The sequence below is a fragment of the Mesorhizobium sp. M7A.F.Ca.US.005.03.1.1 genome (assembly GCF_003997975.1).
Classification (GTDB): domain Bacteria; phylum Pseudomonadota; class Alphaproteobacteria; order Rhizobiales; family Rhizobiaceae; genus Mesorhizobium; species Mesorhizobium ciceri.
Genome location: NZ_RZRO01000006.1, coordinates 1 through 110684, shown reverse-complemented (window position 1 = coordinate 110684; position 110684 = coordinate 1). Strand labels below are relative to the sequence as shown.

Sequence of the window (110684 nt, the reverse complement as noted above, 5' to 3'; positions counted from 1 at the left end):
GCCGATGATCGACCTGTTCAAGGCGGTGAACGCGCCTTGCATCGTCTATGGCGAGGTTGGCCGTTCGATCCAGGGCGACCGCTCGAAGCCGCTGGCGACCAAGCCGAAGCTGTCGGACGACGAGATGAAGGCTTATGCGAAACGCCTGACCGCGTTTGGCGAATGGTGCGCCGAACAGGGCATGCCGTTGTCCTACCACCACCACATGGCGGCAGTGGTTGAGACCGAGCCGGAACTCGATGCCTTCATGCGCTATTCCGGAGCCGGCATTCCGCTGCTGCTCGATGCAGGCCATCTGGCATTCGCCGGCGGCGACGTGCTGCGCGCCATCGACAACCATCATACCCGGATCAGCCATGTGCATGTGAAGGACGTCCGCATGGGGGTGATCGAAAAGCTCGACCGCACGAAGCAGTCCTTCCTCGACGCGGTGGCGCTCGGCGCCTTCACCGTGCCGGGCGACGGTTCGCTGGACTTCGGCGCCATCGTGCAGCGCTTCGCCGACCATGGCTATGAGGGCTGGTTCGTGGTCGAGGCCGAGCAGGACCCGAAGAAGAACCCGCCGCTCAAGATGGCGCAAGTGGGCTACGAGGAATTGATGCGCGTCATGACGGCGGCCGGATACACGGTCGAGACGCAAGGCTTTCCAAATGTCTAGTCTCCCAATGGCTGGTGCGACGGGTTCCCGGCGAGGCCGATTGCTGTAGATTGGCCCGATGAAAGATTCCGAACACCCCTTCTTCCGGCCTTTGTGGCGGCGTGTCGCCGTCGTCGCGGTCTGCGTCATCTGGTCGATCATCGAGTTCGCCACCGGCACGCCGTTCTGGGGCATGATCGCGCTCGGCTTCGCCGGCTACGCCGTCTGGCAGTTTTTTTATCTCTACAAGCCTGCTGACGAGGCGAGGCCTCCGGTCGGGCCCGAGCCGAAGGAGTGACTGATCGCATGCGTCGGCGGTTAGCTTCCAGTGCTTCTAACTTCGTCATCCTAGGGTCTCCGCGACGGAGCTTCGCTCCTGCTAGGCCCTAGGATGACGAAGTTGAGAGGCTTCGGCCGATCTCGAAGATTTGCGATAGGAGAGACAAAAATGTCGAAGCTGCTCGTCAAAGCCGACAAGGGCCACGGTCGCGTCGCCCATGTGACGCCGAAAAGCGCCGGCTGGACCTATGTCGGTTTCGACCTGCATCGGCTGAAGCCGGGCGAGAGCGCCTCCGGCAAGACGGAGGATCGCGAAGTCTGCCTGGTGTTCGTCACCGGCAAGGGCAAGGCTTCAGCCGGCGGCAAGGAGCTCGGCCTGCTCGGCGAGCGCATGTCGCCCTTCGAGGGCAAGCCGTGGTCGGTCTACGTGCCTGAGGGTTCGGACTGGTCGGTGACCGCGGACACCGAACTGGAACTCGCGGTCTGCTCGGCGCCGGGCCTTGGCGGCCGCCTGCCGGTTCGCGTCATCGGACCGGACGATCTCGGCCAGGAGGTGCGCGGCAAGGGCACCAACACGCGCTATGTCACCAACATATTGCCGGAGGGCAAGCCGGCCGATTCGCTGCTGGTGGTCGAGGTCATCACGCCCGGGGGGCATACGTCGAGCTATCCGCCGCACAAGCACGACCAGGACAATCTGCCCGCTGAATCCTACCTCGAGGAAACTTACTATCACCGCCTCAACCCGCCACAGGGCTTTGCCTTCCAGCGCGTCTACACCGACGCCGACAAGAACGGCCATCGCGCGCTCGACGAAGCAATGGCGATCGAGGATGGCGATGTCGTGCTGGTACCCAGGGGTTATCACCCCTGCGCCGCCTGCCATGGCTACGACCTCTATTATCTCAACGTCATGGCAGGACCGAAGCGGACGTGGAAGTTCCACAATGCGCCCGAGCATGAATGGCTGATGAAGGCCTGATCGGTCGCTGCGTGAGCACTCGCTCCCTGGTCCAGCACGAAAAAATCGTCGGCTAATGACCCCGCCGCAGCGTTTTGTTACCTGAAAGCCAGCAAGGCTTCGTCAATTCGTCATGGAAATCACCTATGGCAGCGAAGCTGACAAGGACTTTCCATGCGCTACGCCCTCTATTTCACTCCCCGGCAGGACGAGCCACTGGCGCGGATTGCCGCCGACTGGCTGGGCCGCGACCCGTTTGGCGCCGCGACGAGGCCGGTCGAAGCGGTGGCCGACCTGTCGGCGGCGGAAGTCGCTTTCCACACCGCTTCGGCGCGCCGCTATGGTTTCCATGCGACGCTGAAAGCACCGTTCCGCCTAGCTGCCAACGAGACGGAAGTCTCGCTGCGCGCCGCACTCGACCTTTTTGCCGAGGTGACGCCGGTGGTGACCATTCCCCGTCTCGTGGTCAGCCAGATCGACGGCTTCTTCGCACTGGTGCCGGAAGGGCCAGTGCCTGCGCTCAACCGGTTCGCCGATGACGTGGTGCGCGACTTCGACCGGTTTCGCGCACCGCTGAGCGAGGCGGAAATCGAGCGGCGCAGCCCGGATTCGCTGAAGCCGGCCGAGTTCCGCAATCTCTGCCAATGGGGCTACCCCTATGTCTTCGAAACCTTTCGCTTCCACATGACGCTCTCCGGCCGGGCGGGGTCACAGGAGAGCCCGCGTTTGCGCGCAGCGATCGACAGCCTGTTCGCGGAAGTGCTGCAACAGAAGGTCCTGGTGGATGCGCTGACCTTGTTTGTCGAAACCGAACCGGGTGCGCCGTTCATGGTGCTCTCGCATCACGCGCTCGGGCGCCGCCCGGCCAGAAAAACCGCCTGAAGGACTGCCTGAAATGACCGCCGAGACTGTTCTCCACAATGCCCGCATCGTGCTTGCCGACGAGATCGTCGAAGGTTCGCTGGTGCTGCGCGACGGCTTTATCGCCGGCATCGAAGCCGGCGCAAGCTCTGGTTCTGGCCGCACCGGCGAGGATATGGGCGGCGACTATATTATTCCCGGGCTGGTCGAGTTGCACACCGACCATCTCGAAGGCCATTACGCGCCGCGGCCCAAGGTGCGCTGGAATCCGATCGCCGCCGTGCTCGCCCATGACGCGCAGGTGGCAACCGCCGGCATCACCACCGTGCTGGATGCCTTGCGCGTCGGTATGGACGAAGACGCCGACCTGACATCGGCCGACATCCGCAAGCTGGCCGACGCGATCGAGGACAGTGTGAAGCAGGACCGTCTGCGCGCCGACCATTTCATCCACCTGCGCTGCGAGGTTTCGGCTCCGGACTGCCTCAGGGCTTTCGCCAATTTCGACGGCGACGAGCGGGTTAAGCTGGCATCGCTGATGGATCATGCGCCAGGCCAGCGCCAGTTCGTCAATCTCGAAACCTATGCCTACTATTACCAGCGCAAGCTGAAGCTGACCGATCGCGACTTCAAGGTGTTCTGCGAAAAGCGGATGGCCGAATCGGCGCGCAATTCGGCGCCGAACCGGGCGGTGATCGCCGCCGCCTGCCAGGAGCGCGGCATCGTGCTGGCCAGCCACGACGACGCCACATCGGGCCATGTCGACGAAGCGATCGAGCAGGGCGTGCGGGTCGCCGAATTCCCGACCACGGAAGAGGCCGCCAGGGCCTCGAAAGAGGCCGGGATGGGTGTGCTGATGGGCGCGCCAAACGTTATGCGCGGCGCCTCGCATTCGGGCAATGTCTCGGCCCGTACGCTGGCCAGCGACGGCCTGCTCGACATCTTGTCGTCCGACTACATTCCCTTCAGCCTGATCCAGTCGGCGTTCTTCCTCGGCGATGTCGTCGAAGGCATTTCCCTGCCGCAGGCCGTCGCCATGGTCTCGAAGAACCCGGCCGATGCGGTTGGCCTGACCGACCGCGGCGTCATCGAGCAGGGCCGCCGCGCCGATCTGGTGCGGGTGCGCGTCGACGACCATGTTCCGGTCGTGCGCACCGTGTGGCGGCAGGGACGCCGGGTGGCATGATGGTGTCGGCACTGATCGAGCGGGAACTTTCGGCCGAGACGTTTCCGATCCGCGATGGCGTTTTCGTCGCCGTCGTCGGCCCAAGCGGCGCCGGCAAGGACACGGTGATCGGCTACGCCCGCAACCATTTTGCCGACGAAACGCGGCTGGAGTTCGTCCGCCGGGTCATCACCAGGCCGAGCGATGCCGCAAGCGAGGATCACGACACGCTGGCCGACGCTGCCTTCGCCGAAGCCGAAGCCGATGGCGCCTTCGCCATTTCCTGGGAAGCACACGGCTTGCGCTACGGCATCCCCGCCGATGTCGACTGGTCTGTCGCCAATGGCCGTGTCGCTGTCGCCAATGTGTCGCGCGCGATCATCCCCTCCTTGCGCGAACGCTATGCCAACCTGGCCATCGTCGAGATCACTGCCTCGCCTGACGTGCTGGCCGAGCGTCTGGCGATGCGCGGCCGGGAGTCCCGCGGCGAAGTGCTGGCGCGGCTGGCACGCAGCGCCAATGTCACTCTGTCCGGGCCCGGCGTCACCTCGATCGACAACAGCGGCCCGCGCGAAGCCGCCGGCGAACGCTTCGCCGAGGTGCTGCGCAAGGCGATGGCCTTTTCCGACATGTCGGGCCTGATCTAGGCTAGCTATTCCGCAGCCTGGCCCGCCACGCCCTTGCGGGTGGCGTCGACCATCAGCCGCCGTTCCCGGAACACGCCCCATTGCTGGTCGACCAGCACGCCGATGAGGATGACGCCGCCCATCACCGCGAAGTTGAGCGAGGACGGGATGCCGAGCAGGTTGACGAGATTCTGCAGCTCCTGCAGCAGCACCGTGCCGAGGATGACGCCGATCAGCGAGCCTTCGCCGCCGCGCAGCGAGAAGCCGCCGAGCACGGCGGCGGCGATGGCGTAGAGTTCGTAGAACTGGCCGTGGCTGGCCGGCGAGATCGAGCGCGTGTACATGGCGAAATAGATCGCCGACAGCGCCGTCAGCACACCGCAGATGACATAGGCGGCGATGACGACACGGCCGGTGCGGATGCCCGAATATTTCGCCGCCTCCTCGTTCTTGCCGATGGCGTAGAGATAGCGGCCGAACACCGAGCGATGCAGCACCACCCACATGACGATCGAAATAACGATCAGCGCGATGAAACTGTTCGGCACGCCATAGGAGCGTCCGGCCGTCAGGAATTCGAGCTCGGGAAAATTCTGGCCGAACGCAAAACCCGCCGTGCCGTCGGCGGTGTAGAAGCGGGCGACACCGCGGTAGATCAACAGGCCGCACAAAGTGACGACGAAAGGCTGCAGCTTGAGCCTTGTGATCAGCCAGCCATGCACCAGGCCTATGATGGCGCCGAGGAACAGGATCAGCACGAAGGCCAGCGGCCAGCCCACCTCGCGCACGGCGATGAAGTCGATGAACAGCGTTCCAAGCAGCGCGACCACCGAGCCGACCGACAATTCGATGCCGCCGGTGATGATGACGAAGGCCTGGCCGATCGACAGGATGCCGAACAGGCCGATCAGGTTCGAGGTGTTGGCGAGGTTGATCGGCAACAGGAAGCGCGGATTGATGATCGCAACGATCGCCCCGACCACCAGGATCAGGATCAGCAGGCCGAGATCTTTCTTGCTCATCGTCTTCTCCCCAATGCCTGAGCAGATCGCGCTTGCGCGACCCCGGCAAAACTACTTCGGCTGCTTGCCCACCGCCAGCAGCAGCACGTTTTCCTGGCTGAACCGGTCCTTGTCGAGAATGCCGGAGATTTGGCCCTCATGCATGACGGCGATGCGGTCGGACACGCCGATCACCTCTTCCATGTCCGACGAGATCATCAGCACGGCGACGCCGGCATCGGCCAATGCGCGCATCAGGCCGTAGATTTCCGCCTTGGCGCCGATGTCGATGCCGCGCGTCGGCTCGTCGAGGATCATCACCTTGGGGTTCATGGCCAGCCACTTGCCGAGCACGACCTTCTGCTGATTGCCGCCCGACAGCGTGCCGGTGCGCGTCTGCACCGAAGGCGCCTTGATGCCGAGATCTTTCTTCTGCTTCTCGGCGGTGGAGGTCTCGGCGCTTGAGGACACCAGGGAGCGGCGCGCATGCGCGGGCAGATTGGGCAGCGAAATGTTCTGAGCGATCGACAGGTCGAGCAGGATACCGGTGAGCTTGCGGTCTTCCGGCACCAGGAAGATGCCGTGCGCGACGGCGTCGGCCGCGGAAGCCAGCGCAAGCGGCTTGCCGTCGAGTTCCAGCGCGCCCCCGAGCTTCGAATCGATGCCGAAGAACACCCGCGCCAGCTCGGTGCGGCCGGAACCGACAAGACCGGCGAGGCCGAGGATTTCGCCGCGCCTGACGTCGAGATCGACCGGGCGGCCGGGATAGGCAGGGGTGCGGATGGCCTTGGCCGCAAGTGCTACGGCGCCGGGCGCACGCGCCGCTTCCGAGGCCTTCTCGCGCTCCTTCAGCATGCGGCCGATCATCAGCTTGACCATCTGGTCGTGGCCGATGTCGCTCTTCGGCAAGGTGCCGGCCAGCATGCCGTCGCGCAGCACCACGACGCGGTCGGCGACGCGCTCGACCTCGTGCAGGCGGTGCGAGATGAAGATGACGCTGATGCCGTCGGCCTTCAGCGCCTTGATGACGTCGAGCAATTTGTCGGTCTCGGCGAGCGGCAGGCTCGATGTCGGCTCGTCGAGGATGACCAGCCGCGCCTCGATCGACAGCGCCTTGGCGATCTCGACCATCTGCTGCTGCGCCAGAGACAGGGTCGCGACCGGCGTGTCGGCGGAAAAATTGGCGCCGACGCGCTTCAAAAGCGGCGCCACCATGGTGCGCAGCTTTGCGCGGTCGACGAGCTTGAGCGGCCCGGCGCGCAAAGGTTCGCGGCCGAAGAAGATGTTGGCGGCGACGTCCAGATTTTCGAACAAATTGAGTTCCTGGTGGACGAAGGCGATGCCCGATCCCAGGCTGGCTTCGACGGAGAGCCTGTCATGCGCGGTGCCGTCGACGGTGATCGTGCCGCTGTCGGGCCTGGTGACGCCGCCGAGGATCTTCATCAACGTCGATTTGCCGGCGCCGTTTTCGCCGACAAGGCCGATGACCTCGCCCGGCCTGACCTCCATGGAGAAGCCGTCGAGCGCGACGACGCCCGGATAGGTCTTGCGCACGTTCTCAAGGCTGAGGAACGGGGCGGTCACGGATGCAGCAATGGATGTGTCGGAATAATTCATCATGCCTGACAGCGATTGGCGGGCCAATTTCTGAGCATGATCTTTTCCGAGAACCGGCTTCCACTTTTCGGGATCATGCTCTTGGCTTTTGGCAGACTGACGATCCTCGCGGTGTTCGTCAATGCGAGCAGCCGGCCCAAGCGACGTTGAGCCGGCTGAACTGCTTCAAGTCTTAGTTTCCGGCCATCGCCTTCAGATTGGCGGCGTAGGCGTCGACGTCATCCTTGCCGATGATCTTGGTCGGGATGATGATGAGGTTGCCTTCCGGGATGCCCGACTTGTCGCCCTTGAGATAGGCAGCCATCAGCTTCATGCCCTGATAGGCCCATTCGAAGGGCTGCTGCACGACGGTGGCGGCAATGGTGCCTTCCTTGACGCCGCCCAGCGTGATCGGATCGTCATCGAAGCCGACGACGGTGATCGAGCCGAGCTTGCCGGCATCGCGCAGCGCTTCATAGATGCGCGGCGTGTTGTAGGAGTAGAAGCCGACCATGCAGGTGACGTCGGGGCTGGCGACCAGCGCGTCCTCGACATTCTTCTTGGCGCGCGCCTGGTCGATGTCGTCGCCGCGCACGTCGATCAGCTCGATCTTGGTGCCGGCCAGGCCGTCCTTCATGCCCTGGATGCGCTCCTTGGCATTGTCGGCGCCGAGCAGGCCGACGAAGCCGAGGCACTTGCCGCCATTGGGCATCGCCTTCTTGGCGATTTCGGCCGCCTGCTTGCCGGCATCGACGTTGGACGAGCCGATATAGGCGACGCGCTTGGTCTGCGGGGCGTCCGAGTCGGTGGTGAACAGCGCGGTTTCCGAGGCGATCTTGTTCAACCCATCGGTCGAGGTCTTGGGATCGACGGCCGAGACCATGATGCCCTTGACGCCGGCGGTCACCAGATCGTCCATCAGCCGCTGCTGGATGGCGACCGAGGACTGTTCGGGATATTTGAGCTCGAGCGTATAGTCGGGCAGTTCGCCCTGCGCCTTCTTGACGCCGGCTTCGGCGGCCTTCCAGAAATCGGAAGCGCCGTTGACGACGAAGGCCAGCGTCGGCTTGTCGTCGGCGCGCGCGATTGCCGTGGCCGACAGGCCAAGCAGCAGCGCGGTCGCGGCTACGGATGCATTGCGTATCAAGGATTTCATGTTCAACCTCCCGTTTGGCTCAGTCGTTGGACCGGCCGATCTTGCACTGACCTGATTTGCCGTTTGCAGCGTGGACGCCCTCCTCCTCAAAGGGGTTCCCGGCACCGAAAGAATGGCGTCGTTCCAGCCACGACAGCGACCTTAGAGACTCATCCCTCATTCGTAAATAGTCCGATTTGTCTGACATATCACATATCCGAGACAAGGCTTGCGGAGATAGGATCCGCTCGCCACCGGGCCATTTTTCGTACTCTCCCGCCGCCCCGGACGTGACCGGCCGGATGCGACGATTGACGGTACAGCGCATTTTTGTATTAGTAAACAGTATTAGTTCCGAGCCAATGCCAGCGGTTTCGCGGTGTGCCCGCCGGCGTGCCGCCCTCACGGCTGGGCCGCCGCCCAGGCCTTTTGTTAATTGAGCTTTCGCTTGTATGGAGATGCGTGGCGGATGGACCTCCGGCATACTAATAGTTATAAACGAGCCTGACGTTATTCCGATAAAGCGACGGCGTCACGCCACCTTGCCGGCCTGACCGGCCAGCCAGACTGGGATTTGCCATGAGCGAGACGACGGATCGGGCCAGCGACACGGCGAGGCGGCGCAAGGCGCCGGCCAAGGGCGCCAAGGGCCGCGTCACCATGATCGATATCGCCAGGGCCGCCGGCTGCTCGCAGGCGACCGTGTCCTTCGTGCTCAACAATTCGCCAGGGATCAAGCTGTCGCAGCAGACCCGCGAACGGGTGATCGAGGCCGCACGGACGCTTGGCTACACCGCGCCCGCTTTCGAGGCGCTTCACCCGGCATTGCCTGCCTTCGAGGGGCCCGCCTTCGAAGGGCTGGACGGGGTGATCGGCTTTGCCGTCGACCAGCTCGCCACCAGCCCCGAAGCCGTGGTCGCCATCGAGGGCGCGCGCCAGGCCTCGTGGAATGCCGGCAACGTGCTTCTGGTGGCGCAGACGCTGGGCGATTCCGTCATGGAGCCGCGCGCCATTTCAGCGCTCACCAAGCGGGGCATTTCGGCGCTGATCTACATGACCATCTTCACCCGCGAGATCACAGCGCCCGACTATCTCTACGGCCTCGACATCCCGGTGATCCTGCTCAACTGCTACACGGCGGACTACGCCTTCCCTGCCGTGGTGCCGAGCGAGATCGCCGGCGGCCAGAGCTCGACCCGCCATTTGATCAGCCACGGCCACCGCCGCATCGCCACCATCACCGGCGAGCCGTGGATGCAGGCGGCACAGGACCGGCTGAAGGGCTACCGCCGCGCGCTCGCCACGGCCGACATTCCGTTCGATCCCGAGCTGGTGGTCGAGGGCGACTGGTCGGCCAGCGCCGGCTATGCCGCCACCGTCAAGCTGCTGGCGCTCAGGGATAAGCCCACCGCCATCTTCTGCCAGAACGACCGCACCGCGATCGGCTGCTACGAAGCGCTGAAGGAGGCCGGCCTGCACATTCCGCAAGACATTTCCGTGGTCGGCTACGACGACGAGGAAATCGCCCGCCATCTGTTCCCGCCGCTGACCACCTCGATCCTGCCGCACATGGCGATGGGCCAATGGGCGATCGAACAGCTGGAGGCGCCGGCTGCGCCTGGACGGGGGCGGTATCCGATCACGAAGCTGGAGTGTCCGCTGGTGGAGCGGGAGAGTGTGCGGGCGGTGGCGGGGTAACGCGACTCGGCGGGCCCGCGCTGGCTTACCTTCGACCGTTAGGGAAACCTGACCGGTGGGACGAAGAGCTGATGGCGGCAATGCAGACGATTCTTGCGCGGAAGGGGGGTCAAAGTCGAAGCCCGAGACATTCATTCCCATTGTGCAACAGACCGGCACGGTTGCGAATTTGGGGTTGGACACGCCGTGCCGGCCAGTGCTGGACACCCCAGCCCGATTACGCTACCGGCACAACAGGAATCCAGCAATTAAGCCTGATGGTCTAGATCGCGAGTGCAGAGCCTGTTCTCGCGCTTCAGGGGGCCTTTTTACCACGGGCATTACTTCTCCTCCGGGCAGTCCAGCAGCTTCGCATGGCGACGCATTTCTTCGCACCCGTCCGACAAGGCCGGGCTTGAACCATTCCGCCTTGTCTTTCTTCAGGCCTTCGGCACTGGTCCGCTAACCGTGCCCTGCACGCGGTCCCACAGGCAGTTGCGTCTGCCGAACTTGAAATTGACGTTGGCGGTGCCGACTTGCGGAATCGGCTGTCGTTTCCTGGAGAAAGCAAAAAGCCCGCCACCTTTCGGCAGCGGGCTTTCCAAAACTGTAACTCTCTTGGTTAATCGATAATCCCGGATGAACTGGGCGAAGCCGTCACTGACGACAGTCGCTCACGCTTCGTGAAAACGGGCTTCTGATAGATTTTCTTCATCGACATTCCCCTTTGCCAATAATGTGTCACTCTTTGCCTTCCGCCGGGCAGCGTGTCAATCGCGCAACAAAATGCCGCCACCTTTCGGCAGCAGGCCGGTCACGGCGGTATGTCGATGGCCATCACCGCCCCCACGGAAGGAACGCTGATGGCATTCCAACTTGCCCATCGTTTTCGGATGATTAACAAAAAGGGCAATTATGTAACTGACAAACCCGGCTCTTATTGGCGCTGGCTGTCAGGAAAGATCTGCCTGCGCCTTGCCCTTGCCGATAACCTTTGCTTGCCTACTGTCCCGACCATGAGAGGAGGCAAACATGGAACGGCTTTACCCGGTAGCTCTCGTGACGCTGTTTTGTAGCTTGATGATATTCGGAATGGCGGTGACGGTCGCGAGAACCCACAAGAAGACTGGCATACTGGCGCCCGCAATGACCGGCGACCCGCTCCTTGAACGAACCATCCGGGCACATGCCAACGCGGTGGAATGGTTTCCTATCTTTATGCCGTCGATGTGGCTGTTCGCGATCTACTGGAATGCCGCGTGGGCTTCCGGCCTTGGGCTGCTCTGGATGATAGGTCGGATTGCATATTTCGTAGGGTATCGCACCGCGCCCTTGAAGCGCTATCCCGGCTTCTTCGTCCAGTCGATTGCAGCCTTCGCGCTGCTTTTTGGCGCTCTGGGCCGGATCATCTATCTGATGCTCTAGGCGCTCCCCAGCCGCGGGAGAACGGCACGGTGCCTCATAAGTGGAGATAGGGTGCACCCACTCCGGTCGGTGTCGGGTCGGTAACATTGCTGGACGCGTTCGAGGGGCGCCAAATGCTCATCGCCTCCTATTACATGTGGTTCGACGGCCGGCCGGCAGCCGAGCAATGAGGGGTGCACCTTCTTCACGACGCAGGTGGCCCATTCGCGGGCTCGCGACACCCTCGCCGCCGAACGCTGGCGGTTGCCCTGGCTGGCGGTTGAGAAGAATTATGCCTTTGAAGGGCTGAAGGGCCGCGTGAGCCTGCTCGACCGCAAAGCTGCCAACGACAAACGCAGTGCCCCGAAACGGACCCTTGGTTTTTGGCGCACCCGACAGGATTCGAACCTGTGACCTCTGCCTTCGGAGGGCAGCGCTCTATCCAGCTGAGCTACGGGTGCTTTCCGGAATCCGGAAAACGAACCAGCCGGTGAACCGGCAAGTCACGGCTTCTTAGCGGAAGCGGGCGCGGGCTTCAACGGGCAATTGGAGATTGGCGTAGCGACTTGGCCCGGTGCTCCAGGCTGCGGCCTATGAGGTTACCGCCCCCGCCTTCACCGTCCGCCTTCCACGCACCGCCCGCTTCGGCTTCTTGGCGCCCGCCAGTTCGTGCATCGCGTCCAGCTGCATCTGCTGCATTTCGGCCAGGCGCGTCCATTGGCGCGAGATGAGGTAGTCGAGCTTTTCGTGCAGATGGCGCACTTCGAGCTCGGCCTTGAGGTTGACGCGGTAGTCGTTGAAGGAGCGCAGGCGGTCCTTGGACTCCTGCCGCCGCTGGCTCATCATGATGATCGGCGCCTGGATGGCGGCAATGCAGGAGAGCAGCAGGTTGAGCAGGATGAAGGGATAGGGATCGAAAGCGGCGCTCATGCCGGCGACCAGATTGATGCCGATCCACACCAGCAGCACGCTGCCGAACGATATCAGGAACCACCAGCTGCCGCCGAAGGCCGCCATGTTATCGGAGACGCGGTCGGCGAAGGTGCGGTGCTCCTCGAATTCTTCTTCCGAGTTTTCGGAAATCGTGTCCTGCCTGGCGATCGATTCGACCACCTGACGGTCGAGCTCGGAGAATTCGCCGTGCTCCTGCTGCAGCAGCTCCTCCATATAGCGCATGCGGTAGCGGCCGAGCTCGGCGCGGCTGATGCGGGCGCCGGCCGGCAGGTCGGGATGGTCCGAGCGGATGCGGTCGGCGAGGCTCGGGCGCAGCGTGTCGATGCGCACCAGATCGCGCTTGCGGAATTTGCGGCCCGATATCGCCGACGGCTTTTTCTTCGGCTTGCCACGGTGGGCGCCGGGGCCTGCCGGTTCGGAGTCCGGCACTTCGGGCGTGTCGAAGTGTTCGTCCGATACCGGATCGGCCTCCAGCTCACCGACGATCGGCGCCTCGAAATACTCGCCGCCGTCATCGTTCTGATTGTCTGCCGCCTGTTCGGGCGTTTTGGGGACGGTGCTCATGGTGGGCTCCTGAGGGTGCTGGGCGACGATAGACAGAGGTGGCGGCGCATAGCCAGCGCCGGGCACGGATTTCGCAGGCCGGACAAGTGTTTTTGATCGGAGAAGGCGATGTGGCTGGCGGCGGCTCGCCCCTCGGGGCGGGTGGAGACGTTCCAGATTGGCCGGAGCGGGAAGAACTTGCCCGATGTTTGCGCCAATCACCCCCCTCTGTCCTGCCGGACATCTCCCCCTCAAGGGGGGAGATTGGCTGTTGTCCCGGCTTTCGCCAATTTCCACCGTCACAGGAGTGAGCGGAGCGCCGAAGCTGCCAATCTCCCCCCTTGCGGGGGTTGAGGAGCGGTCCGCGCAGCGGGTGGAAAGCCAATTGCTTGGCTTTCCGAGCGACGAAGATCCGGCAGGACAGAGGGGGCGCTGTCCTGCCAACGTGCACAAGGTTCTGCAGGGCGGCGGGCAACAAAAAACCCACCTTGCGGGCGGGTCACGTTTCCAGTCGATCAATTGGCGCGACTCAGCACCATACCGAAAATAGTAGCATAGCTGCCCTCAGGGTCAAGAAAAAATTCCTATCGATATCCATCCCCGCACAGCCAAGCGCGATGCTTGCTACCGGCAGCTCGCCCTTCGCAGGCTCAGGGCGTTCGTCGTTCAAAAAGCCAAGCAATTGGCTTTTTGTCCGCTACGCGGACCACTCCTCACTGCTCGGCGAACATCAGCCTGGTCTTGGTGCCGTCCGCCGTCGGCGACAGGCTGCGCTGGATCAGCGCTTCGACATGGTCGTTGCGCTGGCGGGCTGAGTCGGCGCCCATCACCACGACGATCAGATTGCGGCCGTCGGCATTGTAGGAGGTGACGATGTTGAAGCCCGACGCCCTGATGTAGCCGGTCTTGATGCCGTCGACGCCGCGCACGCGGCCGAGCATGTCGTTGTGGCCGCGCACCAGCCGGCCGCGGAACATGAAGTCGCTTTCGGAGAAATAGTGGAACTGCTGGGGAAAGCGCTGATGCAGCGCCATGCCGAGCACCGCCATGTCGCGCGCCGTCGTCATCTGGCCATCGTCGGGCAGGCCCGACGCGTTGCGGAAGGTGGTGCTGGTCATGCCGAGCTGGCGCGCCCTGGATGTCATCATGGCGGCGAACTGATCCTCCGAGCCGCCGAGATATTCGCCGACCGCCACTGCCACGTCGTTGGCCGATTTGACGACGATGGCGCGGATCGCGGAATCGACGTCGATGCTTTCGCCGCGCCGGAAGCGCATCTTGGTCGGCGGCTGCGAGGCGGCATGGTCCGAAACCGGGATCTGCGTCTGCTTGCTGACGCGGCCGGACTCCAGTGCCTCGAACAGCAGATACAGCGTCATCATTTTGGTCAGCGAGGCGGGATAGCGCTGCGCCGTCGAGCTGACCTCGAACAGCTGCTTGCCGGTCCTGGCGTCGACCACGATGGCCGCATATCTCTGCGCCGGCGCGGGCACGGCCAGCACGCTGTCGGGCGGCGTCGTGGCGCAGCCGGCCAGCAGCACCAGCAGGGCTAGTGCCGCAAAAACTCTCTGGATGAGCGGAAGGGGGCGCAGGTAGGACAAGGGCTGGACTGTTCTGGGTCGGCTGTTGCTGAGATGAGACGACGCTAACGTAACGCGGCTGTTGCGTCCATTTGGTTAATGCCGGTTAGCCCCAGGATTGTCGAGCCGCGCAAGCTTGGCATCCGCCCCGAAAACGCCGGTTTTCCCGTGTCTTTGCTTGCCAAGGCCGCGTTTCCCGTGGGAAGGGGCGTGGTATCGAGGGCTTGGGGGCTTGGCATGACGAACATCGGGGCCGGGGGCGCTGCGCCCTCGCTTATCAGGGCATCACTCAGCCGCACCGGCAAATGGGCTGGCAGCGTCGCCTTTGTCGGGGGTGCCGTATCCGACATCCTCAATCCGCTGGCGCCGTTCGCCGCCTATGTCGCGCTGGTCGCCGCGGTGGCCGCAATCATCATCGCCATTGCCATCGTGCTCCGGCTGGTGCTGGCGGCCAAGGCGCTGCCGGCCTTGATCTTCGCCACCAGTGCGGCGGCCGTCGCCGGCGGCGTCTACGGCCTGCAGCAGCAGACCAACGCCCAGCACGGGGTGATCGCCAGCCTGGTGCCGGCCATTGCCGGGCTGCAGCAGTCGATGGGCATCGTTACCGAGAAAGTTGCGAAGATCGAGCAGACCGTCACGCAGACGCAAAAGACGGTCGAGGCGGTCAAGCAGTCGACCGACACGGTGGCGAAAAAGACCGACGAGATCGCGTCCGTCCAGCAGCAGCAGACTGAGCAGACGGCGGAAGTGCAGAAGACCACCGACGAGGTGAAGAAGGAGACCGAGACGCTGGTCGCCGGCCAGGCGCAGCAGCAGGCCCAGACCGAGAAGCTGCAAGCGACGACCGTGCAGATCGCCGCCTCGATCGACATCATCGCCAAGGGCTTTGCCGCCCTTGCCGCGCAGGGCGGGGCGATCGCCGAGCCGAAGCGGCCGGACGAGTTCTACCACAATGCGCGAGTCTACGAGCTGTCCGGCGACATGCTGAATGCGCGGCGCTCCTACCTCGCCTTTGCCGGCTTCGACGTCGACGCCATCGACCCCTATACGCGCTTTGCCACGCTGCTTCGGGTGCAGGACGGCAAGGCCGGCGCGCGCGAGGTGTTCGGCGCGCTTGCCGACAAGGGCAAGGCGCTGTCGATCAAGCTCGTGCATATCCAGCAGTTCGACGACGCCCAGCGCCTCGACAAGCTCAACGCCTTCGTCGCCGCCCATGCCGATTTCGCGCCGGCCTATTTCCTGCTGGCGCAGGAGTTTTCGGAGGACCGGCTCGGCGCCCAGACGCTGGCCGACAAGCGCAACGAGGCCAAGGCGCTGACCAAATTCATGGCCTACGAGAAGGATGGCGGGCTGCTCAAATATTTCGTCGACCAGACGCAGCTCGCCGACTGGCTGGACCGCAGCCGCAGCCGGCTGGCGGCGCTTGGCGACGTGCTCGACCCCGCCCGCTTCGTGCCTTCGCTGACGCCGATGCGCTCCAACCAGGGCTGGTCGATGACCATCTCGCTGCCCGAGCCGGCGACCGCCATCTCCTGGCGCATGGGCGACAGCGGTCCTTTCACCGACACCGGTTTCCTGGCCATGAACGACCCGACGACCGGCAAGCCGATGGCCAATCCGAGCTTCGAGATGCCCGACAGCACCGTGGCGGGGATCATTGCGATCAAATATCTCGATATCAGGGGCCGCGAGACCGGCCCGTTCGACATCCGCTTCGACCCCGAAACAGCGCTTCAGCAAGGCAACAAGCAGATCCTCGACCAGTTCTGGACCTCGTGGATCGCCTTCGATGCCAGCGGCAACCACGGCCTGGTCTATTTCACCCAGATGCTGTCCTACCGCTGCGCCATCAAACAGGTGCATTACAGCCTGAACGGCGCGGCACTCGACAAGGAGATCAAGATGCCGCCTTGCGACAAGAAGGACCCCTACGCCATTCCCTACGATTACCAACCCTATTTCAAGGTCGCCGACAGCGTGAAATCGATGTCGGTGCAGGTTACCTACACCGACGACACCAAGTCGCCGGTGCGGGAATACAAGCGACAGTAGCTCACCCTCCCCTTGTGGGGAAGGTGAAGGTGCGCGATGCAAAAATGCCCTGTCGCAGTGCTTGCGCAACCGCCGCCGAACGGTTCAGTTTGCGCCTTCAGAATCGGTGACAGCGCAATGACCATCCACACCATCAAGGCCAGAGGCATTTCGGTTTCGCTCGACCTCACGGTCGGCCACATCGCCGACATGGTCGTCGAGGGCGGCGGGCGGCAGCTGAAGCCGCTGCATCGCGCGCCCTGGGTCGATGCGAACGAGACGCTGCCGAAAGACCTGCCGGAAGGCACGGTTCGGCTGTCCGGCGATTTCCTCTGCGCGCCGTTTTCGCGCAGCGATGTCGAGGAAGCGCCGCTGCATGGCTGGACGGCCAACAGCGCCTGGGATGTCGTCGAAAGTGTCGCGACCGACGATGGCTGGCGCGCCGTCTACCGCTTGCGGCACAAGGTAATGGGCGCTTCGGTCGACAAGATCCTGACGCTGCACGACGGCCATCCCTTCCTCTACCAGGAGCATGCGTTTTCAGGCGGCCATGGTGCCATCTCGGTCGCCCATCACCCGATGACGGCCATGACCGGCGGCGGCAGGCTGGCCTTTTCGCCGAAGCGTTTTGCCGCGACGCTGGACGACCCGCTGGAGCCCGATCCCGCACGCGGCCGCTTCATGCTCGCCTATCCGGCGCGCTCCGCCGATCTCGGTCATTTTCCCGCCGCCGGCGGCGGCACGCTCGACCTGACGGAATACCGTATGGATGACCGCCGCGAGGATTTCATCACGCTGGTCGAAGCCGACCATGGCGGGCCGGGATGGACCGCGCTTGCACGACAGGCCGAGGACGATCTGGTGCTGGTGCTGAAGAACCCGGCCGAACTGCCAATCACCATGCTGTGGTTCAGCAATGGCGGGCGCGACTACGCCCCATGGAGCGGCCGCCACCTTGGCGTGCTCGGCATCGAGGATGGCCGCGCTGCCGTCGGCCATGCCGCCTCGATCGGCGACAACTGGCTGAAGCGCGAAGGGGTGGCGACCGCTTTTGCGCTGGGCGAAGGCCAAAGCGTGTCCTTTCGCCACGTCATCGGCGTCCTGCCGCTGTCGGGCGGCGAGCCGCCGCGGGACGTCATGACGGCGGATGGCCGCATGCGGCTGCAAGCCGGTGGTTCGACGCCGGAGGTTCCCTTCGACAGCGATTTCCTGCGCATCGGCCAGCCGCTGGCCTCGTAGGTGTGATTGCGCGGCCGCAGGGTTTGAAATTTCCGTGAACTGTCGCCAAGATGTGGCCGAAATCATCATGCGGAACATGGTGGATCTGAAGCTCTGCCAGAGAGGCTCTCATGTCCGAAATCGCCCATCTCGCCGCCACCATCTTCAAGCGTGCCGGCAAGGCAAACCGCTTCATCGTCGCCATTGCCGGTCCACCGGGCGCCGGCAAGTCGACGCTGTCGGCAAGGCTGCATGAACTGCTGCCCGAAGGTGCAGCGGAGGTCGTACCGATGGACGGCTTCCACTATGACGACGCCGTGCTCGAGCGGCGCGGTCTGCGCGCGCGCAAGGGCGCGCCGGAAACCTTCGACTTTGCCGGTTTTGAGGCCTTGCTGAAGCGTATCCGTGCCGGTGAACCCGACATCGCCATTCCGGTCTTCGACCGCAGCATGGAACTGTCGCGCGCCGCAGCCTCGATCGTCGCCACAGAAACCAAGTTCATCCTGGTCGAGGGCAATTACCTGCTGCTCGACGAAGAGCCGTGGTCGCGGCTGGCGCCGCTGTTCGATTTCTCGATCTTCGTCGACGTGCCGCGCAACGAGCTCGAGCGCCGCCTGATGGAGCGCTGGCACGAGCATGGCCGCTCCGATGAAGATGCGCGCGCCTGGATCGCTTCCAACGACCTGCCCAACATCGAGCGCGTGCTCGCGCGGCGCAGTGCCGCCGATCTGGTGATCGGCCTTTCCGCTTGATTCGACGGATTGTGCAAGGGGAACCTTAAGACTTTCAGGCCGTTATCCCGACACGACAATTGTGCCAAAAGAGGGATTCGGTCCAATGGCAACCAAGGCAAAAAAGCCTGCGCCCGCCAAGGGCAAGGCGACCCAATCCAAAACCGGCGCCGGCCCGGCGATGACAGCCCGTTCAAAGGACGCCAAGCCGGCTTTCGGCAAGGCAGCGCCGAAGAAAGTGGTGCCGGCCGCAGCGAAAGCCGCGCCAAAAGCCCCAAAGCCGAAGAAGCCCGCGAGTTCCAGCGACTCCTTAGGCGGCAGTGCGATGCGCACGGCCAAGGCCACGGCCAACGTCGCTGCCGGCGCAGTCATGGTCGCCGCCCGAGGTGCTGCCTCGCTCGCTGCTTCCGTCATGGGCAAAGGCGGTTCGAAAGCCAAAGCGAAGGCGAAATAGCCGCGCTTCGGAGGCTGGTTTTTCTATCCCTTGGCCGGGATGGCCAGGCCTTTTTGCACCGCCGGCCGCGCCAGGCCGCGCTCCAGCCATGTTCCCAGATGGGCGAAATCGTCAAAGCCGACGAGTTCGCGCGCTTCGTAGAATCCGATCAGGTTGCGCACCCAACCGAGCAGCGAGATGTCGGCGATGGTGTAGTCATTGCCCATGATCCACTTGCGCCCTTTCAGCCGGCCGTCGAGCACGCCGAGCAGTCGCTTTGACTCGTCGCGATAGCGCTCCAGAGGGCGTTTGTCGGCGATTTCGCGGCCGGCGAATTTGTGGAAGAAGCCGACCTGGCCGAATATTGGCCCGACCGAGGCCATCTGGAAGAACACCCACTGGATGGTCTCGTAGCGGCGCGCGCCATCAATGGGCATGAGCAGGCCGGTCTTTTCAGCAAGGTAGAGCAGGATGGCGCCGGATTCGAACAGGCCGATCGGCTTGCCGTCCGGGCCGTTGGGATCGATGATCGCCGGTATCTTGCCGTTGGGATTGAGCGACAGGAATTCCGGTGTCCAGCTTTCGTTCTGGCCGATGTTGACCCAATGCGGCTCGTAAGGAAGGCCGAGTTCCTCCAGGGCGATCGATATCTTCACCCCGTTCGGCGTTGTCGCCGAATAGAGCTGGAGCTGGTCCGGATGCTTGGCCGGCCAACGCGTTGCGATCGGAAAGGCGGACAGGTCTGCCATGGAAACTCCTGGATGAGGATTCGCGCCGAGCGGCGCGGTTTTGGCGGGTCGGCCAAGGATTAGACGCGGCGCACGGCACGATCAATATGGCGGCGAAGGGTTTCATCGAGCACGGACAGTCAACGGAATGGCCGGCCTGGGGCAGATCCGCCCGCCCCCTAGATCAGACAGCCTTGAAGGCCAGCACGGCATTGGTGCCGCCGAACGCGAAGCCGTTGCTGATCGCGGCGCGCACCTTGCGCTCGCGCGGCACATTCGGCGTGACGTCGAGGTCGCAATCGGGATCGGGCTCACGAAAATTGGCCGTCGGCGGCACGATGCCTTCGCGGATCGCCATCACGCAGGCGATCATCTCCAGCGCACCCGATGCGCCGAGGCAGTGGGCGTGCATCGACTTGGTCGACGACACCGAAAGCTTGTAGGCATGGTCGCCGAAGACGCGCTTGATCGCTGCCGTCTCGATCTGGTCGTTGGCCTTGGTGCCGGTGCCATGGGCGTTGAGGTAGTCGACATCCTCGGGATTGAAGCCGGCATCGGCGAGGCAGGCGCGCATGGCCGCCGTCGGCCCTTCGACGGTCGGCGCGACAATGTCGGAGGCGTCGGCGGAGAGGCCGGCGCCGGCGACCTCGGCAAGGATGGTGGCGCCGCGCGCCATGGCGTGCTCGTACGTCTCCAGGACCGCCATGCCGGCGCCCTCGCCGAGCGACAGTCCCTGGCGGTCGGCCGAAAATGGCCGGCAGGTGTCGGGCGCCAGCACGCGCAATGCTTCCCAGCCCTTCAGGATGCCCCAGACCAGCGGCGCATCGGTGCCGCCGGCGACCATCACGTCGGCGCGGCCAAGTCTGATCTGGTCGACGGCCGAGGCGATGGCGTGGTTGGACGACGAACAGGCCGAGGTGACGCCGAAGACCGGGCCGCGCAGGCCCAGATTCATGCTGACGTGGCCAGAGGCCGCGCTTGGCATGACCTTTGGCACGGTGAAGATGCCGGCGCGGTTCTTGCCCTCGACCAGGATGGCGCGATAGCTCTCCTCGATCGCCTCCCAGCCGCAGACGCCGACGCCGACGACGGTGCCCATCCGATAGGTGGTGGCTTCATTCGAGACCAGGCCGGCGTGCTGCATGGCTTCCCTGGCTGCGATCGTCGCCAGCAGGCTGAAGCGGTCCATCGACACGGTCTGCTTGCGGTCGATGCCGTGATCGGGAAGCGTCTTGATTTCGCAGCCGACCTTGACCTTCAGATCATGCAGTTGGGGACTTGTGATCTGGCCGATGGCCGAGCGGCCGGCGCGCATCTCGTTCCAGATCGCGGGCGCGCTGGTGCCGAGCCCGCAAATGCCGCCCATGCCGGTGATGACAACGCGCTGCCGCATTCAGTTCAGGCTTTTTTCGCGATCAGCGCGCGCACAGCTTCGACCATGTCGCCGACGTTCTTCAGATTGCTCCAGGCGTCGACCGTGTTCATCTCGATCTCGATGCCATACTCTTCCTCAAGATCGAAGATAATCTCCGTCAGCTCGAGCGAATGGATGCCAAGCGAGGTCAATTCGGTGGTGGTGGTGATTTCTTCGCCGCCCGGCTCGGCATGAGCCTTGATCTTCGCGATGATATCCGTTGCCAGCTGGTCGGCCATTCGGTTCCTTCCCCACTATCTCGCGTTTCCCGACGCCGACTGAGCAGCGCCCCTTTTTCTCCTGGTATCAAGCCGCCGTCGTCGTTTAATACCCCCGCCAAGCGCAGCATGACCGTACCAAGGTGGTTCCCTCTATAGAAACCGAAACGTTGTCAAGCAACAAGCTATATCGAACTCCATATCGACAAAGCCGCCGGAGTGCTTAACGTGCAGGCATGGATATGGGCGAACATGGCGGGATTTCGACGCAGCGCGTTGCGGGCGTGGCGCGGCTTTCCTGTGCGCTTGGCGAGGGCCGCACGCGCTTGCGGCGCCTCTATCAGGACGGCGCCGCCAAGATAAGAATGCCGGCCGTCTCGGCCGATCCGCTCGAAGCGGTGCTGATCAACACCGCCGGCGGAATGACGGGCGGCGACCGTATCGCCTGGGACGTGGATGTCGGCGCGGCCGCTTCGGCATCGATCACCACGCAGGCCTGCGAGAAGATCTACCGGGCGGCATCCGACCATGCCGAAGTGCGGGTCAATTTGTCGGTAGGCGAAAACGGCCGCATCGCCTGGCTGCCGCAGGAAACCATCGTCTTCGACCGGGCGGCCTTTGCCCGCACGCTCGACGTCGAGCTTGCCGTCGGCGCCGAGGCGCTGGTGCTGGAAGCCGCCGTCTTCGGCCGCCTGGCGATGGGCGAACGCGCCACGCAGGGCAACTTCCATGACCGCTGGCGTGTGCGTCAGGATGGCGCCCTCGTTCATGCCGAGGATTTCCGCATCGGGCCCGATATCGCCGCAACGCTCGATCGCCCGGCGGTTGCCGGCGGCGCGATCGCGGTGGCGACATTGCTTCTGGTGTCGCCGCGCGCCGAAGCCCTGCTCGATCCGGTTCTGGAGATCGTCGGCGACCAGGGCAGCGCCAGCGCCTGGCGCGTGAAGAAATCTGGCAAGCTTCTTGCGAGGCTCTACGCCGGGGATGGCTACCGGCTGCGCCAGCGGCTGGTTCCACTCGTCGAATTGCTCAACGGAAGGGCGGGGTTGCCCAAATTATGGTCACTATAGGCCTGCCTCTACCAATCCAGGGAAACGCATGAACCTGACGCCGAGGGAAAAGGACAAGCTGCTGATCGCCATGGCGGCGATGGTGGCGCGCAAGCGGCTCGAACGCGGCGTCAAGCTCAACCATCCGGAAGCGATTGCGCTGATCACCGATTTCGTCGTCGAAGGCGCCCGCGACGGCCGTCCGGTTGCCGAACTGATGGAAGCCGGCGCTCATGTCGTCAGCCGCGCGCAAGTCATGGAAGGCATCGCCGAGATGATCCATGACGTGCAGGTCGAGGCGACGTTTCCCGACGGCACCAAGCTGGTGACCGTGCACGAACCGATCCGTTGAGGAGGACAGGATGCTGGAGCTGCGTCCCAACTGCGAATGCTGCGACAAGGACCTGCCGCCCGAGGCGACGGATGCGCTGATCTGCACCTTCGAGTGCACCTTTTGCGCCGGATGCGTGGAACAGGTGTTGGGCGGCATCTGCCCCAATTGCGGCGGTGGTTTTTCGGCGCGGCCGATCCGCCCGGCAGCGATGCTGAAGAAATATCCGGCGTCAGCCAAACGCGTTCTCAAGGCCGAAGGCTGCGGCCCCCGCAAGGCGGCGTGAACACCAGACCGAGCAAAACGAAAGGCAAACAGAATGATATCCGCCAAACGCCTCTGCCTGTCGGCGATCCTGCTGCTGGCCGCCGCCCTGCCGGCCTATGCCCATGTCGGCCTGGGTACCACCTCCTCCTTCACGGCCGGCTTCATGCACCCGCTCTCCGGCCTCGATCACATGACGGTGATGATCGCGGTCGGGCTGTGGGCGGCGCTCAAGGGCGGCAAGGCGGTTCTTGCCTGGCCGGCTGCCTTTGTCGGCGTCATGCTGGTCGGCGGCGCGCTGGGCATGCTGCATATGCCGCTGCCCTTCGTCGAACCGGGCATACTGGCATCGGTCGTGACACTCGGACTGCTGGTGGCGCTGGCGATCGATCTGCCGGTCTCGGCCGGCGTCGCCATCATCGGCCTGTTCGCACTTTTCCACGGCCACGCGCATGGCACCGAGGTGCCGGAGAATGCCGGCGGGCTTGAATACATGGCCGGCTTTGCGATCGCCACGCTGTTGCTGCATGCCACCGGCATCGCCACCGGTCTCGGTCTCGGCATCCGGTTTCGTGGCCTGGCCCGCGCTGCCGGTGCCGCCTGCGCGGCGATCGGCATCGGTCTCGCCTTCGGCATCGTGTGAGGGTGACCATGATCCCCGGTGAAATCATCACGGTGGGCGGCGACATCGAGCTCAACAAGGGCCTGCAGACCGTCACCCTGAAAGTCGCCAACAGCGGCGACCGGCCGATCCAGGTCGGCAGCCACTACCATTTCTTCGAAACCAATGAGGGGCTGAAATTCGACCGCGAACGGGCGCGTGGCATGCGCCTCGACATTGCCGCGGGCACGGCCATGCGCTTCGAGCCGGGCCAGGAGCGCGACGTCACGCTGGTGCCGCTCGGCGGCAAGCGCGAGGTCTACGGATTTCAGCAGAAGGTGATGGGCAAGCTGTGAGATCTTCCGGCGCGCTCAGCTCAGTTCGATGGCTTGGCCGCGGCGTAGATGACGATCTTTCCGGGATTGTCGAATTCGACGGCGAGGACATCCTGCGCCTGCACGCGCCGCGATTCGATGGCGTTGAACAGCAGCGCGTTGGCCTCGATCTCCTTGCGCAGCTCCGTAATGTCGTCCTGATGCTGCTTGACCTTGGCCTCGATCTCCGGCGGCGGGCCGCCTTCGCTGCGCGCGGCGTCGGTGAGGAACACGATGTCGACCTTGTCGAGCTTGGATGTCTTGCGCACCGTGCCGATGTTTTCACGCGTGCGGTCGATCGCCGTGTTGACGTTGCCGGCCTCGGTGTTGGCCTTGGCCTCTTCCTGCTTGACCTGCGAGCCGACGATGCGATTGACGGTCTCCGTGCTTTCCAGTCCTTGCGCCTTCAGTCCGGCAGCAGGACCAGCCGCCGCCAGGAACGTCATGGCGGCGACTGCCTGCATTCTGGTCGAGAAAGAAGTGATCGCCATCGCTCGCTCCTGAGAGAAATCGTTTCGGGGCGCGGGTTAGCGCGAAAAGAACAAAACGAATCCGGCCCGGCGAAGGTTCCTTTCCCGATGCGGCCGGCCGGCCGGATGCCGGCCCGCCATGCCGTGGCGTCAGCTCGCCTTCTTGGTGATCAGGGTCAGTGCGCCATTGGGTTCCATACTGGCTGCGACCACCTGCGCCGAGGTCATTCCCTTGGCCTCGAGCGCCGACTTGACCTTGGGTGTGGCGTCGATCGAGCTGCGCAGTTTCTTCAAGCCGTCATCGCCGCGCTGGGCGATCACCTGGTTGACCTGCGTCTGGGTGTCCTTTGGCAGCTCCGTGATGTCGACGATGTTGACGCTCTGGATCGTCGGCACCGCGGGCTGAGCCTGGGGCGTGGCTGGAGCAGGCGTTGCCGGCGCCGGAGCGGGCTGTGGCGCGGGTTGCTGCTGGGCACTGGCGGCGCCCGCCAGCATCAGGCTGGCGGCGGCGGCAAGAACTATCGTTTTGCGCATGGATTTTCCTTTCCATCGATTGGCAAACGGTCGGTCTGGGGTGACGCCCTAACCTCAACCGCCAAATGGGATCAGAAGGTGTCGCCCAGCAGGTCATTGCGTGACCATAGGATGGCAGCAATGTGCAGCCGCGCTTCAATCCAACCGCATTTCGGCAAACCGCATTTCGGGAGCAATCGCTGATGGCCAGAATTACCCGCGCCGCCTACGCGCAGATGTACGGCCCGACGGTCGGCGACAGAGTACGGCTTGCCGACACCGAACTGTTCATCGAGGTCGAGAAGGATCTCACCATCCATGGCGAAGAGGTGAAATTCGGCGGCGGCAAGGTGATCCGCGACGGCATGGGCCAGAGCCAGGTTTCCAGGGCGCAAGGCGCCGTCGATACCGTGATCACCAACGCGCTGGTGATCGATGCCAGTGCAGGCATCTTCAAGGCCGACATCGGCCTCAGGGACGGGCGCATCGCGGCCATCGGCAAGGCCGGCAATCCGGACACGCAGGATGGCGTCACCATCATCATCGGCCCCGGCACCGAGATCATCGCCGGCGAAGGCAAGATCCTGACATCAGGCGGCTTCGACGCGCATATCCACTTCATCTGCCCGCAGCAGATCGAGGAAGCGCTGATGTCAGGCATCACCACCATGCTCGGCGGCGGCACGGGCCCGGCGCACGGCACGCTGGCCACCACCTGCACGCCGGGGCCATGGCACATGGCCCGCATGATCCAGTCCTTCGACGCCTTTCCGATGAACATCGGCCTGTCGGGCAAGGGCAATGCCTCGCTGCCCGCCGCGCTCGAGGAAATGGTGCTGGGCGGCGCCTGCTCGCTGAAGCTGCACGAGGACTGGGGCACGACGCCGGCGGCCATCGATTGCTGCCTGTCGGTCGCCGACGATTACGACGTGCAGGTGATGATCCACACCGACACACTGAACGAATCCGGCTTTGTCGAGAACACGGTCGCCGCCATCAAGGGCCGCACCATCCACGCCTTCCACACCGAGGGCGCCGGCGGCGGCCACGCGCCCGACATCATCAAGGTCTGCGGCCTGCCCAACGTCATCCCGTCCTCGACCAATCCGACGCGGCCCTACACGGTCAACACGCTGGCCGAGCATCTCGACATGCTGATGGTCTGCCATCATCTGTCGCCGTCGATCCCCGAAGACATCGCCTTTGCCGAAAGCCGCATCCGCAAGGAGACCATCGCGGCGGAAGACATTTTGCACGACATCGGCGCCTTCTCGATCATCTCGTCGGATTCGCAGGCCATGGGCCGCGTCGGCGAAGTCGCGATCCGGACCTGGCAGACCGCCGACAAGATGAAACGCCAGCGCGGCTCGCTGCCGCAGGAGACCGGCAACAACGACAATTTCCGCGTCCGCCGCTACATCGCCAAATACACGATCAACCCGGCCATCGCGCATGGGCTGTCGAAAGACATCGGCTCGATCGCGGTTGGCAAACGCGCCGACCTGGTGCTGTGGAACCCGGCCTTCTTCGGCGTCAAGCCGGACATGGTGCTGATCGGCGGCATGATCGCCGCCGCCCCGATGGGCGACCCCAACGCCTCGATCCCGACGCCGCAGCCGATGCATTACCGGCCGATGTTCGGCGCCTATGGCAAGGCCAGGACCAACTCGTCGGTGACCTTCGTTTCGAAGGCAGCGCTCGAGTCGGGACTGCATGGCAGGCTCGGTGTCGACAAGCAGTTCGTCGCCGTCGAAAACACCCGCGGCGGCATCGGCAAGCATTCGATGGTGCTCAACGACGCCACGCCGCATGTCGAGGTCGATCCGGAAACCTACGAGGTGCGCGCCGACGGCGAGTTGCTGACCTGTGAGCCGGCGACGGTGCTGCCGATGGCGCAACGGTATTTTCTGTTTTGAAGCGGCGCTTCCACCGGGCGAGCATTATCCGTTGCAGCCCTTGGTGGAAGGCAGCACTATGCGGCCAACCAACAGCTGCATTGTGATCGAGCATGACCACCGAAATCGCTTCCGCCCACGACATCTTCCCGCACATCCGCATCGTCATGGGCATGGTGATCGGGCTTGGTGTCGCCCGCCTGCTGTCGGGGGTGGCGCGCATCGTCCAGCATCCCGGCCAGTACAAGCTCTATACCGTGCATCTGGCCTGGGTCGTCTCGGTGCTCCTGATGCTGGTGCATTTCTGGTGGTGGGAGTTCGGCCTCTACGCCGTCGAGATCTGGACCTTCGGCAAATATTTGTTCATCATTTTCTACGCGATCACGCTGTTCCTGCTGTGCGCGCTTTTGTTCCCAGATTCGATGCTGGACTACACCAGCTACGAGGATTTCTTCTATTCGCGCCGGGCGTGGTTCTTCGGCCTGCTGGCGGCGACCTATCTGCTCGACGTGGTCGACACGCTGCTGAAGGGGCCGGAGCATTTCGCCCGCTTCGGCAGCGAGTATCTGTTCCGCACGCCGGTCTTCGTCGCGCTCTGCATCATCGCGATCCTGGTGCGCGACCGCCGCTTCCACATCGCCTTTGTCACGGCGGCGCTTATCTATCAGATATCGTTCATCCTGCGGCTCTTCGACACCATCGTCTGAACGAACGCGATGATCTAGCTTGTTGGGGAAAGGCAGGGTTCGACATGTACAAGGCCGTTGGATCGCGCGTGTGCGGGCACAAGCAAATGGGAAATCCATGAAATGAAGCTCAACCTCAACACCGACTTCACCAAATTCCCGCGCGCCGTCTCGGTGCTGTCCGCCGGCGCTGCCGGAACCACCCTACCGTCCGGCCGGGCCATTCTCGCCCATGACGAGCGGCATCTGCGCCGCCGGGCCATCGAACTTGCCGACGGCGGCAAGGTGCTGGTCGACCTGCCCGAACCCGTCGCCTTGAACGATGGCGACCGGCTGGTGCTGGAGAATGGCGGCCATATCGAGATCATCGCGGCACCGGAAGAGGTCTACGACATCCGCGCCCGCGATGGCGTGCATCTGGCCGAACTCGCCTGGCATATCGGCAACCGCCATCTCGCGGCAGGCATCGAGGCCGGACGCATCCTCATCCTGCGCGACCATGTCATCAAGGCGATGCTGGAGGGGCTGGGCGCCACCGTGACCGACGTTTCCGAACCGTTCAAGCCGGTGCGCGGCGCCTATTCCGGGCATGGCGGGCAAAGCCACGATCACGGCCATGCGCATGCCCACAGCCACGCCGAAGCGCACAGCCATTCTCATGGCGAAGCGCGTTCCCATTCGCACAGTCATGCCGGCCATCACCACGATCATGACTGACCAGCCTTCGAACATCGCCCTGCTGCGGCTGATGGCGTGGCTGTCGCCTGCCTTTCCGGTCGGCGGCTTTTCCTACAGCCATGGTCTCGAGCGGGCGGTGCATGACGGGTTGGTTGCCGATGCCGGGAGCCTCGCCGGCTGGCTGGAGACGCTGGTCGAGATGGGCTCGGGCTGGAACGACGCCGTGCTGTTCGCCGAGAGCTGGCGCCGGGCATGCGGCACCGGTGATCTCGATGAAGTGGCGGCACTCGCCGAAGCCCTGGCCGGCTCGCGCGAACGCCATACCGAGACCATGCTGCAGGGTGGAGCCTTCCTCAAAGCGGCGGCCGCCTGGCCTAATCCGGTGCTGGAGCGCCTGCCGGCCGAATGCGCCTATTGCGTCGCCGTCGGCGCCATTGCGGGTGGCAACGGCATCGCGCTTCAGGATGCGCTGTCAGCCTTCCTGCAAACCTTCTTCTCCAACCTTGTGCAGGCAGCGATCCGGCTTGGCATCGTCGGCCAGAGCGGCGCGACCACGTTGTTAGCCGGCTTCGAGCCGCTGGCCCTGGCGACCGCAAGCCGCGCCGCGCGCTCGACACTCGACGATCTCGGTGGCTGCGCCTTCGTCTCCGATGTCATGGCGATGAAGCATGAAACCCAATATTCGCGACTGTTCCGCTCATGATTTTTCTCGCCTTCTCGCTTTCGACTGTTCTGCTCCTGATCACCGCGCTGCATGTCTATTGGAGTCTTGGCGGCATCTGGCCGGGCCAGGATGCGGCCTCCTGCGCCCGTGCCGTGGTCGGCTTTCGCGGCGTCGATGAGATGCCGACGCCGTTCGCCAGTTTCGCCGTTGCCGCATGCCTCTGCTTGGCGACACTATGGCCGCTGGCGCTCATGGGAGTCTTCGCTTCACCCTTCCCCAAGGAGGGTCTCGCCGCCACGTCGCTGCTCATCGGTCTGGTGTTCCTGGGACGCGGCATAGCCGGCTTCACGCCGTGGTGGCGGCGGCTGACGCCTGAACAGCCTTTCGCGCGGCTCGATGTCCGCTATTATTCGCCGCTGTGCCTGTTGATCGGGCTCGGCTTTGCCATCCTCGCCATCACGGAGTTTCCCGCATGACACAGACAAATGGTCCGCTGCGCGTCGGCATTGGCGGCCCGGTCGGTTCGGGCAAGACGACGCTGACCGAAAAACTGTGCAAGGCGCTGCGCGACGAGTTTTCCATCGCCGTCGTCACCAACGACATCTACACCAAGGAAGACGCCATGATGCTGGCGCGGCTGCAGGCGCTGCCCGAGGACCGCATCATGGGTGTCGAGACCGGCGGCTGCCCGCATACCGCGATCCGCGAGGATGCCTCGATCAATCTGCAGGCGATCGCGCAGATGAACAGGAAGTTCCCGGACCTCGACATCGTCTTCATCGAATCCGGCGGCGACAACCTTGCCGCCACCTTCTCGCCGGATCTCGCCGACCTGACGCTCTATGTCATCTCGGTCTGCCAGGGCGAGGAGATTCCGCGCAAGGGCGGGCCGGCGATCACCCGCTCCGATTTCCTGGTCATCAACAAGAGCGATCTGGCACCCTACGTGAACGTCAATCTCGATGTCATGGAGAGCGACGCCGGCCGCATGCGCGGCAAGCGGCCGTTCGGCTTCACGGACCTGTCGCGCGGCAAGGGACTGCAGGAGGTGATCGATTTCATCATCGAGCATGGCGGCCTGCGAGCCGGCGCTGCCGCTGCCAGCACGGCGGCGTGAGCATCCCTGCACCAACCAAAACCGGTTGCGGGAATGGGCTGGCCACGGCATTCTTGCCGAAACCGGAGAATTTTTCGATGAGCCTTGCCCGTCTGCAAAAGGAAACGCTGACCAACCTGCCCTACTATGAGGAGCGCGTCGATCTCGCCTGTGCCTTCCGCTGGACGGCGCGGCTCAACATGCACGAGGCGGTGGCCAATCATTTCTCGCTGGCCGTCAATGATGAGGGCACACAATTCCTCATGAACCCCAACCAGGTGCATTTCTCGCGCATCAAGGCGAGCGACCTTCTGATGATCGATGCCAACGATCCGGAAACGCTCTCCGGCCCCAATGCGCCCGACCCGACGGCGTGGGGGCTGCATGGCGCCATCCATCGCAATGTGCGTCACGCGCGCTGCGTCATGCATGTGCACTCGATCCACGCCACGGTGCTGGCATCGCTCGCTGACTCGACATTGCCGCCGATCGACCAGAATTCGGCGATGTTCTTCAACCGCCATGTGGTCGACGCGCACTATGGCGGGCTGGCCTTCGAGGAGGAGGGCGAGCGCTGCTCGCAGCTTCTCGTCGATCCCAAGGTCAAGGTGATGGTGATGGGCAATCACGGCGTGCTGGTCATCGGCGACACGGTCGCCGATGCCTTCAACCGCATGTTCTATTTCGAGCGCGCCGCCGAGACCTACATCAAGGCGCTGTGGACCGGCCGCCCGCTGCGCACGCTGTCCGACGCGATCGCCGAAAAGGCGGCGAGCGAGATGGACGATTACCCCGGCCAGGCCGAACGCCATCTCAGCGAGTTGAAGGCGATCCTCGACGAGCAGGAACCGGTCTACCGGAATTGAGCGTCCTTCTCCCCATGCCGTCACTATACGGGGAGAAGGTGCCGGCAGGCGGATGAGGGGCGGCGCCGACCTGGGCGGTTTTCCTCAGAGCCCCAGCTCTTTCCCCAATTCCTCGGCGCTGTTGATGACGATGGCGCCGGGCGGGCCTTCCATCGGCTTTTCCGGCCAGAAGATCGTCTTCATTCCCGCCGCCAGCCCTGCCATGGCGCCCGGCCAGCTGTCGTCGATCGCTACCGCCTGCGCGGGATCGACATCGGCCAGATACGCGGCGCGCAGGAATGGCTCGGCATGCGGCTTGCCTTCGCGCACGTCGTTGCGGCTGATCGTCTTCATGCCGGGGTAGATCAGGCCGACCATGCTCAAATTGGCGTCGACGATCATCCGGTCCGAATTCGAGACCACGGCCTGCTGGATGCCTCTTGCACGCAGCTCGTTGAAGATCTCGATCGCGCCGGGGCGCGGCTTCAAGCTCTCCACCAGCGGCAGGTAGTGTTCGTATTTGCGCAGGATCCAGTCGTCGAAAGGCAGGTCCAGGCCGAACTCGTCGCGCATCATCTCGTAGACCGGCAAGGCGGCGACGCCGAGCACGCGCTCATGCAGATCGTCCGGCGGGACAAGGCCGACATTGCGCATCGCCGCCACCAGGGCAGCTTCGTGCAGCGGTTCGCTGTCGACCAGCGTGCCGTCCATGTCCCAGAAAACCGCTTTCGGCGTCATGCGAGGCTCCTTTTTGCCATCCCTTAAAGGGTTTGAGCCGGGAGATAAACCTTCGGAGCGCAAGAACGTGCCGCCTGCCGGGACCGCAGCCAAGTCTCTTGGCGAGACGGACATCGTGGGGAGACGAGAAACTGGGCCGTGCCTACGCCGAGGGACAGCAAGCAATTGCCCCCGAGATTTGACAATTGCGCAGCAGGCCGTTCCCTGCGAAAGTGGGCATGGGCCGCTCTCATGACCGGCGGTCTCGGGAGGCAGGACTTTGAATAGCCGGCAGGATGGTGGCAGCAACAGGCTGGACGATGCGGCACGTGCCGGCTGGCTTTATTATGTTGCCGGCAACACACAGGACCAGATCGCTTCGACGCTTGGCATCTCGCGGCAAACGGCGCAGCGGCTGGTATCGCTGGCGGTGTCGGAGGGCTTGATCAAGGTTCGCGTCGACCATCCGATCGCCAACTGCCTCGATCTGGCGGCACGGCTGAGATCGCGCTTTGCGCTCGATCTGGTCGAAGTGGTGCCGAGCGACCCCAACTCGTCCTCGACCACGATCGGCATCGCCGAGGCGGCTGCCGCCGAGATCGAGCGACGGTTGCGTTCACCGACGCCGATCGTCATGGCGATCGGCACCGGGCGCACGCTGAAGGCGGCGATCGAGCAGCTGCCGCCGATGGAATGCCCGCAACACAAGGTGGTGTCGTTGACCGGCAACATCTCGCCGGACGGTTCGGCCGCCTTCTACAATGTCATCTTCACCATGGCCGACAGGGTCAAGGCACGCTCCTTCCCGATGCCGCTGCCGGTCATCGCCTCGTCGCCGGAGGAGCGTGAGATGCTGCTCAACCAGCCGATGATCCAGCCGACGCTTGCGCTTGCCGCCGAGGCCGACGTCACCTTCATCGGCATCGGCGACCTCGGCCCCAAGGCGCCGCTCTACGAGGACGGCTTCATTTCGGAGAGCGAATTGAAGGCGCTGCAGAAAGCCGGCGGCATCGCCGAGATCGTCGGCTGGGTGTTCGATAGGGAGGGCCGCATGATCGAGGGCATCACCAACGACCGGGTGTCGTCGGCGTCGCTGCCGTCACGCGAGAAATCGCTGGTCATCGCACTGGCGATGGGAGAACGAAAGCTGCCGGGCATTCTGGCGGCCGCGAACCGGCGGCTGATCAACGGCCTCATCACCGATGAACGGACCGCCGCCGCGCTGCTCGCCAGCATCTGACCGGAAGCACAACTGATCTGCGATAAAACCAACCGCGCTAGCTGTGCCGCCCGAAAGGGTCGTTGCCATCGAGAAAACCGAGATCGCGCTGCAGATGCGGCGACAGGTCCCTGATGTCGAGATGTGCCCGTTTTTTGGCTGCGAACCAGCCGAATCCATCCGTCAGCCACGAAAACCAGCGATGATCGGGTGCGGAAGTGCATTTTTGCTGCGCCATGGTCATGATCGTCAACCTTCGCTATCCTGAACCCGAATGACGGGTTGACTGGAAATGTCGGTCTTGACGGCGGCCTTTGCCAATCGAACGTCGATAAGGACCCATAAGGAGGCTTTATGCCGGACCTCAGCTCTCGGCAGGTTTCACAGCTTCCGCCGCTGCAGGCGATCCGGGTGTTCGAAGCGGTGGCGCGGCATCTTTCCTTCACCAAGGCGGCCGAGGAACTTGCCATGACGCAAGCGGCGGTCAGCTATCAGATCAAGGTGCTGGAGGAACGGGTCGGCGCGCCGCTGTTCCTGCGCCGGCCGCGCCAGATCGCACTCACCGAGGCTGGACAGCGCCTTGCGCCAGCGGTCAGCGAGGCCTTCGCCATTCTCGGCCAGGCCTATGCGGCGGCGCGTGGCGGCGCCGACGGATTGCTGTGCGTCACGACGGTGCTGACCTTTGCCTCGAACTGGCTGGCGCACCATCTGGGCTCATTCCAGATCGCTCATCCCTCCCTTGCCGTGCGGCTCGAAACATCGAGCCGGCTGACGGATTTCGCCCGCGAGGATGTCGACCTCGCCATCCGGTCGGGCGGCGGCAAATGGCCGGGGCTGGAAGCCTACAAGCTGCTCGATGCCGATTTCACGCCGATGCTGAGCCCGAAGCTCGCGGCAAGCATCGGCGGCGTCAGGGAACCGGCGGACCTGTTGCGGCTGCCGATCCTCGATCCCGGCGACATCTGGTGGACGCAATGGTTCGAGGCTGCCGGCGTGCACTCGCACGATCTCGCCAAACGGCCCGGCAGCAGCATGGGCGCGCAGGCCTATGAGGCCAATGCGGCGATCGCCGGTCATGGCGTCGCGATCCTGACCAGGGCGCTGTTCAAGGCGGAACTTGCCGGTGGGCGCCTGATCCAGCCTTTCGATCTGGTTGGCGACGACGGCCATGCCTTTTGGCTGGTCTACCCCGAAGCGCGCCGCAACGTGCCGAAGATCCGTGCCTTCCGCGACTGGCTGCTGGCCGAGATCGCCTGCTGACCGGCAGGCTTGCGGGCTGCACCTGGCCTCACAGATCTATCCGCTGTTGCCGCACTGTATCCGGCCGGGACGCTCTTCGTCCTGGCAATTTCCGCTCGTCCCGGCCTGCGGTGTCGCCCGGGTGCTGCGCTGCAGCATCGAATCCGACTTGACATAATTCACGCCAAGTGAGTAATTGCCCAAAGCCAAGGCAAATGCTCATCTTGGTTCAAGGGAGGAATTTGATGAAACTTCGCACGCTCACCCTGGGCTTGTTGTCGGCCAGCACGCTTGCGTTCGCCGCACATGCCGAATCCATCACCATCGCCACCGTCAACAATGGCGATATGGTCCGCATGCAAAAGCTGACCGAGGACTTCACCAAGGCGAACCCCGACATCCAGCTCAACTGGGTTACGCTCGAAGAGAATGTGCTGCGCGAGCGCGTCACCACCGACATCGCCACCAAGGGCGGCCAGTACGACGTGATGACCATCGGCACCTATGAGGTTCCGATCTGGGCCAAGCAGAGCTGGCTTTTGCCGCTCGACAAGCTCGGCGACGACTACGACGCCAAGGACATCATCCCGGCCATTGCTGGCGGCCTTTCGGTCGACGGCAAGCTCTATGCCGCGCCCTTCTACGGCGAAAGCTCCTTCGTCATGTACCGCAAGGACCTGATGGACAAGGCCGGGCTGAAGATGCCCGACGCGCCGACCTGGGACTTCATCAAGCAGGCCGCCGACAAGATGACCGACCGCGCCAATGGCGTGAACGGCGTGTGCCTGCGCGGCAAGGCCGGCTGGGGCGAGAACATGGCTTTCCTGACCGCCATGTCGAACTCCTTCGGCGCCCGCTGGTTCGACGAGAACTGGAAGCCGCAGTTCGATCAGCCGGAATGGAAGAACACGTTGCAGTTCTATGTCGACCTGATGAAGGCCGACGGCCCCGAGGGGGCTTCCTCCAACGGCTTCAACGAAAACCTGGCGCTGTTCCAGCAGGGCAAATGCGGCATGTGGATCGACGCCACGGTCGCCGCGTCCTTCGTTTCGGACCCGAAGAACTCCACCGTCGCCGATAAGGTCGGCTATGCGCTGGCGCCCGACAATGGCCTGGGCAAGCGCGGCAACTGGCTGTGGGCCTGGTCGCTGGCCATCCCCGCCGGCACGCAGAAAGCGGATGCCGCCGAGAAGTTCGTCTCCTGGGCGACCAGCAAGCACTATGCGGAGCTCGTCGCTTCGAAGGAAGGCTGGGCCAACGTTCCTCCGGGCACGCGCTCCTCGCTCTACGCCAATGCCGAGTACCAGAAGGCGGCTCCGTTCGCCAAGATGACGCTGGACTCCATCAATGCCGCCGATCCGACGCATCCGACGGTCAAGCCGGTGCCCTATGTCGGCGTCCAGTTCGTCGCCATCCCTGAGTTCCAGGGCCTTGGCACCACGGTCGGCCAGCTCTTCTCGGCGGCGCTTGCCGGCCAGTCGAGCGTCGACGACGCGCTGAAGCAGGCCCAGGACGCTGCCACCGCGGCAATGACCGAGGGCGGATACATCAAGTAAGGCTCCTCCCGGTGCCGACTGCCGGTCGCCTCCTTGACCGGCAACGGCCGCCCGAGTTCCCAGTTCGGGCGGCCGCCTTTAACGCCTTTTGAAAATTCCGTCTGACCAGTGAGGGTGACCGTCATGGCTACTCAGCAGACCCGTTCGCTTGCCCGTTTCATGATGGCGCCATCCGTGGTGCTGCTGTTCGTCTGGATGATCGTGCCGCTGGTCATCACCATCTGGTTCTCCTTCCAGCAGTACAACCCGCTCAATCCGATCCGCGACGGCTTCGTCGGCTTCTCGAATTACGCGCTGTTCTATTCCAACCCGGCCTTCCTGCAGTCGATCCTCAACACGCTCACCTTGGTGGTCAGCGTGCTCCTGATCACGGTGATCGGCGGCATCCTTCTGGCGCTGCTGATCGACCAGCCGATGTGGGGCCAGGGCATCGTGCGCATCCTCGTCATCTCTCCGTTCTTCGTCATGCCGCCGGTGGCCGCATTGGTCTGGAAGAACATGATCATGCACCCGCAATACGGGGTGTTCGCCGACATAGCCCGCATCTTCGGGGCCCAGCCGATCGACTGGTTCGGGCAACATCCGATGCTGGCGATCATCATCATCGTCGCCTGGCAGTGGCTGCCCTTCGCGACGCTCATTCTTCTGACCGCGCTGCAGTCGCTCGACGGCGAGCAGAAGGAAGCCGCCGAGATGGACGGCGCCGGGTTCATCAGCCGCTTCATCTATCTGACGCTGCCGCACATGTCGCGCGCCATCACGGTCGTCATCCTGATCCAGACGATCTTCCTTCTCTCGGTCTATGCCGAGATCCTCGTCACCACCAATGGCGGCCCGGGATATGCCTCCACCAACCTGCCCTTCCTCGTCTACCAGAAGGCGTTGCTGGAGTTCAAAATCGGCCAGGCATCCGCCGGCGGTGTGATCGCCGTCATTCTCGCCAATATCGTTGCCTTCTTCGCCATGCGCGCCGTCGGCAAGAACCTGGACAAGTAAGGGAGGCTACGATGGCACGCTCAGTCACCACCCGGCACAAGACGATCGCGACGGTTGCCGCCTGGATCGTCGCCCTGCTGATCTTCTTCCCGATCCTCTACACGATCATCACCTCGTTCAAGTCGGAGCAGGAAGCCATCCAGGGCTTCAGCATCATCCCGTCGGGAACGTTCGAGAGCTATACCGAGGTCCAGGCACAGAGCGGCTACTTCAAGTTCTTCTTCAACTCGGTGCTGCTCTCGGTCGGCTCGACCATCCTGGCCCTGCTGGTCGCCATACCCGCGGCATGGTCGATGGCCTTCTCGCCGACCAAGCGGACCAAGGACATCTTGATGTGGATGCTGTCCACCAAGATGATGCCGGCGGTCGCGGTGCTGTTCCCGATCTACCTGATCTTCCGCGACACAGGCCTGCTCGACAGCCGCATCGGCCTCATGATCATGCTGATGCTGATCAACCTGCCGATCGTGGTGTGGATGCTCTACACCTATTTCCGCGAAATCCCTGGCGAGATCCTGGAAGCGGCGCGCATGGACGGCGCATCGCTGTGGAACGAGATCGTCTATGTGCTGACGCCGATGGCGGTGCCGGGCATCGCCTCGACAATGCTGCTCAACATCATCCTGGCCTGGAACGAGGCGTTCTGGACGATCCGGCTGACGACGACGGAAGCCGCACCCCTGACCGCCTTCATCAGCTCGTTCTCAAGCCCGCAAGGCCTGTTCTGGGCGAAGCTTTCGGCCGCCTCGACGCTGGCCATCGCGCCGATCCTGATCATGGGCTGGTTCAGCCAGAAGCAGCTGGTGCGCGGCCTGACATTTGGTGCGGTGAAATAACGGAATTGCCCGAAGCAATCGGCAGAAATAACCCCTCGGGGAGGAAACCATGGGAAACATCACGCTCAAGAACGTCTCGAAATCCTTCGGAGCGACGTCCATCATCCCCGGTCTCGACCTGGTGATCGAGAATGGCGAGTTCGTCGTCTTTGTCGGCCCGTCGGGTTGCGGCAAGTCAACGCTGCTGCGCCTGATCGCCGGGCTCGAGGACACCAGCGGCGGCTCCATCAACATCGACGGCCGCGACGTCACCGGCGAGGCACCGGCCAAGCGCAAGCTCGCCATGGTGTTCCAGTCTTACGCGCTCTATCCGCACATGACGGTGGCCAAGAACATCGGCTTCCCGCTGAAGATGGCCGGTGAGGACAAGGCGACCATCGACAAGAAGGTGGGAGACGCGGCGCGCGTGCTCAACCTGACCAACTATCTCGAACGCCGGCCCGGCCAGCTTTCAGGCGGCCAGCGCCAGCGCGTCGCGATCGGCCGCGCCATCGTGCGTCAGCCGACCGCCTTCCTGTTCGACGAACCGCTGTCCAATCTCGATGCGGCACTGCGCGGCACCATGCGGCTGGAGATCAGCGAGCTGCACCATCAGCTCAAGACCACCATGATCTACGTTACCCACGATCAGGTCGAAGCGATGACCATGGCCGACAAGATCGTCGTGCTGAACGCCGGCAACATCGAGCAGGTCGGCTCGCCGATGGAGCTCTACAAGACGCCGAAGAACCTGTTCGTCGCCAGCTTTATCGGCTCGCCGAAGATGAACCTGATCGAGGGCGCGCCGGCTGCCAAAAACGGCGCCAAGACCATCGGCATCCGTCCCGAACACCTGGAGATCTCGACCACGGCGGGCGAATGGAAGGCGGTCGTCGGCGTCGCCGAGCATCTCGGCTCCGACACCTTCCTGCACGTCCAGGCCGACGGCGTCGGTCCGCTGACCGTGCGCGCCGACGGCGAACTCGGCGTCCATCACGGCGACACCATTTACCTGACACCAGACAAGGCCAAGCTGCATCGCTTTGGCGCCGACGGAAAGGCAATCTGAACATGCGACTGGCCGGCAAATCCGCGCTGATCACGGGTTCGGCCCGCGGCATCGGCAGAGCCTTCGCCGAAGCCTATGCCGGCGAAGGCGCAACCGTCGCCATCGCCGACATCAATCTCGAGGCGGCGCAGAAGACGGCCGCAGAGATTGGCGGCAAGGCCTATGCGGTCAAGCTCGACGTCACCGACCTCGCCTCGATCGAGGCGGCGGTGAAAGCCGTCGAGACGAAGACCGGTGGCCTCGATATCCTGATCAACAACGCCGCCCTGTTCGACCTGGCGCCGATCGTCGAAATCACCAGGGCAAGCTACGACAAGTTGTTTTCCGTCAATGTCGCCGGCACGCTGTTCATGCTGCAGGCAGCCGCCCGCTCGATGATCGCGCGAGGCAAGGGCGGCAGGATCATCAACATGGCGAGCCAGGCCGGACGGCGCGGCGAGGCGCTGGTCGGCGTCTATTGCGCCACCAAGGCCGCCGTCATCTCGCTGACCCAGTCGGCGGGGCTCGACCTGATCAAGCACCGCATCAACGTCAACGCGATTGCCCCTGGCGTCGTCGACGGCGAGCACTGGGATCACGTCGATTCGCTGTTCGCCAAATATGAGAACCGGCCGAGGGGCGAGAAGAAGAAGCTGGTTGGCGAGGCGGTGCCGTATGGCCGCATGGGCACGGCGCAGGACCTCACCGGCATGGCTGTGTTTCTCGCCAGCAGCGACGCCGAATACATCGTCGCCCAGACCTACAATGTCGATGGCGGCCAGTGGATGAGTTGAGGGCGGGGGACGGCCTCTGCTCCTCGTCCCTCCGCGGGGAGCAGAGGCCGACTTCAGCGGGCGCGTAGCAAGTGCCACCCCTTATCCTCTCCCCGACGGGGAGAGGAGCGTAACGAAGGCCGAAACCCGGCCAAAGGGTAAAACAGATGACCGTGAAACTCTCGTCCTCTAACCTCTCCAAGCTGCCCGCCAACGTCGCAGGTCCGAAGTATGACCGCGCGACGCTGAAGGCCGGCATCGTGCATTTCGGCGTCGGCAATTTCCACCGCTCGCATCAGGCCGTCTATCTCGACGATCTGTTCAATGCGGGCATCGGCCATGACTGGGCGCTGATCGGTGCCGGCGTGTTCGACGGTGAAAAGATCGGCCGCGGCAAACTGGAAGAGCAGGACTGGCTGACCACGGTGGTCGAGCAGGACTCTGGCCATATGAATGCCCGCGTCACCGGCGCGATGATCGACTTCCTGATGCCTGGCGATGCGGCCGGTGTCATCAAACGGCTTGCCGACCCGGCGATCAAGATCGTTTCGCTGACCATCACCGAAGGCGGCTACTTTATCGATCCGGCTTCCGGCGTGTTCAACCCGATCCATCCCGACATCGTCGCCGACGCGCAGGCCGGCGCCACGCCGAAGACGGTGTTCGGCATCATTCTTGCCGGGCTGATGCGCCGCCGCGATGAAGGCACCGTGCCGTTCACCGTCATGTCGTGCGACAACATTCCCCACAACGGCCATGTCACCTCGGATGGCGTCATCGGCCTGGCCCGTTTGATCGACGAGGATCTGGCGAACTGGGTCAGCGAGCATGTCGCCTTTCCGAACGGCATGGTCGATCGCATCACGCCGGCCACCACCGACCGCGAGCGCGGCATCCTGGCCAAGGATTTCGGCCTCGAGGACAACTGGCCGGTGTTCTGCGAGCCGTTCCGGCAGTGGGTGCTGGAGGACCATTTCACCGATGGCCGGCCGCCGCTGGAAAAGGTCGGCGTGCAGTTCGTCAAAGACGTTGCGCCTTATGAACTGATGAAAATCCGCATCCTCAATGGCGGCCATGCAGCGATCGCCTATCCGGCCGGCCTGATGGACATCCATTTCGTGCATGAGGCGATGCAGGAGCCGCTGGTGAGCGGTTTTCTGGCCAAGCTCGAACGGGACGAAATCATCCCGACGGTGCCGCCGGTGCCGGACACGGTTCTGGAAGACTATTACCAGCTCATCGAGAGCCGCTTCTCCAACCCGAAGATCGGCGACACGGTGCGCCGGCTCTGCCTCGACGGCTCCAACCGCCAGCCGAAGTTCATCATCCCGACCATCGCCGACCGGCTGAAGGCTGGGAAAAGCGTCGCCGGCCTGGCGCTGGAATCGGCATTGTGGTGCCGCTATTGCTTCGGCACGACGGACAGCGGCGCCGTCATCGAGCCCAACGACCCGAGTTGGGACCGGCTGCAGGCGACGGCAAAGGCAGCAAAGGACGCTCCCGCCGCCTGGCTCGCCATGGAGGACATCTATGGCGATGTCGGCCGCGCAACGGCGTTTGTCGAGGCCTTTGCCCATGCGCTCAACGTGCTGTGGGCGAATGGCGCGCGCGCCACGCTGACGCGCTACCTCGCCGGCAAGCTCTGAGAGCCATTCTCGGCCATGACGCCTGAACTGGTCATTTTCGACTGCGATGGCGTGCTGGTCGACAGCGAGGCGCTCTCCGTCTCGGCGCTGCTCGGCATGGTCAGGCTTGCCGGCGGCAGCGTCAGTGAGGATGCCGCCTACGAGCATTTCCTCGGCAAGAGCATGAAAAGCGTGCGCGAGATCCTCGGCCGCGACTTCGGGCTCGATATTACCGACCTGCACCTGACCGAGATGCGCGTCGAATTGATGCGCAAATTCCGCGAGGAGCTGAAGCCGATCGCCGGTGTCAAGAAGATGCTGCCGAAGCTTGAGCTGCCGTTCTGTGTCGCGTCCTCGGGCACGCTCGACCGCATCCGCTACGCGCTCGACGTCACCGGATTGCTTGGGCTGATGGAACCGCACCTGTTCAGTGCCACCATGGTGGCCAAGGGAAAGCCCGCGCCGGACCTGTTCCTGCATGCTGCCGCCAGCATGCGGGCCCATCCACGCAAATGCCTCGTCATCGAGGACAGCCCGGCCGGCATCATTGCCGCGCGGGCGGCGGGGATGCGCGTGTTTGCCTTCACCGGCGGCTCGCACGCCGGCAACCCGACCTTGAAAGCGCGGCTTGCGTCGAGTGAACCGGACTTTATATTCGCTGACATGCTGCAATTGCCCGATCTGATTGCAGGCCTGGGAGCGAGAGACAGAGCATCTTGACGAAACAGTTCGTTTGCGCGGTCGATGTCGGCACCGGGAGCGCTCGCGCGGGCATTCTCGACACCAACGGCACCTTGCTCGGCCGCGCCGAGCGGCCGATCGCCATGAACCAGCCGAAGCCCGATCACGCCGAACATGATTCGCGCGATATCTGGTCGGCCGTCTGCGCCGCCGTGCGCGCTGCCCGCGAAAAGGCCGGCATAGCTGCCGAGGAGGTCGTCGGCATCTCCTTCGATGCCACCTGTTCGCTGGTGGTGCGCGACCGGCAAGGCGGCCAGCTCAGCATCTCGACCACGGGCGACAAGCGCTGGGACACCATCGTCTGGCTCGACCACCGCGCCATCGCGGAGGCCGACGAATGCACGGCAAGCGGCCATGCCGTGCTGAATTACGTCGGTGGCGTCATGTCGCCGGAAATGGCGACACCGAAGCTGATGTGGCTGAAGCGCAATTTGCCGGAGACCTGGAATGAAGCCGGCTATTTATTCGATCTCACCGATTTCCTGACCTGGCAAGCGACAGGTTCGCTGGCCCGCTCGCAATGCACGCTGACCGCCAAATGGACCTATCTGGCGCATGAAGAGGCCGGCTGGCGGCGCGACTTCTTTGCGCTCGTCGGCCTCGGCGATCTTTTCGAGCACGGCAATTTGCCGGAAAAGGCCAGTCCGGTCGGCGCTTATATTGGCCAACTGACCGCCCAGGCAGCGGCCGAGCTTGGGCTGAGCGAGAAATGCCGGGTCGGCGCCGGCGTCATCGATGCCTATGCCGGTGCGCTTGGCGTGCTCGGCGGCTTTGCCGGCGACCAACAGGACATCGGCCGGCATTTGGCGCTGATCGCCGGCACGTCGAGCTGCGTCATGGCGATGTCACCGGATCCGCAGCCCTTCGCCGGCGTCTGGGGTCCCTATTACGGCGCGGCGCTGCCCAGGCTGTGGCTGTCGGAAGGCGGCCAGTCGGCGACCGGCGCCCTGCTCGACCACATCATCCGCTGGCACGGCGCCGGCGGCGAGCCGGATGCCGCCATGCATGCGAAGATCGCCAGGCGTGTCACCGAGCTGCGCGCCACCGAGGGCGACAACCTTGCCGCGCGGCTGCATGTGCTGCCCGATTTTCATGGTAACCGCTCACCGCTCGCCGATCCGCATGCCGTCGGCGTCGTCAGCGGGCTGACGCTGGACTCCTCCTTCGACAGCCTGTGCAAGCTCTACTGGCGCACCGCCGTCGGCATCGCGCTCGGCGTGCGCCACGTGCTGGAGGCGCTGAACGAGAACGGCTATCTGATCGATACGCTGCATGTCACCGGCGGCCACACCAAGAACCCGCTGTTGATGGAGCTCTATGCCGACGCCACCGGCTGCACGGTGATCGAGCCGCTGGCCGACGAGGCGGTGCTGCTCGGCACCGGCATGATCGCCGCCACCGCGGCCGGGCTGTTTCCCGACCTCAACGCGGCCTGTCTTGCCATGCAGCAAGGCGGCAGGACGCGCGCGTCGAACCCGAAATCATCAGGGCGTTTCGACCGCGACTACAAGGTTTTCCTTGAGATGCACCGCCAGCGGCGGATGCTGGACGCGATCCGCTAGAGCATCGGGGCCGGTCCCTGGCTCAATCCGTTCCCGTCCCTCCTCTCTTGCCTTCATGTCGCGTTTCGTCCAGAAGCTGACGCAAACGCCGCGAAACCGAAGGTTTTGCCGTTTGACATGCGGCTTCCGGCTCTGGCCGACGCGCCGTAGCTGGAAAGAGCGGAACAATGTCTGCGATCGAAGCCGGCGCTCGCGCGCCGGAAAATCTTTGGCGTCAGGAAATCAGGGCGACGCTGGCGCTCGCCTGGCCGATGGTGCTGACCAATCTCGGCCAGACCGCGATGACGGCCACCGACGTCATGATGATGGGCCGGCTGGGGCCGGATACGCTGGCCAGTGGCGCGCTTGGCGCCAACCTCTATTTCATGCCGCTGATCTTCGGCCTCGGCCTGATGCTGGCGACATCGCCGATGATCGCCACCGAGCTTGGCCGCCGCCGCTATTCGGTGCGCGACCTGCGCCGCACCGTGCGCCAGGGCCTGTGGCTGGCGATCCTGATCTCGATTCCGATCTGGCTCGTGCTTTGGCACGGCGAAGGCATTCTGCTGGCCATGGGCCAGGAACCGGCACTGGCGCATCAGGCCGGCATCTATCTGCGCTGGCTCGAATGGGCGGTGCTGCCCTTCTACTTCTATATCGTGCTGCGCTCGTTTATCTCGGCGCTGGAGCGGCCGGGCTGGGCGCTGGTCATCGTCTTTGTTGCCGTCGCCTGCAATGCCTTCTTCAACTGGGTGTTCATGTTCGGCAATCTCGGCGTGCCGTCGATGGGCATTGCCGGGTCGGGCCTTGCCACCTCGCTGTCCTCAACGCTGATGTTCATCGGCCTGGCTGCCGTGGTGATACTGGAGAAGAAGTTCCGCCGTTATCGTCTGTTCGGACGGTTCTGGCGATCGGACTGGCCACGCTTCAAGGGCCTGTTGCGGCTCGGCCTGCCGATTGCCGGCATTCTCGCCTTCGAGGTGACTATCTTCAATGCGGCCGCCCTGCTGATGGGCCTGATCGACGCGGATTCGCTGGCCGCGCACGCGATCGCCATCCAGATCGCCTCGATCTCCTTCATGGTGCCGCTTGGCCTCAACCAGGCGGTGACGGTGCGCGTCGGCCTTGCGCATGGCGCCGGCAATCCGCAAGGCGTGTCGCGCGCCGGCTGGACCGCCTTCGTCATCGGCGTTTCCTTCATGGCGCTGATGGGGCTGGTGATGATCCTGTGGCCGCATCCGCTGATCAGCGCCTTCATCGATCTGAGCAATCCGGCCAATGCCAGGGTGATCGAACTTGCCGTGTCGTTCCTGGTCTTCGCGGCGCTGTTCCAGGTCTTCGACGGCGCCCAGGCGGTGGCCGCCGGCATGCTGCGCGGCCTGCACGACACCAAGGTGCCGATGATCTATGCCGCGATCGGCTATTGGGGCGTCGGCCTGCCGCTTGGGGTGCTGCTCGCCTTCCATTTCGGCCTGCATGGCGTCGGCATCTGGATCGGCCTGTCGACGGGGCTGGCCGTGGTGGCCGCGCTGCTGCTGGCGCGCTGGCTGCGGCGCGACCGACTGGCGCCGCCGCTCGCGTTCGGGCATTGAAACAGCTCAATTGGGCTCGGCGGCTGTTGTCCTGTGGACGTTGGCTCATTGAACAACGCCTGCAGAACTCCCTCAAAATCCGGCGCCGCGCTGGAGGCGGTCAGAATGTCGGCGGCGTGTTGACCCAGAGGATGCGGACCGTGGTCGAACCGATATTGCGGTAGCCGTGGCCGAGTTCGGAGTTGAAATAGAACGCGTCGCCTGCCTCGAGCGCCACCACGTTCGCCTCGACCAGCAATTCGACGGAACCTTCGAGCACGTAGCCGAACTCTTGTCCCTTGTGGCTGATCAACTCGGGGCTGCCGCCGCCGGCCTCGATCACATGAACGTTGATCTGCAGCAGATATTCCGGACCGGACGGCACCAATTGCTCGAGCACGACATGGTTGCCCGAACGCCGATGTCCCGTCTCCATGTGCGGACGCTCGTTCTGCCGCAAAACGAACACTTCCGAGGCATTGTGCTGCAGCGTGCCGAACATCGCGTTCATGTTGATGCCCAGCGCCTGCACCAGCCGATGCAGAGCCGCCATGGACGGTGTAGCGCGGTCGTTTTCGATCTTCGAGAGATAACCCTCTGTCAGCCCGATGCGGGCGCCGAGCTCTTCCAGGCTGAGGCCAAGCACCTGTCTGGCATGGCGCAGCTTGACGCCGATCCTCGGGGTTCCGTTTCTGTCGCGCATGTCAGGTCCGCGTCTTCATCCAGTCCGCCAGCTTCGCCAGCAGGAAATCGACTTCCGCCTCGGTGTTGTAATGAGCCAGCCCGATGCGGACGACACCGTTGCGGTCCGCAAGCCCCAGCCGCTTGATTGGCTCCAAACCGTAATTGTGACCGTGCCAGAGATAGATGCCTTCCTCTGCCATCGCCTTGGCGATATCGGCGGGATCGGTTCCGTCAACGGTGATCGACACGGTAGGCACACGGCGCGCCAGCGCCGCCACATCGGATATGCCCTGGATCAAGACGCCATCAATTCTAGACAATCCGGCAATCAGCCGTGCTGTCAGGACACGCTCATAACGGTCGGCGACTTCAATGCCGGCGACGATGCGCTCCCGCCGCGTCGCCTGCGGGTGGACGTTGCCGAAGGACTGTCCGAGCCAGGCATAGTGCTCGACGGCGCCAAGCACCCCGGCAAGCGCCTCGCGGCTTGTCGTTCCCGTCTCGAATTTTCCAGGTGGCGTATTGGAAGCCGCGCGCACCTTATAGGCGGTCAGCGCCTGCAGCAGATCGAAACGGCCCCACAACACCCCGTGATGCGGTCCAAAAAATTTGTAGGCCGAGCAAACCAGGAAATCACAGCCGATCTCCTGGACGTCGATCACCCCATGCGGCGCGAACTGCACCGCGTCGATATAGCTCAGCGCCCCGATCGCGCGGGCGCGCTGCGCGATCCGCTTCACGTCGTTGATCGTGCCGGTAACGTTGCTGGCATATCCGACGGCGACCAGCTTGACGTCCTCGTCGATAGTCGCCTCCAGCGTCGACAGGTCGAGTTCGAAGGTTTTTGGATCGAGGTCGATCCAGCGTACTTCAAGCCCCCGATCCTCCGCCAGCATCAGCCAGGGTGCGACGTTGGCGTCATGATCCATGCGCGTCAGCACGATGGCGTCGCCGGCGTTCAGATCGCGGCCGATGGCGCGCGAGACGGCGAAAGTCAGAGTCGTCATGTTCTGGCCGAACACCACCTCACGCCGGTCGGCGGCATTGAAGAAATCGGCCATCGCCTGATGCGCGTCGTCGACCATCGCCTGGGCCGCGAGTGAGGTTTCGAAATAGCCACCAAGATTGGCGTTGGTTTCGATCATGGCACGCGTCATACGCTCGATCGAACGGCTCGCCATCTGGGTTCCCGCGGGATTGTCGAAGAAAATCCGCTTCTTCGGCCCGGCACCTCTCGCCATCGCCGGAAAAGCATCGCGGACCGTATCTATATCCATGTCTGAATTCCGTGTCTGATGATCGTTGTGCGGCGGCCCCTCGACCGCCGCCAGCAGCGGCTTCACGCGTTCAGCCGGCCGCTTCATGGATGGCGACAGCGCGAGCCGGGAAGCCAGATCCGGCCTTTGGCTTTGGCCAGCTTGCCATTATCAACGCGCCGGCTTCGGGCACTTTGTCGAGATTGGCCAAGAGCTCGATCTGCCAGCAGTCGCGCGACAGCACATAGTATTCCAGGCTTGCGTCACCTGCGGAAGTGGCACGGCCGGGATCAGTGTCCATGCCCTCGTGCCCGATCGCAGCGACACCGCGGCGTTCCAAAAGTTCCTCCAGCACCGGCTTCGACCAACCCGGCGCATGCGAGATACCGTCGGCCGACTTGTTCCGAAATGCCACGGGGTCCGGCCAGCGCGGCCACCAGCCGGTGCGAAGTGCGACAAAACACTTTTCCGGGATACGGCCGTTCCGCGTCTCCCAGGCCGAAATATCGTCGAGCGTCGGCGTCGCGTCGGGATCGGCGGCGACCCTGTCGCTGATGTCGAGGATGACCAGCGGCAGAAGCATCTCCGCCACCGGCAGTTGGTCGATCGAGCGGCCGCCGTCGATGAAGTGCACCGGCGGATCGACATGGGTGCCCCACTGTCCGACGAAGGCGTAGTGGTGGACCTGGAAGGCATCGCCCTTCGAAAAATCGAGCAACGCACTGCGCTCCTCGTCCGGGAAGGCCGGGAAATGCGGCTGACCCGGATGAAACGCATGCGTCAGGTCGGTGAAGGTCGCGGCGGAGAGCCGCGACCTGTAGATGTCCCAAAGCGAGCCCGGAGTGGACAAGATCACGGCTCCGCGACGAAGGTCGGTGCCGCTTCACTTGCCAGGACAAGCTTGCCGTCCTTGACACCAATGACCGAGACCGACTTGTCCGGCACCGAAATGCCCGGGCGGTAGGTGATCGTGCCGGTCACGCCGTCGAGCCCGGACGTAGCGGCCAGCGCGTCACGGATCTTGGCCGGATCCGGCGCACCGGCACGCTTGATCGCGTCGGCCATCAGCTTGACCGAGTCGTAGCCGAGCGCAGCGAACGCGTTCTCCGGGGCATTGCCGACCGACTTGGTGTAGGCGTCGATGAAGGCCTGCACCTTCGGGGTGGCGCCCTCACCGATGTAGGCGTGTGTAGTGAAGTAGGTGTCCTTGGCCGCGTCGCCGCCGACCTGGATCAGCAAGGGCGTGTCGTAGCCGTCGCCGCCGACCACCGGCAGGTTGATGCCGGCCTGGCGCATCTGCTTCAAGATCAGGCCGATTTCCTCGGCATTCGACGAGGCATAGACGAAGTCTGGCTGCGGCGACAGCGCCTTCAGTTTGGCGATCTGCGCGGTAAAGGTCTTGTCGCCGATCTTGTAGGTGTCGCGCTCCAAAATCTTGCCCCCGCCATGCTCGTAGGCGGTGACGAAGTAGTCCGACAGCAGCGTTGTGTATTCAGTGCCGATGTCGGTCAGCAGGTAGGCGGTTTTGCCGTTCAGCTTGTTCAGCGCAAACTCCGCGCCAACCGCAGCCTGAACGTTGTCGCCGAAGGCGGCGAGGAAGATCTCGTTGCCGAGCTGGCTCGGCAATTTCGGCGAGGTCGCGCCTGGCGTTATGAACGGTATCTGCGCCGTCTGGACCTGCGGTCCGATGGCCAGCACCGAGTCGGAATCGGCGAAGCCGATGATGCCGACGACCTTGTCGCTGTCGATCAACTGGCTGGCGACGGTCGAGATCGTCGTCGAATCGCTCTTGGAGTCGTAGATCACCAGTTCTATCTGCTGGCCGAGCACGCCGCCGGCGGCGTTGATTTCGCTCGCTGCCAGCTTGGCGCCATTCAGCATCGGACCGTCGAGCGAGGCCTGGATGCCGGTCAGGTTTGCCGGATAGCCGATCTTGATGGTGTCGGCAGCAAGTGCCGTGCTGGCCGAGGCAAGCGCGAAGAATGCGCCAAGTCCCAGGCCGATGGTACCGCGTCGAGTGAGTTTGATCATCGTTTTCGTTCCTCTGTCTGGTTCACCGTTGCCGATCTTTGGGTTGATCCGAACATAAGTTCCCGGTCCCCCATGATCCCCTTCGGCCGGAAGATCATGACTAGAATGAAGATGAAGCCGAGCACGATCTGGCTGGCGCCAAACAGGGCCGGCACCGCGAAATCGCCGATCGTGAAGCCGCGTTCGACCGAGCGCAGGATCTCCGACAACAGCGAAACGCAGATGACGCCGACCACCGCGCCGGTCAGGGAGCCCATGCCGCCCAGCACCAGCATTGTGATCAGACTCATCGTCAGCGCGAAGTAGAAAGTGTTCGGCAAAAACGAGCCGAGATAATGCGCATAGAGCGACCCGCCGACGCCCGAGAAGAACGCGCCGATGACGAAGGCGATCAGTCTGGTCCGCAGCACGCCGATTCCGACAGCGCTGGCCGCGATTGTGTCGTCGCGCACCGCCTTCATGGCGCGCCCGAAAGGCGAATAAACCAGGCGCGCCAGAACGAACACCGTGATGGCGAGCCAACCCATCACCCAGGGCAACGTCGTCTCCAGCGGCACGCCGGTAAACGTGCGGGCGCCTCGGGTGAAATCCGACGCATTGATCAGCACCACGTTGACGATAATCAAGAATCCCATCGTCGCCACCGAAACGAAATAGCCCGACAGGCGCATCAAGGGATAACCGACGACCACCGCAAGCAGTGCCGTCAGAACGCCTGCCACCAGCGTCGCCGGCAGGAAGGGGAGGCTGAAAGCATGCAGAAACCCCGGCAGATGCGGCAGCAATGCCATCTTCTGCTGCACCGGGATCGACAGGATCCCCGAAATATACGCGCCGGCGCCGATGAAGCCGACATGACCGAGCGAAAACACGCCGGTAAAACCGTTGCTCAGCGACAGCGCCAGCACCAGGATTGCATTCAGCGCGATCAGCAGGATAATCCGGACGAAATAGTCGCTCAGCACGTGCGGCGCACCGAAAGCGACAGCTGCTCCCGCCACCACGGCGACGAGGACGAGGAGTGTGATCCGCGCTTCCCGGCTCACAGCTTTATCTCCCGGTTTGGCTGGAGCAGCCCACCCGGGCGCACCAGGAGAAAGGCGATCAGCACGGCGAAGACGATTGCGTCGCGATAGGACGAGACGCTGCTCGGCAGGAATGCGACGATGAATATCTCCAGCGCGCCCAATATGTAGCCGCCGACCAGGGCGCCCGCGATCGACCCGAAGCCGCCGATGATTGCCGCCACGAAAGCCTTCAGGAGCGGCGTGAAGCCCATCTGCGGCTGCACCACGCCGGCCTGCGCCGCCCACAAAATGCCGGCGAGGCCGGCATAGGCGGATGCGACGATGAAGGCGACGATGATCAGCCGGTTGACGTTCAGACCGACAAGGTGTGCCGCCGACATGTCCTCGGCTGCGGCGCGCATGCCGAGCCCAGTCGTGGTGCGCGTGATAAACCAGCCGAGGAGCAGCAGCGACACGAAGGTCAGCGCGATGGTCAGGAGATTGATGCTGGTGAAGGTGATGGCGCCGTTCGACATTTCCCAGGAGGTGTTGAGAATATCGGGGAGTGGAAAATTGCGCGGCGAGGAGGTGAACACCAGGATGCCGACATTCTCGATGATGTAGGTGACGGCGAGGCTGGTCAGCAGTCGCGCAACGTCGGGCGCGTCGCGGATCGGGCGGTAGGCGATGCGTTCGATGAGGAAGCCGGCGGCGGCGGCCGCGGCGATGCCGCAGATCACGGCGACCGGGAACGGAACGCCGATGCCGACCAGCAAGGCAACCCCGAAGGCACCTACCATCATGACGTCGCCATGCGCGAAATTGGTCAGCTTGAGGACGCCGAAGACGATCGACAGGCCGACCGCCACCAGTGCGTAGAGGCTGCCGAGGCTCACCGCATTGACGATCTGCTGCAGGATATAGTCCAGCTGGGTCATGTTGCCGCCCCGAGATATGCCTGCGCCACGCGTTCGCTGTCGCGCAGTTCCGCGGACCGGCCAGACAGCGCCACCTGGCCCGTGCGCAGCACATAGGCGCGGTCGGCGAGGTCCAGCGCGAGCGTGATGTTCTGTTCCACCAGAAGCATCGTCATGCCCTGGCGCTTCAGTTCGGCAAGCGCGCTGAAGATGTGGCGCACCAGCAGCGGCGCAACGCCGAGCGAAGGCTCGTCGAGCAGCAGCAGGCGCGGCGCCGCCATCAGCGCGCGCGCCAAAGCAAGCTGCTGCTGTTCGCCGCCCGACAGCGTCCCGGCCAGCTGCTTCAGCCGCTGCTTGAGAATCGGGAACAGCATGAACATGCGCTCGCTGTCTCTGAGGATGGCATCCTTGTCGGTGCGGGTGCAGGCGCCGAGCCGCAGATTGTCAGCCACCGTCAGGCCGCCGAACAGGCGCCTGCCCTCCGGGCTCTGCGCGATGCCCAGACTTACGATGCGCGACGGAGCGACACCTCCAATCGGCTTGCCATCGAAGATGATCCTGCCGCCGCGCGGCCGCGACAGGCCGGAAATGGTGCGCAAGGTCGTGCTCTTGCCGGCGCCGTTGGCGCCCACCAACGCCACCACCTCGCCGGCATGGACGTCGAGCGAAATGCCCTTCAGCGCACGCACCGCGCCGAAATTGACCTCGAGGTTCTCGACGCTGAGCAGAACGGGGCTAGGCGTGGCCAAGATACGCCTCCCGCACTTTCGGGTGTTCGCGTACCTGCTCCGGTGTTCCGACGCAGATCACCTCGCCAGTCGCCAGCACCTGGATGCGTTCGCACAGCGCCATGATCAGGTCCATGTCGTGCTCGACAACGACCACCGTTACGCCATAGCGGTCACGGATCGTCCGGATCAGCGCTGCCAACACCTTGGTCTCGTTGGAATCAAGACCGGCAGCGGGCTCATCGAGCAACAGCAGTTGCGGGCCGGTCGCCAACGCACGCGCAATCTCCAGCCGCCGCTGATCGCCGTAGGGAAGATCCGCGGCGACCCTGCCGGCCTGATCTGTCAGGCCCATGAGGTCGAGGAGTTCGTCGGCCTTCTGCCGGGTCGCGGCCACCCGCTCGCGATAACGCCGACCGCGCAGCACGGTATCGGCGGCGCCGACAGGATGGCGCAACTGCGCCGCCGTCAGCACGTTCTGCGCGACGCTGAGGCTGCCGAACAGGCGAGAGCCCTGGAAGGTGCGGGCGATGCCCATCGCGACGATCTGCGATGTGCGCAGGCCGACGATCGACCGGCCCTCCATCTCGATGCTACCGGAATTCGGCTGGGAGAAGCCGGTGATCAGGTTGAAAAGCGTGCTCTTGCCCGAGCCATTCGGCCCGATTACCCCAATGATTTCACGTTCGTGGAGCTCGATGGAATGATCACGCAGGGCAACTAGCCCTCGAAAGGCTTTTGTCAGCCCGACCGTCCTCAACAGCACTCGACTCGACTGTCTATCCACCCGCCGGTTTGCCCCTGTCCCTCGCCGCCCCGTTCGGCCCGGTCAAGCTTCAAATGGACAATTCGAACGGCAAGATGTCAAGTCCTATTCCCAAGGGGAAAGCTATATGCCTGCCTCGGCTCGACCGTTGCCGCGACAGCACCGGCATCGATGCAGGGCCTGCAGTCCAGCGCGCCAGCGCTCGCTTCTCGAGCCTGCGCGCATAGTGCGTGGGCGCAAGGCACGAGACGAAGACGATCGGCGCCACCGGCCCGTAGACCTTGGGCGTCCTCGGACCGCGCTTGTGCTAGCTTGTTATCTGTTCGGCGACAGCTTCTTCGAGGCCGGCTGCGGCCTGGGCGGCGAGAGCGCGCGCCGCCGCCTGTGAATCGTAGAACTCCTCGAGCGCATGAACCCTGCCCCACCGCAGCGTGAACACGTGGAGACCACGGTTGACGTAGGACGTATCGCCGTTGAGCAGGGTAGCGGTGCCATCCCACTGAGCAAACACGGTGGTATGCCACGGCCAGCCCTTCACCCACACGTGGTTGACCGTGAGATGGAGAGTGGGCAGGACACGGCCGAGGCGCTCGAACCACCGGCGCAGGGCTTGCTTGTCGTGACGCTCGCCACCAAGCGCGTGTGCGCCACCAACCCGGTGATGGACATGCGGCGCGATGGCCTTCACCGCCGCATCCCAGCGATGGTTGTTGACGTCGTCGAAGCTCTGCCGGATCGATTTCTCGACAAAATAGCTGTAAAGCATGTGACCTCTCTCCAAACTTATCGGTGGCGCGCCGTTCCGACGCGAGACCCCGGCCAGCATCGCTCGGCCGTGGCCTGCGCGTCAGGTCAGGGCATTGTCGCGTCGGCTCGCAGGGATGTGTCCGTCTCGGTCGAGACCGTCACTTCCTCACCGGACCTTGAGAACGCGTAGAGCGGGCCCGGGTGGCCCGGTATGGAAAACGCCACGGCGTCACTGTTGGCGAGGCCCATGACAACCCGCAGCGGATCACCCCCGGCCTTCGGTGCGAAAGTGGCGGTGACCTCAAGCAGGTCGCCGCGCGGAACGTAGTAGGCCACCATGTCCAGGTGTCCCTGGTGCAGGCTACCGCCTTCGATCGGGCGTCCGATGGTGGCTTCCTCGGCAAGAGCCGGGGTTGCAAGAAACAGCGCCGCCAGCAGCGAGGCGCCCAAGGTTTTGCGGATCATCTCATTTGTCCTTTTTTAGATTGCGTTCACCCTCTATATAGGGTATAGATTACGAATGCAATCTAAAAAGGAGATGACGATGCGTGTAAGTCGCACTCAGGCCGCGGAAAACCGTGAGACCGTGATCAATGTGGCAAGCCGGCTTTTTCGGGAGCGCGGGTTTGACGGCATCGGCCTCAAGGATCTGATGAAAGGGGCCGGGCTGACCCAGGGTGCCTTTTACAAGCAATTCGAGTCGAAGGACGATCTGGCGGCGCTGGCGTCCAGGCGGGCGATGGAAAGCGCCACCCACAAATGGTCGGCCGCGACCGCGGCAAATCCCGGGAACCCGCTCGACGGGGTGATCTCATTCTACCTCAGCATGGATCATCGCGGAGAAAAGATGGACGGCTGCCCGGTCGTTGCGCTCGGCTCGGATGCGGCCAGGCAAGGTGCCGAGGTGAAGGCATCATTCGAGACGGGCATCAAAGCGTACCTTGAGATGCTCGGCGGTTGGGTTGGCGAGGGCGACAGCGAAAAGACCGGCAACAAGGCAATGGCCGTTCTCTCGACGATGGTCGGCGCGGTCGTGCTGTCGCGGGTCGTCAACGACCCCGACCTTGCGCAGGCTTTTCTGGATGCGGCGGCCGATCAGGTTCGCGAAGCAGTCGCTACTTGAACGGCGCGAGCAGCGCCGCCAGCACAGCAAGGATAGGAGAGCAGATGGAACGGATTGTCGTCACGGGCATGGGTGCGGTCACGCCCCTTGCCGCCAATGTCGAAGCGTCCTGGTCACGCCTGCTTGCTGGCCGGTCTGGCGTTCGCAGGCTTCCTGACGATGTGGTGGGAGAGCTGCCGGCTAAGATTGGCGGCGTGGTTCCCTCCCTGGGCGAAGACCCCGAGGCTGGTTTCGATGCCGATGCCGTCCTGTCCGCGAAGGATCAGCGCAAGGTAGACCGGTTCATTCTCTTCGCGCTGGCGGCGGCGGAAGAGGCGCTTGCGCAGGCGCAATGGAAGCCTGCCTTGGAGGCGGATCGCCTGCGCACGGCCACGATCATCGCTTCAGGTGTCGGCGGGTTCCCGGCCATCACCGAGGCGGTGCGCACGGTGGACCTGCGTGGCGCCCGCCGCCTGTCTCCCTTTACGGTGCCGTCCTTCCTGGTGAACCTCGCGGCGGGCCACATCTCGATCCGTCATGGCTTCAAAGGTCCACTCGGCGCACCGGTGACGGCGTGCGCGGCGGGCATCCAGGCGATCGGCGACGCCGCCCGCCTGATCCGCGCCAACGAAGCCGACATCGCCGTGTGCGGCGGAACGGAAGCGTGCATCAACACCGTCAGTCTCGGCGGTTTCGCCGCGGCTCGTTCTCTTTCAACCGGCTTCAATTGGGCGCCGGCCCAAGCCTCGCGCCCTTTCGACACATCGCGGGACGGCTTCGTCATGGGCGAAGGGGCCGGCGTGCTGGTCATCGAGGCGTTGAGCCACGCGTTGGCGCGCGGCGCAAAACCGATTGCTGAGCTCGTCGGCTACGGCACGACGGCGGATGCCCATCACGTCACCTCCGGGCCAGAGGACGGCGACGGCGCGCGCCGGGCCATGCAGATCGCGATTGCCCAGGCAGGGATTTCGCCACGCGACGTTCGTCATCTCAATGCGCATGCGACCTCCACGTCAGTCGGCGACCTGGGTGAGATCGAAGCGATCAAGAGCGTGTTCGGGCGCGATTTCGCGATAGCTGTCAGTGCCACGAAATCGGCGACCGGACACCTGCTCGGAGCGGCCGGCGGGCTTGGTGCGATCTTCGCAATCCTGGCGCTCAGGGATCAGGTCGCCCCGCCAACCCTCAACCTTGGCGAGGCCGATCCGGCCGGCGACGGAATCGACTTCGTCGCCAACGCACCCCGGCCCATGGAGATGGAGTACGCGATCTCCAATGGCTTCGGCTTTGGCGGCGTGAATGCCAGCGCCCTGTTCAGACGCTGGAACTAGCGGTGGCCAGACGCAGTCATGACCGACGCCCTTTGCCCCGGCCTATCTCAATGCTTTTCCCAATCCGATCCAACGCAAAGAAGGATATGAATCCATGAACAAGACCAATCCCGGCGTCGCCCTTGTCACAGGGGCATCTTCCGGCATCGGGCGCGCTACCGCCGACGCGTTGCTCGGCGCTGGCTTTCGCGTCTTCGGAACCAGCCGTCGCACGGCCTCACAGCAATCCGCCGGCGTGACCATGCTGACCTGCGACGTGACCGACGACGCGTCCGTCGCGACAATGGTCGATGACGTTCTGGCCGCGGCCGGACGCATCGACGTGCTTGTCAACAATGCCGGCATGGGCCTGTTTGGCGGCGCGGAGGAGTCCTCGACCGCCCAGGCCAAGGCGCTGTTCGACGTGAACGTCTTCGGCGTCTTGCGCGTGACCAACGCGGTGCTGCCGGCAATGCGGCGCCAAGGGAAGGGCAGAATCGTAAATTTGAGCTCGGTACAGGGGTTCATCCCCGCTCCCTATTTCGCGCTTTACTCGTCGACCAAACACGCCATCGAAGGGTATTCCGAGTCGCTCGATCACGAATTGCGCCCCTTCGGCATTCGCGTTTCGCTGGTGGAGCCCGCCTATACCCGCACATCATTCGAGGACAATCTTGCCGCCCCCGACCGGTCGCTCGAAATCTACGACTCCGCGCGCGCGGGGATGACTATGTCAGTGCGGAAATCAATGGAAAAAGGCGATGCGCCCGAAGTGGTCGCCAAGACCATTCTGGCAGCAGCGACCGATCCCGCGCCGAAGAAACGCTATGCGGCGGGGAAAATGGCGCGCCAGGTCCGTTTCCTGCGCCGTTTCGTCCCCGCATCCGCATTCGACAAGAGCCTGCGCAAGCAGCTTGGGTTGCCGGTCTGAAATCGGGCGCTGCCTTGGCGCGTCAGCGAGCAGCCGCCTGTTTCTCGAGCCTGCGGGCGTATTGCGTCAGCGGAAAGCACATGACGAAGAAGATCAGCGCCACCAGCCCGTATACCTTGAACGGTTCGAAGGTCGCATTGTTGATGGCGTTGGAGGTCCGCACCAGCTCCTCGAAGCCGATGATCGAGGTGAGCGCCGTCGATTTGATCAGCTGCACCAGGAAGCCGACCGTGGGTGCGCGGGTGATCGAAAACGCCTGCGGCAGGATGATCAGCCTGAGTTCCTGCAGATAGTGCAGGCCGAGGCTGGCACCGGCGTCCCATTGACCGAGGGGTAGCGCCGCGACGCCGGAGCGCCAGATCTCGGCGAGATAGGCGCTGGCGAAGAAGGTGAGGCCGAGCGCCGCCGCGGTCCACGGCTCGATGCGCAGACCAAGCATCGGCAGGCCGAAGAACATCAGGAACAGCTGCATCAAGAGCGGCGTCCCCTGGAACAGGGCGATGTAGCCGGAGGCGACACGCCGGCTCCATTTGTTCTCAGCGATCCTGAAGAACAGCACGATCATGCCGACGATGCCGCCGCCGATAAAGGCGGCCAGCGATAGCAGCACCGTCCAGCGGGCGGCGAGCAGTAGGTTGCGCACGATGTCCCAGAAGGTGAACTCGATCATGACACACCGGCTCCGAGCGCGCGGCGCCCGCCTGACACCAGCAGCCGGCGCAAGGCCATCGACAGAGCGAGATAGACCAGCGTCACGACGAAATAGGTCTCGAAGGAGCGGAAGGTGCGTGCCTGCAGCATGTCGGCCTCGTAGGTCAGCTCACGCACGGCGATCTGCGACACGACGGCGGACTCCAGCATCATGATGACGATCTGGCTGGTGAGCGCGGGGTAGATGATCTTGAGCGCCTGCGGCAGCACGATCTTGACGAACACCTGGCGTGGCCGCAGCCCAAGGGCCAGCGCTGCTTCCGTCTGCCCGCCGGGCACGGCGTCAAGCCCGGCGCCGACGATCTCGATGGTGTAGGCCGCCATGTTGAGCGTCATCGCCAGCATCGCGGCCAGGAGCGGGTCGAGCCGGACGCCCAGGCTGGGCAGCCCGAAGAAGATGAAGAACAACTGCACCAGGAACGGCGTGTTGCGCATCACCTCGACATAGCAGGCGATTGCCCGCTTGAGCAGCACCGGGCCGTTTCGCCGCCCCGCGGCACCCAGGATGCTGAGCAGCGTTCCGGCCAGCGTGGTCACGGCGATCAGCAGGATCGTCGTGGCCGCGCCATGCGCGATGTCGCCCAGGGCACCCGGGAGCCAGGCAAAGGCCACGGAAACTCAATCCTTGAGATTGTCGGGATTGAGCGGCGTCTTCAGCCAGGCTTTCGAGCTTTCGTCCAGCTTGCCGTCGGCCAGCATCTTGGCGACCGCATCGTTGACGGCCTTCTTCAGGCCGTCTTCGTTCTTGTTGAGGCCGATATGCGAGGGCGAGGTCAGAAGCTGGAACTTCTGCTCCGGCTTCAGTGCGTCCTGCTTGGCCAGCACCTGCGCGCCGACGTCGTTGCCGACGACCATCAGCTGCGTCTGGCCGGAGATGAAGGCCTGGATCACCGAATTGTAGTTGTCGAAGCGCTTTATGTCGGCCGATGCCGGTGCTGCCTCGGTGAGCGAGGTGTCTTCCAGCGTGCCGCGATTGACGGCGATCGACTTGTCGGCGAGGTCTTCCTTGCCTTTGACGGCAAGCGCTGCCGGACCGATCACGGCGATGTAGTAGGGCGCGTAGGCAGCGGCGAAGTCGATGACCTGCTCGCGTTCCTTCGAATAGCCGACGCTCATCAGCAGGTCGACGCGATGATCGTTCAGATACGGGATGCGGTTCTGGCCGGTGACGGCGATGGGATTGAGCTTCACCTTGAGCGTATCGGCGATGTATTGCGCGACATCCATGTCATAGCCCTTGAGGCTCATGTCGGCGCTGGCCGAGGAGAAGGGCGGAAAGTCGGCGAAGACGCCGACATTGATGGTGCCGGCCTTGGTGATGTCCGCCAGCGCATCGGCGCTAGCGGCCTGAACTGCGAGGCCGAAACCGGCCGTGCCGAGCATCAGCACGGCGGCGATGGAGGCAAATGTCTTACGGATTGTCATTGTCATTCCCCTGTCTGGAAGCTTTGTTTGTTCGGGTCGGCCGCCGGCTCCAGCGCGGCGGCTGCCTTTGCTTTTCTAGACGTCAGGCGCCCTTGCCTGTTATCGCCGGGCTGAACACCATCAGGCTCAGTATCTCGAACAGCACCTGCGCCGCAGCGTGCGCCGTGTTGGTGGTGGCGTCGTATTGCGGCGCCACCTCGACGACGTCGCCGCCGACGATGTTGAGACCTTTGAGGCCGCGCAGGAGTTCAAGCACTTCGCGCGTCGTCAGCCCGCCGACCTCCGGCGTGCCGGTGCCCGGCGCGAAGGCCGGATCGACGCTGTCGATGTCGAAGGAGACATAGGTCGGGCCGTCGCCGACGATCTTGCGCGCCTTCTCGATGATCGCCGGAATGCCGAGGCCGGTCACCTCCTCGGCATGCACCACGGTCATGCCGGACTCGTAGGTGAACTCCCACAGATATTCGGCCGAGCCGCGGATGCCGATCTGGATCGTGCGCGTCGGGTCGAGCACGCCGTCAAGCACAGCGTTGCGGAACGGGCCGCCATGGTGGAACTTGGTCATGTCGAACAGGCCGCTGGTGTCGCAGTGGGCGTCGATATGGATCAACCCGACCGGAGCTTTCTTGCCGACGGCCTTCAGGACCGGATGGCTGATCGAATGGTCGCCGCCGATCGACAGCGGAATCACCCCGGCATCGACGATCTGGTTGGTGCGGCGCTCGATATCCTCATGGCTGGTCTCAAGCCGGTAGCGGCTGCGGAACGGCGTGTCACCAATGTCGGCGACCCTGAGCTCATGCGTCGGCGCGCATTCCAGCACGTGATTGTAGGGCCCGATGCGCTCGATGGCGCGCAACGCCCTTGGCCCGAAGCGCGAGCCCGGGCGGTTGGTGACGCCGAGATCCATCGGCACGCCGATCATCGCCACCTGCAAATCGCCGAAATCCGGATTGTCGGCCGATATTTCGCGGTAGGGCGCGGCAAGAAAGGTCGGGATGCCTGAATAGGGCGCCAGCCGCGTGCCGCTCTTGGAGAAGATCTTGTCGGCGACCTTGCGGAATTTCGGGTCGAACATCTCGCCGCCATGGCTTTCACCATATTTGCGACGCAACGCATCGAGCTTGCCGCGATCGTATCCCATGTCCGCTCCTCCTGGGCTGATGCAGTGCCGGCGCGGGTGACGCCTGCGAACCGACCGTCATCCGGCCGGGCCGCTGTCCCGCTGGCTGCCTGCAGATTTCATGTCTTGATGCTGTTCTGAACTCAAGTGTCTGGCAGTGGCATTGAAAAATCAATTGATATTGTTAGGGTGTTTTCTGTGAGAAAATCTCACAACAAAGTGGTACCATGACCAAGCGCCTGCCACCGCTCAATCCGCTGCGCGCCTTCGAGGCAACGGCTCGCCATGGTTCACTGACCAAGGCGGCGACTGAGCTGAACGTCACGCATGGCGCTGTCAGCCACCAGATCAAGGCGCTCGAGCAGTCGCTCGGTGTCAAGCTGTTCGAGCGGGTCGGCCAGCGGGTCAAGCTGACACCGCATGGCGCGGAGCTTCTGCCGGCGGTGTCGACCGCGTTCGACGGCATCGCCGCCGCCACCCAGCGCATGACAAGGCCGGCGAGCAGCGGCACACTTTCGGTCTCCTGCGTGCCGGCGCTACTGTTGCTGTGGATGACACCGCGGCTCGGCAGTTTCATGGCGCAATATCCCGACATAAGGCTGACGCTTATTCCTTCCAACGATCCCAAGGATTTGCGGGCGCCCAATATCGATGTCTGCGTGCATTATGGCGACGGCAGCTGGACCGATTGCTGGATGCGCAAATGGTCGGGCCTCGAACTGTTTCCCGTGGTCAGCCCGACCTTGATCAACAACCGGCCGATCCGCAGCGTCAGGGATCTCGCCGATCATGTCTTCCTGCATGGCGATGACGGCCGCGAGTGGCACACCTGGCTGGCTGCCGCCGATGCGCTGGACCTGGAGCGGGGCCGCCGCCATCACCTCGGCGATGCCCGTATGGCGACCGAGGCGGCGGTGCACGGCCACGGCGTGGCGCTGGGCGACTCGGTGACGGCAAGCGCGCTGCTGGCCAGGGGCATGCTGGTCGCGCCGTTCAGCCTGTCGGTGCCGGCGGTCGACGATTTCTATGTCGTCTGCCGCAACGAGATGCGGGCGACGCCGATCGTGCAGGTGTTCATCGACTGGCTGTTTGCCGAGAAAGCGGGGGACGACGGGCGCGCCGACGCCCCGGTGGCCGGCCGCATCGTCAGCCGCCGCAAGCGTCCGGCGCTCAGGGTGATGGGCAGCAAATCCGCAAGCTGATGCCAGGCTGCGCGCCGCCGCATGCAGGCAGCTCTTTTTGTCGGGCCAGCCTGAAAGCGGGCAGCGTTGCGGCCGATTCGATGCTATGAGGCCTGTCGCGATTGTGGATGGCAGGCAGCGAAGGCGGTGTTGAAACATGGCTAAGACCGATATTGCGCGGCGCGTCTACAACCACACCTGGAAGCTCGACCCGATCGTGCGCAGCCTGCTCGACACGGATTTCTACAAGCTTTTGATGCTGCAGATGATCTGGGGCATGTATCCCAAGGTCGACGCAACCTTCTCGCTGATCAACCGCACGACCTCGGTGCGCCTTGCCGACGAGATCGACGAGAGCGAATTGCGCGAACAACTCGACCATGCCCGCACCTTGCGCTTCTCCAAGAAGGAGATGATCTGGCTCGGCGGTAACAATTTCTACGGCCGCAAGCAGATCTTCGAACCGGAATTCCTCGCCTGGCTGGAAGGCTTCCGGCTGCCCGAATACGAGCTGTCGAAGTGCGACGGGCAGTATGAACTGACCTTCAGCGGGCCGTGGATGTACACCACGCTGTGGGAAATCCCGGCGCTCGCCATCATCAATGAACTCCGATCTCGCGCGGCGATGCGGGCGTTCGGGCCTTTCGCGCTCGACGTGCTCTATGCCCGCGCCAAATCCAAGATGTGGGCCAAGACCGAGCGGCTGAAGGCGCTGCCCGGCATCCGCATCTCGGACTTCGGCACGCGCCGGCGCCATTCCTTCCTATGGCAGCGCTGGTGTGTCGAGGCGTTGAAGGAAGGCATCGGCGAGGCGTTCACCGGCACCTCCAACGTGCTTTTGGCCATGGACAACGACCTCGAAGCGCTCGGCACCAACGCACATGAGCTGCCGATGGTGTTTGCCGCGCTTGCCGACTCGGAAAAAGAGCTGAGACAGTCGCCCTACAAGGTGCTGCAGGACTGGCAGCGCTACTATGGCGGCAATCTCTTGATCGTGCTGCCCGACGCCTTCGGCACAGCCTCATTCCTGCGCGATGCGCCGGACTGGGTGGCCGACTGGACGGGCTTTCGCCCCGACAGCGCGCCGCCGATCGAAGGCGGCGAAAAAATCCTGTCCTGGTGGCGCGACAAGGGCAAGGACCCCAAGCAGAAACTGCTGATCTTCTCCGACGGGCTCGAGGTCGAAACCATCGAGGAGACCTATCGCCACTTCAAGGGCAAGGTGCGTATGTCGTTCGGCTGGGGCACCAATCTGACCAATGATTTCGAAGGCTGCGCGCCGACGGAAACCAACAGCCTCGACGCCATATCGCTGGTCTGCAAGGTCACCGAGGCCAATGGCAGGCCAGCGGTCAAGCTGTCGGACAATCCGGCCAAGGCGACCGGCGATGTGAAAGAGATCGAGCGGTATCTCAGGATTTTTGGCGAGAAGGACCGCGTGGAGCAATTGGTCAAGGTGTGAGGGGTGGTGGGCCTCTTGGATAGGCCGAGTTCCCTGGCGCCCCCCTCTGTCCTGCCGGACATCTCCCCCTCAAGGGGGGAGATTGGACGTCATCTCCGCTTTCGCCAATTTTCGACGCCCAACGAAAAGCGCCGATCGAGCGAACTGCCAATCTCCCCCCTTGCGGGGGGTGAGGAGTGGTCCGCGCAGCGGACGGAAAGCCAATTGCTTGGCTTTCCGAACGACGAACGCCCGGAGCGACGGCGAAGAGCCGGGTCCGGCAGGACAGAGGGGGGCGCCGCAGGGTGCCGTCATCTATCGTTGGCATTGTTGCTTACAGCCGTATCGCTCGTATTGCCCGCCCCCGCCTGCGCACACGCCTCCGATCAGGGCCACGTCCTGCTGTTGCCGACCGGCTACTATCTGGTTGGAGGCGCTTTCGCCGTGGCGATCAGCTTCCTCGTCCTGGCGCTGCTGCCGGCGGCTTCGCTTGACCGCTTCTGGCGCCGACGCCTGCCGCTGTTCACCTTCGGCGACAGCGCCCGCGCCGCCATCAGCCTGATATCCTTTGCCGGCTTTGCAATTCTCATTGCCGCCGGCCTGTTCGGCAGCCGCGACCCACTCTCCAATCCGCTGCCGCTGCTGATCTGGACACTGATGTGGGCCGGCCTCACGCTGCTGCAGGGCGTCTTCGGCGACCTCTGGTCGTGGCTCAATCCCTGGTACGGGCCCTGGCGTCTGATCTCACGTCTCTTGCGCGCGGGCGATGAAGGGATACCGCGGCTTCCCCGATGGCTCGGTTGCTGGCCAGCGTTCATCCTGTTTTTCGCCTTTGCCTGGTTCGAACTCATCGATCCGGCGCCCGACGATCCGGCGCGGCTGGCATATGCTGCCGGCTTCTATTGGCTGCTCACCCTCATTGCCATGCTGGCATTCGGCTATCGCGGCTGGAGCCGCGGCGGAGAATTCCTGACGGTCTTCTTCTCCATGGTGGCGCGCTTCGCGCCCATCGAGCGCAACGACGCCGGCCGGCTCGCGCTCTGCTGGCCCGGCGCCAAGCTGCTTGCCGCCGAACCGTTGCCGCCCAGCGGCATCGCCTTCCTGTTGCTTGCGCTGTCGTCGGTGTCCTTCGACGGCCTGTCCAAAACCTTCTTCTGGCTCGGCCTGTTCGGCATCAACCCGCTCGAATTTCCCGGCCGCACGGCGCTGATCGGCAGCGGCACTTTCGGGCTGATCCTGACATTCGCGCTGCTGGCGGCGGTGTTCCTGCTTGCCGTCTGGCTCGGCCAACGTCTTGCCGGCAGCGACCACATTCTTAACCAGGCGGCCGGTCAGCTGGTGTGGTCGATCGTGCCGATCGCGCTTGCCTATCACATTGCGCATTATCTGACGGCGCTGCTCGTCGACGGCCAATATGCGCTTGCGGCACTTTCCGATCCGTTCGCGATGGGCTGGAACCTGTTCGGCACCGCCGATATGCAGATTGAGGCCGGCATCGTTGCGGGGGCGGACTCTGCGTGGTGGCTGTGGAATATCCAGGCCGGCGCCATCATCCTGGGCCATGTGCTCGCCGTCCTCGTCGCTCACGGCTTCGCCTGGCGCCTGCACCCACAGCCCTCCCGCGCGGCCCTCAGCCAGTTCCCGCTTACCTTGCTGATGATCGCCTACACCGTCTTCGGCCTCTGGTTGCTTGCCACGCCGACTGTCGGATGAGAAAAGGCGACCAGCATGCCTTCGGGGAAAGCCCGCTTGCCACGTCGGGGCTTTGGTGATTTAGTTTGTACACATGCGATTTTTTGCCTCGTTGCAGCCAGTCAAAACTCAAAAACAGGGGAACTGCCGTGACTGACAAGAATGGGTTTTTCGATCTCTCCAGATCCACGCTCACCCGCCGCACCGCACTGAAAGGTCTGGCCGCAGGCGCCGGCCTCGGCCTTGCCCCTGGCTTCGTCCGCTATTCCCAGGCGCAGAGTTCGGCGCCGATCAAGATCGGCTTCCAGTCGCACCGCACCGGCATCGGCGCTGCCTATGGCCGCTGGTACGAAAAGACGACAGCTGCCGCAGTCAAGGCGATCAATGCAGCCGGCGGCATCAATGGCCGCCAGGTCGAGGTGATCATCGAGGATGACGGCACCGATCCCGGCCGTGGCGCCGAGGTGGTCGGCAAGTTCGCCACCCAGCACAAAACCGACATCGTCTTCGGCACGCTGTTCTCGCATGTCGTCATCGGCTCGGCGCCCGCCGCCGGCGAAAACAAGATGCCCTATTTCGTCGTCAGCGAAGGCCATCACGTCGCCTCGACCAAGCTGAACCGCTATGTCTTCCAGCCCGGCATCACCGACGTGAAGAGCCAGATCCAGTCGATGGCGCCGTGGATCGCGGCTAACGCCGGCAAGAAGGTGACGCAGATCTTCCCGGATTTCGCCTTCGGCTACGACCACCGCGACTACCTGCCGCCGGCGCTGAAGGCGCAAGGCGGCGAGGTCATCGCGCAGATCGCCATCCCGCCGACGGAATCATCCTTCACCAAGTATTTTCCGCAGATCCCGGCCGAGACCGAGGTGATCTACCACGTCATGGTCGGCCCGGCCGTGCTCACCTTCGTCAAGGAGCTTGGTGAGTTCTACGGCTCCAACCGGCCGCAACTGTTCGGCTTCATCGATTCGCTCGAAGCCACCGACATCAACAGCCCCGGCCTCGAATTCCTCGATGGCAGCCATTTCTGGGAAGGCTCGCCGCGCTATGCGCAGGCCGATGATTCCGAGGCGCAGAAGGCCTATCGCGCTGCTGTCGGCATCGACGACAATGGCGCCGCCGTCGGCGACCCCAAGGACGTCTCCACCGCCGCCCACATGTTCGGCTGCTGGGAAACGCTCTACGTCGTCAAGAAGGCGATGGAGGACGCCGGCTACAAGGGACCGGAAGACCGCGCCAAGCTGGTCGAGGCGACCGAGGCGCTGACCGAATTCGCCGAAGGTCCGGAACATCCGCAGGGACCGAAGACCTTCAACGGCAAGATCCACCAGTGCTTTGGCATCCAGAACATCTCCAAGATCGAAGGCGGCAAGCTCAAGGTCGTGCACAAGACCAAGATCGAGGACGGACTTTACGAGGCCGAAGGGGATTACACGACGCAGGCGCTGTGAGCTGCTCCAGCACAAGCGTGAGCGCCAGGCCGCCCCCCTCTGTCCTGCCGGACCCGGCCCTTCGCTGTCGCTCCGGGCGTTCGTCGTTCGGAAAGCCAAGCAATTGGCTTTCCGTCCGCTGCGCGGACCACTCCTCACCCCCCGCAGGGGCGCGATTGCGCTATCGCTGAGCGTGTAGCATGCACTTCGGTCCCCACCTCCTCCTCGCCGCCCTCGAAGGCCTCGTCACCTCAGCCGTGCTGGCGCTGACCGCGCTCGGCCTGTCCTTGGTGTTCGGCGTCATGCGGGTGGTCAATGTCGCGCATGGTGAGTTCTTCATGCTGGGCGCCGTGCTCGCCTGGGCGATCACCACAGCCATTGGCGGCCACCCCGCGCTCGGCTTCCTGGCCGCACTTGTGATTGCTCCGCTGATCGTCGGCGCCATTGCGCTGGTCGCCGAACGGCTGGTGCTGCGCCGGCTCAACTACAATCCGGAAGCCACCATCGTCGCCACCATCGGCATGCTTTACATCATCCAGCAGCTGGCGCTGACCTTCTACGGTCCGGAGGCGCGGCCGGTGGAGCCGCCGTTCAGCTACCGTATCCTTTTGCCGTGGTTCGGCTACTCCGGCTACAAACTGTCTGTCATCGCCGCCTCCGCGCTGCTGCTCACCGCGACATGGCTGGTGCTGACGCGCACCAGGATCGGCCTCGTCATGCGCGCCACGCAGTATGACAGCGAGACGGCGCAGGCCTTCGGCATCCCCGTCGGCCGCGTCTATGGCGGCGTCTTCGCGCTTGGCGCCATGCTGGCGGCCATTGCCGCAGTGCTGATCGTGCCGATCAGCCAGGCGCATTATCTGATGGGGCAGGACCCGCTGCTGCTCTCCTTCATCGTCGTCATCATCGGCGGCCTCGGCTCGCTGCGCGGCACGGTCGTCGCCGCCGTGCTGATCGGTCTCTCCGACGGCATCATCTCGATGTTCTTCTCGCCGACGCTGGCCAAGATCATCGCCACGCTGCTGGTCGCCATGGTGCTGGTGTTCCGTCCGCAAGGCTTGTTCGGGACGAGGTCGCGATGAGCGAAGCTTCGCCGGTAAAAGCCTATGCCCTGCATCTCGGCGTCGTCGGGCTGCTTTTCGTGCTGAGCTTCCTGCTGCCGGAATACTATCACGGCCTGCTCGCCCGCATCATGGTGCTGGCGGTGTTCGCCATGGGCTACAACATGCTGTTCGGCTATGTCGGCCTGCTCAGCCTCGGCCATGCCATGTTCTTTGCCGCCGGGCTCTATGGCGCCGGCCTTGCAGTCATCCAGCTCGGCTGGAGCGTACCAGCGGCGTTCGCCGCCGGGCTTGCCTGTGGTGTTGTTGTGTCACTCGTGATCGGCCTGCTGGCGCTGCGCACCACGGGCGTCGCCTTCATGATCGTCACCATGATGTTCGCGCAAGTGTTCTACCTCCTCATCCTCTACTTCGCGACGTGGACCGGCGGCGACCAGGGCATGGTCGTGACGCAGCCGGCCCGTGTGCTCACCTTCGGCGCGACGTCGCTCGAGCTCACCAATCCGACCGTTCGCTACATGACGGCGCTGGCGCTGTTTTCGATCGTGCTTCTCGTCACATTGGCCATCGTCCGCTCCCGGTATGGCCGCGTGCTGGTCGCCATCCGCGAGAACGAAGAGCGGACGAAGATGCTGGGATACGACACTTTCTCCAACAAGCTCGCCGCCGTCGTCATCTCCGGCATCATCTGCGCCGGCTCGGGTGCCGCCTATGCGCTGCTGTTCGGCTATGTCGGATCGAGCTTCGCGTCGGTGCAGTATTCGATCCTGCCGCTGCTGTGGGTGCTGCTGGGCGGTGCTGCAACAACGCTCGGGCCGCTGATCGGCACGCTGTTCATGTACTATGTCATCGATATCACCAGCGGCTACACCTCCGCCTATCTGCTGATTGTGGGCATCGCGCTGATCCTGCTTGTGCTGTTTTTCCCCAAAGGCATTCTGGGCAGCATTAGGCAGCGCTGGCTCGGGTGGCTGCCATGATGCCGCTTTTGACCACCAAGGGCCTTTCTCGCGACTTCGGCGGCCTGCGTGCCGTCGACCGTGTGGATTTCTCCTTGATGCCGGGCGAAATCCGCGCCGTGATCGGCCCCAATGGAGCGGGGAAGACCACCTTCGTCAGCCTGGTCAGCGGCCGCATCCAGCCGTCTGCCGGCATGATCGTCTTCGACGGCGCCGACATCACCAATCTGCCTGCCTATGTCAGGGTCCGCAGGGGGATCGCCTACACCTTCCAGCTCACCAGCGTCTATGCCAACCTGTCCGTCTACGCCAACGTCGCGCTGCCCGCGCAACTGACGCTGCGGCATGGCAGCCATTCCAGGAGCGCGATACAGGCCGCTGTCATGACCGCACTCGAACGCACCGGCCTGGCCGATCGCGCCCACATGCCGGCCGGGCAGTTGTCCTACGGCCATCAGCGCCTGCTGGAAGTGGCGATGGGCCTGGCGCTGAAGCCGCGCCTGCTGATCCTCGACGAGCCGACGCAAGGGCTGGCCGACAGCGAGATCGACAATTTCATCACCCTGGTGCGCGAGATCGCCAAGAACGCCACCGTGCTTCTGATCGAGCACAACATGCCTGTCGTCATGCAACTGGCCGACCGCATCACGGTCTTCAATGCCGGCAAGATCCTCGCCGAAGGCACGCCCGAAGCGATCCGCGAAAACGCGGCGGTGCAGGAAGCCTATTTGGGGACTGCCCCATGACCGAGGCAAACCAGGCCGAGGCCACGCCTCAAGCACTCACCATTTCGGGGCTCGACTGCTTCTATGGCGAGGTCCAGGTACTCTATGGCCTCGACCTGGTGCTGAACAAAGGCGAGGTGCTGTGCCTGTTCGGCCGCAATGGAGCCGGCAAGACGACGACACTCAAGGCCATCATGGGGCTGGTCCCCTCGAGCGCCGGCTCGATCAGGCTCGATGGCAAGGAGTTGACCGGCCTGCCGGCGCATGAGGTGCCCAAGGCCGGCGTCGCCTATGTGCCGCAGGGAAGGCGACTGTTCGCCGAAATGACGGTGGCGGAAAACATCGAGATCGGCCTGATGGCGCGCGGCAAAGGCAAGGCGACGCGTGAAAACGTGCTCGACCTCTTTCCATTGCTGCGCCAGCGGCTGCGGCAGCGTTCCGGCACACTGTCCGGCGGCGAACAGCAGATGCTGGCGATGGCGCGTGCACTCTGCCTCGAACCGCAGGTGCTATTGCTCGACGAGCCGACCGAAGGGCTGATGCCGTCGATGATCGCCAAGATCCGCGAGACGGTGTCGACGCTGCGTGACATGGGCGTGTCGACCATCCTGGTCGAACAACGGGTCGATGCGGTGCTTTCTGTCGCCGACCGCGTTGCCTTCGTCGAAAACGGCCGCAACCGCGAGACGGTCGATGTCCAAGAACTGCGCGCCGATCCGTCAGCGGTGCGCCGTTATGTCGGCGTGGGTTGATCAGCCGAAGAACAGAAAACCCGCTATCAAAAATGTCGGGATTAGCACCAGGCCCGACCATGCCATATAGCCAAAAAAGCCCGGCATCTTCACGCCGCGATGTCGGGCGATGGCGTAGACCATGAAATTCGGCGCATTGCCGATATAGGTGTTGGCGCCCATGAACACGGCGCCGGCCGAGATCGCGGCAAGCGTCGAAGCGAACTCCATCATCAGGTGCCGGGGGTCACCGCCGGCAAGCTCGAAGAACACCAGATAAGTCGGCGCATTGTCGAGGAAGGATGACAGCGCCCCGGTCAGCCAGAAATAGGCGAGATCGTTGGGCTGGCCGGAGGAAGAACTCACAAGCGACACCAGCGGCGCCAGCGCACCCTCACGGCCTGCCCTGAGGATGGCGATGACCGGCACGATGCAGATGAAGATGCCGGCAAACAATTTGGCCACCTCTGCTATCGGACCCCAGTTGAAGCCATTGGCCTCGCGGTATTCCTTGCGCGAAATGACAAGTGAAACGAGGGCGAGCGCCAGGATCATGGCGTCGCGCACCAGGTTCTGCAGTTCCAGGCTGACGCCGAACACGGAGAAGCTGACGCCCGGCTTCCAAGCCGCCGATAGCAGGATGGCGACGATCACCCCCGCCAGGAGCGGAAGGTTGGCCAGGCCGCGCAGGCGCACCTTGGTATCCGGTGTCGGGTCCTTGATCTTCGGCGCGCCAGCCTCGCGCCGGTGCAGGATGATGTCGATCACCAGAAAAATGCCCAGGACGACACCGCCGACGAACAGCGTCTCGTGCCAGAGGTTCGTCGTCGTCCAGAAGAAGTCGACGCCGCGCAGGAAGCCGACGAACAGCGGCGGATCGCCAAGCGGCGTCAGCGAGCCGCCGATGTTGGACACCAGGAAGATGAAGAAGATGACGACATGGGCGTTGAACGGCCTGTTATCGTTGGCGCGGATGATCGGCCGGATCAGGATCATCGAGGCACCGGTCGTGCCGATCACCGAGGCCAGCAGCGCGCCGACCAGCAGCAGGCCGGCATTCACCAGCGGCGTGCCGTGAATGTTGCCGGCAAGGAGAATGCCGCCGGAAATGGTGAACAGCGCAAACAGCAGGATGATGAACGACATGTATTCGGTGAGCAACGCATGCAGTACCGCTTCGGTCGCTGTGGGGACACCGAAGGCGACCGCCAGCGGCAGGACCACCAGAGCGCCCCAAAGGGCCGCGATCTTGCCGTAGTGATGCTCCCAGACATGAAGAAACAGCAGCGGACCAGTGGCGATCGACAACAGCAGCCCGGCAAAGGGCAGCGCCCACCACAGCGACATCGAAGCGCCGGGCAGGCCGTGTTCCTCCGCCCCGAAAGCCTGTGCCGGAAACAGCACGGCCACGACGATTGCCGCTTTCGTCGCGACCCACAAAAAGCCCCTCTTGTGCCTCACGATCCGTCAGTCCGACAAAGGGTCTTCGAGCCTCACGCCGGCGTCGCGCATGCGCTGCAGCATGGCATTGAGCGAACCGTTGAGATCGATGCCGCGGCAGGCATCCAGCCGCACTGTGGTTTTGAAGCCCTGGCTGACGGCATCCAGCGCCGAAAAGCCGACGCAGAAATCGGTCGCCAGCCCGACCAGGGTCAGCGTGTCGATGCCGCGCTCCCGGAGGTAGCCGGCAAGGCCGGTCTGGGTCGTGCGGTCGTTCTCGAAGAAGGCCGAGTAGCTGTCGATATCAGGCCGAAATCCCTTGCGAATGACGAGCTCGGCCTTGGTCCAGGCGAGGCCGGAATGGAAATCCGAGCCCAGGCTGCCCTGGATACAGTGGTCCGGCCACAGCGTCTGCTGGCCGTACGGCATTTCGATCATGGTGAAGGGCTGCGCGCCCGGATGGCTGGAAGCAAAGCTGGAGTGACCGGCGGGATGCCAGTCCTGCGTCAGCACGACATGGTCGGTTCGCCGGATCAGGTCGTTGACCAGCGGCACGATCTCGTCGCCGCCGGCAACCGCCAGCGCGCCGCCGGGACAAAAATCGTTCTGCAGGTCGATGACGACAAGCGCTTCGTCGGCCATGGGCTTTCCTCTTCCGTATGCAGGCTCCAGTGGAAAATGCCGCTGACGCGACCGGACGCAGAAACTTGACCAGATGGCCGGCCGCGTCAACCTCTCGAGCCATAACAAATGCGTGCCGGCGGCGCCGCGGCAAACTCCGGCTTTGACAAATCCTGCCAGCTTGATATCATTTGCATACGAATGAATTTTCCGACCCCTGTGCTGGAAGGATCTTTCGAAGTACCAGCTCTGGAAGGCCTCTTTTCGGGAAGGCAAAGCGTGATCCGTTACGCGAAACCCACCTCGGTCGACGAAGCGCTCGCTTTGCTTGGCGAGGGCGCCTGGCGCATCCTTGCCGGCGGCACCGATTTCTATCCGGCACAGGGCAGCAAACCGATCCGCGACAATGTTCTCGACGTTAACGGCCTGGCGGCGCTTTGCGGCATTGCCGAGACGAGCGACCATTTCGTCATCGGCGCGCGCACGACCTGGACCGACATCGTCCGCCATCCCTTGCCGCCGGCCTTCGAGGCGCTGAAGCAGGCGGCGCGAGAGGTCGGCTCGGCGCAGATCCAGAACGTCGCCTCGGTCGCCGGCAATCTCTGCAACGCCTCGCCTGCCGCCGACGGCGTGCCGGCCCTGCTCGTCCTCGACGCCGAGGTCGAGCTGCGCTCGGTGGCAGCGACGCGGCACCTGCCGTTGCAGGACTTCATTCTCGGCAACCGCCGCACGGCTCTGCTGCCCGGCGAGATGGTCACGGCGATCCGCGTGCCGAAGCCCAGCGGCACGTCGGCTTTCGTCAAGCTCGGCGCCCGGCGCTATCTCGTCATTTCCATTGCCATGGTGGCAGCACGTCTGGCCGTCGACAATGGCACCGTCCGGCAAGCGGCGGTCGCGGCCGGCTCCTGTTCGGTGGTGGCCAAGCGGCTGGCCGGCGTCGAAGCCGCGTTGTGCGGGCTGCCGGTGGATGGCGAGCTTGCCGATGCGGTCCTGTCCGCGCCGATGAGCGAACTGTCGCCGATCGCCGATGTGCGCGGCAGCGCCGAATACCGGCTCGATGCGGTGCGCGAGATTGTTGCCCGCGCCGTGCTTGCGGCTGTGGGGCGGACGACTGGCGAAGAGGTGGCGGCATGAGCCAGGTTCAACCTGACGTGCGTGAAGCAGTGCCCGACCTGGGCGCCGTTCGGCCTGCTCGCGGCCCGGAGCGCGTTGACATCGCCTTCGAGGTCAATGGCAGCGTCGTATCGGTCAATGTGCCGCCGCTGCGCCGGCTGTCCCTGGTGCTGCGCGACGAACTGGGGCTGACCGGCACCAAGGTCGGCTGCGATGCCGGCGATTGCGGCGCCTGTACGGTGCTGGTCGACGGCGATCCCGTCTGCGCCTGCCTGATGTCGGCGGCGTCCGCTGCCGGCGCATCGGTGACGACCGTGGAAGGGCTTGCCAACGGCCGGCTGTCGGCGTTGCAGGCCTCTTTCCTCGCCCATGGCGCTGCGCAGTGCGGGATTTGCACGCCGGCGCTGCTGGTCGCGGCGACGGCGTTGCTGGAGAAGAAGGCGAGCCCCACCGAGGTCGAGGTACAGGACGCGCTCGGCGGAATTCTGTGCCGCTGCACCGGCTACCGGAAGATCATTGCCGCAGTGATGGATGCCTCCCTGCAGGCAGCAAGCCTGGATTTCCGCTTGCCCCGGTCAGGCCACGCGATCGGTTCCTCGCCCATCCGGCTCGACGGCGTGCCGAAGGTCACCGGGGCTGAGAAATTCGGCGGCGATTCTTTCCCCGCCGATGCGCTGGCCGTGCTGGTGGTCCGCTCTCCGCATTACCACGCCAGCTTCGCCTTCGGTGACCTCGATGGCTGGGCGAAGGCACATCCCGGTGTCGCCTGCGTCTTCACCGCCGCCGACATTCCGGGAAAAAACTGTTTCGGCGTCATCGGCCCCTTCGCCGACCAGCCGGCACTGGCCGAAGGGTTTGCCCGCCTTCGCGGTGAGGCGGTGGCGTTGGTCGCTGGCGAGCGCGAGGCGATGCTCGATATCGACCTCTCGGATTTTCCGATCCGCTGGACCGAATTGCCGCATGTTCTCCAATCCTGCGAAGCGCGCGCCGGCGGTGCCAAGCTCATCCATGAGAACAGACCGGCAAACCTGCTGACCTCCGGCTTCGTCGAACGCGGCGATCCGGAAGGGGCCCTTGCCGGTGCAGCGTTCACGGTGTCCGGCGTCATCGACACCTCCTATGTCGAGCACGCCTATATCGAACCGGAAGCCGGCTATGCCTATGTGGACGGCGACACGCTGGTCGTCGTCGCCTGCACCCAGGCGCCCTATATGGACCGCGACGAGACGGCGAAGGTGCTCGGCCTTGCCGTCGACAAGGTGCGCATCGTGCCGACCGCGACCGGCGGCGGTTTCGGCTCGAAGCTCGACGTCTCGCTGCAGCCGCTGATCGGCCTTGTGGCGATGAAGACAGGGCGGCCGGCGGCACTTGCCTACACCCGCACCGAATCGATGATGTCGACCACCAAGCGCCATCCGGCCGAGATGAAGGCGACCATCGGCGCCGATGCCGACGGCCTTGTCACCGGCATGATTTTTGAAGGCAATTTCAACACCGGCGCCTATGCAAGCTGGGGCCCTACCGTGGCCAACCGCGTGCCGGTGCACGCCTCCGGACCCTACGCGACGCCGAACTACCGCGCCGAAGGCCGCGCCATCCATACGCATGGGCCGATCTCCGGCGCCTTCCGCGGCTTCGGCGTGCCGCAAGCGACGATCATGCAGGAGACCCTCTATGATGAGCTGGCCGGCAAGCTCGGCATGGACAGGCTCGATTTTCGCTTGAAGAATTGCCTTCGTAACGGCTCCGAAACGGTCACAGGACAGCTTCTGGACTCCGGCGTCGGCATTGCCGAATGCCTCGAATCGCTGCGGCCGCACTGGGCGCGCGCGGCGGCCGATGCGGAGGCATTCAACAGTGGCAACACAGATAGAAAGCGCGGCGTCGGCGTCGCGTCCTGCTGGTATGGCTGCGGCAACACCTCGCTGCCCAATCCGTCGACCATTCGGGTCGGCATCGCGGCCGACGGCACGGTCATCCTGCACCAGGGCGCGGTCGATATCGGCCAGGGTTCGAACACGGTCATCGCCCAGATCTGCGCCGACGCGCTCGGCCTGCCGCTGGAGAGATTCCAGCTGAAGAGCGCCGATACATCAATTACTCCCGATGCCGGCAAGACATCGGCCTCGCGCCAGACCTTCGTCACCGGCAAGGCGGCCGAGAAGGCCGGCCGCGCCTTGCGTGAAAAGATCCTGCGTTTCGCCAATGTTTCGGAAAAAGCCGCTCTCCAACTCGACGGCCCGGCGATCGTCATCCGCGAAGGCGAAGCCACCCGCCGCATTGATCTCACGACGTTGGACCTGGATGCCGAGGGCTTCGTCTTCCGCGCCGAGGAGAGCTACGACCCGCCGACGCTGCCCCTCGATGCCAAGGGCCAGGGCAAACCCTACGCCGTTTACGGCTATGGCGCGCAGATTGCCGAGTTGGAGGTCGATCTCAAGCTCGGCACGGTGAAGCTGATCAAGATCACCGCCGCGCATGATGTGGGCAAGGCGATCAACCCGCTGCTGGCCGAAGGCCAGATCGAAGGCGGTATCGCGCAAGGCATCGGCATGGCGCTGATGGAAGAGTACATCCCCGGCCGCACGGAGAATCTGCACGATTATCTCATCCCGACCATTGGCGACGTGCCGCCGATCGAGACCATCCTGATAGAAGTTCCGGATCCGGAAGGACCCTTTGGGGCCAAGGGTTTGGGCGAGCATGTGCTGATCCCGACGGCGCCGGCAATCCTCAACGCCATCCGCCACGCCACCGGCGTTCTGATCACCAAGGTTCCGGCGACGCCGACGCGTATCCGCGCTGGCATCCGCGAAAAAGATGGCATCCGCGAAAAGGAAGCACGCCGATGAGCGAGCTTGCCGAACGCTTCGAGACCCATGATCCCGGCGAGAAGCTGGTGGCGGAGAAGATCCGCTGCGATGCCTGTCCGGTGATGTGCTACATCGCTGATGGTCGCACCGGCGCCTGCGACCGCTACGGCAATGTCGGCGGCAGGATCGTGCGGATGGACCCGCTGACCATCCTCGACCATGCGGCCGAGGCCGGCGCGGCAATCGTGCCCTTCGTCGCGGAGGGCGAACAATGGGACGGCGAACTGGTCAACACCGGCCGCCGCTTCGTCACCGCAATCGGCGCCGGCACCACCTATCCCGACTACAAGCCGGCGCCGTTCATCGTCAGCCAGGAAGTCGAAGGCGTCGATCTCGTCACCGTCGTCACGGAAGGCATTTTTTCGTACTGCGGCGTCAAGGTGAAGATCGACACCGACCGGCATATCGGACCCGAGACGGCTATTGTGCGATCGCAAGGCGAGGCAATCGGCCATGTCACGACGGGCGAGTATGGCTCGCAGATGCTGTCGCTGGGCGGCGTGCATCATCTGACCGGCGGCTCGAAGGCCGAAGGACGCGCCACCTGCGACGCGCTGCTCAATCTGTGCAACCGCAAGCCGGTGGAACTGGCCATCGACGGCGGCGCCGCCATAACAGTCGAAGCCGGCAAAGCGCCTGTCATCGACGGCAAGCAGGAACATCGCATGCGCGTCGGCTGCGGCTCGGCGACCATCGGCATGTTCGCCACGCAATGGCGCGGCCTTGTCGACGAGGTGGTGGTGGTCGACGACCACATCACCGGCGTCGTTTCCGAGCATCAGGCCGGCAAGGTGCTGGGCTGGCAGGACACAGGGATAAAGATCCTCGGCCGCCGTTCGACGCCGGGCCGCTATTTCAAGGTGTCTGAGCCAGGCCTCGGCTGGGGCGGCACCAGCATTTCAGACCCGCTGTCGATCCTTGGCGAGTGGAACGCCAAGAAGGGTGCGCGGCCGGGCCTGTCGCTGCTGATGGTTTCGACCACCGGCGAGCAATTCGCCTATTACGAGCTCGACGACGAGTTGAAGCCGGTGCAAAAACCGTTTCCGGAACGGCTGCAAAAATCGGTCGGCCTGATCGAGGACAATTGCGAGCCGGCTTTGTGCACGGTGCTGTTCATCGGCGGCGCCGGCGGTTCGCTGCGCGCCGGCGTCACCGAAAACCCGGTCAATCTCACCCGCTCGGTTCAGGGCCTGACCACCTATGTCACGGTCGGCGGTGCGCCGGTCTATGTCTGGCCGGGCGGCGGCATCACGCTGATGGTCGATGTCACACGGGTGCCGGAAGGCGCCTTCGGCTATGTGCCTACACCGGCGCTGGTGGCGCCGATCGAATTCACGCTGCGCCGCGACGACTATGTCAGGCTCGGCGGGTACGAGGCGGAGATCCGCAGCGTCGAGGATATTGTCGCAAAAGGCGGTGAGTACCTGAATCCGCGCCGCGGCACAGGCGCCGAAGCCAACAATCCATGGCCGCCACTCGCGCAGCTACGTCGTGCCGGCTCGAACGGGGCCGGGTGATGCAAGGCCCGCAAGCCCATTGGCTGCAGGACGGCAAGCGGCTGCATCTCAACCACGGGCCGATCGACCTGATCGTCGAGGTTTTTGGTGAGGCGGATGAATGCCGCCGAGCCTATGAACAGGCCATAGCGCGGTTCCAGACGATCCTGGTGGAGCTGGTCGAGGAACTCCCCGAATTGCGGCTGCCGGCGTTTTTCCTGGCGCCGCGCACCTTCGCCGGCCCGACGGCGCGCCGCATGGAGGCAGCCGTCATGCCCCTGGCGGAATGCTTTATAACTCCGATGGCGGCCGTCGCGGGATCGGTAGCCGACGAAATGCTCGCCGCATTGCTTGCCGGTCGCAAGATCGAGCGCGCCTATGTCAACAATGGCGGCGACTGCGCGCTCCATATCGGCAAGGGCCAGTCGATGGGTCTGGCGGTAGCCGGTACCGGCAACGGCATGGCCGACCGGATCACGATCCGCGCGGAAGATGGCGTTCGCGGCGTCGCCACCAGCGGTTGGCGTGGCCGCTCCTTCTCGCTTGGCATTGCCGACGCCGTCACCGTGCTGGCGCGGACCGGCGCCGAAGCCGATGCGGCGGCGACGCTCATCGCCAACGCGGTGGACCTGCCCGGCAATCCCGCCATCAAGCGCATTTCCGCACACGAACTGTCGCCCGACAGCGATCTCGGCTCGCGGCTGGTGACGCAAGGCGTCGGCACGCTTGCCCTTGGCGAAGTGGCGCGCGCGCTGGACAATGGCCTTGCCGTCGCCGAAGATTTTCGCCGGCGGGGGCTTATTGCCGGGTCGGCGCTGTTTCTCGGCGGCGAGATCCGCATCAGTGGCTCGGTTGCGCTGGCCGCGCCCAACGAAACTTCGAGGGAGGAAGTTGCCCATGCCTGAGTTTCCGATCCGCAAGATCGCGGTTCTGACCGAAGAGATCTTTCACGAGGGCGGGCCGGTGGCCAAGGTGCCGCGCCGCCGTGCCGCCGCCATGGCGCTGGTAAAGAACCCGTTCGCCGGGCGCTATGTCGAGGAGCTGCAGAGCGCCATGGACGATCTCAAGCCGCTCGGCCTGCTGCTCGCCGACCGGCTGATCGCGGCGCTCGGCGGCGACGTCAAGCAGATCGACGGCTACGGCAAAGGCGCCATTGTCGGCACCGCAGGTGAGCTGGAACACGGCGCGCTCTGGCATGTGCCCGGCGGCTACGCCATGCGCGAGCGGCTCGGCGACGCCAAGGCGATCGTGCCGTCGGCCAAGAAGGTCGGCGCTTTCGGTTCGAAGCTCGACGTGCCGCTCGGCCACATCAACGCCGCCTATGTGCGCAGCCATTTCGACGCCATGGAAGTCGGCATGTCCGATGGTCCGCGCCCCGACGAGATCCTGTTCTGCCTCGCCATGACTTGTGGCCCGCGCATCCACGATCGCATGGGTGGTCTCGCGGCCGATGACATCAAAGCCTGGGATGGGCTGCGGTGAGCGGCGAGGACAATCTGCTCAAGCTGGTCGAGGTCGAGGCGCCGGACGACCAGGGTTACCTGCTGCAGGAGCAGGTCGGCTTCATCCTGCGCAAGGCGCATCAGCGCCATGTCGCGATCTTTGCCGCGCATATCGGCGATCTGACGCCGCCGCAATTCGCGGCGTTGGCCAAGCTGCGTGACGTCGGCGAGACCTCGCAGAACCAGCTCGGCACGCTGATCGCTATGGATGCGGCGACGGTGAAGGGCGTCATCGACCGGCTGAAGGCGCGCGGCCTGGTCGAGCTTTCCAGGCACGAGGTCGACAAAAGACGGCTGCTGGTCAATCTGACCGCGGCAGGCCGCGATGCCATCGAGCGCCTGATCCCGCCGGCGCGCGAGATCACAAAGGAGACGCTGGCGCCGCTCTCGGCCAAGGAGATCGCCACCTTCATGAAGCTGCTGGTGAAGCTGGCTTAGACCCGCCGGGCGCCAAAGGAGGCACCCGGCAGGAAGTTTGCCTCAGAGGCCGTTGTCCTTCAGCACCTGGGCGGCGTTTTCCTTGGTGATCTTCTCGGTTGGTAGGGTAATGGTCTTTTCGACTTTCTCGCCGTTGAGGAACTTGATCGCCTGGCGCAGGCCTTCGGCACCGGGAGTGACATAGGTGAAGGTCGCCGTCAGCTCGCCCTTGTTCACCATCTGCACGCCTTCATTGGGCAGGCCGTCGATACCAATGAACTTGATGTCCTTCTCGCGGCCAACATCCTTGGCGGCGAGATAGGCGCCATAGGCCATCGGGTCGTTGTGGCCGTAGACGAGATCGATCTTCTCGTTGCTCTTCAGCGCGTTGGCCATCAGATTGTAGGCCTGGTCCTGCTTCCAGTCGCCCGATTGCTGGTCGAGCAGATATTTGATGCCCGGCTCCTTGTCGGTGAATTCGTGAAAGCCGTCATGGCGGTCATGCGCCGGCTGGGTGCCCATGCCGCCCCAGATCTCGACGACGTTGCCTGCAGCCTTGCCCTTGCCGCCCAGCAGTTCGACGGCATATTCGCCGGCCGCGCGGCCGATCAGCGCGTTGTCGCCGCCGACGAACTGCGTGTAGTCCTTGGTGTCGACATTGCGGTCGAGCACGAAGACCGGGATCTTGGCGTCGATCGCCTGCTGCACGACGCCGGTCAGGCCGGCCGATTCCTTCGGTGACACCAACAGCGCATCGACCTCCTGGCGGATCAGGTTCTCGACATCGGCGACCTGCTTTTCGGTCTTGTCCTCGCCGTCGGTGATGATCAGCTCGACCTCGGGGTGCTTGGCGGCTTCGGCCAGGATGTCCTTGTTGAACTGCGCGCGCCAGGGCTCGATGGTCGTCACCTGCGAGAAGCCGATCTTCCACTTCTTGTCCTGGGCATAGGCATTGCCGGTGGTCAGCAGCGCGGTGGTGGTCAGCAGTGCCGCGGTCACGGCGGCAAGCTTCAGCATGTCACGTCGTTTCATTTTTTGTTTCCTCCGAGATTGAGAGACGGTGTCTCTTGCGACGGCCGCTTTGCCGCGGCCGTTTCCTTGTGCGCCGATTGCCCGCCGGGCAGGCGCAGATAGGCCAGGAGATCACCGGCATTGCGCTCCTGCACGAGCACGGTGCCGATGATGATCATCCCCTTCAGCACCAGCTGAAGGTTCGAATTGATGTTGTGGAGCTGCAGGATGTTGGAGAGCAGACCGAAGATCAGCACGCCGCAGAACGTGCCGATGAGGCTGCCGCGCCCGCCCATCAGGCTGGTGCCGCCTATGACCACAGCGGCAATGGCGTCGAGCTCCAGCCCGGCGCCGGCATCCGGCTTGCCTTGCCGGTACTGCGCGACATAGAGCACGGCGGCAATGCCGGCGAGCAGCCCGGAGACGGCATAGGTGGCGATCTTGACGCGGCCGGCGGCGATGCCGGAGAGGCGCGCCGCCTCCTCGTTGCCGCCGATGGCATAGACATAGCGGCCGAACGGCGTGAAGCGCAGCACCGCGCCGTAGATCACGATGGCGCCGAGGAAGAACAGGCCCGGCATCGGGATGATGCCGAACACCAGCGAGCGCAGGATCTCGAAATCGGCGGTGGCGTTGGAGCCGGTATAGACCGGCAGCACCGCATTGTTCTGGCCGGCGGTCAGCCGTGCGATGCCGAGCGCCGTCACCATCATAGCCAGGGTGACGATGAAGGGCTGCAGCCGTCCGGCAACGATGATGAAGCCGTTGAGCGCGCCGAACAGCAAACCAACGCACGGCGCCACCAGCAGCACGCCGAGCACGCCGAATTTCGGCTCGATCTGCGGCAGCAGAAACCACAGCGACAGGCAGCACAAGACCACGCCGACGACGGCGGGCGTGATCAGGCCGCGAATCCCGTCCAGCCTGATCTCGCGGACGAGATCGGCGCCGGCACGGGACTTTGCCAGGTTCTGGAAGATGAAGCGGGTGACGACGAAACCGAGGCAAAGCGCCACCAGCGCGACGGTCGGCACGCCCAGCACGACGCCCGGCGTCACGCCTGGGACCGTCAGCAGCATGGCACAGACCACCGAGCAGATGGCCATCAGCGAGCCGACGGAGAGATCGATGCCGCCGGTGATGATGACAGCCGTCATGCCGGTGGCGATCAGCCCGGTGGTCGAGACCTGGCGCAGCACGTCGAGCAGGTTGCCGTAGGAGAGGAAGATGTTGTTGCCCTTGGAACTCATCGGCGAGCCCAGCACGCCGATCAGGAAGATGGCGATCAGGCCCCAATAGAGCTTGGTACGGGACAGGAGTTTCAGGGCAGTCATGCGGCTGGTCTCGATATGGTCCTGCGCGGGGCGGCGAGACGCATGATGGCCTCCTCGCTGGCCGCATCGCGGGAAAGAATGCCTGTCTGGCGGCCATCGGCCATCACCAGGATGCGGTCGGAGAGATGCAAAAGCTCCGGCAGTTCGGAGCTGATGACGGCGATGGCCAGTCCATCGCGCGCCAGCTTGAAGATCAGGTCGTAGATCTCGCGTTTGGCGCCGACATCGATGCCGCGCGTCGGCTCGTCCAGCAACAGCACCCTTGGCCTGGTCGCCAGCCACTTGCCGATGACGACCTTCTGCTGGTTGCCGCCGGACAGCGTGCCGGCAGGCTGGTCGATGTCCCGGCAGCGGATGCCGAGCGCCTTGACCGCCTGCCGCGCCAGCCCCTGCTCGGAGGCCAGCGAGCGGATGCCGAAGCGGGCCAGCGACCCGACCAGCGGCAGCGCGACATTGTCTGCGATCGAAGCCTGCAGATGCAGGCCTTGCGTCTTGCGGTCCTCGGTGACCAGTGCAATGCCCAGCCGCCTTGCGTCGCGGGGCGAACGGATATCCACAGGCCGGCCGTCGACCTGGATTTCGCCACCGGTGCGGCCATCGCTCGAGCCGAAGATCGCCTCCAGGATCTCGGTTCGGCCCGAACCCAGCAGCCCGCCAATGCCGAGGATCTCTCCGGCGGCAAGATCGAAGCCAACGCCGTCGATCACCGTGCGCCAGCCATGCGCATCGGGCTTCGACAGCGACAGGTTTTCGACCGAAAGCACAATGTTGCCGCCGGAGTGGCGCTCTTCCTGGGAGGAAGCGAGCAGGTTGCGTCCGACCATCGCCGAAATGATCGCATCTTCGTCCAGCCTGGCCATCGGCTCGGTCAGTACATGGCGCCCGTCGCGAAACACGGTGACGCGGCTGGCCAGATGCATGACCTCGTCGATGCGGTGCGAGATGTAGACGATGGCGACACCGCTCTCGGCAAGCTGGCGGATGATGCGGAACAGCCGCTGGCATTCGGCCGGCGACAGCGCCGAGGTCGGCTCGTCCATGATCAGGATGCGTGCCGACATCGACAGCGCCTTGGCGATCTCGACCAGCTGCTGCTCGCCGACACGCAGGGTACCGACGCGGGCTTGCGGATCGAGCTCGATGCCGAGCCGCTGCAACAAAGCGCCCGCCGCGCGGCTGCTTGCCTTGCGGTCGACAATCAGCCCGGCGATCAGCTTCTCGCGGCCAAGGAAGATGTTGTCGGCGACGCTGAGTTCGGGCACCAGGTTGAGCTCCTGATGAATGATGGCAATGCCGGCATCCTCGGCGTCGCGTACGCCAGCAAAATTGACAGGGTGGCCATCGACGCTGACCGTGCCTTCATAGCCGGTGTAGACGCCGGAGAGGATCTTCATCAGCGTCGACTTGCCGGCGCCGTTCTCGCCCATCAAGGCATGAACCTCGCCGCGCCGCAGCTCGAAGCCGACATCGACCAGGGCGGCGATGCCGCCGAAGCTCTTGGAAATATGCTCGGCGCTCAGAACGGTGTCCGACCGATCGGCAGCGCCGTGCTGCGGGGAAAGGGAACTGCTCTCTCGCATGACAATGGCGGCCTCCCTTCCGTCCTCGTCAACTTCCCGCAAACGCTAATCTAAACGTTTCGATCATGTCAAGCTGATATGAGGTGCCGCATGTTTACTGCATTTCGATTCTTGCTAAAAAGGACAGGATTCCGTACGTATTGGCCGGCAAGGGTGGCGAAACGTTTCGAAAATGACAGCATCAGGGCAAAAAAAACACCGGAAATCCACCGCGCCCACCATGCTTCATGTGGCTGAAGCGGCGCGTGTTTCTGTCGCCACCGTTTCGGCGCTGATCAACGGCACGGCGACGGTCAGTCCGGAGCTTAGCCAGCGCATCGAACAGGCGATCCGCGATATCGGCTACAAGCGCAACGCGATCGCCCGCAGCCTGAAGATGGGCACGACCCGCACGATCGGACTGACCGTGCCGCACATCACCAACCCATTCTTCACCGATGTCGTCTCGGTCATCCAGCAGGCCTTCGACCGGGCCGGCTATGCCGTCATGCTGTGCTGCACGGACGAGGATTTGAACACCCAGGACGATCAGATCAAGCTGCTGCTCGATCGCATGGTCGACGGGCTGATCGTGGCGCGCGTCGGCGACGGCGCGATCCTCAAGCGGATCGTCGACGACGCCAACATGCCGGTGGTGCTGCTCGATCGTATCTGCAAAGGCGTCGACACCGATGCCGTGGTGCTGGACAACCAGCGCGCGGTGTTCGACGCCATCACCTATCTGATCAATCTCGGCCACCGGCGCATCGGTTACATCACCGGCACGTCGGACATTTCGCCGATGCATGACCGCATGGCGGGATATCGCGAGGCGCTTCACGCCGCCGGCCTGCCGATCGCGGAGGAGCTGATCCGCTTCGGCAATTTTCATGAGATCGACGGCTACAACGCGACCATGCAGATGCTGTCCTCGCACGATCGGCCAAGCGCGATCTTCTCGGCCAACAACCCGATGGTGATCGGCACCATGAAGGCGATCCGCGACATCGGCCTGTCCTGCCCGGAAGACATTTCGGTTGCCTGCTTCGACGACTTTCCATGGTCCGACGTGTTTCAGCCGCAGCTGACCACCGTCGCGCAGCCGGTGCAGGCGATCGGCGAACAAGCGGCCAATCTGCTTCTCGACCGTCTCGCCGGCAACAGGGACGCGCCGCCGCGCAAGCTTTTGCTCAAGGGTCGGCTGATGATCCGCAATTCCTGTCGCCCGCTCGGGGCGATTGCGCAGAGCGTGAGCGCGTAGTCTTTCGCCCAGCGTATATTCCTGTCAGGACTTGTCAGGCCGCCTGCGACAGCGATTTGTGCGCCTCGGCCAGGATCTCGAACGACCGTACCCGCGCCGCATGATCAAAAATCTGCGCGGTGACCATCAGCTCGTCGGCACCGGTGCGGCGCACGAAGGCATCGATGCCTTGCCGCACCGTTTCCGGGGAGCCGACGACGGCGCAGGACAATGCCTGGCCGAGCATGGTCTTTGCCATCGGATCGAGATCGCGGTCATAGTTCTCGACAGGTGGCGGCAGCCGGCCGGCACGGCCGGTGCGCAGATTGACGAAAGCCTGTTGCAGCGAGGTGAACAGCAAACGAGCCTCGGCATCGGTGGGCGCGGCAAAGACGTTGAGGCCAAGCATGACATGCGGTTTGTCGAGCTGCTCGGAGGGCTGGAAGCGCGAGCGGTAGACATCCAGCGCGTGATCCAGATCCGCCGGCGCGAAATGCGAGGCGAAGGCATAGGGCAGGCCGAGCATGGCGGCAAGCTGCGCGCCGTAGAGGCTGGAGCCGAGGATCCAGACCGGCACGCCCTGGCCTTCGCCGGGCACGGCACGGATGCGCTGGCCTTCCTCGGCCGGCTGGAAATAGCCCATCAACTCGACGACATCCTGCGGGAAATTGTCGACCCCGGCCTCGAGATTGCGGCGCAAGGCGCGGGCGGTACCCATGTCGGTGCCGGGCGCCCGGCCGATGCCGAGATCGATGCGGCCCGGATGCAATGCGGCCAGCGTGCCGAACTGCTCGGCAATCACCAGCGGCGAATGGTTGGGCAGCATGATGCCGCCGGCGCCGACACGAATGGTCTTGGTGCCGCCGGCGACATGGGCAATGACGACGGCTGTGGCGGCACTGGCAATACCCGGCATGTTGTGATGCTCGGCCAGCCAGAAACGCTTGTAGCCCAGGCGCTCGGCATGGCGAGCAAGATCGAGCGAATTGGCCAGCGACTGCGAGGCATCGCTGCCTTCGACGATCGGCGACAGGTCGAGAACGGAAAGGTCGGTCATGGGTGGGATCCTGTGTCAGGACCGCATGTAGGAAGCATCCGGCGGCGCCGCAAATTCAAAAATATTGATCAGCCTTTGACAGCTTCGGGGTCGGCGATGTCGTCCTCCTCGACGACAACCGCGTGCTGCGCGGCGAGAAAATTGCCGACATGGCTGAGCCCATCGAAATGATCGCAGAACACCTTGATGACGACCAGCAGCGGCACCGCCATCAGGGCGCCGACGAAACCCCACAGCCATGACCAGAAGGCGATGGCGATGAAGATCGCCACGGCGTTGATCTCGAGGCGCCTGCCGACCACCATCGGCGTCACGAACTGGCCTTCGACGATGTCGCACAAGATCACGAAGGCCGGCGCCAGAAGCGCGTAGAAGATGGTATCGAAGCTGATCAACGCCATGACCGTGACAAGCACGATGGTGATCAGTGCTCCGACATAGGGCAGGAAGTTGAGCAGGGCGGCAGCGACGCCCCAGACCAGCGGATTGGGCACGCCGAGCGCCCAAAGACCGAGAGCGATGACCGTGCCGAGGCCGGCATTGATGATCGTGACGGTGAGCAGATAGTGCGAGATTTCGCGTTCGACGTCATAGACGACGCGCAGCGCCCGTTTCTTTTCGCTGAGGCTGGCGAAGGACTGGATGATCTTTTCATAAAACATCGTGCCGGAGGCGAGCAGGAACAGCGACAGCACGAAGATGATGGTGAGGCCTGTTCCCGCCGACAGGATGTTGCTGGCGGCCGCCGACAGGATGCCGGACTGCGCTACCGCCACCTTCTGAATGCCCGACTCCTGCGAGGTCTCGGTCAGCTGTTCGATCTGATGCGAAATCTGCATGATCTTCTCGAGCGGCTGTCGCAATTGCGCCAACCGTTCGGTGAGCTTCTGGCCGATCGACGAGGTGTTGTTGATAAGATCGATGATCGGGCCACTGAGCAGATAGCCGGCGGTGGCGAACACACAAAGGGACAACAGCACCAGAAGGGTTGCCGAGATCACTTCCGGGATACCGTGCTTGCGCAGCAGTCGGACGATCGGCGTCAGCGTCAGCGCCAGCAGGAAAGCCAGAAGCACTGGCATGAAAAAGGCGCGGGCGAAGTAGAGCGCGTAGATGGCCATGAACAGAAAGATGCCGATCAGCAACGAGCGCATCAGACGCGTGTCGGCGCGAGCCGCGACGCGCGAATCCGGTTCATCGGAAATGTCCTGACCCCAGGCTGTGGGTTCGGTTTTCATGGTCACCCCCTCAAGCCGGCGCCCCTTCGCACGGCAATCGCCTCCATGAAACGCAGAGTTACTGGCGAGGGTTCCATGAGCCGGCTTCGGGATTGAGGCCGCTCGCGCCGGCTCCGGGTCAGGCTGCCGGCGACGTGACGGCTGTGGCGGGCTTGGCTGTTTCCTTGCGAACGATCGGCGCCACCCTGGTGCCGTAGAGTTCGATCGCCTTCATGATCTTGGCATGCGGCATGGTGCCGATCGCCATCTGCAGCAGGAAGCGGTCATTGCCGAAGATCTTGTGCTGGGCGACGATCTTTTCAGCCACTTGCTCGGGACTGCCGACGAACAGGGCGCCTGTGGGGCCGCGCGACTGGTCGAAATGCGCCCGCGAGGTCGGACCCCAGCCGCGCTCGCGGCCGATGCGATTCATCACTTCCGCCTGCGGGCCGTAGAAATCGTCCGCCGCCTGCTCGGTCGTCTCGGCGATGAAGCCGTGCACGTTGATGCTGGTGGCGAGGCCCGCCGGATCACTGCCGGCGCGCTTGGCGGCTTCGCGATAGAGATCGAACAGCGGCGCGAAACGCGCCGGCTCGCCGCCAATGATGGCGAGCGCCAGCGGCAGGCCGAGCGCGCCAGCGCGGGCGGCAGACTGTGGCGTGCCGCCAATCGCGATCCAGACCGGTAGCCTGTCCTGGAAGGGCCGGGGATAAACGCCGCGATCGTTGATCGGCGCACGCAGATTGCCCGACCAGGTGACCTTCACGCTGTCGCGGATGGCAAGCAGCAGATCGAGTTTTTCGGCGAACAGCTCGTCATAATCCTCGAGGTTGAAACCGAACAGCGGGAAGGATTCGATGAACGAGCCGCGCCCGGCCATGATCTCGGCGCGGCCGCCCGACAGAAGATCGAGCGTGGCAAATTGCTGGAAAACGCGCACCGGGTCATCGGAAGACAGAACGGTGACCGCGCTGGTCAGCTTGATGCGCTTCGAACGCTCGGCCGCCGCGGCCAGGGCCACGACCGGTGCGGAGGCGGCATAGTCGGGCCGATGATGCTCGCCGAGGCCGAAGACGTCGAGGCCGACCTGGTCGGCCAGCTCGATCTCCTCGATCAGGTTGCGCAGCCGCTCATGCGGGCCGATGGCACCGGGGCCCGGCTGCGGGCTGACGTCGGCGAATGTGTAGAGACCGAGTTCCATTTGATGTCATCCTGGTGTTGGGTTTTCGGGCTAGACGTAGCGACGCCTCAGCCGCGCCGCCAGTGGGGCGGACGGTGAACAGTGCATGTCGGTTTCGGCTCTATCTCTTCGTCGCCATTCCGGACGGAAAACCGCTTCACACTTTTCCTGGAATTGCTCCAAAGGCGTCTCCCGAGTGCAACAGCCGACAATTTCATGGCTGCCATGCCGTTTTGGCGCTTGAACTCTCGGTTTTCGCGCGTATGTAAGCGTCGCGAATTGACTTCAGGGAAGTGGACTTGGCTATCTACAGGGAAAAAGACGTTTTCGAGCGGCGCAATGCCGCAAACGAGGCAAAGAAGGCGCTCCTCGAGCGCTTCAAGGCAAAGCCGGCGGCGGATGATCCCGCAGTGCTGGCGCGGCAGGCTGAACGCAAGGCTATCCTTGCGGCCCGCGAAATCCGCGAGGCCGAAAAGGCCCGGCTGAAGCAGGAGAAGCTGGCACGCGAAGCGGTCGAGAAGGCCGAGCGCGAGGCAGCAGCCGAAGCGGCACGTATCGCCGCCGAGGAAGCTGCACAGGCCGAGGCCAAGATTCGGGAATCCGAAGAGAACGAGCGCATCGCCCGTCTTCTGGCCGACGAAGCCGAACGCAAGGCCAAGCGTGACGCGCGTTATGCGGCACGCAAGCAGCGTACCGGCAGGACGCCTCCGGGCTTCTCCGCCCGCTAGCTCTCGGCTACGGAGCAATCTGCTTCGAGAATCAGGGTCGCCTCGCAGCGGCCCTGAACGTGTTTGTCCCATGCATGTCGCCCTGGTCCCGGCTCTGGGAGGACGACATGCGCAAACCAAGAGACCTAAGCGTTACCGTCAGGCGGCGAACTTCAGCCCCATGATGCCGCAGACGATGAGCGCGATGCAGGCCAGCCTGATCGCGGTGGCCGGTTCGCCGAGCAGCCAGATGCCGAGCAGTGCCGTACCGACGGTGCCGATGCCGGTCCACACCGCATAGGCGGTGCCGACGGGCAGCGCCTTCAGCGCCAGGCCGAGCAGAGTGAGGCTGACGACCATCGAGGCAACGGTCAGCACGGTCGGCACCAGCTTCGAGAAGCCATCGGTGTATTTGAGGCCGATTGCCCAGCCGATCTCGAACAAGCCAGCGAAAAAGAGAAGAATCCACGACATCGACAACGCTCCATCAGAGCATCGGACCGAAAAGTGACTTCGGCGTCCGACGATCAGTCAAACAATGGCGGGTCGTCCCGTCCGGATTTGGGGAAGTGCGAGGTCGCCCCCGCCACGCCAATATAGGAATTTCGGGCGCTCGAGCAACAGCGACCGGCAACAAGTGTCGCCGGCCGTAATCTTATTGCGAAGTGGATCGCCGGACCTACTTGTCCTTGAGCTTCATCGCCTTGACCGGCGGCGCCTTCAGCGCCGGAGCCGGAGCGGGCTTCTTGGCGTCCTTCTTCGGCTTGCGGGCTTCCTTGCCTGCCTTCATCGCACCTTTAGCCATGATTCGTTCCTCCTGATGTGAGAAGCCAAGTGAAACAAGAGAACCGCCCGACCGCAAGGGGTTAGCGACTGTTGCCGCCGACAGCGGATCGCTTTCAACCGGTTTCTAGAGCAATTCACCGTTTCGCGGAAACAGTGAATTGCTCTAACTCTTTGTTTTGACGCAATTCCGGATGGAAAACCGCTTCACACTTTTCCTGGAATTGCTCTAATTTGCTCGTAAACCATGGCGGTCCGTGCCATGGTCATTTTCGCACTGCAGCATCGACCCGAGCTTCGCCGGGCGATCGTCAGGCAGGCCGTCAGGACGACAATGCGAATCCACATCGGCTGCGAGATGAGCTTCGACTTTCCGCAGGAAACGCCGCTCATCGCGATGCTGAATGTGCACTATTCGCGGGCCTCCGATCTCGAGCGGCCGGATTTCCTGATCTCCAATCCACCGGTGCCGATCGAAAGCTATCGCGACAGTTTCGGCAATTGGTGCAACCGGCTTGTCGCGCCGCCCGGGCGCTTCACCTTCGGCACCGACGCGGTGATCCGCGACCCCGGCACCTTCGAGATGGGCGACCTGATGGCCTGGCAGCACGAGGTGCGCGACCTGCCGGCGGACACATTGCTGTTCCTGCTGCCCAGCCGTTTTTGCGAAAGCGACCTTCTGGCTGACGAGGCGTGGCGGCTGTTCGGCAACACGCCGCTGGGTATTCCGCGCGTGCAGGCGGTCTGCGACTTCGTCCACAGCCACATCGTCTTCAACTACGGCAATGCACGGCCGACGCGCACCGCGGCGGAAGCCTATCGTGAACGGAGCGGCGTGTGCCGCGACTACGCGCATCTCGCCGTCACCTTCTGCCGGGCGCTCAACATCCCAACGCGCTATTGCACCGGCTACATCAGCGACATCGGTATGCCGAAGCCATGGGCAAGCATGGATTTCTGCGCCTGGGTGGAAGTCTATCTCGGCGGCCGCTGGCATGTCTTCGACCCGCGCAACAATGCACCGCGCATCGGCCGCATCCTGATCGCCTCCGGCCGCGACGCCGCCGACGTGCCGCTGACCCATATTTTCGGCCCGGGAACGCTTGCCGGCTTCAAGGTGTGGACCAGCGAGATCATCGAGTAGTCGCCGTTTTCCATAGACCGATCTCTCATGGCCGCTGCCGTGGACGACCCGACATTCGCGCGGTGTGATGCCTGTGGAGCTTTAGCGGCCTGGCCGCTAGACTGCGCCTTGAACGGGGGCAAATGCCATGGCCGGGCACGGCGGCTCAAAAAAGGTGATCTACGCGGCGCTCGCCGGCAATCTCGCCATCGCGCTGACCAAGTTCGCCGCCGCCGCCTTTACCGGCAGTTCGGCGATGCTGTCGGAGGGCGTCCATTCGCTGGTCGATACCGGCAATGGCGGCCTGCTGCTCTACGGCATGCACCGCGCCGCTCGCCCGGCCGATCGCACGCATCCGCTCGGCCACGGCCGCGAACTCTACTTCTGGAGCTTCATCGTCGCGCTCCTCGTCTTCGCGCTGGGCGCCGGCGTGTCGTTCTACGAAGGCGCGGTCCATATCATGGCGCCGGAGCCGGTCGCCAACGCCAAGGTAAACTATATTGTTCTGGGCCTTTCCTTCCTGTTCGAAGGCAGTTCGTGGTGGGTGGCGCTGAAGGAGTTTCGCCGGCAGAAGGGCAGGCAAGGCTGGCTGCAGGCCGTGCAGTCGAGCAAGGATCCGAGCGTCTACACCGTGCTGTTCGAGGACAGTGCGGCACTTCTCGGCCTGATCGTCGCTTTCGCCGGCATATTGGCGGCGGAACTGCTGGAGATGCCGGAGCTCGACGGCGCCGCCTCTATCGGCATCGGGCTGATCCTTGGCGCAACCGCGATCTTCCTGGCCCGCGAAAGCAAGGGCCTGCTGATCGGCGAGCCGGCGTCGCCCGAGGTGCAGATGAAAGTGCTGGCGATCGCCCAGCAGGATCCGGCGGTGCAGCGGGCGAACGGCGTCCTGACCGTTCATATGGGGCCGACAGAGATCGTCGCCGGGCTCAGCATCGAGTTCGAGGACCAATTGACGGCGCCCGAGATCGAAGCTTGCGTCGAGCGCCTGGAGGCGCAGTTGAAGAAGGAAATGCCGGAGATCACACGGCTGTTCGTCAAGCCGCAGACGTCAGGCACCTGGGAGCAGCGGCGCAGGCTGATCGATTCCGCATCCGATCCTGCCCTGGACTAAAACCGTGCCATTGCCTCACGGCCTTGCGCCGCTAGATTGAAGGGGCTTTGGAGGAACGAAGATGAGAATAGACGGCGGCTGTCATTGTGGCGCCATCACCTACGAGGCGGAGGTCGATCCGGAAAAGACCACGATCTGCCACTGCACGGATTGCCAGCAACTGACCGGCACGGCTTTTCGCCTTACGGTTCCGGCGCCGGAAAGCAACTATCGCATCACCAAGGGCACGCCGAAAATCTACATCAAGATCGTGGCGAGCGGCGCCAAGCGCACCCAGGCCTTTTGCGCCGACTGCGGTTCGCATCTTTACGCCACGTCTGTCGGAGATGGTCCGAAGGTCTATGGAATTCGCGTGGGGACCGCGCGGCAGCGCCAGGATTTGATCCCGACACAGCAGAAATGGCACCGCTCGGCGCTGCACTGGCTGCCTGAATTTCAGGGCATGACCACGTTGGAGGAGCAGTAGCACCGGTCCGGCACCGCGGCTCAATCGTCGCCTTCGACGACCCTCAGCCTGAGCTGCCCGGTTTTCGAATCGGCAACGCGCGCGCCGGTATCGACCTTGGCGGCGGGCCCCCGTGACGCGGCGTCTACGGCGGCATCGCCGTCGGGCTGCGCGCCGAATTCCAGCGCCTCGATCTTCTGGCCGCGCTTGGTGACCTTCGACGTCGAAACCAGTATGTCGTCGATATCCTTGGCCGACTGGCCGAAATGCACCTGCAGCTTGCGCACCCGCTCATCGACACGTGCAACATCCTCCATCAGCCGGATGACCTCGCCCTGGATCAGGTGCGCCTGTTCGCGCATGCGGGCATCCTTGAGGATCGCCTGGATGACCTGGATCGACAGCATCAGCAGCGACGGCGAGACGATGACGACGCGCGCACGGTGCGCCTTGTGCACGATCGCCTCGAAATTCTCGTGGATCTCGGCGAACACCGATTCCGACGGCACGAACATGAAGGCAGTGTCCTGCGTCTCGCCCTGGATCAGGTATTTTTCCGAGATATCGCGGACATGGATCTCGATGTCGCGGCGGAAGGCCTGCGAAGCTGCCTTCTGCAGATCGGCGCCATCGGCGGCGCGGATGGCGTTCCAGGCCTCCAGCGGAAATTTTGCATCGATGGCCAGCGACGGCGCGCCATTCGGCATCTTCACCAGGCAGTCGGGCCGGCTGCCGTTCGACAGCGTCGCCTGGAACTCATAGGCGCCGTGCGGCAGGCCGTCGGCAACGATCGCCTCCATGCGCGACTGGCCGAACGCGCCGCGCGTCTGCTTGTTCGAGAGGATCGCCTGCAATTGCACGACCTGGCCGGCGAGCGACTGGATGTTGCCTTGCGCGACGTCGATGATCGCCAGCCGTTCCTGCAATTTGGCCAGGCTCTCATGCGTGGATTTGGTCTGCTCGGTCATGGTCTGGCCGAGCCGGCCGGTCATGGCGTCGAGGCGTTGGCCGATCGATTGCGTCAGCTCCGCCTGCCGTGCGCCGAACACTTCCGCAATGGCGCCCATGCGGCCCTGCATTTCGGCCTGGCTTTGCAGAATGCCGGCCATCCGCACTTCCGCATCGCGGGCATGATCGGCGGCTTCCGCGGCCGCCACGGCGCGCGCCTTGGCCGACCGCCACAACGCAATGACCAGCGCCACGAACAGGGCCAGAAACAGCAAAACGCCGAAGGCCAGCGCATGGCCGAGCGTGATCGTTGTGGCGCCAAGCCGGGCGACAGGCTCCGAAAGGATGGTGCTCAAATCATTCATGTGGACAGCATAGACGATTCGCCGCGATAGCACAGATCAAAACGTGAACGCGCCTGATGCCAACCGGTTGACGCGTTTCGCTGGAGGTCTTAGGTGGAACGCCATGCCGATCAAGCCGCTCATCATCCTTCCCGACCCCATCCTGCGCGAGGTTTCCAAGCCCGTAGAGCGTGTCGACGCGCCTTTGCGCAAATTAGCCGACGACATGCTGGCGACCATGTATGATGCGCCGGGCATCGGGCTGGCGGCAATCCAGATCGGCGAGCCGCTGCGCTTGCTGGTGATCGATCTCGCCAAGGAAGACGAGACGCCGGCGCCGCATGTCTTCATCAATCCGGAAATCCTGGAGAGCGCCGACGCGCGCTCCGTCTATGAGGAAGGCTGCCTGTCGATCCCGGATTATTACGCCGAGGTCGAACGCCCCGCCTCCGTGCGGGTCAAATATCTCGACCGCGACGGCAAATTGCAGGAGATAGAGGCCGAGGGGTTGATGGCGACCTGCCTGCAACACGAGATCGACCACCTCAATGGCGTCCTGTTCATCGATCACATCTCGAAGCTGAAGCGCGACATGGTGGTAAAGAAATTCAAGAAGCTCGCCAGGGACAAGGCGCCGGGCAAGCTCGCGGGATAAGGTACGGGAGTCCCCTCCAGGCCTATTGTCGGCAGGATTGCCACCAAATGGAGATGCCGACGGTCGACATGCTGATCAGGGACATTCCTGAGCCTTTGAAGCGCGAGATCGAACTGGCGGCGCGCGAGGTCGGCCAGAGCGTCTCGGACAAGGCCATCGGCCTTCTGCGCAAAGGCATAGTTGCGGAGAGGCCGGCCCGAGAGGAGTCGAGCCTCTCGGCGTGGGCTGCAATTCGCTCGGCTTTCGTATCTGAAAGCGCAATTGGCGATGAATACGCGGAAATCATGGAGAAGATCGAAGCGGAAAGATAGCGCGACGGTCGTCCCGCGACTTCGACGGCCTTGACCTGAAGCTCGTAAACCCGTTTGAAGCGGATGCCTGAGCCGGCACACTGCGCGAGCAAGAAGACAGGATACCGGAAGAAAAAATGCCCCTTCGCGTCATCTTCATGGGTACGCCGGAGTTTTCGGTGCCGACCTTGCGCGCGATCGCCGAGGCTGGCCATGAGATATCAGTCGTCTATACCCAGCCGCCGCGCGCTGCCGGACGACGCGGGCTGGAGCTGACGCCGTCGCCGGTGCAGCGCGAGGCGGAGCGACTGGGCATCGAGGTGCGGACGCCGGTTTCGCTCAAAGGAGAGGCCGAACAGGCCGCTTTTCGCGCCTTGCAGGCCGATGTGGCGGTGGTCGTCGCCTATGGCTTGCTGCTGCCGAAGGCGGTTCTGGAGGCAACCCGGCTCGGCTGCGTCAACGGCCATGCGTCGCTTCTGCCGCGCTGGCGCGGCGCCGCCCCCATCCAGCGCGCCATCATGGCCGGTGACCTGGAAAGCGGCATGATGGTGATGCGCATGGAAGAGGGCCTGGACACCGGTCCGGTCGGGCTGGTTGAAAAGTGCGCCATCGAACCCGATATGACAGCCGGCGATCTGCATGATCGGTTGATGAGTGTCGGTGCTGCCTTGATGGTGGAAGCGCTGGCGCGGTTGGAAGGGAACACCCTGACATTCACCACACAAGCTGTGGATGGGGTGACCTACGCCAAGAAAATCGATAAATCCGAGACTCGCGTGGACTGGACTCGCTCGGCAAGTGAGGTCCACAATCATATTCGTGGCCTGTCGCCCTTTCCAGGCGCCTGGTCGGAGATAGGAATTGGCGGCCGCCAGGAGCGGCTGAAACTGCTTCGCTCGACGCTGTCGCAAGGCCTGTCGCCTTCGGAAGATTTGGGCGAGTCGGGAGGAATTCTCGATGACCGGCTGACGGTCGCCTGCGGGGCAGGCGCGATCAGGCTGGTCGAAGTTCAACGGGCGGGCGGAAAGCCCGCTGCCGCGTCGGAATTCCTGCGCGGGGCCAAGATCGAAAAAGGACTGAAATTCTCATGAGCATGATGTCGATACGCGCGGCAACGCCGCGGGATCGCGAGGCCATCCGCCTCGTCGAGGAACACGCTTTCGGCCAGCAGGCGGAGGCCGGTCTGGTCGACGCGCTGGTGACCGGCGGCGACGCGGTTGCCGAACTGGTTGCGGAAGAGGACGGCCAGGTGGTCGGCCATATCCTGTTTTCGCGGCTGTTCGTCCAGAATGGCGGCAAGACCTTCGCGGCCGTGGCGCTGGCGCCGCTGGCGGTGGAGCCCTCGTTCCATGGCAGCGGCATTGGCGGCGCGCTGATCCGCGAGGCGCATATCCGCCTCAAGGATGGTGGTGAGACGCTGGCCGTGGTGCTGGGCGACCCCACCTATTACGGGCGTTTCGGCTATAGCCACACGCGTGCCGAGAACTTCGAAAGCGAATACCAGGGCGAAGCGCTGCAGGCGCTGGCCTGGGGTGACGCACCAGAAGCAGGCAGGCTGGTCTACGCCTCCGCCTTCACCGCTCTCGCCGCGTAGAACAGTCCGCCGTTTTCACGGAAACGGCGAACTGCACTCCTCTTTGTTTTAACGCAATTCCGAACGGAAAACCGTTTCACACTTTTCCTGGAATTGCTCGAGGCGAGAGCTCTAGCCGCAAATGCCGCGTTTTCGCCTCGACATCGAGTATGACGGCAGCCTGTTTGCCGGCTGGCAGCACCAGGCGGATCAGCCTTCGGTGCAGCAGGCGATCGAGCAGGCGATCGAAAAATTCTGCGGCGAAGCGATCAGGCTGCGCGCCGCCGGCCGCACCGATGCCGGCGTGCATGCGACCGCGCAGGTGGCGCATGTCGACCTCGTCAAGGCGTGGCCGAGCGACAAGGTGCGCGATGCCGTCAACGCCCATCTGCAGGCGACCGGGGCGCGCATCGCCATCCTGAAAGCGACGGTGGTCTCCGACAGTTTCGACGCCCGCTTCTCGGCCATTGGCCGCCACTATCTCTACCGCATCCTGAACCGCCGCGCGCCGGCCGCGCTCGACAAGGGCAAGGTGTGGTGGGTGCCGAAGCGGCTCGACGCCGGCGCCATGCACGAAGCGGCAAAGGTCCTGCTCGGACGGCATGACTTTACCACCTTCCGCTCGACCCAGTGCCAGGCCAACAGCCCGATCAGGACGCTGGAACGGCTCGATGTGAGCCGACAAGGCGACATGATCGAGGTCAGGGCTTCGGCGCGCTCGTTCCTGCACAACCAGGTGCGTTCGATGGTCGGCTCGCTCAAGCGTGTCGGCGACGGCGGCTGGAGCGCGGCCGACCTGAAAACAGCGCTCGAGGCGCGCGACCGCGCCGCCTGCGGCCAGGTGGCGCCGCCCGACGGGCTGTTTCTCACCGGTGTCGATTATCCGGTCGAGACGAGCCCGGAAAGGCTCTGAACTCCGACATCGTCCGGGACGGTGATGCCGAGCAACGTCTGCAGGCCGAACAGCACCAGCAGCGACGCAATGAACATGCCGACGAAAACGGCCGTGCCGACCGCTGCGCCCCTGCCCATCGTGGCATTTGTCATGCGCCAGGTCAGCACCATAGAAAGGGCAAAGAGGAACAGCGACACAAGGCTCGAAACCTGGCTTGCGGACGACAGGAAAAGCCGGATCAGCGCCGAAGGCAGCATCAGCCAGGCGGTGATGGCCGAAGCCCAGTTGCTGGCAACGACGTAGTGGACGAAGCGGCCGCCTATGCCGGCGCGCGGCGCGATGAAAGCGAGCGCAACCAGCGGCAGCACCCAGGAGCCGATGTCGACCGTCGCCAGGCGCACCAGCATGCTGAAGCGCCCCGCGAAGGCGTCGGGATCGCCGATTTCGTTGGCGATGCCGACCCAGCCGACGATCAGCGCCGGTGCTGCAACGACAATGGCGAAGAAGGAATTCCAGAAGCCGTCGGCCGACAGGTCGAGCAGGCGCAGGCCGTCGGCTCTGCCGAGCATCAATCGCCAGGCGCCCGTCAGCGAAGCTTGGGTTTCGTCCGCCGAAAGCATGCTGTTCAGCCCTGTCCGAACCAGTCTTCTATGAAGCGCTGGTAGATTTGCGTCAGCGTCTCGAGGTCGGCAATGGCGACGCGCTCGTCGACCATGTGCATGGTCTTGCCGACCAGCCCGAACTCGACCACCGGGCAATAGTCCTTGATGAAACGCGCGTCGGAGGTTCCACCGGAGGTCGACAGCGTCGGCTCCTTGCCGACCGCCGACTTGATCGAGCCGCGCAGCATTTCGATCAGCCTGTCGTCACGGGTCAGGAAGACATGGCTCGGCCGGTCGCGCCAGACGAGCTCGTAGTCGACCGGCATCTTCTTGCCCTGCCGGTACTTCTTGCGCCTGGCCGCCTGGTCGAGCCGGTTGTGGATTTCGGCCTGCAGGGTCTCGTCCGTCCAGGTGTCGTTGAAGCGGATGTTGAAGGTCGCGGTCGCTTTGGCCGGGATGACATTGGTGGCCGGGTTGCCCACATCGATGGAGGTGATTTCCAGATTGGTCGGCTGGAAATCCCTGGTTCCCTTGTCGAAAACCGGATGCAGCAAGGCATCGACCAGGCTCATCAGCCCGCGCACCGGATTGTCGGCAAGCAAGGGATAGGCGACATGGCCCTGGCGGCCATTGACGGTGACGGCGCCGGACATCGAGCCGCGGCGGCCGATCTTGATCATGTCGCCCAGCGCATCCGGGTTGGTCGGCTCGCCGACGACAGAGGCATCCCATTTCTCGCCCCTGGAAGCCGCCCATTCGAGCAGCTTGACCGTGCCGTTGATCGCGGGGCCTTCCTCGTCGCCGGTGATCAGCAGCGAGACCGAGCCTTTCGGACCGCCATTGGCCTCGACATGGCGCGCCACGGCGGCGATGAAACAGGCGATGCCGCCCTTCATGTCGACGGCGCCGCGGCCATACATCTCGCCATTGGCGATCTCGGCGGCGAAGGGCGGATGCGTCCAGGCGGCTTCGTCGCCGACCGGCACCACGTCGGTGTGGCCGGCGAACATCAGATGCGGGCCATTGCCGGAACGCCTTGCATAGAGGTTTTCGATATCGGGCGTGCCGTCTTCGGAAAACACCGGCCGATCGACCAGGAAGCCGAGCGGTTTGAGCATCGTCTCCAGCGCGGTCAGCGCACCGCCCTCAGCGGGCGTCACCGAAGCGCAACGGATAAGGGCGGCGAGGTTTTCGGCAGGATCGGTCGGCAGCGTCATGGCAAAAGCGATAGTCGAAAGCGCAGGGCCTGTCACGGCCAGACATAGGGGCCAGCCTCATGGCTGGCGATACCGCCGATATTATGGTTTTCATGTCGTATAGTTGCGACCCGGCGCGGGCGACAGGATGGCAGACAAGGACAAACGGATCGTCATAGCCGGTGCCGGCAGCATCGGCTGCTATGCCGGCGGCTGCCTGGCGCTGGCCGGCCGAAAGGTCATTCTGCTGGCCCGGCCGCGCATCGAGGCAGCGTTGCGGCAGGGTGGATTGCGGGTCAGCGACCTCCAGGGCCGCGATCGCTCGATCAAGCCGGAGGCGCTTGCCGTCACCACCGATCCGGCCGCCACCCTGCCGCAGGCGGACGTGATCCTGGTCACGGTCAAGAGCGGCGCCACTCAGGACATGGCGGATCTTATCAAAGCTCATGCCCGGCCCGACGCCGTGGTGATCAGCCTGCAGAACGGTGTCGACAATGCCGACAGGCTGCGTGCCGGACTTGGCCGGCGAACGGTGCTGGCCGGCATGGTGCCGTTCAATGTGGTGCAGTCGCCGGACGGCGAGCTGCCGCTGCGCGTGCACCGCGCCAGCGACGGCAAGGTGATGGTCGAGGATGGCGATGCCGGCCTGGTCGGCCTGCTTGGCGTCGAAGGGTTTGCGGTTGAAGCGCATGGCGACATGAAGGCGGTGCTGTGGGGTAAGCTGCTGATGAATCTGAACAACGCGCTGGTGGCGCTTTCCGGCCTGCCGCTGGCAACCGAACTGGCCGACCGACGCTGGCGGCTGATCCTGGCCGGCCAGATCGACGAGGCGCTGACGGCACTGAAAGCGTCCGGCATCGAGCCGGCGCGGATCGCCGGCCTGCGGCCGGCGCTGCTGCCGAAAGTGCTCAGGCTGCCGGACTGGCTGTTCAGGCTCTTGGCGCGGCGCATGCTGGCGATCGACCCGCAGGCGCGCTCGTCGATGTGGGACGATCTTCAGCGCGGCCGGCCGACGGAGATCGACGATTTGCAAGGTGCCATCTTGCGGCTGGCGGGGAAGGCCGGCACGCCCGTGCCGACGGTTCAGCGGATCATCGCCTTGGTGCGCGCGGCGGAAGCGGAGCGGCTTGGCTCGCCGGGCCTGGCGCCGGAGCAGATTGTTGCACCGGCCGGCCGTCGATCAACGTGATCTTCTGCCAGATTTTCCGCGACAGGTTGGACGCCAGGTTCTCGATGTCGTTGACGCCGTCGATGACCACGTCGTCATTGACCGACTGCGCGAACAATGCGGCGATCTTGCCGGTGATCGACAGCATTTCGGAGCAATAGTCGAGGTAACGCGCCAGGTCGGCGGCATTGGTGATGCGGGCGGGCGAATGCGACGTCGGCTTGAAATCGGCCGACAGCGCCGCCGGATCCTTGGTCAGCTGGTGCATGTCGATGACGTGGATCAGCGAGCGCAGGCCATGCAGCTGGCGAAAGACCTGCTTGCGCTTGATGCGCTCCTCAGAGCGGATCAAGGCGAGAAATCCGACAATGGCGAGGATGAACATGTTGAGCGAAGCTTCGATGCCTTGCACCGACTGGACGGCATCACCCGGTTTGGAAATGCGGTCGAATGGCAGGACGGTGCCGACGAAGATGAACATCAGTGCGCCGGCAACGACAGCGGCGACGATGAGGCCGCGCAGCCACCAGATCGGCGCTTCCAGGGCCTTGGCGCCCTGTGCCAGGTCGCGCGACAGCGAGACCAGTTCGGCGGCAACGCCGCGCAGGCCGGCATCGGGGAAACGCTCCGCAACGCGCGTCTCCAGCCGTTCTGCGGTCTCGATGATCAGTTTCGGATCAAGCGTACGGTAGCGCATGTCCGATCGAACCTCAGGGTTGTGCTGGCTCGTTGGTGCGCCGGCCGTAGCGGTTGGGTCCAGGCTGCCCCGGAAACAGGCACAACACAAGGAAGGCCACGATCGAGACCACCGGCACGAACAAGATCAGCGCCGCAATGCCCGGCTTGTCCAAATCGTGCAGCCGCTTGACCGCCAGGGCAATGTTCGACCACAGCGAGGCGATGAAGGCGACGAAGAAGATGAACGACCACATGTTGCTCTCGGCCGAACCTTCCGGCACCAGCGTGAAGCGGTAGAGCGGGAAGGCCTGGATGATGGCGACGAGCAACCCGCCAAGAAAATAGGCCGCGCGACTGACGCGGCCCGAGGTTTTGAAGAAAAGCCAGGTGAGATCTGATCTGTCAGGCAAGCGGGTCCGGTCCATATTGATTGGCGCCCCTGGCGCCTTCGAGAATGCCGCATTCCACCAGAAACCAGATCGGGCCGATCAATGGCACCAGCATGATCAGGCTCCACCAGCCCGACTTGCCGCGATCATGCCAGCGCTTGGCGTAGACTGCGAGTGCGAAATAGATCGAGGCCAGAGCGATGAGAATGCCGATGATGCCGATCTGGGCGCCACTGGCCGTGGTGATGCGTGTACCGAGGATCGCATCGAGAATAAAGGCAACGATGCCAATGACGATGAAAACGCCAATCGCGGCCCAGAACTTGCCACGGTTGATGCGACCGTCAAAACTTGTGAGCAGATACTTCCAGTCCATGTCACCCCTCCATGATGAACCCGCGCGACCGATTGTCGCGCCGGCGGAAGGTGCGCCCGCTTTGCGCAAAGATCAATCGCGCAGCAATTCGTTGATCGAGGTCTTGGACCTGGTTTTGGCGTCGACGCGCTTGACGATGACGGCGCAGTAGAGGCTCGGACCCGGCTCGCCGTTCGGAAAGGGCTTGCCCGGCATCGCTCCGGCGACGACGACGGAATTCGGCGGCACTTCGCCGTAGAAAATCTCGCCGGTGGCGCGGTCGACGATCTTGGTCGACTGGCCGATGAAGACGCCCATGCCGAGCACCGAGCCTTCGCGCACGATGCAGCCCTCGACCACTTCCGAGCGCGCGCCGATGAAGCAATTGTCCTCGATGATGGTCGGACCTGCCTGCATCGGCTCCAACACGCCGCCGATGCCGACGCCGCCGGAAAGATGCACGTTCTTGCCGATCTGGGCACAGGAGCCTACCCCGACCCAGGTGTCGATCATGGTGCCTGTATCGACATAGGCGCCGACATTGACGAAGGACGGCATCAGCACGGCGCCCGGCGCGATATAGGCCGAGCGACGCACGATCGACCCCGGCACGGCGCGAAAGCCCTCCTTTTCGAAATCAACAGCGCCCCAGCCATCGAACTTCGACGGCACCTTGTCCCACCACGTCGCTTCGCCGGGACCACCCTTGATGATCTCCATCGGGTTGAGCCGGAAGGACAAAAGCACGGCCTTCTTCAGCCACTGGTTGACATGCCACTTGCCGTCGGCCTGCCGCTCGGCGACGCGGACGGCGCCGCGGTCGAGCAGGTCAAGCGCCGACTGGATGGCATCGCGCGTTTCGCCGCGCGTCGCAGTCGAAATCGCATCGCGTTCCTCGAAGGCCTTCTCGATGGTCTTTTCGAGGCTCGCCAGATCGGGCTTCGACATGAATTCGCTCCATTACCAAGCTGTTAAGGGGCTGAGCCTTAACCTGTTTTGAAAGTCGCGCGGACCCTATGTTAAGGCTTAATGGGGGTCAATCGCGTGTGCGTCACGGGACGGCGCAGTTAAGGGAATTGGACGGGTAGTTATGACTCCTATGGAAAAGGCGGGGTGGACGCCGCTGCCGCATTCGGACGAGGATCTGGAGCGGTCGAAGAGCGTACCTGACACGCCGCAGACGCGTGCCGAAACCTACCGGCTCGCCTGGAACGATCCCGACTTCATGACGCGGCGCGAGTTGCGCGCGGTCAGGCTGCAACTCGAACTCCTGAAACCGGAAATGATCCTAGCCGAACGCGGCATCCGCTCGACGGTGATCCTGTTCGGCGGTGCGCGCCTGCCGGAACCCGGCGGCGAGGCCTGGGCGGCCAAGAACGAGACGCAGAAGAAGAACCTCGAAGAGAACAGCAAATACTACGAGGAAGCGCGCAAATTCGCCCGCCTCTGCTCGCAGCAATCGGCTACCTCCTATTACCGCGAATATGTCGTGGTGACCGGCGGCGGGCCTGGCGTGATGGAAGCGGGAAACCGCGGCGCCGACGATGTCGGCGCGCCGTCGATAGGCCTCAACATCGTCTTGCCGCACGAGCAGGCGCCGAACATCTATGTGACGCCGGAGCTCTGCTTCAACTTCCATTATTTCGCTATCCGCAAGATGCATTTCGTCATGCGCGCCAAGGCGGTCGCGGTGTTTCCGGGCGGCTTCGGCACGATGGACGAATTCTTCGAGACGCTGACCCTGATCCAGACAGGGCGCATGGAGCGCGTGCCGGTGATCCTGTTCGGCAAATCCTTCTGGAAGCGGGCGATCGATCTCGATTTCCTCGCCGAGCAGGGCACGATCAGCCCCGGTGATCAGGACATCATCGACTTCGTCGACACCGCGGATGAGGCGTGGGGGATTATCAGCCGGTTCTATAAGTTAGGAGAGTAGGGCTGCGGATCGGGGAATTGAAGAATTGAAGAATGAAGGGATTGTGGCTCTGCGTTCGGATCGATCCCCAATTCGTCATTTCATCATTTCTTCATTTCCCCTCCCCCCTCTCCACAATCGCCGTCAGAAACCCCGCCAGATCGTCGGTGACGAAATCGACATCATCCTCATTGGCCGGGTCGCGCTCCCATATCTCGGAAAAGGTCGGCTCGAAATTGCGCGGCACGATCAGCACCGTGGTCATGCCGAGCGACTTCGGCACCGAAAGGTTACGGGCAAGATCCTCGAACATCACCGCATTGTGGCCGGTGACGGCGTGGAGTTCGGCGAACTTCTCGTAGGTCTGGCGCGCCGGCTTGGGATTGAGCCCCGCAGCGACGATGTCGAAGATGTCGTCGAAATGGTCGAGGATGCCGAGCTGGCGCGCGGTGCGCTCGGCGTGCCTGCGGTCGCCGTTGGTGAAGATGAACTTGCGGCCCGGAAGCTGGCGGATGGCGGTGCCGAGAACGGGATCGGGCACCAGCCATGAATAGTCGATGTCGTGGACCTTCTCGAGGAAATCGTCGGGGTCGATGCCGTGGCGTGTCATCAGGCCGTTCAGCGTCGTGCCATATTCGCGGTAGAGCTCCTTCTGCAACTTGCGCGCATCGTCGCGCGGCAATGCCAACAGTTCGCCGACATAGGCGGTCATCTTGACGTCGATCTGCGAGAACAGATTCGAATGGTGCGGATAGAGCGTGTTGTCGAGATCGAAGACCCAGTCGGTGACATGGGCGAAGCGGGCGGGGTCAGGGAGCGTGGTCATGGGCTCCTTATGGCATGAAACGCGCATTCCGAAAGCGACTTTATCCACAACTTCTGCTCGTTGAGGTTGCGTAAATCGTCTCACGATTCAAATTTTAGGCATCTGGGAAAGGTGGCCTTCAGGGCTTGCTGGCAGAGAGGCAGTCTTGTGGGAGCAAGCGATGAACAGCATAATTCTGAGATCCGCCGCCGTTGCTTTCGCCTCAGTCGCGGCCTCTCTCCTGCTGACCCTGATCATCGTTCCGGCCATGGGATTTCCGGTCAACCGGACGATCTGGCTGACCTCCACGCTCTGTCCGCTGGTGCTGGCGTGGGCCGCCAGCGCAAGCACTTTCTGGCAAAGCGACAGGCTGAAAAACGCGCATCGCGATCTCGCCCGAGCCCATGCCCAGCTCGCCGCCGCGCATCGCCGCCTGGCGGAAAAGGCGAGCCGCGACGACATGACCGGCATGCTCAACCGGGAAAGCTTCTTTGCGGCGCTCGACGGTTCGCGCCGCAAGTCCGATCGCGGCGCGCTGCTGATCATCGATGCCGACCACTTCAAGACCATCAACGACAATTTCGGCCACCTGACCGGCGATGACGCGCTGCTTTTGATCGCCAGCGCGATTCAGCGCGGCGTGCGCAGCGGCGATGTGCTCGGCCGCATCGGCGGCGAGGAATTTGGCGCCTTTCTGGTTGGCGCCACCGAGCAGGAGGCCAAGCGCGTCGCCGAGCGCATTCGCCGCGAAGTCGAGCTGATCCGCTTCCGGCCCGTCGACGAGCGGACCATTCCGCTCACGGTCAGCATCGGCGGTACTGTCTGCGGCGAGGAAGCCAGCGTGTCGGAGTTGATGCGCGCCGCCGACCGACGCCTCTACCAGGCCAAGCACCAGGGCCGTAACCTGACGATCATCGACACCGGCATTTCCGAGGCGGCGTGATCCGATCTGCCGCAACCGGCCTGTTAAGAAAACTCTAACCTTGTTTGCACTCGGTTGTACCGCTTAGCCGGGTTTTCACTGCTTTGCGGCCAGACTTGGCACGATACTGGCTTCCACGGTGATGCATGTGTCGTTCCGGGAATTGCCGTTCTGGGAACGCCATGCAGTGCCGAAGCCCAGCCGAGAGACCAGCCATGAGTTTCATCATCAAGAAAATGTCACGCCGCGCGCTCGTGCAGGCGTTGATCGCATTGCCTGCCCTGTCTTTGTTCCGCAAGCTGCCTGATGCCGATGCCGCCGGTCCAAAGCCCGACCCGAACGAGATCGTCGAGGTCGGTGGCTGGATCCTGAAGCGGAGCGACCTGGCATGATCTTCGACAGCTACGAGGCGTATCGCGCTGCGAACTTCACCCCGAAGGTCTGCATCCTCGGCTCCGGTCCGGCCGGCATGACCATTGCCCGCAAGCTTGGCGCGGCCGGCATTCCGGTGGTGGTGATGGAGGCCGGTCCGCGCGAATTCAGCGACGACTCGCAGGACTTTTACCGGGGCAGCACGGTCGGGGATTTCTATTTCGATCTCGACATCACCCGGCTGCGGTTCATGGGGGGCAGTTCCAACCACTGGGCAGGCTGGTGCCGCGTGCTCGACAAGCAGGATTTCGAGCCGAAGGCCTGGGTACCCGATACGGGCTGGCCGATCGCCCGCACCGACATCGAACCCTATCTGCCGGAAGTGCGCGATATTCTCGACCTTCCGGCCCTCCGGCCCGATATGCCGATCTCGGACGATATTCGCTGGGTGCAGCTGATCAAGAGCCCGGCCGTGCGCTTCGCCGAAAAGTTCGGCGATGAACTCGACAAGGCCACGAACATCGCGGTGGTGCTCAACACTTGTGCCACCGAACTTGCCGGCGACGGCAGACGCGTGACTGGCGCCAGGCTGTGGTCAAACGGGCAGGATGCCGGCTCCTTCAGCGCTGACTATTTCATCGTCTGCACCGGTGGGCTGGAGAATTCGCGGCTGCTTCTGTGGTCCAACCAGCGCTCGAACGGCGGCGTCGTGCCGAATGCAACTGCGCTTGGCCGCTACTGGATGGAGCATCCGACCTTCGAGGGTGGCAACGCCATCCTGGCCGACTATAACGCGTTCGAGGTCGACGCCGTCAACGAGGCCTTCTTCTCGCCGACACTCGCCGCCATGGAGCGGCTGCAGATCATGAATTTCGGCATCCGGCTGATCGAGACGCCGTATCCCGGGGTCAAGAGCCTTATCGCCGACCTCGCCTGCACGGCGCCCAGCATGGCGGAATGGATGTCCTACCAGCTCAGTCAGAGACTGCGCTGCGCGGCCCAGCTCTACGTCGCCTGGGAACAGGCGCCGCTGGCCTCCAACCAGATCGAGTTGTCGAAGACCGATGTCGACCATGCCGGCGTGCCGCGCATCGAACTGCACTGGAAGAAATCCGAACTGGAACATCGCACCCTTCTCGAAGGGCTCAGACTGTTCGGCGCAACGCTGATCGAGAAGAATCTCGGCCGCGTGCGCATTGCCGACTGGATCAGCAATGGTCAGGACTATCCGACCAACGACGAGACGGCGGGCCATCACCATATGGGCGGCACGCGCATGGGCACCGACATCAGCAAGAGCGTGGTCGACGCCAACTGCAAGGTGCACGGCATGGACAATCTCTATGTCGGCGGCTCCTCGGTGTTCTGCACGTCGGGTCAATGCAACCCGACGACGACGATCACCGCGCTGGCCTGCCGGCTGGGCGACCATCTCAGCAAGGTGGTCACCGCCTGACGGCTGCAGGGCAGCATGCTGCCTAGGGCAGTTCACCGTTTCACGGAACGGCGATCCGCTCTAACTCTTTGTTTGACGCAATTCCGGACGGAAAACCGTTTCACACTTTTCCTGGAATTGCTCTAGAGCGTCGCCGGGTCGAGCGCCGGCTGGTCCTTGCGCCGGGCGACGATTGCCGCGAAATCGGCGGTCTGGAAGGCATCGCGCAAGGCGTCGAAGGACGGCAGCACGAAATAGGCGCGCTGGAACTTGTCGATCTCGTAGCCGGTGCGCATCACCGTTTCCAGGTCGAAGGGCACGTGGTGGGCGTCCTTGCCTTCGACCGCGAACTGCAGCTCGGTAAACGACGACATAAGGCCGGCGCCAAAGGCCTTCAGCGGCTGGCCGGCCTCCTGCATCAGGCCATATTCGGCCGTGTACCAGTAGAGCCGGGAAATCATCTCGTCGCCACCCAGCGCGATGATGTCGCCGGCCTTCTCGCCATACATCTGCATGAAATCGGCGAACACCGGTTGCGACAGCGCCGGCACATGGCCGAAGAAATCATGGAACATGTCGGGCTCGACAATGTAGTCGAGCTCCTGCCTGGTCCGCAGCCAGTTGGTGACCGGGAAGCGGCGATCGGCGAGATGGTCGAAAAACGGAGCCGCGGGAATGAGCCCCGGCACCGCGACGATCTCCCAACCGGTCAGTTTGCGCAGCTTGGCGCTGACCTCGTCGAAGTCGGGAATACGGTCGAGCAGGCCGAGTTTTTCGACGCCGTCGAGGTAGGAATGGTGGGCGAGCTTGCGCGTCAGTCTGGTCTGGCGGTCGCACAGCGTGCGCCACACCGCCTGCTCTTCATCGCTGTAATCGTAACCCTGCGACACGGTGAAATCAGCACGGCAGACCGAGTAGTCGCCTCGCAATCCTTGCGCCGCGCAGTCGCGGGCGTATTCGGCAACGCTCATCGTCGTCATGGTTTTTCTCCTCGCAAAGCAAATCGCTGACGTGCTGAACGTTAAGCGGATTTGCGGAGGCGAATCGGTTTTGATGATGGTTCGAATTCGGAAATCGGGATAATATTCACTCAGAAATTCCCAGGAAGGAGTGAAAATGCCTCGATTCGATGATTTCGAGATCAAGATGCTCGATGTCCTGCAGCGCGACGGGCGCAAACCGGTTTCAGAGCTGGCGCAAGAGATCGGCCTGTCGACGACACCATGCGCGCGGCGCTTCGAGGCGCTGCAGGAGGCCGGCATCATCAAGGGATTTGCCGCCGTGATCAGCCGCCGCGCTGTCGGGCTGATGGTCGAGGTGTTCATCCAGGTGCGCCTCGTCAGCCACAGCGACGGCTCGCCCGAAAGCTTCATCGCCGCCGTGCAGCGCATGGACGAGGTTTCCTCGTGCTGGACGATGACCGGCGACCATGACTTTCTGCTGCATGTCATGGTGCCGTCGGTCGACGAGCTCAACGCTTTCGTCATGCACCGGCTGATGCGGCTCGACGGCGTGCGCGACGTCCACACGCAGTTGGTGCTGCAGAACATCAAGGGCCCGGGCCATGTGCCGCTCGGGCATCTCAGGCGATGACAATGCCTGCCCTTCGCACTCCTTGAGGAAAAGCTGCACGCAAACTGCTGAAACGGGCCAAGCGCGTGTCCACATCGCCGGCCAGCTTGTGCGGACCAACTGCCCAGGAGGTCCGCCATGAAAATCGTCCTGATCAATCCGCCGCACACCGCCATCGGCAGCCGCGTGCCCGACGATCACCTGCCGCCGCTCGGCCTGCTGGCGATCGGCGGGCCGCTGATCGATGCCGGCCATCAGGTGCGCCTCGTCGACGCCGAGTTCGGGCCGATGCCGCTCGATGACGTCGTGCGCAGCGCACTGGAGGACCACCCCGACTTCGTCCTGATCGGCCATTCCGGCTCGACCTCGGCGCACCCGACCGCCTTGGCGATCGCGCGCATGATCAAGGAGCGCGAGCCGGCGACCATCATCATCTATGGCGGCGTTTTCCCGACCTATCATTGGCGCGACATCCTGGCCGCTACCGATGCCTTCGACTTCATCGTGCGCGGCGAGGGCGAAGCGACGGTGGTGGCGCTGGTCGAAGGGCTGGAAATGCGCCAGCCGCCGGCGAGCGTGGCCGGCATCGCCTATCGCGACGATCTCAGCCGCCCCTTCGCCACACAGGCGGCCATGACCATTGCCGACCTCGACGCCTACCGCGTCGGCTGGGAACTGATCGACCATACCAGTTACAGCTACTGGGGCGGCAAGCGGGCCGTGGTCATGCAGTTTTCGCGCGGCTGTCCGCATCTGTGCAACTATTGCGGCCAGCGCGGCTTCTGGACCCGCTGGCGGCATCGCGATCCGGTGAAATTCGCCAGGGAGATCGCATGGCTGCATCGCCAACATGGCGTCGAGCTCATCAATCTCGCCGACGAGAATCCGACGGTCTCGAAGAAAGCCTGGCGGGCCTTCCTCGATGCCCTGATCGCCGAGAACGTGCCGGTGCTGATCGTCGGTTCGACCCGTGCCGACGACATAGTGCGCGATGCCGACATCCTGCATCTCTACCGCAAGGCCGGTGTCATCCGCTGGCTGCTCGGCATGGAAAACACCGACGAGCAGACGCTTCAATTGATCCGCAAGGGCGGCAGCACCTCATCCGATCGCGAGGCGATAAGGCTGCTGCGTCTCAGCGGCATCCTGTCTATGGCGACCTGGGTGTCCGGCTTCGAGGACGAAGGGTTTCGCGACCTGTGGCGCGGCTTTCGCCAACTCATCGCCTACGACCCCGACCAGATCCAGGCGCTTTATGTGACGCCGCATCGCTGGACGCCGTTCTTCCGCATCGCGCGGGATCGCAAGGTGATCCAGCAGGATGCGCGCCTGTGGGACTACAAGCACCAGGTGCTGCAGATGACGCGGCTGAGGCCGTGGATGCTGTTCTTCAGCGTCAAGCTGATCGAGCTAGCGGTGCAATCACGGCCGAAGGCGCTGGCCCGCATCCTGTTCCACAAGGATCCCGAGCAGCGCCATTCGATGCGCTGGTACACACAGATGGGCCGCCGCGTGTGGTTCCGCGAGGTCTGGGGCTTTCTGGTCCGCGACATCAGGGTGAAAGACGGCCCGACGCTGGCCGAATTCTGGGGCGCGCCGCAGGACGCCGAGGAGGAATCGATGTCCGTTCGACGCCCGGCCCGAAAGCCCGCCATTCCCACCATCGACAATATTGAAGATTCCGAGGCGAGAAAGTTAGCCGGCTGACGAGCCCCTCAGGGCACGATCAGCGTGCCGGCGCCATGTTCGGTGAACAGTTCCAGCAGCACCGCATGCGGGGTCTTGCCGTTGAGGATGACGACGCCTTCGACGCCGCGCTCGATCGCTTCGATGCAGGTCTCGACCTTGGGGATCATGCCGCCCGAGACCGTGCCGTCCTTGATCAGCGCCTTGGCCTCGGCCACGGTCAGTTCGTCGATCAGCTTCTTGTTCTTGTCGAGCACACCCGGCACGTCGGTGAGGAACAGCAGGCGCGTCGCCTGGCAGGCGCCGGCAATGGCGCCGGCGAAGGTGTCGGCGTTGATGTTGTAGGTGTGGCCATCGCGTCCCGGCGCCACCGGCGCCAGCACCGGGATCATTTCGGAGCGTGCCAGAAGATCAAGCAAGGTACGGTCGACCTCGACCGGCTCGCCGACGAAGCCGAGATCGAGCACGCGCTCGATGTTGGAGTCCGGATCGATCATGGTCTTGCGGGCCTTTTCGGCGAACACCATGTTGCCGTCCTTGCCGCACAGGCCGATCGCCCATTCGCCCTCGGCGTTGATCAGCGCGACGATCTCCTTGTTGATCGAACCGGCCAGCACCATTTCGACGATCTCGACCGTCTTCTGGTCGGTGACGCGCAGGCCGCCTTCGAACTTGGATTCGATGCCCATCTTGGCCAGCATGGCGCCGATCTGCGGGCCGCCGCCGTGGACGACGATCGGGTTGACGCCGGATTGCTTGAGCAGCGCGATGTCGCGCGCGAAGGCCTTGCCGAGCTCGATGTCGCCCATGGCATGGCCGCCATATTTCACCACGACCGTCTTGTGCTCGTAGCGCTGCATGTAGGGCAGCGCCCGCGACAACAGGGCTGCCTGCATTTCGGCGGTGGCGGTTATTTCCGTCATCGGCTTGGTTCCCTGGAGATCGGTAAGGACGGCGGCGTCTTAGCGGGAATTGGCGCCGCCCGCAAATGGCTTTGCTGTCATATTCGAGCGCTTCACGACCTCGTCATCGTGTCGGCACCATCAGCGGCGCCCTGCGACCCAGCCAACCCGAGATCTTCTCCATCTGCGCGGCGAGCGACAAAAGCGTCTCCTCGTCGCCCGGACGGCCGGCAGCCTGGACGCCGATCGGCAGGCCGGCGTCGGTGACATGGACCGGCAGGGCGATCGATGGCTGGCCGCTGACATTCTGGATCGCCGGCCAATGGGTGAACCAGAGGCTCTTGTCCATCAACTGGCCGAAGAACGGCTTCAGCTTCAGCAAGGGCGTCAGGTGAAGCTTGTCGAGCAGGTTCTCGATGAGGTCGTCGGCGCCTTTCGGATCCATTGCGCCGCAGGCAAGCGGCGGGTGGGCAATGATCGGCATCAGCACGGCGTCATACTGCGCGGTCTCTGCGATCAGCCGCCGTGAGGCGGCATGCAGCCGCTGCAGGTCGGCATAGGTCTCGCCGGCCGACACCAGTTCGCCGAAGCGGGCGAGCACGCGCGTCGCCCGCTCGATGTCGCCGGCAACGGAACGGCCGACGCGCAGCGCTTCGGCCCGCATCGTGCCAGCGACGGCGGAGGCAACCGTTCTGCAGAAATCGGCGAAGAAATCGCGGCCGATAAAGGGCAAGTCGATCTCCTCGACCGTGTGGCCGCCCTCGCGGGCAAGCGCCACCGCCGTGTCGAGCGCCTCGAGCGTCTCGTCCGAGATCGGCAGGCGAAGCGGCGATTTGCGGTACACGGCCAGGCTGAGCTTGCCGGGATCGCGCGCGGCGGCAGCCGCGAACGTGCCTTTCGGCCGCGGCGCGGCATAGGGCGACAGAGGATCGGGCCCGTGGGTCAGGTCGAGCAGCAGCGCGCAATCGCGCACCGAACGGGTGAGCGCATGGTCGACGACCATGCCGTACCAGCTTTCGCTCACCAGGGGCGTCAGCGGTGTACGGCCGCGCGACGTCTTCAGGCCGACAAGTCCGGTGCAGGCGGCAGGCACACGGATCGAGCCGCCGCCATCGGAGGCATGCGCCACCGGCACGACGCCGGCTGCGACCAGTGCTGCCGAACCGCCCGAAGAGCCGCCGCTGGTATGGCCGGTGTTCCACGGATTGCGGGTGATGCCAAAGGCCCTGGATTCGGTCATCAATCGAAGCCCGTGCTCCGGCGATGTCGAGGTGACGATCGGGATAAGTC

117 protein-coding genes, 1 tRNA gene and 1 pseudogene (1 of these 119 running past the window's edge) are annotated in these 110684 nt (G+C 63.9%); 71 read left to right on the top strand and 48 right to left on the bottom strand.

Going from position 1 to position 110684, the window contains the following annotated elements; all coding sequences use genetic code 11:
• The 6 genes from iolE to phnN form a co-directional block, all read left to right on the top strand.
• A protein-coding gene (gene iolE / locus EN990_RS04870) for a myo-inosose-2 dehydratase (RefSeq protein ID WP_127368109.1) crosses the window boundary here: on the top strand, positions 1-658 show its 3' portion. It extends 260 nt beyond the left edge of the window; 658 of the gene's 918 nt are visible here — the last part of the coding sequence; the start codon falls outside the window, past its left edge; the stop codon is at positions 656-658.
• A gap of 58 nt (positions 659-716) precedes the next feature.
• Complete coding sequence (locus tag EN990_RS04865; RefSeq protein WP_027161053.1) at positions 717-935, top strand: hypothetical protein; 219 nt, start codon at positions 717-719, stop codon at positions 933-935.
• A 150-nt stretch (positions 936-1085) separates the two neighbouring features.
• On the top strand, positions 1086-1898 hold the full coding sequence (gene iolB, locus EN990_RS04860) for a 5-deoxy-glucuronate isomerase (RefSeq protein WP_064992838.1): 813 nt from the start codon (positions 1086-1088) through the stop codon (positions 1896-1898).
• A gap of 153 nt (positions 1899-2051) precedes the next feature.
• Positions 2052-2759 carry a DUF1045 domain-containing protein gene (locus EN990_RS04855; protein WP_027161055.1) on the top strand — a complete coding sequence of 236 codons (708 nt, stop codon included), beginning with the start codon at positions 2052-2054 and terminating at the stop codon, positions 2757-2759.
• A gap of 13 nt (positions 2760-2772) precedes the next feature.
• Positions 2773-3924 (top strand): alpha-D-ribose 1-methylphosphonate 5-triphosphate diphosphatase, encoded by a 1152-nt coding sequence (locus EN990_RS04850; RefSeq protein WP_127368108.1) that lies wholly within the window; start codon positions 2773-2775, stop codon positions 3922-3924.
• Complete coding sequence (phnN, locus tag EN990_RS04845; protein WP_027161056.1) at positions 3921-4550, top strand: phosphonate metabolism protein/1,5-bisphosphokinase (PRPP-forming) PhnN; 630 nt, start codon at positions 3921-3923, stop codon at positions 4548-4550. Before EN990_RS04850 ends, phnN begins: the two co-directional genes overlap by 4 nt.
• A 5-nt stretch (positions 4551-4555) precedes the next feature.
• On the opposite strand, the gene EN990_RS04840 is transcribed toward phnN, so the two are convergent.
• The 3 genes from EN990_RS04840 to EN990_RS04830 form a co-directional block, all read right to left on the bottom strand.
• A complete protein-coding gene (locus EN990_RS04840; RefSeq protein ID WP_027161057.1) occupies positions 4556-5551 on the bottom strand; it encodes an ABC transporter permease in 996 nt (331 codons plus the stop codon).
• A 51-nt stretch (positions 5552-5602) separates the two neighbouring features.
• The gene (locus EN990_RS04835) at positions 5603-7147 is read right to left on the bottom strand and encodes a sugar ABC transporter ATP-binding protein (protein WP_081714222.1); all 1545 of its coding nucleotides are present in this window, start codon (positions 7145-7147) and stop codon (positions 5603-5605) included.
• A gap of 172 nt (positions 7148-7319) precedes the next feature.
• On the bottom strand, positions 7320-8282 hold the full coding sequence (locus tag EN990_RS04830) for a sugar-binding protein (RefSeq protein WP_013528381.1): 963 nt from the start codon (positions 8280-8282) through the stop codon (positions 7320-7322).
• 558 nt (positions 8283-8840) lie between these two features.
• Between EN990_RS04830 and EN990_RS04820 the strand changes: the two genes are divergently transcribed.
• The 4 genes and pseudogenes from EN990_RS04820 to EN990_RS36000 form a co-directional block, all read left to right on the top strand.
• The gene (locus EN990_RS04820) at positions 8841-9959 is read left to right on the top strand and encodes a LacI family DNA-binding transcriptional regulator (protein ID WP_164753503.1); all 1119 of its coding nucleotides are present in this window, start codon (positions 8841-8843) and stop codon (positions 9957-9959) included.
• A gap of 809 nt (positions 9960-10768) precedes the next feature.
• Positions 10769-11014 (top strand): hypothetical protein, encoded by a 246-nt coding sequence (locus tag EN990_RS35405; RefSeq protein ID WP_128336351.1) that lies wholly within the window; start codon positions 10769-10771, stop codon positions 11012-11014.
• Positions 10971-11363 (top strand): MAPEG family protein, encoded by a 393-nt coding sequence (locus EN990_RS04805; RefSeq protein WP_013528384.1) that lies wholly within the window; start codon positions 10971-10973, stop codon positions 11361-11363. Before EN990_RS35405 ends, EN990_RS04805 begins: the two co-directional genes overlap by 44 nt.
• Positions 11364-11555: 192 nt before the next feature.
• A pseudogene (locus tag EN990_RS36000) lies at positions 11556-11675 on the top strand (DUF899 family protein); the annotation flags it as partial.
• 51 nt (positions 11676-11726) lie between these two features.
• On the opposite strand, the gene EN990_RS04790 reads toward EN990_RS36000, so the two are convergent.
• The 3 genes from EN990_RS04790 to EN990_RS04775 all read right to left on the bottom strand — a co-directional run bounded on the left by EN990_RS04790 (position 11727) and on the right by EN990_RS04775 (position 14440).
• Positions 11727-11803 (bottom strand) — tRNA-Arg (locus tag EN990_RS04790).
• 130 nt (positions 11804-11933) lie between these two features.
• Complete coding sequence (locus EN990_RS04785; protein WP_127384865.1) at positions 11934-12860, bottom strand: DUF1003 domain-containing protein; 927 nt, start codon at positions 12858-12860, stop codon at positions 11934-11936.
• A 692-nt stretch (positions 12861-13552) separates the two neighbouring features.
• Positions 13553-14440: a D-alanyl-D-alanine carboxypeptidase family protein gene (locus tag EN990_RS04775; RefSeq protein ID WP_127369641.1), complete on the bottom strand. Its 888-nt coding sequence runs from the start codon at positions 14438-14440 to the stop codon at positions 13553-13555.
• 216 nt (positions 14441-14656) lie between these two features.
• Between EN990_RS04775 and EN990_RS04770 the strand changes: the two genes are divergently transcribed.
• From EN990_RS04770 to EN990_RS04755, 4 genes are all read left to right on the top strand, one after another.
• The gene (locus EN990_RS04770) at positions 14657-16471 is read left to right on the top strand and encodes a methyl-accepting chemotaxis protein (RefSeq protein ID WP_164766081.1); all 1815 of its coding nucleotides are present in this window, start codon (positions 14657-14659) and stop codon (positions 16469-16471) included.
• Positions 16472-16588: 117 nt separating this feature from the next.
• Complete coding sequence (locus EN990_RS04765) at positions 16589-17689, top strand: hypothetical protein (RefSeq protein ID WP_127384815.1); 1101 nt, start codon at positions 16589-16591, stop codon at positions 17687-17689.
• A 110-nt stretch (positions 17690-17799) separates the two neighbouring features.
• Entirely contained in the window at positions 17800-18420 is a 621-nt protein-coding gene (locus EN990_RS04760; RefSeq protein ID WP_013528389.1) for a nucleoside triphosphate hydrolase, read from the top strand.
• An 85-nt stretch (positions 18421-18505) separates the two neighbouring features.
• Entirely contained in the window at positions 18506-18853 is a 348-nt protein-coding gene (locus tag EN990_RS04755) for a hypothetical protein (protein WP_127384816.1), read from the top strand.
• Between the two features lie 23 nt (positions 18854-18876).
• Here EN990_RS04755 and EN990_RS04750 read toward each other — a convergent pair whose 3' ends face one another.
• The 3 genes from EN990_RS04750 to EN990_RS04740 form a co-directional block, all read right to left on the bottom strand.
• Positions 18877-19581, bottom strand: a complete 705-nt coding sequence (locus tag EN990_RS04750) for a glutathione S-transferase N-terminal domain-containing protein (RefSeq protein WP_127370464.1) — start codon at positions 19579-19581, stop codon at positions 18877-18879.
• Between the two features lie 163 nt (positions 19582-19744).
• Entirely contained in the window at positions 19745-20953 is a 1209-nt protein-coding gene (locus EN990_RS04745; protein ID WP_013528392.1) for a beta-ketoacyl-[acyl-carrier-protein] synthase family protein, read from the bottom strand.
• Between the two features lie 5 nt (positions 20954-20958).
• The gene (locus tag EN990_RS04740; protein ID WP_013528393.1) at positions 20959-21213 is read right to left on the bottom strand and encodes an acyl carrier protein; all 255 of its coding nucleotides are present in this window, start codon (positions 21211-21213) and stop codon (positions 20959-20961) included.
• A gap of 221 nt (positions 21214-21434) precedes the next feature.
• Between EN990_RS04740 and EN990_RS04735 the strand changes: the two genes are divergently transcribed.
• Genes EN990_RS04735 through EN990_RS04715 form a run of 5 tightly spaced genes read left to right on the top strand, consistent with a single transcriptional unit; the run spans position 21435 to position 23793 of the window.
• The gene (locus tag EN990_RS04735; RefSeq protein WP_084015581.1) at positions 21435-22262 is read left to right on the top strand and encodes an urease accessory protein UreD; all 828 of its coding nucleotides are present in this window, start codon (positions 21435-21437) and stop codon (positions 22260-22262) included.
• Between the two features lie 28 nt (positions 22263-22290).
• A complete protein-coding gene (locus tag EN990_RS04730; protein ID WP_013528395.1) occupies positions 22291-22593 on the top strand; it encodes an urease subunit gamma in 303 nt (100 codons plus the stop codon).
• A 10-nt stretch (positions 22594-22603) separates the two neighbouring features.
• Positions 22604-22858 (top strand): DUF1272 domain-containing protein, encoded by a 255-nt coding sequence (locus EN990_RS04725; protein ID WP_013528396.1) that lies wholly within the window; start codon positions 22604-22606, stop codon positions 22856-22858.
• A 33-nt stretch (positions 22859-22891) separates the two neighbouring features.
• Positions 22892-23479, top strand: coding sequence for a HupE/UreJ family protein (locus EN990_RS04720; RefSeq protein ID WP_064992831.1), 588 nt, complete (start codon positions 22892-22894; stop codon positions 23477-23479).
• 8 nt (positions 23480-23487) lie between these two features.
• Positions 23488-23793 (top strand): urease subunit beta, encoded by a 306-nt coding sequence (locus tag EN990_RS04715; RefSeq protein WP_013528398.1) that lies wholly within the window; start codon positions 23488-23490, stop codon positions 23791-23793.
• A 20-nt stretch (positions 23794-23813) separates the two neighbouring features.
• Here the strand turns inward: EN990_RS04715 and EN990_RS04710 are convergent, their stop codons facing one another.
• On the bottom strand, positions 23814-24302 hold the full coding sequence (locus EN990_RS04710; RefSeq protein WP_063170973.1) for a hypothetical protein: 489 nt from the start codon (positions 24300-24302) through the stop codon (positions 23814-23816).
• Positions 24303-24431: 129 nt separating this feature from the next.
• The gene (locus EN990_RS04705; protein WP_013528400.1) at positions 24432-24815 is read right to left on the bottom strand and encodes a hypothetical protein; all 384 of its coding nucleotides are present in this window, start codon (positions 24813-24815) and stop codon (positions 24432-24434) included.
• A 179-nt stretch (positions 24816-24994) separates the two neighbouring features.
• Between EN990_RS04705 and ureC the strand changes: the two genes are divergently transcribed.
• The 7 genes from ureC (at position 24995) to EN990_RS04670 (ending at position 30679) form a co-directional block, all read left to right on the top strand.
• The gene (gene ureC / locus EN990_RS04700) at positions 24995-26710 is read left to right on the top strand and encodes an urease subunit alpha (RefSeq protein ID WP_164753580.1); all 1716 of its coding nucleotides are present in this window, start codon (positions 24995-24997) and stop codon (positions 26708-26710) included.
• Between the two features lie 92 nt (positions 26711-26802).
• Entirely contained in the window at positions 26803-27396 is a 594-nt protein-coding gene (locus tag EN990_RS04695; protein WP_027161070.1) for a hypothetical protein, read from the top strand.
• A gap of 102 nt (positions 27397-27498) precedes the next feature.
• Positions 27499-28092, top strand: a complete 594-nt coding sequence (gene ureE / locus EN990_RS04690) for an urease accessory protein UreE (protein WP_127369236.1) — start codon at positions 27499-27501, stop codon at positions 28090-28092.
• Complete coding sequence (locus tag EN990_RS04685) at positions 28085-28756, top strand: urease accessory protein UreF (protein WP_063170432.1); 672 nt, start codon at positions 28085-28087, stop codon at positions 28754-28756. Before ureE ends, EN990_RS04685 begins: the two co-directional genes overlap by 8 nt.
• Entirely contained in the window at positions 28753-29193 is a 441-nt protein-coding gene (locus EN990_RS04680; protein ID WP_127384817.1) for a DUF3995 domain-containing protein, read from the top strand. Before EN990_RS04685 ends, EN990_RS04680 begins: the two co-directional genes overlap by 4 nt.
• Positions 29190-29834: an urease accessory protein UreG gene (ureG, locus tag EN990_RS04675; RefSeq protein ID WP_013528407.1), complete on the top strand. Its 645-nt coding sequence runs from the start codon at positions 29190-29192 to the stop codon at positions 29832-29834. Before EN990_RS04680 ends, ureG begins: the two co-directional genes overlap by 4 nt.
• 77 nt (positions 29835-29911) lie before the next feature.
• Complete coding sequence (locus tag EN990_RS04670) at positions 29912-30679, top strand: class II aldolase and adducin N-terminal domain-containing protein (protein ID WP_024502042.1); 768 nt, start codon at positions 29912-29914, stop codon at positions 30677-30679.
• Between the two features lie 84 nt (positions 30680-30763).
• Here the strand turns inward: EN990_RS04670 and EN990_RS04665 are convergent, their stop codons facing one another.
• Entirely contained in the window at positions 30764-31396 is a 633-nt protein-coding gene (locus EN990_RS04665; protein ID WP_127370269.1) for an HAD family phosphatase, read from the bottom strand.
• Positions 31397-31655: 259 nt separating this feature from the next.
• On the opposite strand from EN990_RS04665, the gene EN990_RS04660 reads away from it, so the two are divergent.
• Positions 31656-32615, top strand: a complete 960-nt coding sequence (locus EN990_RS04660; protein ID WP_013528410.1) for a sugar-binding transcriptional regulator — start codon at positions 31656-31658, stop codon at positions 32613-32615.
• Between the two features lie 37 nt (positions 32616-32652).
• On the opposite strand, the gene EN990_RS04655 is transcribed toward EN990_RS04660, so the two are convergent.
• Positions 32653-32838 (bottom strand): hypothetical protein, encoded by a 186-nt coding sequence (locus EN990_RS04655; RefSeq protein WP_013528411.1) that lies wholly within the window; start codon positions 32836-32838, stop codon positions 32653-32655.
• Between the two features lie 110 nt (positions 32839-32948).
• Here EN990_RS04655 and gcvA (EN990_RS04650) point away from each other — a divergent pair, with 110 nt between their 5' ends.
• The 10 genes from gcvA (EN990_RS04650) (at position 32949) to EN990_RS04605 (ending at position 44520) form a co-directional block, all read left to right on the top strand.
• Positions 32949-33854 (top strand): transcriptional regulator GcvA, encoded by a 906-nt coding sequence (gene gcvA / locus EN990_RS04650; RefSeq protein ID WP_013528412.1) that lies wholly within the window; start codon positions 32949-32951, stop codon positions 33852-33854.
• A 224-nt stretch (positions 33855-34078) separates the two neighbouring features.
• Positions 34079-35389, top strand: a complete 1311-nt coding sequence (locus EN990_RS04645) for a sugar ABC transporter substrate-binding protein (RefSeq protein WP_013528413.1) — start codon at positions 34079-34081, stop codon at positions 35387-35389.
• A 123-nt stretch (positions 35390-35512) separates the two neighbouring features.
• Positions 35513-36385, top strand: coding sequence for a sugar ABC transporter permease (locus EN990_RS04640; RefSeq protein WP_127384818.1), 873 nt, complete (start codon positions 35513-35515; stop codon positions 36383-36385).
• An 11-nt stretch (positions 36386-36396) separates the two neighbouring features.
• Positions 36397-37221: a carbohydrate ABC transporter permease gene (locus tag EN990_RS04635; RefSeq protein ID WP_013528415.1), complete on the top strand. Its 825-nt coding sequence runs from the start codon at positions 36397-36399 to the stop codon at positions 37219-37221.
• 49 nt (positions 37222-37270) lie between these two features.
• Complete coding sequence (locus tag EN990_RS04630; protein ID WP_013528416.1) at positions 37271-38269, top strand: ABC transporter ATP-binding protein; 999 nt, start codon at positions 37271-37273, stop codon at positions 38267-38269.
• A gap of 2 nt (positions 38270-38271) precedes the next feature.
• Entirely contained in the window at positions 38272-39042 is a 771-nt protein-coding gene (locus tag EN990_RS04625) for an L-iditol 2-dehydrogenase (RefSeq protein ID WP_013528417.1), read from the top strand.
• A gap of 146 nt (positions 39043-39188) precedes the next feature.
• Positions 39189-40667: a mannitol dehydrogenase family protein gene (locus EN990_RS04620; protein WP_127369287.1), complete on the top strand. Its 1479-nt coding sequence runs from the start codon at positions 39189-39191 to the stop codon at positions 40665-40667.
• 15 nt (positions 40668-40682) lie between these two features.
• On the top strand, positions 40683-41366 hold the full coding sequence (locus EN990_RS04615; protein ID WP_127369288.1) for an HAD family hydrolase: 684 nt from the start codon (positions 40683-40685) through the stop codon (positions 41364-41366).
• The gene (locus EN990_RS04610; protein ID WP_127384819.1) at positions 41363-42949 is read left to right on the top strand and encodes an FGGY-family carbohydrate kinase; all 1587 of its coding nucleotides are present in this window, start codon (positions 41363-41365) and stop codon (positions 42947-42949) included. The genes EN990_RS04615 and EN990_RS04610 overlap by 4 nt, the downstream gene beginning before the upstream one ends.
• Positions 42950-43116: 167 nt before the next feature.
• The gene (locus EN990_RS04605; protein ID WP_127369853.1) at positions 43117-44520 is read left to right on the top strand and encodes an MATE family efflux transporter; all 1404 of its coding nucleotides are present in this window, start codon (positions 43117-43119) and stop codon (positions 44518-44520) included.
• A 100-nt stretch (positions 44521-44620) separates the two neighbouring features.
• Here EN990_RS04605 and EN990_RS04600 read toward each other — a convergent pair whose 3' ends face one another.
• The 10 genes from EN990_RS04600 to EN990_RS04555 form a co-directional block, all read right to left on the bottom strand.
• Positions 44621-45202: a cupin domain-containing protein gene (locus tag EN990_RS04600; protein ID WP_013528422.1), complete on the bottom strand. Its 582-nt coding sequence runs from the start codon at positions 45200-45202 to the stop codon at positions 44621-44623.
• A gap of 1 nt (position 45203) precedes the next feature.
• Positions 45204-46460 carry a cysteine desulfurase-like protein gene (locus EN990_RS04595; protein WP_127369852.1) on the bottom strand — a complete coding sequence of 419 codons (1257 nt, stop codon included), beginning with the start codon at positions 46458-46460 and terminating at the stop codon, positions 45204-45206.
• 70 nt (positions 46461-46530) lie between these two features.
• Positions 46531-47289, bottom strand: coding sequence for a cyclase family protein (locus tag EN990_RS04590; RefSeq protein ID WP_013528424.1), 759 nt, complete (start codon positions 47287-47289; stop codon positions 46531-46533).
• A gap of 2 nt (positions 47290-47291) precedes the next feature.
• The gene (locus EN990_RS04585) at positions 47292-48470 is read right to left on the bottom strand and encodes an ABC transporter substrate-binding protein (RefSeq protein ID WP_013528425.1); all 1179 of its coding nucleotides are present in this window, start codon (positions 48468-48470) and stop codon (positions 47292-47294) included.
• Positions 48467-49516, bottom strand: coding sequence for a branched-chain amino acid ABC transporter permease (locus EN990_RS04580; RefSeq protein WP_127388245.1), 1050 nt, complete (start codon positions 49514-49516; stop codon positions 48467-48469). Before EN990_RS04580 ends, EN990_RS04585 begins: the two co-directional genes overlap by 4 nt.
• A complete protein-coding gene (locus EN990_RS04575; RefSeq protein WP_024502052.1) occupies positions 49513-50415 on the bottom strand; it encodes a branched-chain amino acid ABC transporter permease in 903 nt (300 codons plus the stop codon). The genes EN990_RS04580 and EN990_RS04575 overlap by 4 nt, the downstream gene beginning before the upstream one ends.
• Positions 50412-51143 carry an ABC transporter ATP-binding protein gene (locus EN990_RS04570; protein ID WP_013528428.1) on the bottom strand — a complete coding sequence of 244 codons (732 nt, stop codon included), beginning with the start codon at positions 51141-51143 and terminating at the stop codon, positions 50412-50414. The genes EN990_RS04575 and EN990_RS04570 overlap by 4 nt, the downstream gene beginning before the upstream one ends.
• Positions 51130-51909, bottom strand: a complete 780-nt coding sequence (locus tag EN990_RS04565; protein ID WP_024502054.1) for an ABC transporter ATP-binding protein — start codon at positions 51907-51909, stop codon at positions 51130-51132. The genes EN990_RS04570 and EN990_RS04565 overlap by 14 nt, the downstream gene beginning before the upstream one ends.
• 286 nt (positions 51910-52195) lie before the next feature.
• Positions 52196-52654, bottom strand: coding sequence for a nuclear transport factor 2 family protein (locus EN990_RS04560; protein WP_013528430.1), 459 nt, complete (start codon positions 52652-52654; stop codon positions 52196-52198).
• An 86-nt stretch (positions 52655-52740) separates the two neighbouring features.
• Positions 52741-53100, bottom strand: a complete 360-nt coding sequence (locus EN990_RS04555) for a hypothetical protein (RefSeq protein ID WP_127368937.1) — start codon at positions 53098-53100, stop codon at positions 52741-52743.
• A 79-nt stretch (positions 53101-53179) separates the two neighbouring features.
• Here EN990_RS04555 and EN990_RS04550 point away from each other — a divergent pair, with 79 nt between their 5' ends.
• From EN990_RS04550 to EN990_RS04540, 3 genes are all read left to right on the top strand, one after another.
• Entirely contained in the window at positions 53180-53758 is a 579-nt protein-coding gene (locus tag EN990_RS04550) for a TetR/AcrR family transcriptional regulator (RefSeq protein WP_127384821.1), read from the top strand.
• Between the two features lie 44 nt (positions 53759-53802).
• Positions 53803-55068 carry a beta-ketoacyl-ACP synthase II gene (fabF, locus tag EN990_RS04545; RefSeq protein ID WP_084015525.1) on the top strand — a complete coding sequence of 422 codons (1266 nt, stop codon included), beginning with the start codon at positions 53803-53805 and terminating at the stop codon, positions 55066-55068.
• A 94-nt stretch (positions 55069-55162) separates the two neighbouring features.
• A complete protein-coding gene (locus EN990_RS04540; protein WP_127365447.1) occupies positions 55163-55978 on the top strand; it encodes an oxidoreductase in 816 nt (271 codons plus the stop codon).
• Positions 55979-56000: 22 nt separating this feature from the next.
• Here the strand turns inward: EN990_RS04540 and EN990_RS04535 are convergent, their stop codons facing one another.
• The 4 genes from EN990_RS04535 to speB all read right to left on the bottom strand — a co-directional run bounded on the left by EN990_RS04535 (position 56001) and on the right by speB (position 59258).
• Positions 56001-56648 carry an amino acid ABC transporter permease gene (locus EN990_RS04535; protein ID WP_024502056.1) on the bottom strand — a complete coding sequence of 216 codons (648 nt, stop codon included), beginning with the start codon at positions 56646-56648 and terminating at the stop codon, positions 56001-56003.
• The gene (locus EN990_RS04530; protein WP_027161086.1) at positions 56645-57301 is read right to left on the bottom strand and encodes an amino acid ABC transporter permease; all 657 of its coding nucleotides are present in this window, start codon (positions 57299-57301) and stop codon (positions 56645-56647) included. Before EN990_RS04530 ends, EN990_RS04535 begins: the two co-directional genes overlap by 4 nt.
• 6 nt (positions 57302-57307) lie before the next feature.
• Positions 57308-58114: a transporter substrate-binding domain-containing protein gene (locus EN990_RS04525; RefSeq protein WP_013528437.1), complete on the bottom strand. Its 807-nt coding sequence runs from the start codon at positions 58112-58114 to the stop codon at positions 57308-57310.
• An 82-nt stretch (positions 58115-58196) separates the two neighbouring features.
• The gene (gene speB, locus EN990_RS04520) at positions 58197-59258 is read right to left on the bottom strand and encodes an agmatinase (protein WP_127370311.1); all 1062 of its coding nucleotides are present in this window, start codon (positions 59256-59258) and stop codon (positions 58197-58199) included.
• 206 nt (positions 59259-59464) lie between these two features.
• Here speB and gcvA (EN990_RS04515) point away from each other — a divergent pair, with 206 nt between their 5' ends.
• The 8 genes from gcvA (EN990_RS04515) (at position 59465) to EN990_RS04480 (ending at position 68481) form a co-directional block, all read left to right on the top strand.
• Positions 59465-60439, top strand: a complete 975-nt coding sequence (gene gcvA, locus EN990_RS04515; protein WP_127384822.1) for a transcriptional regulator GcvA — start codon at positions 59465-59467, stop codon at positions 60437-60439.
• A gap of 136 nt (positions 60440-60575) precedes the next feature.
• Entirely contained in the window at positions 60576-61880 is a 1305-nt protein-coding gene (gene pncB, locus EN990_RS04510) for a nicotinate phosphoribosyltransferase (protein WP_127369687.1), read from the top strand.
• 300 nt (positions 61881-62180) lie between these two features.
• Positions 62181-63572, top strand: coding sequence for a hypothetical protein (locus EN990_RS04505; protein ID WP_128336927.1), 1392 nt, complete (start codon positions 62181-62183; stop codon positions 63570-63572).
• Positions 63573-63700: 128 nt separating this feature from the next.
• Complete coding sequence (locus EN990_RS04500; RefSeq protein WP_013528442.1) at positions 63701-65005, top strand: ABC transporter substrate-binding protein; 1305 nt, start codon at positions 63701-63703, stop codon at positions 65003-65005.
• 179 nt (positions 65006-65184) lie between these two features.
• Entirely contained in the window at positions 65185-66066 is an 882-nt protein-coding gene (locus EN990_RS04495; RefSeq protein ID WP_013528443.1) for a branched-chain amino acid ABC transporter permease, read from the top strand.
• Positions 66063-67025 carry a branched-chain amino acid ABC transporter permease gene (locus tag EN990_RS04490; protein ID WP_127369370.1) on the top strand — a complete coding sequence of 321 codons (963 nt, stop codon included), beginning with the start codon at positions 66063-66065 and terminating at the stop codon, positions 67023-67025. Before EN990_RS04495 ends, EN990_RS04490 begins: the two co-directional genes overlap by 4 nt.
• Positions 67022-67750: an ABC transporter ATP-binding protein gene (locus EN990_RS04485; protein ID WP_063169740.1), complete on the top strand. Its 729-nt coding sequence runs from the start codon at positions 67022-67024 to the stop codon at positions 67748-67750. The genes EN990_RS04490 and EN990_RS04485 overlap by 4 nt, the downstream gene beginning before the upstream one ends.
• Positions 67747-68481 carry an ABC transporter ATP-binding protein gene (locus tag EN990_RS04480; protein ID WP_024502064.1) on the top strand — a complete coding sequence of 245 codons (735 nt, stop codon included), beginning with the start codon at positions 67747-67749 and terminating at the stop codon, positions 68479-68481. The genes EN990_RS04485 and EN990_RS04480 overlap by 4 nt, the downstream gene beginning before the upstream one ends.
• On the opposite strand, the gene EN990_RS04475 is transcribed toward EN990_RS04480, so the two are convergent.
• Both EN990_RS04475 and pncA read right to left on the bottom strand, forming a co-directional pair.
• Complete coding sequence (locus tag EN990_RS04475) at positions 68482-69900, bottom strand: sodium:proton antiporter (RefSeq protein ID WP_127369371.1); 1419 nt, start codon at positions 69898-69900, stop codon at positions 68482-68484. It abuts the gene before it with no gap.
• Positions 69901-69927: 27 nt separating this feature from the next.
• Positions 69928-70542, bottom strand: coding sequence for a bifunctional nicotinamidase/pyrazinamidase (gene pncA / locus EN990_RS04470; RefSeq protein WP_013528448.1), 615 nt, complete (start codon positions 70540-70542; stop codon positions 69928-69930).
• Between the two features lie 258 nt (positions 70543-70800).
• On the opposite strand from pncA, the gene EN990_RS04465 reads away from it, so the two are divergent.
• Genes EN990_RS04465 through EN990_RS04440 form a run of 6 tightly spaced genes read left to right on the top strand, consistent with a single transcriptional unit; the run spans position 70801 to position 77943 of the window.
• Positions 70801-71655 carry a xanthine dehydrogenase family protein subunit M gene (locus EN990_RS04465; RefSeq protein ID WP_024502067.1) on the top strand — a complete coding sequence of 285 codons (855 nt, stop codon included), beginning with the start codon at positions 70801-70803 and terminating at the stop codon, positions 71653-71655.
• The gene (locus EN990_RS04460) at positions 71652-74486 is read left to right on the top strand and encodes a molybdopterin cofactor-binding domain-containing protein (protein WP_127384768.1); all 2835 of its coding nucleotides are present in this window, start codon (positions 71652-71654) and stop codon (positions 74484-74486) included. Before EN990_RS04465 ends, EN990_RS04460 begins: the two co-directional genes overlap by 4 nt.
• A complete protein-coding gene (locus EN990_RS04455) occupies positions 74483-76024 on the top strand; it encodes a 6-hydroxynicotinate reductase (protein ID WP_127369497.1) in 1542 nt (513 codons plus the stop codon). Before EN990_RS04460 ends, EN990_RS04455 begins: the two co-directional genes overlap by 4 nt.
• The gene (locus EN990_RS04450; protein WP_027161095.1) at positions 76024-76908 is read left to right on the top strand and encodes a thiamine biosynthesis protein ApbE; all 885 of its coding nucleotides are present in this window, start codon (positions 76024-76026) and stop codon (positions 76906-76908) included. The genes EN990_RS04455 and EN990_RS04450 overlap by 1 nt, the downstream gene beginning before the upstream one ends.
• Positions 76901-77485 (top strand): amino acid synthesis family protein, encoded by a 585-nt coding sequence (locus EN990_RS04445; RefSeq protein ID WP_024502071.1) that lies wholly within the window; start codon positions 76901-76903, stop codon positions 77483-77485. Before EN990_RS04450 ends, EN990_RS04445 begins: the two co-directional genes overlap by 8 nt.
• Entirely contained in the window at positions 77482-77943 is a 462-nt protein-coding gene (locus EN990_RS04440) for a MarR family transcriptional regulator (RefSeq protein ID WP_127368433.1), read from the top strand. Before EN990_RS04445 ends, EN990_RS04440 begins: the two co-directional genes overlap by 4 nt.
• A 42-nt stretch (positions 77944-77985) precedes the next feature.
• Here the strand turns inward: EN990_RS04440 and EN990_RS04435 are convergent, their stop codons facing one another.
• From EN990_RS04435 to EN990_RS04425, 3 genes are read right to left on the bottom strand one after another with little or no spacing between them, the layout of a single operon-like run.
• Positions 77986-78954 (bottom strand): substrate-binding domain-containing protein, encoded by a 969-nt coding sequence (locus EN990_RS04435; protein ID WP_013528455.1) that lies wholly within the window; start codon positions 78952-78954, stop codon positions 77986-77988.
• Complete coding sequence (locus EN990_RS04430) at positions 78951-80267, bottom strand: ABC transporter permease (protein WP_013528456.1); 1317 nt, start codon at positions 80265-80267, stop codon at positions 78951-78953. The genes EN990_RS04435 and EN990_RS04430 overlap by 4 nt, the downstream gene beginning before the upstream one ends.
• Positions 80264-81847, bottom strand: coding sequence for a sugar ABC transporter ATP-binding protein (locus EN990_RS04425; RefSeq protein ID WP_127368432.1), 1584 nt, complete (start codon positions 81845-81847; stop codon positions 80264-80266). The genes EN990_RS04430 and EN990_RS04425 overlap by 4 nt, the downstream gene beginning before the upstream one ends.
• Before the next feature lie 220 nt (positions 81848-82067).
• Here EN990_RS04425 and EN990_RS04420 point away from each other — a divergent pair, with 220 nt between their 5' ends.
• The gene (locus tag EN990_RS04420; RefSeq protein ID WP_127368431.1) at positions 82068-83087 is read left to right on the top strand and encodes a LacI family DNA-binding transcriptional regulator; all 1020 of its coding nucleotides are present in this window, start codon (positions 82068-82070) and stop codon (positions 83085-83087) included.
• 34 nt (positions 83088-83121) lie between these two features.
• Here EN990_RS04420 and EN990_RS04415 read toward each other — a convergent pair whose 3' ends face one another.
• The 3 genes from EN990_RS04415 to EN990_RS04405 form a co-directional block, all read right to left on the bottom strand.
• The gene (locus EN990_RS04415; RefSeq protein WP_013528459.1) at positions 83122-84123 is read right to left on the bottom strand and encodes an LLM class flavin-dependent oxidoreductase; all 1002 of its coding nucleotides are present in this window, start codon (positions 84121-84123) and stop codon (positions 83122-83124) included.
• A gap of 68 nt (positions 84124-84191) precedes the next feature.
• Positions 84192-85361 carry an AI-2E family transporter gene (locus EN990_RS04410; RefSeq protein ID WP_127368430.1) on the bottom strand — a complete coding sequence of 390 codons (1170 nt, stop codon included), beginning with the start codon at positions 85359-85361 and terminating at the stop codon, positions 84192-84194.
• Between the two features lie 118 nt (positions 85362-85479).
• On the bottom strand, positions 85480-86541 hold the full coding sequence (locus EN990_RS04405) for an LLM class flavin-dependent oxidoreductase (RefSeq protein WP_013528461.1): 1062 nt from the start codon (positions 86539-86541) through the stop codon (positions 85480-85482).
• Positions 86542-86819: 278 nt separating this feature from the next.
• On the opposite strand from EN990_RS04405, the gene EN990_RS04400 reads away from it, so the two are divergent.
• The gene (locus EN990_RS04400) at positions 86820-87248 is read left to right on the top strand and encodes a DUF6481 family protein (RefSeq protein ID WP_013528462.1); all 429 of its coding nucleotides are present in this window, start codon (positions 86820-86822) and stop codon (positions 87246-87248) included.
• Positions 87249-87386: 138 nt separating this feature from the next.
• Here EN990_RS04400 and sugE read toward each other — a convergent pair whose 3' ends face one another.
• Both sugE and EN990_RS36600 read right to left on the bottom strand, forming a co-directional pair.
• Positions 87387-87701 (bottom strand): quaternary ammonium compound efflux SMR transporter SugE, encoded by a 315-nt coding sequence (gene sugE, locus EN990_RS04395; RefSeq protein WP_013528463.1) that lies wholly within the window; start codon positions 87699-87701, stop codon positions 87387-87389.
• Between the two features lie 205 nt (positions 87702-87906).
• A complete protein-coding gene (locus EN990_RS36600; RefSeq protein ID WP_013528464.1) occupies positions 87907-88032 on the bottom strand; it encodes a hypothetical protein in 126 nt (41 codons plus the stop codon).
• A 312-nt stretch (positions 88033-88344) separates the two neighbouring features.
• Between EN990_RS36600 and EN990_RS04385 the strand changes: the two genes are divergently transcribed.
• The 3 genes from EN990_RS04385 (at position 88345) to EN990_RS04375 (ending at position 90713) form a co-directional block, all read left to right on the top strand.
• On the top strand, positions 88345-89154 hold the full coding sequence (locus EN990_RS04385; protein WP_127368434.1) for a transglutaminase family protein: 810 nt from the start codon (positions 88345-88347) through the stop codon (positions 89152-89154).
• Between the two features lie 127 nt (positions 89155-89281).
• Positions 89282-90247 carry a cation diffusion facilitator family transporter gene (locus EN990_RS04380; protein WP_127384769.1) on the top strand — a complete coding sequence of 322 codons (966 nt, stop codon included), beginning with the start codon at positions 89282-89284 and terminating at the stop codon, positions 90245-90247.
• Between the two features lie 61 nt (positions 90248-90308).
• Positions 90309-90713, top strand: a complete 405-nt coding sequence (locus EN990_RS04375; protein ID WP_013528467.1) for a GFA family protein — start codon at positions 90309-90311, stop codon at positions 90711-90713.
• Between the two features lie 20 nt (positions 90714-90733).
• Here EN990_RS04375 and EN990_RS04370 read toward each other — a convergent pair whose 3' ends face one another.
• A complete protein-coding gene (locus EN990_RS04370; RefSeq protein ID WP_013528468.1) occupies positions 90734-92005 on the bottom strand; it encodes a DNA recombination protein RmuC in 1272 nt (423 codons plus the stop codon).
• A gap of 103 nt (positions 92006-92108) precedes the next feature.
• Here EN990_RS04370 and def point away from each other — a divergent pair, with 103 nt between their 5' ends.
• The 5 genes from def (at position 92109) to truA (ending at position 95415) form a co-directional block, all read left to right on the top strand.
• Positions 92109-92639: a peptide deformylase gene (gene def, locus EN990_RS04365; RefSeq protein ID WP_024502081.1), complete on the top strand. Its 531-nt coding sequence runs from the start codon at positions 92109-92111 to the stop codon at positions 92637-92639.
• Positions 92640-92686: 47 nt separating this feature from the next.
• Positions 92687-92950: a hypothetical protein gene (locus EN990_RS04360; RefSeq protein ID WP_013528470.1), complete on the top strand. Its 264-nt coding sequence runs from the start codon at positions 92687-92689 to the stop codon at positions 92948-92950.
• Positions 92951-93066: 116 nt separating this feature from the next.
• Positions 93067-94020, top strand: a complete 954-nt coding sequence (gene fmt, locus EN990_RS04355) for a methionyl-tRNA formyltransferase (RefSeq protein WP_063170946.1) — start codon at positions 93067-93069, stop codon at positions 94018-94020.
• On the top strand, positions 94017-94523 hold the full coding sequence (locus tag EN990_RS04350) for an N-acetyltransferase (protein ID WP_013528472.1): 507 nt from the start codon (positions 94017-94019) through the stop codon (positions 94521-94523). Before fmt ends, EN990_RS04350 begins: the two co-directional genes overlap by 4 nt.
• 121 nt (positions 94524-94644) lie before the next feature.
• Entirely contained in the window at positions 94645-95415 is a 771-nt protein-coding gene (gene truA, locus EN990_RS04345) for a tRNA pseudouridine(38-40) synthase TruA (RefSeq protein ID WP_127370200.1), read from the top strand.
• On the opposite strand, the gene EN990_RS04340 is transcribed toward truA, so the two are convergent.
• Positions 95382-96017 (bottom strand): hypothetical protein, encoded by a 636-nt coding sequence (locus tag EN990_RS04340; protein WP_013528474.1) that lies wholly within the window; start codon positions 96015-96017, stop codon positions 95382-95384. The two genes, truA and EN990_RS04340, sit on opposite strands and share 34 nt — an antisense overlap.
• Before the next feature lie 5 nt (positions 96018-96022).
• Positions 96023-97216 carry a succinyl-diaminopimelate desuccinylase gene (gene dapE, locus EN990_RS04335; RefSeq protein ID WP_127388244.1) on the bottom strand — a complete coding sequence of 398 codons (1194 nt, stop codon included), beginning with the start codon at positions 97214-97216 and terminating at the stop codon, positions 96023-96025.
• Positions 97217-97343: 127 nt separating this feature from the next.
• On the opposite strand from dapE, the gene EN990_RS04330 reads away from it, so the two are divergent.
• Positions 97344-98384, top strand: a complete 1041-nt coding sequence (locus EN990_RS04330) for a 2-dehydropantoate 2-reductase (protein WP_127368969.1) — start codon at positions 97344-97346, stop codon at positions 98382-98384.
• On the opposite strand, the gene EN990_RS04325 is transcribed toward EN990_RS04330, so the two are convergent.
• From EN990_RS04325 to dapD, 4 genes are all read right to left on the bottom strand, one after another.
• Positions 98287-99060: a hypothetical protein gene (locus tag EN990_RS04325; RefSeq protein ID WP_063169724.1), complete on the bottom strand. Its 774-nt coding sequence runs from the start codon at positions 99058-99060 to the stop codon at positions 98287-98289. The two genes, EN990_RS04330 and EN990_RS04325, sit on opposite strands and share 98 nt — an antisense overlap.
• Before the next feature lie 13 nt (positions 99061-99073).
• Entirely contained in the window at positions 99074-99451 is a 378-nt protein-coding gene (locus EN990_RS04320) for a DUF805 domain-containing protein (RefSeq protein WP_024502086.1), read from the bottom strand.
• Entirely contained in the window at positions 99444-99806 is a 363-nt protein-coding gene (locus tag EN990_RS04315; RefSeq protein WP_013528479.1) for a DUF805 domain-containing protein, read from the bottom strand. The genes EN990_RS04320 and EN990_RS04315 overlap by 8 nt, the downstream gene beginning before the upstream one ends.
• Positions 99807-99878: 72 nt before the next feature.
• On the bottom strand, positions 99879-100733 hold the full coding sequence (gene dapD / locus EN990_RS04310) for a 2,3,4,5-tetrahydropyridine-2,6-dicarboxylate N-succinyltransferase (RefSeq protein ID WP_013528480.1): 855 nt from the start codon (positions 100731-100733) through the stop codon (positions 99879-99881).
• Between the two features lie 142 nt (positions 100734-100875).
• Between dapD and EN990_RS04305 the strand changes: the two genes are divergently transcribed.
• Entirely contained in the window at positions 100876-101721 is an 846-nt protein-coding gene (locus tag EN990_RS04305) for an LOG family protein (protein WP_013528481.1), read from the top strand.
• Positions 101722-101812: 91 nt separating this feature from the next.
• Here EN990_RS04305 and EN990_RS04300 read toward each other — a convergent pair whose 3' ends face one another.
• Positions 101813-102526, bottom strand: coding sequence for a pyrimidine 5'-nucleotidase (locus EN990_RS04300; protein ID WP_013528482.1), 714 nt, complete (start codon positions 102524-102526; stop codon positions 101813-101815).
• Between the two features lie 160 nt (positions 102527-102686).
• On the opposite strand from EN990_RS04300, the gene EN990_RS04295 reads away from it, so the two are divergent.
• The 3 genes from EN990_RS04295 (at position 102687) to EN990_RS04285 (ending at position 105255) form a co-directional block, all read left to right on the top strand.
• Positions 102687-103448 carry a GGDEF domain-containing protein gene (locus tag EN990_RS04295; RefSeq protein WP_013528483.1) on the top strand — a complete coding sequence of 254 codons (762 nt, stop codon included), beginning with the start codon at positions 102687-102689 and terminating at the stop codon, positions 103446-103448.
• Positions 103449-103642: 194 nt separating this feature from the next.
• Positions 103643-103819, top strand: a complete 177-nt coding sequence (locus EN990_RS04290) for a hypothetical protein (RefSeq protein ID WP_013528484.1) — start codon at positions 103643-103645, stop codon at positions 103817-103819.
• The gene (locus EN990_RS04285; protein ID WP_127384771.1) at positions 103816-105255 is read left to right on the top strand and encodes a GMC family oxidoreductase; all 1440 of its coding nucleotides are present in this window, start codon (positions 103816-103818) and stop codon (positions 105253-105255) included. Before EN990_RS04290 ends, EN990_RS04285 begins: the two co-directional genes overlap by 4 nt.
• A 122-nt stretch (positions 105256-105377) precedes the next feature.
• Here EN990_RS04285 and phhA read toward each other — a convergent pair whose 3' ends face one another.
• Complete coding sequence (gene phhA / locus EN990_RS04280) at positions 105378-106214, bottom strand: phenylalanine 4-monooxygenase (protein WP_013528486.1); 837 nt, start codon at positions 106212-106214, stop codon at positions 105378-105380.
• Positions 106215-106350: 136 nt separating this feature from the next.
• On the opposite strand from phhA, the gene EN990_RS04275 reads away from it, so the two are divergent.
• Together EN990_RS04275 and bchE are read left to right on the top strand one after the other, a co-directional pair.
• Positions 106351-106827 (top strand): Lrp/AsnC family transcriptional regulator, encoded by a 477-nt coding sequence (locus tag EN990_RS04275; RefSeq protein WP_024502088.1) that lies wholly within the window; start codon positions 106351-106353, stop codon positions 106825-106827.
• Positions 106828-106944: 117 nt separating this feature from the next.
• On the top strand, positions 106945-108513 hold the full coding sequence (bchE, locus tag EN990_RS04270; protein WP_063170941.1) for a magnesium-protoporphyrin IX monomethyl ester anaerobic oxidative cyclase: 1569 nt from the start codon (positions 106945-106947) through the stop codon (positions 108511-108513).
• An 8-nt stretch (positions 108514-108521) separates the two neighbouring features.
• On the opposite strand, the gene argB is transcribed toward bchE, so the two are convergent.
• Both argB and EN990_RS04260 read right to left on the bottom strand, forming a co-directional pair.
• A complete protein-coding gene (gene argB / locus EN990_RS04265) occupies positions 108522-109415 on the bottom strand; it encodes an acetylglutamate kinase (protein WP_013528489.1) in 894 nt (297 codons plus the stop codon).
• Between the two features lie 103 nt (positions 109416-109518).
• On the bottom strand, positions 109519-110684 hold a 1166-nt coding region (locus EN990_RS04260), incomplete at its 5' end, for an amidase (protein WP_164766080.1).

Excerpts from the sequence above, each read along its gene's own strand:
- EN990_RS04865 (WP_027161053.1), top strand. The coding sequence starts at position 717 with ATGAAAGATTCCGAACACCCCTTCTTCCGGCCTTTGTGGCGGCGTGTC.
- iolB (WP_064992838.1), top strand. The coding sequence starts at position 1,086 with ATGTCGAAGCTGCTCGTCAAAGCCGACAAGGGCCACGGTCGCGTCGCC.
- EN990_RS04855 (WP_027161055.1), top strand. The coding sequence starts at position 2,052 with ATGCGCTACGCCCTCTATTTCACTCCCCGGCAGGACGAGCCACTGGCG.
- EN990_RS04850 (WP_127368108.1), top strand. The coding sequence starts at position 2,773 with ATGACCGCCGAGACTGTTCTCCACAATGCCCGCATCGTGCTTGCCGAC.
- phnN (WP_027161056.1), top strand. The coding sequence starts at position 3,921 with ATGATGGTGTCGGCACTGATCGAGCGGGAACTTTCGGCCGAGACGTTT.
- EN990_RS04840 (WP_027161057.1), bottom strand. The coding sequence starts at position 5,551 with ATGAGCAAGAAAGATCTCGGCCTGCTGATCCTGATCCTGGTGGTCGGG.
- EN990_RS04835 (WP_081714222.1), bottom strand. The coding sequence starts at position 7,147 with ATGAATTATTCCGACACATCCATTGCTGCATCCGTGACCGCCCCGTTC.
- EN990_RS04830 (WP_013528381.1), bottom strand. The coding sequence starts at position 8,282 with ATGAAATCCTTGATACGCAATGCATCCGTAGCCGCGACCGCGCTGCTG.
- EN990_RS04820 (WP_164753503.1), top strand. The coding sequence starts at position 8,841 with ATGAGCGAGACGACGGATCGGGCCAGCGACACGGCGAGGCGGCGCAAG.
- EN990_RS35405 (WP_128336351.1), top strand. The coding sequence starts at position 10,769 with ATGGCCATCACCGCCCCCACGGAAGGAACGCTGATGGCATTCCAACTT.
- EN990_RS04805 (WP_013528384.1), top strand. The coding sequence starts at position 10,971 with ATGGAACGGCTTTACCCGGTAGCTCTCGTGACGCTGTTTTGTAGCTTG.
- EN990_RS04785 (WP_127384865.1), bottom strand. The coding sequence starts at position 12,860 with ATGAGCACCGTCCCCAAAACGCCCGAACAGGCGGCAGACAATCAGAAC.
- EN990_RS04770 (WP_164766081.1), top strand. The coding sequence starts at position 14,657 with ATGACGAACATCGGGGCCGGGGGCGCTGCGCCCTCGCTTATCAGGGCA.
- EN990_RS04765 (WP_127384815.1), top strand. The coding sequence starts at position 16,589 with ATGACCATCCACACCATCAAGGCCAGAGGCATTTCGGTTTCGCTCGAC.
- EN990_RS04760 (WP_013528389.1), top strand. The coding sequence starts at position 17,800 with ATGTCCGAAATCGCCCATCTCGCCGCCACCATCTTCAAGCGTGCCGGC.
- EN990_RS04755 (WP_127384816.1), top strand. The coding sequence starts at position 18,506 with ATGGCAACCAAGGCAAAAAAGCCTGCGCCCGCCAAGGGCAAGGCGACC.
- EN990_RS04750 (WP_127370464.1), bottom strand. The coding sequence starts at position 19,581 with ATGGCAGACCTGTCCGCCTTTCCGATCGCAACGCGTTGGCCGGCCAAG.
- EN990_RS04745 (WP_013528392.1), bottom strand. The coding sequence starts at position 20,953 with ATGCGGCAGCGCGTTGTCATCACCGGCATGGGCGGCATTTGCGGGCTC.
- EN990_RS04740 (WP_013528393.1), bottom strand. The coding sequence starts at position 21,213 with ATGGCCGACCAGCTGGCAACGGATATCATCGCGAAGATCAAGGCTCAT.
- EN990_RS04735 (WP_084015581.1), top strand. The coding sequence starts at position 21,435 with ATGGGCGAACATGGCGGGATTTCGACGCAGCGCGTTGCGGGCGTGGCG.
- EN990_RS04730 (WP_013528395.1), top strand. The coding sequence starts at position 22,291 with ATGAACCTGACGCCGAGGGAAAAGGACAAGCTGCTGATCGCCATGGCG.
- EN990_RS04725 (WP_013528396.1), top strand. The coding sequence starts at position 22,604 with ATGCTGGAGCTGCGTCCCAACTGCGAATGCTGCGACAAGGACCTGCCG.
- EN990_RS04720 (WP_064992831.1), top strand. The coding sequence starts at position 22,892 with ATGATATCCGCCAAACGCCTCTGCCTGTCGGCGATCCTGCTGCTGGCC.
- EN990_RS04715 (WP_013528398.1), top strand. The coding sequence starts at position 23,488 with ATGATCCCCGGTGAAATCATCACGGTGGGCGGCGACATCGAGCTCAAC.
- EN990_RS04710 (WP_063170973.1), bottom strand. The coding sequence starts at position 24,302 with ATGGCGATCACTTCTTTCTCGACCAGAATGCAGGCAGTCGCCGCCATG.
- EN990_RS04705 (WP_013528400.1), bottom strand. The coding sequence starts at position 24,815 with ATGCGCAAAACGATAGTTCTTGCCGCCGCCGCCAGCCTGATGCTGGCG.
- EN990_RS04695 (WP_027161070.1), top strand. The coding sequence starts at position 26,803 with ATGACCACCGAAATCGCTTCCGCCCACGACATCTTCCCGCACATCCGC.
- ureE (WP_127369236.1), top strand. The coding sequence starts at position 27,499 with ATGAAGCTCAACCTCAACACCGACTTCACCAAATTCCCGCGCGCCGTC.
- EN990_RS04685 (WP_063170432.1), top strand. The coding sequence starts at position 28,085 with ATGACTGACCAGCCTTCGAACATCGCCCTGCTGCGGCTGATGGCGTGG.
- EN990_RS04680 (WP_127384817.1), top strand. The coding sequence starts at position 28,753 with ATGATTTTTCTCGCCTTCTCGCTTTCGACTGTTCTGCTCCTGATCACC.
- ureG (WP_013528407.1), top strand. The coding sequence starts at position 29,190 with ATGACACAGACAAATGGTCCGCTGCGCGTCGGCATTGGCGGCCCGGTC.
- EN990_RS04670 (WP_024502042.1), top strand. The coding sequence starts at position 29,912 with ATGAGCCTTGCCCGTCTGCAAAAGGAAACGCTGACCAACCTGCCCTAC.
- EN990_RS04665 (WP_127370269.1), bottom strand. The coding sequence starts at position 31,396 with ATGACGCCGAAAGCGGTTTTCTGGGACATGGACGGCACGCTGGTCGAC.
- EN990_RS04655 (WP_013528411.1), bottom strand. The coding sequence starts at position 32,838 with ATGACCATGGCGCAGCAAAAATGCACTTCCGCACCCGATCATCGCTGG.
- gcvA (WP_013528412.1), top strand. The coding sequence starts at position 32,949 with ATGCCGGACCTCAGCTCTCGGCAGGTTTCACAGCTTCCGCCGCTGCAG.
- EN990_RS04645 (WP_013528413.1), top strand. The coding sequence starts at position 34,079 with ATGAAACTTCGCACGCTCACCCTGGGCTTGTTGTCGGCCAGCACGCTT.
- EN990_RS04640 (WP_127384818.1), top strand. The coding sequence starts at position 35,513 with ATGGCTACTCAGCAGACCCGTTCGCTTGCCCGTTTCATGATGGCGCCA.
- EN990_RS04635 (WP_013528415.1), top strand. The coding sequence starts at position 36,397 with ATGGCACGCTCAGTCACCACCCGGCACAAGACGATCGCGACGGTTGCC.
- EN990_RS04630 (WP_013528416.1), top strand. The coding sequence starts at position 37,271 with ATGGGAAACATCACGCTCAAGAACGTCTCGAAATCCTTCGGAGCGACG.
- EN990_RS04625 (WP_013528417.1), top strand. The coding sequence starts at position 38,272 with ATGCGACTGGCCGGCAAATCCGCGCTGATCACGGGTTCGGCCCGCGGC.
- EN990_RS04620 (WP_127369287.1), top strand. The coding sequence starts at position 39,189 with ATGACCGTGAAACTCTCGTCCTCTAACCTCTCCAAGCTGCCCGCCAAC.
- EN990_RS04615 (WP_127369288.1), top strand. The coding sequence starts at position 40,683 with ATGACGCCTGAACTGGTCATTTTCGACTGCGATGGCGTGCTGGTCGAC.
- EN990_RS04605 (WP_127369853.1), top strand. The coding sequence starts at position 43,117 with ATGTCTGCGATCGAAGCCGGCGCTCGCGCGCCGGAAAATCTTTGGCGT.
- EN990_RS04600 (WP_013528422.1), bottom strand. The coding sequence starts at position 45,202 with ATGCGCGACAGAAACGGAACCCCGAGGATCGGCGTCAAGCTGCGCCAT.
- EN990_RS04595 (WP_127369852.1), bottom strand. The coding sequence starts at position 46,460 with ATGGATATAGATACGGTCCGCGATGCTTTTCCGGCGATGGCGAGAGGT.
- EN990_RS04585 (WP_013528425.1), bottom strand. The coding sequence starts at position 48,470 with ATGATCAAACTCACTCGACGCGGTACCATCGGCCTGGGACTTGGCGCA.
- EN990_RS04575 (WP_024502052.1), bottom strand. The coding sequence starts at position 50,415 with ATGACCCAGCTGGACTATATCCTGCAGCAGATCGTCAATGCGGTGAGC.
- EN990_RS04560 (WP_013528430.1), bottom strand. The coding sequence starts at position 52,654 with ATGCTTTACAGCTATTTTGTCGAGAAATCGATCCGGCAGAGCTTCGAC.
- EN990_RS04555 (WP_127368937.1), bottom strand. The coding sequence starts at position 53,100 with ATGATCCGCAAAACCTTGGGCGCCTCGCTGCTGGCGGCGCTGTTTCTT.
- EN990_RS04550 (WP_127384821.1), top strand. The coding sequence starts at position 53,180 with ATGCGTGTAAGTCGCACTCAGGCCGCGGAAAACCGTGAGACCGTGATC.
- fabF (WP_084015525.1), top strand. The coding sequence starts at position 53,803 with ATGGAACGGATTGTCGTCACGGGCATGGGTGCGGTCACGCCCCTTGCC.
- EN990_RS04540 (WP_127365447.1), top strand. The coding sequence starts at position 55,163 with ATGAACAAGACCAATCCCGGCGTCGCCCTTGTCACAGGGGCATCTTCC.
- EN990_RS04535 (WP_024502056.1), bottom strand. The coding sequence starts at position 56,648 with ATGATCGAGTTCACCTTCTGGGACATCGTGCGCAACCTACTGCTCGCC.
- EN990_RS04525 (WP_013528437.1), bottom strand. The coding sequence starts at position 58,114 with ATGACAATCCGTAAGACATTTGCCTCCATCGCCGCCGTGCTGATGCTC.
- speB (WP_127370311.1), bottom strand. The coding sequence starts at position 59,258 with ATGGGATACGATCGCGGCAAGCTCGATGCGTTGCGTCGCAAATATGGT.
- gcvA (WP_127384822.1), top strand. The coding sequence starts at position 59,465 with ATGACCAAGCGCCTGCCACCGCTCAATCCGCTGCGCGCCTTCGAGGCA.
- pncB (WP_127369687.1), top strand. The coding sequence starts at position 60,576 with ATGGCTAAGACCGATATTGCGCGGCGCGTCTACAACCACACCTGGAAG.
- EN990_RS04495 (WP_013528443.1), top strand. The coding sequence starts at position 65,185 with ATGCACTTCGGTCCCCACCTCCTCCTCGCCGCCCTCGAAGGCCTCGTC.
- EN990_RS04490 (WP_127369370.1), top strand. The coding sequence starts at position 66,063 with ATGAGCGAAGCTTCGCCGGTAAAAGCCTATGCCCTGCATCTCGGCGTC.
- EN990_RS04485 (WP_063169740.1), top strand. The coding sequence starts at position 67,022 with ATGATGCCGCTTTTGACCACCAAGGGCCTTTCTCGCGACTTCGGCGGC.
- EN990_RS04480 (WP_024502064.1), top strand. The coding sequence starts at position 67,747 with ATGACCGAGGCAAACCAGGCCGAGGCCACGCCTCAAGCACTCACCATT.
- pncA (WP_013528448.1), bottom strand. The coding sequence starts at position 70,542 with ATGGCCGACGAAGCGCTTGTCGTCATCGACCTGCAGAACGATTTTTGT.
- EN990_RS04460 (WP_127384768.1), top strand. The coding sequence starts at position 71,652 with ATGAGCCAGGTTCAACCTGACGTGCGTGAAGCAGTGCCCGACCTGGGC.
- EN990_RS04455 (WP_127369497.1), top strand. The coding sequence starts at position 74,483 with ATGAGCGAGCTTGCCGAACGCTTCGAGACCCATGATCCCGGCGAGAAG.
- EN990_RS04450 (WP_027161095.1), top strand. The coding sequence starts at position 76,024 with ATGCAAGGCCCGCAAGCCCATTGGCTGCAGGACGGCAAGCGGCTGCAT.
- EN990_RS04445 (WP_024502071.1), top strand. The coding sequence starts at position 76,901 with ATGCCTGAGTTTCCGATCCGCAAGATCGCGGTTCTGACCGAAGAGATC.
- EN990_RS04435 (WP_013528455.1), bottom strand. The coding sequence starts at position 78,954 with ATGAAACGACGTGACATGCTGAAGCTTGCCGCCGTGACCGCGGCACTG.
- EN990_RS04430 (WP_013528456.1), bottom strand. The coding sequence starts at position 80,267 with ATGACTGCCCTGAAACTCCTGTCCCGTACCAAGCTCTATTGGGGCCTG.
- EN990_RS04425 (WP_127368432.1), bottom strand. The coding sequence starts at position 81,847 with ATGCGAGAGAGCAGTTCCCTTTCCCCGCAGCACGGCGCTGCCGATCGG.
- EN990_RS04420 (WP_127368431.1), top strand. The coding sequence starts at position 82,068 with ATGCTTCATGTGGCTGAAGCGGCGCGTGTTTCTGTCGCCACCGTTTCG.
- EN990_RS04415 (WP_013528459.1), bottom strand. The coding sequence starts at position 84,123 with ATGACCGACCTTTCCGTTCTCGACCTGTCGCCGATCGTCGAAGGCAGC.
- EN990_RS04410 (WP_127368430.1), bottom strand. The coding sequence starts at position 85,361 with ATGAAAACCGAACCCACAGCCTGGGGTCAGGACATTTCCGATGAACCG.
- EN990_RS04405 (WP_013528461.1), bottom strand. The coding sequence starts at position 86,541 with ATGGAACTCGGTCTCTACACATTCGCCGACGTCAGCCCGCAGCCGGGC.
- sugE (WP_013528463.1), bottom strand. The coding sequence starts at position 87,701 with ATGTCGTGGATTCTTCTCTTTTTCGCTGGCTTGTTCGAGATCGGCTGG.
- EN990_RS36600 (WP_013528464.1), bottom strand. The coding sequence starts at position 88,032 with ATGGCTAAAGGTGCGATGAAGGCAGGCAAGGAAGCCCGCAAGCCGAAG.
- EN990_RS04385 (WP_127368434.1), top strand. The coding sequence starts at position 88,345 with ATGCGAATCCACATCGGCTGCGAGATGAGCTTCGACTTTCCGCAGGAA.
- EN990_RS04380 (WP_127384769.1), top strand. The coding sequence starts at position 89,282 with ATGGCCGGGCACGGCGGCTCAAAAAAGGTGATCTACGCGGCGCTCGCC.
- EN990_RS04375 (WP_013528467.1), top strand. The coding sequence starts at position 90,309 with ATGAGAATAGACGGCGGCTGTCATTGTGGCGCCATCACCTACGAGGCG.
- EN990_RS04370 (WP_013528468.1), bottom strand. The coding sequence starts at position 92,005 with ATGAATGATTTGAGCACCATCCTTTCGGAGCCTGTCGCCCGGCTTGGC.
- def (WP_024502081.1), top strand. The coding sequence starts at position 92,109 with ATGCCGATCAAGCCGCTCATCATCCTTCCCGACCCCATCCTGCGCGAG.
- EN990_RS04360 (WP_013528470.1), top strand. The coding sequence starts at position 92,687 with ATGGAGATGCCGACGGTCGACATGCTGATCAGGGACATTCCTGAGCCT.
- fmt (WP_063170946.1), top strand. The coding sequence starts at position 93,067 with ATGCCCCTTCGCGTCATCTTCATGGGTACGCCGGAGTTTTCGGTGCCG.
- EN990_RS04350 (WP_013528472.1), top strand. The coding sequence starts at position 94,017 with ATGAGCATGATGTCGATACGCGCGGCAACGCCGCGGGATCGCGAGGCC.
- truA (WP_127370200.1), top strand. The coding sequence starts at position 94,645 with ATGCCGCGTTTTCGCCTCGACATCGAGTATGACGGCAGCCTGTTTGCC.
- EN990_RS04340 (WP_013528474.1), bottom strand. The coding sequence starts at position 96,017 with ATGCTTTCGGCGGACGAAACCCAAGCTTCGCTGACGGGCGCCTGGCGA.
- dapE (WP_127388244.1), bottom strand. The coding sequence starts at position 97,216 with ATGACGCTGCCGACCGATCCTGCCGAAAACCTCGCCGCCCTTATCCGT.
- EN990_RS04330 (WP_127368969.1), top strand. The coding sequence starts at position 97,344 with ATGGCAGACAAGGACAAACGGATCGTCATAGCCGGTGCCGGCAGCATC.
- EN990_RS04325 (WP_063169724.1), bottom strand. The coding sequence starts at position 99,060 with ATGCGCTACCGTACGCTTGATCCGAAACTGATCATCGAGACCGCAGAA.
- EN990_RS04315 (WP_013528479.1), bottom strand. The coding sequence starts at position 99,806 with ATGGACTGGAAGTATCTGCTCACAAGTTTTGACGGTCGCATCAACCGT.
- dapD (WP_013528480.1), bottom strand. The coding sequence starts at position 100,733 with ATGTCGAAGCCCGATCTGGCGAGCCTCGAAAAGACCATCGAGAAGGCC.
- EN990_RS04305 (WP_013528481.1), top strand. The coding sequence starts at position 100,876 with ATGACTCCTATGGAAAAGGCGGGGTGGACGCCGCTGCCGCATTCGGAC.
- EN990_RS04300 (WP_013528482.1), bottom strand. The coding sequence starts at position 102,526 with ATGACCACGCTCCCTGACCCCGCCCGCTTCGCCCATGTCACCGACTGG.
- EN990_RS04295 (WP_013528483.1), top strand. The coding sequence starts at position 102,687 with ATGAACAGCATAATTCTGAGATCCGCCGCCGTTGCTTTCGCCTCAGTC.
- EN990_RS04290 (WP_013528484.1), top strand. The coding sequence starts at position 103,643 with ATGAGTTTCATCATCAAGAAAATGTCACGCCGCGCGCTCGTGCAGGCG.
- EN990_RS04285 (WP_127384771.1), top strand. The coding sequence starts at position 103,816 with ATGATCTTCGACAGCTACGAGGCGTATCGCGCTGCGAACTTCACCCCG.
- phhA (WP_013528486.1), bottom strand. The coding sequence starts at position 106,214 with ATGACGACGATGAGCGTTGCCGAATACGCCCGCGACTGCGCGGCGCAA.
- EN990_RS04275 (WP_024502088.1), top strand. The coding sequence starts at position 106,351 with ATGCCTCGATTCGATGATTTCGAGATCAAGATGCTCGATGTCCTGCAG.
- bchE (WP_063170941.1), top strand. The coding sequence starts at position 106,945 with ATGAAAATCGTCCTGATCAATCCGCCGCACACCGCCATCGGCAGCCGC.
- argB (WP_013528489.1), bottom strand. The coding sequence starts at position 109,415 with ATGACGGAAATAACCGCCACCGCCGAAATGCAGGCAGCCCTGTTGTCG.